The organism is Ruegeria sp. CDSA020 (assembly GCF_059612345.1).
In genome coordinates, this window is the sequence record NZ_JBXWQK010000011.1 from 1 (window position 1) to 110,247 (window position 110,247).

A 110,247-nucleotide genomic window follows, 5' to 3' on the forward strand; every position below is an offset into this window, starting at 1 on the left:
GTCTTGCCGTGGTCAACGTGCCCAATCGTGCCAATGTTGACGTGCGGCTTATTACGCTCAAACTTTTCCTTTGCCATTCCTCAGGCGCCCTTTTGTGCTTTGGGGGACCCTTGGTCCCGTGGTTACATCTGCGCGCGCGAGATATTGGGTTCAAAGGAGAAAATCAAGCACATCCTGCGGGAAATGCCGTTCTTTAAGCCGGATTTTGCGTTGCTTCACCTGAATCGAGTGGCTGGATCAGTTCGGGACGCCGGTCGAACCAACCGTTTTCCAAATGTTCCTCGGCCAACCATTCTTCGACTCGGTCCGCAACTTTCAGAGCCAGCCCGTTCATTTGCTCTTGTTTCGTCCGTTCATGGCCCGACCCTTTCAGGGCACTGCCGCCGGTTGTGTCTTCCAGCACCTGGAATTGCTTACCTTTGGCAAGAAACTCTTTCTTGTTCACGTCATAAACGTTGACCAGAACAATCGCAGTGCTCTTGGGGTTATAGATCACCGGAATGCCGGGAGGGGCCAGCATGTAGCCCTCGAGGCTGATTCCGATGTCGTATTCCTGTGCGCCCGTATAGCGCCCAAGGCGGATGTCCACCGCGTTTTGAATGGCCGCAGTCCATTCGTCTGGCGTCGCATCCCGGCTTACCGGCCCCTGCACCGCCTTATCGGCAAAGGCATAGTTTACCCGCAACTTGAATTCGCCCAGCGACTCAGGCTCTTCGTAAACCTGCGTTTGGGTGCAGGCGCCCATCAGGGCCAATCCGGTGATCAGTGTCAAAATGCGCAACATGTCTCGTCTCGATAGGCCTGTTTTTCTTTGATCTAACGCACCGATACGGCTTGTGCCAAGCCGTATCGGCATAAATCCTCTGTGACCGGGCCTGATCAGGAGAATTTAAAATCACGCGGGAAGCCGTATGGCGGCTTTTTCCCGACGCTGGCACGCTTGGCCAGCCATTGCGAAAGATCTGCCTCGTGCCGGGTCTTGTCGCCACCCATGGACCATTTCAGGCCCTCTTCCCAGTTGAAGGTGGTGATATCTGACAGCCCGCCGTCCAATTCCAGCGTCCCCTGCCGCCCGCGCGCCATATTGTATTTCTGCAGGCGAACGCCCTTGCCGCGGGTCATTTCAGGCAGTTCCTCGGTCGGGAAGACCAGAAACTTGCCGTTCTGAGAAACCACTGCAACGTGGTCACCTTCGATCGCCTTACAGATAATCGCTGTTTCGTCGCCTTTAACGTTCAGCACCTGTTTGCCGTTTCGGGTCTGTGCCAGCACGTCATCCTCGGGCACGGTGAAGCCGTTACCCGCATCCGAGGCCACCAGCAGCTTGCGCCCCGGTTTGTGGATCAGGATGTCGATTATCTGCGCCTCATTCGGCAGGTCGACCATCAGGCGCAGCGGCTCGCCCATACCCCGACCGCCGGGCAGATTCGCGGCGCTGATCGTATAGAATCGACCGTTCGAGGCAAAGACCAGCAGCCGATCGGTGGTTTCCGCATGGAAGATAAACCGTGGCCCATCGCCATCCTTGAACTTCAACTCGCGGTTCAGGTCGATATGGCCGGTCATGGCGCGAATCCAGCCCATCTGAGAGCAGACAACCGTGATCGGTTCGCGGTCGATCATCGCCTCAAGCGGGACCTCTTCGACCTGACCGGCTTCGGCAAACTGGGTGCGACGCGCGCCGCCCTCATAATCCTTGCCGAACGTTTTCTTGGTCTCTTTCAACTGCTCGGCGATGCTGGCCCATTGCAGGCTTTCGTCGGCTAGAAGATCTTCGAGATTGGCACGTTCCAACATCAGCTCATCGCGTTCGCGAACCAGCTCCATCTCTTCCAGACGACGCAAGCTGCGCAGACGCATGTTAAGAATTGCGTCGACCTGGACCTCGGACAGCTCGCCCTCGCCCCGTGTGGGCGAGACATAGTCGGCCTCATTGGTGGCGCGGACATGGTCGATGCCCCAGTCTTCGCGCATCAGCGCAGCCTTGGGGTCATCGTCATAGCGGATAATGTCGATCACGCGGTCAAGATTCAGGAAGGCAACGATAAAGCCCTCCAACACCTCCAGCCGATGGTCGATCTTGGCCATCCGGTGGCGCGACCGGCGCAGCAGAACCTCTTGCCGGTGATCAAGGAAGGCGCGAAGCACTTCTTTCATCGAGCAGACTTTGGGTGTCACCCCGTCGATCAGCACGTTCATGTTCAGGCTGAACCGCACCTCAAGGTCCGAGTTGCGATAGAGCATGCCCATCAGAACCTCGGGGTCCACATTCTTGGAACGCGGCTCAAGGATCAGGCGGATGTCATCGGCGGATTCGTCACGAACGTCGCCAAGGATCGGGATTTTCTTGGTCTGAATCAGCTCGGCGATCTTTTCGATCAGCTTCGATTTCTGAACCTGATAGGGAATCTCGGTGACGACGATCTGCCACTGACCGCGGCCCAGATCCTCGACCTCGAACTTACAGCGCAGGCGGAATGACCCGCGCCCGGTGCGATAGGCCTGCGCGATATTCGCAGGCGGTTCAACGATTACGCCGCCGGTTGGGAAATCCGGTCCGGGCACGTAGTTCAGAAGCGTATCGTCGCGCGCATCCGGCGTCTTGATCAGATGCAAACAGGCGTCACACAGTTCCGAGATGTTATGTGGCGGGATATTCGTCGCCATGCCCACCGCAATACCGCTGGAGCCATTGGCCAGCAGATTCGGAAATTGCGCGGGCAGAACCACCGGTTCGGTCAGCGTGCCGTCATAGTTGTCACGGAAATCGACAGCATCCTCGTTTAGACCCTCAAGCAGAGCCTCGGCCACGATGGTCATCCGAGCCTCGGTATAACGAGAGGCCGCCGGGTTATCGCCGTCGATATTGCCGAAATTCCCCTGCCCGTCGACCAGCGGATAACGCACGTTGAAATCCTGCGCCAAACGCGCCATCGCGTCATAAATCGCGGCATCGCCGTGCGGGTGATAGTTACCCATCACATCGCCCGAGATTTTCGCCGACTTACGGAACCCGCCCGTTGCACTGAGTCGCAACTCGCGCATCGCATAGAGGATTCGCCGATGCACCGGCTTCAAACCATCCCGTGCATCGGGCAAGGCCCGGTGCATGATGGTGGACAGCGCATAGGTCAGATAACGTTCACCAATCGCGCGGCGCAGCGGTTCGGCTACTTCGCCCCCGTTTTCGGGGGCCACCATATTGGGGTCGTCGATCGTATCATTCATAGATGATGTGATACGACGCAAGGGCGCGCGGGTAAAGCAAGCAAGACATATTTTATTGGGGACAAGTGGCGCTTTTTGCAACAGGGGGAGGCAACCCCCCGATTTCCCCCGTTTTTCGACTTGGGTCGCGAATTATGCTAGGATGTCTGACATTAGTCTGCTGCCTTTTTTTGTTTTGATTGATCGACCGGGGGATGCGCCATGACGCGCCTGATTGTAATGAGTTTCGCTGCACTTGGCTGGTGCTTTTACGTCATGAGTGGCGGGCCTAATTTCGAGCCGCGCGGTGTGCGATCGGAACAGCCTGTGCGAGTCGCCTCGAAAGCGGCCCCCAAAACCGTAGCACCGTCTCCGGCAAAAGAGCTTGTGACAAATGTCGCTATGCGCTCGCCGGTCGTGCGCGAGCGCCCGATTGATCCCCAGCCAGCAGTCGCAGCGATTGTCGCAGAACCCGCCAGTCTGGACACTTTCAACGCGCTTTCGGTGTTTGACGATCAGACTGCCAGCATCACGCTTGCGTCTCTGGAAGACGGTGTGACTGGCCTGAAGCAAATCACCAAGGACGTGCAGCCTGAACCCGCCGCCCAGCCTGAACCCAGGAAAGATATCCGGGAAATCTCCGGGACCCGCGTGAACATGCGTGACGGCCCTGGAACGATCTACCCGATTGTTGGCAAAGCGCGCATCGGCCAGAAGGTCGAGGTGCTAAGTGACTCGGGCACCGGATGGTTGCGACTGCGCGTGTTGCCGCAGCAACAGGTGGGGTGGATTTCGACCTCTTTGGTCAGAAAAACACCAGACTGACGTGGAGCAATGATTGTTCCCATACTCTGTGCACCCTAGCTTGGGCTGGTTCAGAATCGGGAAAATCATGCAGAAGACCATTTTAATTACTGGCTGCTCATCGGGCATCGGACTGGATGCGGCGCATGGGATGCGCGCGCGGGGTTGGCGCGTGTTTGCCTCGTGCAAACAACAGCGCGATTGCGACCGGTTGCGGGCGCAGGGGTTTGAAAGCCCGCGCATTGATTATACCGACACGGCCAGCATATCCTCGGGTTTGAACGAAGTGTTGGAGGCCACCGGAGGCACCCTGGACGCGCTGTTCAACAATGGCGCACATGGCCTGCCCGGCGCGGTCGAGGACCTGCCGACCGAAGGCCTGCGTCAGATTTTCGAGGCGAACTTCTTTGGCTGGCACGAACTGACCAGGCAGGTCATCCCGATTATGCGCAGTCAAGGACACGGGCGAATCGTTCAGAACTCTTCGGTGCTGGGTCTGGTGGCCTATCCGTGGCGCGGCGCCTATGTGGCCACGAAATATGCAATCGAAGGGCTGACGGATACACTGCGCCTGGAACTGGCTGATACGGGGATCAAGGTCATTTTGATCGAACCCGGCCCGATCACATCTAAAATCCGCGAAAACTCAATCCCGTTCTTCGAGCGGTTCATCAACTGGCAAAACTCGGCCCTGCGCGAGCGTTATGAGTCCTCTTTGTTGAAAAGACTGTATGAATCGTCGGGGCCGGATCGGTTTGAACTGCCCGCATCAGCGGTTACGACCAAGCTGGCCCACGCCGTAGAATCCAAGCGCCCGCGCCCCCGATACTATGTGACAACACCTACATTTATCGCCGGTTGTTTGCGCCGCATCCTGTCGACACGTGCGATTGACCGCATCCTTGCAGGGGTCTGAGGCGAAATAACCCGTTCGCTTTTGGCACGCACGGGGCTAGATGATAGCCCTAGGCAAACAGAAACGCGGACGGTGTACTCATGGACCTAATGATGGTCATTTTGCTTTTGGCCATGGCGGCGGTTGTCGTCGTATTGGCGCTTGGCATCTCGAATTTCGGCAAAAGCGGCAGGGACGCGGCACTGAAAAGCAACAAGTATATGCGCCTGCGTATCCTGTTTCAGTTCATCGCCGTGATTCTGATCGTGCTTTACGTCTGGCTGCGCGGTCAGGGAGGTCAGTAAATGGTCGTATTGAACAAGATTTACACCCGCACCGGTGATGATGGCAAAACCGCACTCGGCAATGGCGAACGCGTCGCCAAATACTCGGGCCGCGTGACCGCTTATGGCACCGTGGACGAGTTGAACGCCTTTGTCGGCGTCGCCCGGACCGAGGCAGAGGGGGATGTCGAAGCTGCACTCGCGCGCATTCAGAATGACCTGTTTGATCTGGGCGCAGATTTCTGTCGTCCCGATATGGAAAAGGATGCCGAAGCAGACTATCCGCCTCTGCGCATCGTGCCCTCGCAGATTGACCGGCTCGAGGTTGAAATCGACGCGATGAACGAAGCCTTGGAACCGCTGCGCAGTTTCATCCTGCCCGGTGGCTCGCGTCTTGCGGCACATCTGCATGTATGTCGAACCGTATCTCGCCGGGCCGAACGGCTTGCGGTTGAGCTGACCAACATGGAGCCGGTCAACGAAACCGCAGTCAAGTACCTGAACCGTCTGAGCGACTGGTTCTTCGTCGCAGCCCGTTGTGCCAATGAAAACGGAACCGAAGATGTTCTGTGGGTTCCGGGCGCGAACCGCTGAAAGCGGCGTTGCGTCCAGTGGACGCGGCGGCGACCGGAAGGGCGAAGCCCCGGTCCGACGGGCGGGCGCAAACCGATAGCTTCCTGCCTTTTGGGTGGGTGTGTGGTGCTTGGTCACGTCAAAAATAGCAAAACGCGACGTCCGTTGCAGATGACGTGACGATTTTGCCCTGTTGCCGCCTGAATTGAATCGCTATTCAAGCCCTCATGAACATTGGTGGAGTCGCGACGCGGCTTGCCGTTTTTTGTGAGGAGCTAGCGCAAAATGAAGGTACTCGTGCCTGTCAAACGCGTGATTGACTATAACGTTAAAGTTCGCGTCAAAGCGGATGGCAGCGGTGTCGATCTCGCCAATGTCAAAATGTCGATGAACCCGTTCGACGAAATTTCTGTCGAAGAGGCAATCCGTCTGAAAGAAGCCGGCAAGGCAGACGAAGTCGTCGTTGTTTCTATCGGCGTAAAACAAGCCCAGGAAACACTGCGCACTGCGCTGGCCATGGGCGCGGACCGTGCCATCCTGGTCATTGCTGCAGATGATGTCCACCAGGACATCGAACCCCTGGCCGTTGCCAAGATCCTGGCCAAAGTGGTCGAGGAAGAGCAGCCCGGTATCGTTCTTTGCGGCAAGCAGTCTATCGACAACGACATGAATGCAACTGGTCAGATGTTGTCAGCACTTTTGGGCTGGTCACAAGGCACCTTTGCGTCCGACATCGACATCGACGGCGACAGCGCAAAGATCACTCGCGAAGTCGATGGTGGCATGCAAACCATCAGCGTCAAAATGCCGACAATCGTGACCGTGGACCTGCGCCTGAACGAGCCCCGTTACGCGTCGCTGCCCAATATCATGAAGGCGAAGAAAAAGCCGTTGGACGAGAAAACCGCCGCTGATTACGGCGTCGACGTCTCGCCGCGCCTGGAAGTCGTCAAAACCGAAGAACCACAGGCACGTGCCGCTGGCATCATCGTCGGCTCGGTAGACGAGCTTGTCGCGAAACTCAAAGAAGCGGGGGCTGTGTAATGGCTGTTCTTCTTCTCGCCGAAGTCAACAATGGTGAACTGGCGCTGGACGCAACCGCCAAAGCTGTAAACGCAGCAAAGGCACTGGGTGATGTAACCGTTCTGGCCGCAGGCGGTTCCGCTGCTGCTGCCGGTGAAGCTGCCGCCAAGATCACCGGCGTCTCAAAGGTTCTGGTCGCCGAGGACGAATCGCTGGGCCATCGCCTGGCAGAATCCACTGCTGCGCTGATCGTAGGTCTTGCTGATGGTTATGAGCACATCGTTGCCCCCGCCACCACCGATGCCAAGAACGTTATGCCGCGCGTTGCCGCGCTGCTGGACGTCATGGTCATCTCGGACGCGTCCGGTGTCGTCGACGGCTCGACCTTCGAACGCCCAATCTATGCGGGCAACGCGATCCAGACCGTCAAATCTGTGGACGCCAAAAAAGTCGTCACTTTCCGAACCGCAAGTTTTGATGCTGCGGGCGAAGATGGCTCGGCAGCCGTTGAGACCATCTCGGTCGGCGAGAACCCCGGCCTATCGTCCTGGGTCGAAGACAAGGTAGCTACAAGCGACCGCCCCGAGCTGACTTCGGCTGGCGTTGTTGTGTCGGGTGGCCGTGGTGTCGGTTCTGAAGAGGACTTCAAGCTGATCGAAGGTCTCGCTGACAAGCTGGGGGCCGCAGTTGGCGCATCGCGCGCCGCAGTCGACTCGGGCTATGCTCCGAACGATTGGCAGGTGGGTCAGACCGGCAAGGTTGTTGCCCCGGATCTGTATGTCGCTGTCGGCATCTCGGGTGCGATTCAGCATCTGGCAGGTATGAAAGACTCGAAAATCATCGTGGCGATCAACAAAGACGAAGAAGCGCCGATCTTCCAGGTTGCCGATTACGGTCTGGTCGCCGACCTGTTCCAGGCCGTTCCGGAACTGACCGAGAAACTCGGCTGATCAACGGGCTAGACTTTTCCACGAAGAATCTTGCATTGGGCCCGCCATCGGCGGGCCCTTTTCATTGCAGGTTTCTGATCGGACCGACCAAGGCGTCAGCAATCGACCTGTGTGCCGCAGGACCTATCATATGTTCCGCCATGGGCTGTTGCAGTGTTCCAAACAGCATATCTTCAAGCTCATCGGACTGCCCCGACACGCTGACCGTCACCTCAACGATCTCGGCGCTGAGAGGGCGCAGGGCCTCGATCATCTGTGGCGTGATCCGAATATCAGCACCGTGCTTGGGCTGATCACTTTCTGCCTCACGCAGGACCTGCAAATTCAACAAGACAACAGGCGCTTCAAGCGCCTCAACAAGCCCCCCAATGCGGTCGATCCAATTCCGTCGCAGCTCTTCTGCGATTGCCTCGAACCGCGCATCATTGCGGCCCTGCAACAAAATCATCAGGTGATGTACGAAATGGACATCAGCAAAGTCGATCTCGGGATAGAGAGATTTCAGATCCTCTGTCGGAGCCAGAAAACGGTCGTTGCGTCGGGGATGAACCCGGTAGAATCGATTGGACTGCCCCAATATGTCGCTAAGCTGCACCAAGCAGAGCTCTGCTTGGTTCAGTAAACCCCTCAACTCCGTGTCATCGCACAGCGCATCTACGCCGCAAAAAAGACTTCCGAAATTCAGGCATCGTCTGTCCAACCTCTCTTCGAGAACTGCCGCGAATGGCTGCTCGACGAATCGCCCGAATGTTTCGGTCCCACCTGCGCAGGCCACAAATGACGTCTCCAGCGAACGCATTGGCCCACGAAACCACAATCGTGATTCACCGTATTGGCACACCTCATGCTCGAGTCGCCCCGAGCCAGCTTGATGATAGCTCATATCACTCACCCAATTTTCACCCGGATGCCATCTTGCAGCCGCAAGTCTTGAGAATCTCCTAATGTGCGCATTTGAAGCAAAGTCGAACGGTCTGATCCCCTTGCCGCCCGCCCCGATCTGCCGATAGTGTCATCCTACCCCGTGGCACAGAGGCATCAAAAAATGGATGTAAAATCAGTCGGAGTGATTGGCGCAGGCCAAATGGGCAATGGTATCGCCCACGTACTGGCTTTGGCGGAATATGACGTTCTGCTGAACGACGTTAGCCAGGACGCGCTGAACAGCGCCATGGCGACGATTGAAGGAAATATGGCGCGCCAGGCATCGCGCGGAAAAATTTCGGATGAGGAGATGCAATCCGCGCTGAAACGCATCACGACTACAATGGAGCTGCCAAAGCTGGGCCAGACTGACCTGGTGATCGAGGCCGCAACCGAGCGTGAGACCGTCAAACAAGCCATTTTCGAAAGTTTGCTGCCACATCTGCAACCGCATACAATCCTGACGTCAAATACGTCATCTATTTCGATCACACGTCTGGCGAGCCGAACAGACCGGCCCGAACGCTTTATGGGTTTTCACTTCATGAACCCAGTTCCGGTGATGCAACTGGTTGAACTGATCCGGGGCATTGCTACGGATCAACCAACATTTGCTGCCTGTAAGGCCGTTGTAGACCGCCTGGGCAAAACCGCCGCCAGCGCCGAAGATTTCCCGGCTTTCATTGTCAACCGCATCCTGATGCCGATGATCAACGAGGCCGTATACACCCTGTATGAAGGCGTGGGGAATGTTCAGTCGATTGACCAATCGATGAAATTGGGCGCAAACCACCCGATGGGACCGCTAGAACTCGCTGACTTTATCGGCCTGGACACCTGTTTGGCCATTATGAACGTGCTGCATGATGGATTAGCCGATACCAAATATCGCCCTTGTCCGCTGTTGACTAAATATGTCGAAGCGGGCTGGCTGGGACGTAAAACGCAGCGTGGTTTTTATGACTATCGGGGCGATGCCCCAGTGCCGACCCGGTAAAGGCCACCGCCCGGAATTCATCCGGGCGCAGCCACGAGATTGTCCTGATCAGGTGAAATTGCAGGTCAGAGCTTGGTTGCCTGCCCCAGACCCAGCGTGTGTTTTCTGAGCCAAGCCATAAAGCCGCGCGGATCTCGTTCCAGCAGCTGCATATCCTCATCCGAGATCGGTTCTCCGATCACCGGGGATTGCGGTTTGTTGCAGGATCGAACGATCTCGTGCAGCAACAAACCCTGGCGCAGAATCGCAGAAAGCTTGTTGGCGATCTGGTAGGCACGCGAATTCCTGCCAGGGAAAAAGATCGGCAGGACCTGCGCGCCGGATCTACGGATCATTTTGGCCGTGAACACGTTCCACTCACGCTCGATCACCGGCCCGAACCAGTCATCCGAAGACATCACGACGCCTGAAGGGAACAAGGCCACAACGCCCCCGTTTTTTAGATGCTCCATCGCATTGCCGCGCATCTCAAGCATCTTGGCCTGTGCCTCGGGATCGTGCGGGAAGGGCACCGGAATCATGAACGACGTCGCCGCCTCGTCCAAACCTGTCAGAACCGAACGGGTCAAGATCCGATAGTCGCTGCGGACCCTGCCGATCAGCTCTGCCAGAATCATGCCGTCGACCATGCCATGGGGATGGTTGGCTACGACGACCACGGGCCCCGTTTTCGGAATACGCGCGATCTGTTCCTCTGGCGTGGTCAGGTCGATGCCCATTATGTTAAGCGCACCTGCCCAGAACCGTTGGCCGCGGAATTGTTCATTCTGCTTCTCGAACTTGTTAACCATACCCAAAATGGTCAACTTACCCGTACACCATTCAATGGTGCGGATCGCTGTTGCAGTCCAAGGGTCGTCGAACGAGTTTGCGTAGGTCAGGGTCTTACGATCATAGATCTCGCCCTGGTCCTTGGTCCCATCCACCACCGGGCCTGTCTTGGTCTCGTGCGTTGTTTCCGCCAATTCCTGGTTATCCCGTTCTTCGTATCACGGCGGGTGCGGTCAGAAACCTTCTCCGAACTTGTCGTTCACCAGAGTCTCCAACGCATCAGCCAACGCCTCAGCATCCGGTCCGGACGTCTCGACGTCAATAGTCGTTCCGCGAGACGCTGCCAACATCAAAAGACCCATAATGCTGTCGCCGGATGCGGAAAGCCCATCTTTCGACACCTCGGCCTGAGCGTCGAACCCTTCTACCAACTCGACCAGCTTGGCCGAGGCACGGGCATGCAGGCCCTTTTCATTGATAATTTTCAAGCTTCGGGTGGTCATTCTTTATCTGTCCGGTTCTCGTCAAACGTCACATTTTGCGCATTGATATACTTACGTCCAGCTTCCATTGCCTGCCGCACGGCTTCGCCAATCGGCAGGTGGCGGGATTTGGCCAGTTTTATCAACATGGGAAGATTTGCGCCGTAAAGGATACGGCGATCCTGCGGCGCGCAGGCACGCAGGCTGAGATTCGACGGGCTTCCGCCAAACAGATCGGTCACGACGACAACACCGTCACCAACATCAACACTGTCGGCGGCCGCACAGATTTCCGATTGCTTCGCTTCGCGATCATGATCGGCCTCGATCGAGATCGCGGCCAGGCCGGGCTGATTGCCGACCACATGCTGCATCGCGGCCAAATATTCTTTGGCCAGCCCACCATGTGCTACGAGTACGATCCCGATCAATCCGGCCTCACATTCAACGATCGTCTTTCCATTTCGCGATGCCTAATTGCCACTTGCTGCCCCCCTTCTGCAAGGGCCTTTGCAACCGCTTCGGCCATTGCAACCGATCTGTGTTGCCCTCCGGTACAGCCAAAGGCCACGGACAGGTAGGCTTTGCCCTCGGCCCGGTAGGCGGGCAACAACAAAGTCAGCAGGTCAACCACCCTTTCGAAGAAAGGCGCATAGTTCGCGTCGGTTTGAATATAGCTCGCCACATCCGAATTGCGACCATCTTCGGCCCGTAGCTCGGGACGCCAGTACGGGTTGGTGAGAAAACGGCAGTCAAAGACCATATCCAATCCGCGAGGCAAGCCACGCTTATAGGAAAATGATTCGATGGTTACCGCCAGATGCCGCCCACCCTGAGGTGCAAACCAGCGCTCAACCTCTTCGCGCAGTTGGTGAACATTCAGTGGCGTGGTGTCGATCAACGTATCTGCAAGTTCACGAATTGGGGCCAGCGACTCTTTTTCCTGGCGCACTCCGGTTTCAGGGCTGGCATCCGCAGACACCGGGTGACGTCTGCGGGTTTCCGAATACCGACGCAGAAGGACTTCATCGCTACAATCGAGATAAAGCGTGGTCAGGTCAACCTGTTCCATCCACCGAAGCTTAGCCAGCAATTCGATGACGCCAATCGTGGAAAAATCGCGGTTGCGCGCATCAATACCCAGCGCCATGGGACGGTCGGTTTTTGGCCCGTCTAATAGACGCAGCAAAAGACCCATGGGAAGGTTGTCGATGGCCTCGAACCCCAGATCCTCTAACACACGGATTGCGGTGGACCGGCCTGCGCCGGATGGGCCGGTGACAAGTACGATGCGTCTTTGGGTCGTCATTGATTGGGCCATTCCGGGTCTGCACACCCGTTTTTCATCAGTAGCAAGAGCGCTGCTGGTAAATTGGAGACGCCAGCGCCCCGAAGCAAGGGAACAGTTTGCCTCAGGATAAGAATTGAACGGGGTTCTGGCAGGCGCTCGGGTTCTTCTTGCGCCATGTCCACCACAAAGCCAACCGGCACCGGCCCAACCGAGACTGCCCGCAACAGGCCAAGACCTCTTGCCTCGATCAGTCCACCGATATTTGGAGCCGCCTCTGCCAGGGCGAGATTGCCATCCATATACAACCGAACCCGATCGTCCGCGACCAGATCGGCCCCCAACGCCATCATCTGCAAAGACAGCGCTGACTTCCCGGTGCCCGAAGGCCCCACGATCAAAACAGCACGGTCTGCTACCGCGACGCAAGAGGCGTGAACGATGGCAGTATCATGGTGTTCAACAGAGGAGAGTGCGGACGTGCTCACCGCATCAAACCGGCAGGCCCACGACAAATCGCGCGCCTTGAGGGTCTGATGTTATGTCCGCTTCGGTCGGGCGGATATTTTCGGCCCAAATCACCCCGCCATGCGCCTCGACGATCTGCTTGGAAATTGCCAGACCCAACCCCGAATTATTGCCGAAATGCTCGGCTGGCCGCTGGGAATAGAACCTTTTGAACACTTTGGTCAGGGCTTGCTCGGGGATGCCTGGGCCGGTGTCTTCAACAACAACCAGAACCCGATCCTCGCGCCGGCGTACCCACACACGTATGGCATCGCTTTCTTCGCAGAAGGAAATCGCATTGGTGATCAGGTTTACGAACACCTGCGCCAATCGCGCCTCAAGCCCGGTCACGGTGATTGGTTCGGGCGGCAGATCAGTGATGTAATCGATTCCCTTGGCGCGCGCATCCTCGCCCAGATACTGACCGAGGTTTCCGATCAGGTTCAACAAATCAAATGGCTGCTCTTCCTCCTTGACCAGTTCGGCATCCAGGCGCGAGGCGTTCGAAATGTCGCTGACCAGACGATCCAGCCGACGGACATCATGTTCGATCACCCCCATCAGCTTGTCGCGCTGGTCGTCTCTTTTAACCATGCGCAACGTGCCCACAGCGGATTGAAGGCTGGCTAGGGGGTTTTTGATCTCATGCGCCACATCTGCCGCGAATTGTTCGTTTGCATCAATCCGGTTGTACAGCGCGGTAACCATGCCGCGCAAAGCTCGGCTGAGTCGTCCGATTTCGTCCGGTCGCGCGCTCAGATCGGGGATGCGGATGCGGCCCGGGTTGACCCCCGCACCGCGGTCTTTGCCCATCTCGGCGGCGGATGCCAAGTCGGCCAACGGGTTGGCGATGGTCGATGCTAGGACAAGGCTCAATCCGACTGACACCAAAAGCGCCACGACGAACATGCGCAGGATCCGCTCTTGATCACGGCGGGCCAATGCGTCGATTTCTCCGGCGGGACCGGCCATGGCAACCGCGCCAACGGGCTTTCCATCCAGTTGGATCGGGGCCGCAGCAACGATAACCGTTTCGCCTGCGTCATCCTGAACCGCCTGAACCTGAATATGCCCGGTCAGCGCCTGTGGAATTATGGCCTGAACGCGTTGGGCCAAGGTTGGCGCTTCGCTGGTTTCATCTTGCTTGAACACTTTGGACAGCCCGGTCCAGACCGCGTTCAAGGCATCACTGATCAGTGTGCTTCCAGTCTGCGCATCAGCTTCTGAGCGCAGCATGACCGGCATCTCTGAGACCGCAGGCGCGCCGCGCGTCCAACCAATCAGCGTCCCACGAGCATCGTAAACAAAGACTTCACCGCCGACCGGCAGGCTGAGACCAGCCAACGTATCTTTGACATCCAGGATGGCCGCGTCGCGGGTAATGCCAGTCACATTCTGTCGCAGCTGGGTTTCAAATACGTTGCTGACCAACTGCGCATCACCAACCAGGTTCCGGGCGGTTTGCTGCACCTGTTCTTCTCGCGAATTATCCAGATATAGCAATCCGGTGACCAGAATCACCAATGCAATCATGTTGAATGTGATGATCTTGCGCGCCAGAGGCGAGCCCCGCAGGGAAAACAGATTGCGGCGGCCGCGTCTGGCCCTGAGTTCGGCGGAATCGTCGTTCTGGGGGATGACCCAGTCATCCCCCAGAACGACGTCACCGTCGCGTAACTCGTTTTCTTGCTCAGTATCGCGCACGAGACCCAGTAACCCCTTAACTTAGGCCACGCTTATTCTTCGTTGTACCGATACCCAATACCATACAACGTTTCGATGGCCGAAAACTCCGGATCAGCAGCGCGCATCTTTTTGCGCAGACGCTTGATGTGGCTGTCGATCGTGCGGTCATCTACATAGACCTGATCGTCATAGGCAACATCCATCAGCTGATCGCGGCTTTTGACAAATCCCGGACGCTGCGCCAAGGCCTGCAGTAGCAAGAACTCGGTCACTGTCAAAGAGACATCCGATCCCTTCCAGCTCACCGCGTGGCGCAAGGGGTCCATCCGCAATTCGCCCCGTTCCATCACCTTGGCGTCGCCTGTGTTGGCAGCCACGGGATCACCCAAGGTCGCTTCCTGACGGCGCAGCAAGGCCCGTATCCGTTCTACCAGCAACCGTTGCGAAAAGGGCTTTTTGACATAATCATCAGCACCCATGCGCAAACCCAGAACTTCGTCGATCTCGTCATCTTTCGAAGTCAGAAAGATCACCGGCATCTGAGTCTTCTGCCGCAGTCGCTGCAGCAAATCCATGCCATCCATACGCGGCATCTTGATATCCAGCACTGCCATATCGGGCAGCTTCTTGTTAAACGCATCCAGAGCAGCCTGCCCGTCGTTATACGTTTCTACCTCGAAACCCTCGGCTTCGAGCGTCATGGATACGGACGTCAGAATGTTCCTGTCGTCATCCACCAGTGCAATCTTTGACATCGGGTTAACCCCTATTCCTGCTCTCATACGAAACAATTCGCTTATTTGTAGGGCATTTTTGTCGTTTTTATGGCCGCGAATCAATCGCCATCTACGAATCGTGCGATTGTTGTCACACACATGCGGCAAAAAAGCCGTTAATGGCCTTCGAAAAGTGTCTGTATTTCCTGCAGAAAAAACATGGTGGCGCTAAACCTGAACTTGGTTGCGCTAACTGCGCCAAACCGTCCTGTTCACGCACTAAACGACCATGATAAGACCCGCCCAATCGCCGGTTTTCCCGGTACACTGCCCCAAGAGCGCACCTTGGCCAATCTGCCGCCGCGCCGCCACAGGAGAAGACAAACATGACATCTGGACGGGTGAACCCGCAATTCCGCCTCGAAGATCAGGGCATCGAGGGTCTGGGCAATGTCTATTACAACTTCATGGAACCGGCACTGATTGAAGAAGCCCTCAAGCGGGGTGAAGGTACACTTGGCAATGGCGGAGCTTTTCTTGTCAGTACCGGCAAGTTCACTGGCCGTTCTCCCAAGGACAAACATGTTGTCCGCACCGACAGTGTCGCCGATTCGATCTGGTGGGAAAACAACGCCGAGATGAGCCCCGAGGGTTTCGAAACGCTTTATGCCGATATGATCGAGCACATGAAGGGTCGTGACTATTTTGTGCAGGATCTAGTCGGTGGCGCCGACCCCGCTTATTCGATCAACGTGCGCATGGTCACCGAACTGGCATGGCATAATCTGTTCATCCGTCACTTGCTGCGCCGCCCGGATCGTGAAGACCTGGATGAGTTCATCGCGGATTTCACAATCATCAACTGTCCCAGCTTCCAGGCTGATCCGGCCAAGCACAACTGCCGTAGCGAGACAGTGATCGCACTGAACTTCGACCGCAAATTGATTCTGATCGGCGGCACAGAATATGCCGGTGAAAACAAGAAGTCCGTCTTCACCCTGCTGAATTACATGCTGCCCGAAAAAGGCGTGATGCCGATGCATTGCTCGGCGAACCACGCGGTCGGCAATCCCGTTGATACCGCAGTCTTCTTTGGCCTCTCGGGAACTGGCAAGACCACCCTGTCCGCTGATCCGGCCCGCACCTTGATTGGCGATGACGAACATGGATGGTCAGACCGTGGCACTTTCAACTTCGAGGGCGGGTGCTATGCCAAGACGATCAACCTGAACGCCGAGGCCGAACCCGAGATCTATGCAACCACCAGCAAATTCGGCACCGTGATCGAGAATATGGTTTTCGATCCCGAGACCAAGGAGCTGGATTTCGAAGATGACTCGCTGACCGCAAACATGCGTTGCGCCTATCCGCTCGAGTATATCTCCAATGCCTCGAAAAGCGCGTTGGGCGGGCATCCGAAGAACATCATCATGCTGACTTGTGACGCGTTTGGTGTTCTGCCCCCGATTGCGCGGCTGACCCCCGCTCAGGCGATGTACCACTTCCTGTCGGGCTTCACCTCGAAGGTTGCTGGCACAGAGCGCGGCGTGACCGAGCCCCAACCCACATTCTCGACATGCTTTGGCGCGCCGTTCATGCCGCGTCGCCCAGAAGTCTATGGCAACCTGCTGCGCGACAAGATCGCCCAGCACGGCGCGACCTGCTGGCTGGTGAATACCGGCTGGACTGGCGGCGCCTATGGCGTTGGCAGCCGGATGCCGATCCGTGCGACCCGCGGTTTGCTGACTGCCGCTCTGGATGGATCGCTTCGGGATGCGGAATTCCGCAAGGATGCGAATTTTGGCTTTGATGTGCCGGTTTCCGTCCCCGGTGTCGCCGAAGTTCTGCTGGATCCGCGTCGCACCTGGGACGACCAGGCCGCTTTCGATAAACAGGCTGAGAAGTTGGTTCAGATGTTTGCTGAAAACTTTGAGCAGTATCTGCCTTTCATCGACGAAGACATCAAAGCCGTAGCAATCGGTTAATGTTGCAAAAGGGGGCAAACCTCTCCCCTTTTTTTCGGACAGCACATCTGTTGGCAATCGTCCTTATACGTCTAACGTAAGGTGTCCTTACAAATTCGTTGCCCGATTTGCCGGTTTAAGCTATCCAATGATGTCATTAAGACAAATTCGCCCGACGCAATCGCGCCGGGCGTTGTCTAAAAATACCTTGGGTAACTCAGCCGCGCGCTCACATTCGCGAATTGAGAAACCTAATCAGATAGCAAGTGTATGCCAATGGGGATGAGTGTCAATATGAGACTTTCTGAACATTCAGATTTCAGTTCGTCTCATACCGCTGCTTTGTCGCAGCGCGTGACATGGGAAACGACAGGTAACGAAATGACTGAAATCTTGAAACTGACCGAACTGCGCAAACTGATGCAAAGCATGGAGCGCACGTTGGGGCTGGAACAACTCTCACCGGTAGAGCGCGATATCTATTACGCCGCCGAAGAACTGTCCAAAGCTGACCAGGAAGTTCGGACATTTGGGTTGATTGAACACACGCTTGTGCAAAGCGTCTCGCGCCCGACCTTTTTTCGTGCGCTGAAGTCGCTGGTGCAGAAGGGGTATTTGTCACAAAGCGGTAGCGCGAACCGTGGACGGTATGTTGTGCATGCGCCTAAGTAGTAAAGCGTTTGATCTGCGCATTGCTGGCTGACCGCCGTGCGCAGATGGGCCTCTGAAACGTTCTTTGCCTCACTGGCCTACGTGATTGCCTCGTTCCTTACGTTCGAGGTTCTGATGCCACTGCAGAACGTATTCTTCCCCGAATATCCCAGCAAGGCCAGCTTGCTGTTTCTCCCGCATGGTGTGCGTGTGCTCTCTGCTTGGTTGTTGGGGTGGCGGGCGATTTTTGCGCTCTTGCCCGGGGTCTTTCTTGTGTTTGCCTTTCTCGGCGGAAGCGACGTCTTCCTGCCCAACCGTCTGGCCGCCATTGCAATCGCCGTCACAACCGTTCCTGCTGTATTTTACCTATGCAAATGGGTCGGCTTCGATCTGTTTCCCCACCCGGACCGCAAACCATGCTGGTCCTGCGTCATGGGGGTCGGGATCGTCACGTCAATATTGGTGTCCGTGCTGACCAATCTGGCTTTTGGCAGCGGTGGGTTGGAATATATCGCCTTCCTGATCGGCGATATCTCGGGCCTGTTCTTTCTGATGCTGGGGCTCTATTTCACGCTGCGCGCGATAGATCGGCGTGCCTAGCCCATCAGCCCGCGCCGCAACAGGTTCAGCCCTGCGATAAGCAGCACGAACAGGGTGATCTTGCGAAACAGCGCCTGATCTATGCGCGACTGCAGTTGCAACCCCACCCACATGCCCGCAAGCCCCGGCAGCACCAAAGCAGCCGAGAACGGAGCGGTTTCGGCGCGGAAAATCCCGGAGCCCATATGCGCGAACAGCAACGCCAACGCCCCCAAACCATAGATGACCCCCTGCACACGCATCTGCACCGCTTTCGGGGTGTTTAAGGCGGTCAGATAGGCCACGGTTGGTGGCCCCCAAATTCCAGACATCCCCCCGACAAAGCCTGCAACCGCGGCGATCATGGCCTCTATTCGGGCAGATGGGCTGGCCAATTTCAGACGCAGACCCAATACCTGGATCAATGCAAAGACTGTCACCGGGATGCCAATCATCAACAAAAAAGTTGATGCTGGCACAGCGCTGACCAACTGAGCACCAATCAGCAGAAACACCAACCCGACAACCAGAAATACACGGAACTGACGGATCGAGGACACGGCGGCCGGAACACCCCCGCGCAATGCCTGCACCCCATTTGTCACCAGGGTTGGCAGAATAAGCCCCGCGATCGCCATATCCGGCGAAAGGAACATGCTCAGCCCCGAGATCAGAACCATTGGCATGGCAAACCCGACCATGCCTTTGACCCAACCGGCAATGAAGGCAACCCCACAGGCCAGCAGCAGTTCTTGGGCAGAGAGCATAGAAAACAACGTCATGTCCCCCTGATATCACTCCTGACGGGTGCTGCACTGCAAAAATGATCAAGCAACTTTAGAACTTTTTAGTCGCATAATTCGTATTTTTGTTGCGCTGCACGTGCAGCATGATATGACCAGACGACTTTAGGAGAAAGCTGATTCATGGCCCATGACGGACAGGATATGACCCAGATGATTACATCCGCGATTTTGCCCGAGCTTCTAACGCTGACACGTGCGGCTCTGCCCGCCGTGGACACCGTATTCGAACGCGCCCGCGAGTCGGTCCGCGCGATGGTGACAGAAGATGGTCGCGTGTCCGGTGCTCTGATCGAGGCCAATCAGACCGCCGCTCATGGGTTGGCATGGCTGGCAACATACAACCAGTCGCTGCAGCAGATGCAACGCTGGGCCGATGCTTTGGAGGCAGAAGGCAAATTCGGCGAGATCGAACAGCTGCTGCACCAAATCGCCTTTGGTGAATACCTGCATCAGGTCGCGGGCGGCATCCCAATGAACCAGGGCGAGATTTTGCGTCTTCAGGACATGGGTCTGGGCTGGGACGCGCTGTCCGGTTTCCAATGCGCCGAAGTTCAGACACTGATGGCACAGGCCAATTCACAGGCCGCACGCGGTCGCTTGGTTGAACTGATGGAAGAACAGGCCGGTGCCACGATGTTCGGAACGTCGGGCCTGGACGAAGAACTGGAAATGATCCGCGACCAGTTCCGCCGCTATGCCCAGGAAAAAGTCGAACCAAACGCCCATGATTGGCACCTTAAGGATGAGCTGATCCCGATGGAGATCATCGAGGAGCTTGCCGAGATGGGTGTATTTGGCCTGACCATCCCCGAAGAGTTCGGAGGGTTTGGTCTTTCCAAGGCCTCGATGTGCGTGGTGTCCGAAGAATTGTCGCGCGGCTATATCGGCGTCGGATCGCTGGGCACCCGGTCCGAGATCGCGGCCGAGCTGATCATTGCCGGTGGAACGGATGAGCAAAAAGCGCAGTGGCTGCCCAAGATCGCCAGAGCCGAGATACTGCCGACAGCAGTTTTCACTGAACCCAACACAGGCTCTGATCTGGGCAGCTTGCGCGCCCGAGCAGTCAAGAATGCCGAGGGTGATTACCAGATCACCGGCAATAAAACCTGGATCACCCACGCGGCGCGGACCCATGTGATGACCCTGCTAGCCCGCACCAACCCCGACAGTACCGATCACCGCGGCCTGTCGATGTTCCTGGCGGAAAAAACACCTGGAACGGACGACAACCCCTTCCCCACCCCAGGCATGACCGGTGGCGAGATCGAAGTTCTGGGTTATCGCGGGATGAAAGAATACGAGTTGGGCTTCGATGGGTTCAAGGTCAAGGGTGAGAACCTACTGGGCGGCGAAGAAGGCAAAGGCTTTAAGCAGCTCATGGAAACCTTCGAATCCGCCCGCATCCAGACCGCAGCCCGCGCCATCGGTGTGGCCCAAAGCGCGCTGGACATCGCCATGCAATATGCGCAGGACCGCAAACAGTTCGGCAAGTCGCTGATCAACTTCCCCCGCGTGTCCGGCAAGCTGGCGATGATGGCGGTCGAGATCATGATCGCACGACAGCTGACCTATTTCTCGGCTTGGGAAAAAGACAACGGTCATCGCTGCGATCTTGAGGCCGGGATGGCCAAGCTGCTGGGCGCCCGCGTGGCCTGGGCTGCTGCCGATAACGGCCTGCAGATCCACGGCGGCAACGGCTTTGCACTGGAATACAAGATCAGTCGCGTGCTGTGTGACGCACGTATTCTTAATATTTTTGAAGGGGCTGCCGAAATTCAGGCACAGGTGATCGCGCGGCGTTTGCTGAGCTAACCTGTAACGGCAACCCTGTTTCCCCGACTTGACCCGGCGCGCGCGCCGGGTCTTTTTTTGCCCAAACTACTGCAGCCCTCAGTTCCTCGAAATCCTGCCCTTACCTTCCCTGCTGTCTACGTTCAGCCTTGACCAGCCACGGCAGAAACTTCCCCCTATCGCAGCGCCGATATTCCCGGTAGATCAGCGTGCGATCACGAACCAGCGGCGAACCACATGATCCGATCCATTCTTGCCCTTCTGGCCACGCTTGCGGCCTTGGCCCTTGCTGGCTGTGCCACCACCTCTCAGCCGACAGCAACGCAGAACGACATAGACGAACTGGCGTTGGCCATCCGTTCCATGGGTCCCGCGGTTGATCCAGCCGAGGCACAGAAGGCGGCCACCATTGCCTATACCTATTCGCAGCGTCTGGCCCGAGAATGGCAGGTCACCGACCCGGCCATCATCCACAACGCCAAGGTCATCAACGGATTTCGTGAGCGCGGCCTGTGCAACGACTGGGCCGAAGCGATGACCAGCCGTTTAAGGGCCGAAAACTTCCGCACCCTGGAAATGCACTGGGCTACATCACCGCCAACGCCGCTGAGGATCATCCACCATTCCGCAGTGATCAGCGCAAAGGGCGACACGATGTTCGAGGGCATCGTCCTTGACCCATGGCGCAACAGTGGCGCGCTGACATGGGCGCCAACGCGCGAAGATACGCGATACAACTGGCGTACCCGCATGGAGGTGCGCACCGCTTTGCTAAACGGAGAGCAACCCTACTGAGTTTAGGACGGGGTCTTACACTGGCTGATCCGTTCCGCCACCACGGGCAGCATCCGCGCAGCCACCAGCTTTGACCCTTCGGGCGTCAGATGCGTGTAATCGACATACAGCACCTTGTCTTTGTGGAGGGGGCCGCCGATCTCGGCAATATCGGTGAAAGGCACATTGGCCTCTTCAAACAAAGCAGGGAAATCGACCCGCGCGCGATGCATCAGATCTTCGCGTCCCGGCTTGTACCAATCCCGCGTGAGCTGGGCGATTTCGCGGTCGGTCTTGCTTAGGACATTGGTGTCCTCATAGACGACCTCAGGCTGCAAAAAGACGTGATAGCAAAACCCGTGGTAGTCGCCGAATGTTTCGATCAGCTTGTAATTGCGCAAAAATCCGACCTTTGCAGTCTGCGCAAGCTCTGCTGAAAAGTCTCTTTGCAAGGCGGTAACATCCCCATACGTGATATTTTTGGGGATTTCATAGCGGTCGAACAAGCCTTGCGTAAATTTCGAAGCCAGTTTGAAGGTATAGGAATACTGCGCCGGGTACCGCAGGAACGCATAGGCTGAAAAGAAGGGTTTGCGATCATTCAAGGCGTCAATCATGCGTGCGGACGAGTAAGCATAACTTTGGACCGGATTGTCGACCCCAACATTGTAAAAATCATTGTGGCCATCCAGAAACACAATCATGTCCGGGCTGTACTCATATAGCGTCTCGTACAGGTACAACACATGTTGAAAACTGTGATACGCAACAACTCCGGCGTTGATCACCTCAATCGTCACACCGGGCATCTGATCGCCCAACCGCTCGCGCAGGTCCTGCTGCAGGAAATACGCAACCGTTTCCTGATTGGCGAGCGTTGGGTGGTCAGGATAAATACTGCCCTGCGATCCGATGGCATAAGCAGTTGAGCCACCCATCAGAAAAATGCGGAACGTGTCGTCGGGTTTTGGCTGTTCAATCAGCGTATCGTGGCGGAACCCTTGATCGGAATGGATACGCTGCCCGCCAGTATCAAATCCTCGCTGATAGTCTGGGTTCAGTTTGTGACCACGGATCGAAGAGTATAGATGTCGCTCTGCCGTATTGCCCAGCGTGTTGTCATACACATAAACCACGGTGAAATACGAAAGCAGTTCAACCAGCAGGAAGAGAAAGAGGGCATAGATCAAAATCATAAAAAACTTGGTTACAGGTCGCATCCGCCCCATGCCAACATCATCATTTCCGCTCACTACGAAGCTCCAATTCTATCAGGTCAAAATCAAATAAACCTGGCGTAGATACCGGTGTAATAATTCCACCTAACTGCCCAAGTCTTAGGAAAGGCCCGTTATTCGCTTTCAATATGTCCAAGATGTTTTGCAAGTCAACGGTCACCATTGTATCCGATTCTTTACCTAGTCGGTTCAAAACAATGCGTCCAAGCCCAGGAAACTGTTCTTCGCTGATTTCAGGAATTCTGCCATGTTGCGTTACATAATGCTGCTTTCCCTTTCCGGATTACTCCAATGTCAGAAGGATGAAACCGTTGCGGCCTATGGTGCTGCCGACCGGGAATGGGCCCTGCAAGAGATCAACGGTCAGCCCTACAATGCAAGTGCCTTATTGAGATTTTTGGAAGAAGGCAAAGTAACGGGCAACGCCCCCTGCAACAGCTACACGGGCAGGCTTAACGCGCCCTATCCATGGTTTGAGCTGACCGGCCTGACAGCAACCCGCGCCGCCTGTGCCGGGCTTGAGGCAGAAGGGATCTATTTCGCCGCCCTGCTTGCCATGACCCAATCAGAAGTATCAGGGAACCTGCTGATATTGCGCAATGAGGACGGGCAGGAAATGGTGTTCAAAGCTGCCGATTGATCTGATCAATAAACCGCGCCCGTGCGCCGGGCAGAGGGTTGTTCCCCAACGACGGAGCAACATGGTTCTCTAGAAAATGTCCGGTGGTCATCAATCCTTGCACCAATTCGGTATCCGGCGCGTCGCCCACGCCACGCAGGCAAGGTGGCAAGGGAAGCAACCTATCCACCCAGTCCCCTGCCCCATCAGCGCTTACCGCACGACCTGTTTTCGGAGAAACATAATCCAAACCTTCTGTTACACCCGTCACGGCACAGCGTGTCAGGTCAAGGCCAAACCCCAGCTCTTCCAGCAGCGACAATTCCCACCGCAGATAGGCAAGCACCCAAATTTCGTCCTGACCCAGCAGGTCCATCAACTGTTCGGTTTGTTTATAGATGCGCGGATGCGCTTCGCGCTCAGGCAAACAGAACGAGAGCAGGGCCACCACCGTATTCAATCCAGCCAGCGCAAGCCTACCCGAAAACGCCGCCGCCGCCCGCGACCGCAGGGGCTCGACCTGAAAAGTGCCGATATGCTCCTCGAGCCGTGCGCGCCAAAGCACATCTAATTGCGCCCCGGGCTGCAGGATCGGCGCGATCTTGCGGCTGGTTCCACCACGTACGACGCCGGCATGACGACCGTGGCCTTCGGTAAAGACCTCGATAATTGCCGCCGTTTCGCCATGGCGGCGTGAGGTCAGAAGTATGCCGTGGTCGCGCCAGTCCAAAGCGTGTCCAATCTTGTGGGGTCAGTCCTGCCCGAGCAAAAGAACGCAAAGCCGGGACCACTGCAAGAGAGACCGGGAAATCGGCGACCTATTGGGTCAGAACGTGACCCCCGCGTGGATCAGGATACCCAGTACCATAAGAAGGTTCAGCACCATAGAAATGCCGTTGCCAATATAGATGGGCAACTTCTTGACGATCAGACCGTAGATGAACCAAAGCAAAGACAACGCCGCATAGAGCGACCATGTTAACAGCGATTGGCCCGACGCATGTTGAGAGTGGGTAAAGAAGAGCTTCACAAGCTGTGGAAGCGTGGCAAATGGGCCTAAAATGCCGACAAATACCATGAAACCCTCGAAGTGCTTCATCACGAGACCAAGGTTTGACTTTATGAACTTCTGACTAAATGTTTCAGCCAACGTAAGACCTCTATCCTCGTCATATGCCGCAACAACCCGTTTCAGCACCATCCGTTAAATACGCATACAAATAGCGAAAATGGACCGTCTTACCGAGACCTATGACATAACTTTGGCAGAGGCCTGCACCGCGTCTGTGCTACTACCGCTAATCCAGACCGTCCTCACCCAGCAAATGGCGCCCCTGCCGGTCTTCGACCTCAATCACCCAGAGGTCAGGGTCAAAGCTGCGCTGGCGTTGGATAGCCTCGTCCACATCGACCTCGGGACCAGAGGAGAGTTCAACCCACTTGCGCTCACCGCTCATCAGATCAAAGCTGCGCTGGAAGGCTGTGGCCTGACCGTCCAACGTGTTGAGCTTGATCAAAACCGCGCCGGCTGTGTCGTCACCATGGGCCACAACAAAGGCCGGTATTTCCTGAAATCGTAACCGTGCCAGATAGGCGTGAACCCAGAAGTCTGCCGTCAGTCGCGTCATGCGTTTCCGTCTTTGAATTCCAGACCCATTTCCGAATAGCGCTCGGATTCCTCCAGCCAGTTTGGCCGGACTTTGACCTGCAGGAACAGGTGGATCTTGCGATCAAGGAATTCTTCCAGCTCGGCCCGGGCCGCTTGGCTGACGGCCTTGATGGTCTCGCCCTTTTTGCCCAGAACGATACCTTTATGTCCGTCGCGCATGACATAGATTATCTGGTCGATCTTTGCCGACCCGTCCTTGCGCTCTTCCCAGTTCTCGGTCTCGACGGTCAGCTGATAGGGCAGTTCCTGATGCAGCCGCAGGGTCAGCTTTTCGCGTGTCATTTCAGCCGCGATCATACGCAACGGCAGATCAGCGATCTGGTCTTCCGGATATAGCCACGGGCTCTCGGGCAATTCGCCCGCCAACCATTTTCGCAGATCGTCAACGCCATGGCCCTTCTCGGCCGAGATCATGAATGTCTCGGCGAAAGAATAGCGGGAGTTGAGATCGCTGGTCAGGGCCAGCAGAACTTCGGACTGCACCCTGTCGATCTTGTTGATGGCCAGCGCGACGGTGCGGCCCTGCCCGATCTCGTTCAGACCTTCAAGGATGCGCTCTACGCCCTCGGTGATGCCACGATGCGCTTCGACCATCAGGACAACCACATCGGCATCCGCGGCCCCGCCCCATGCGGCGGCCACCATTGCCCGATCCAGACGGCGACGCGGTTTGAAAAGGCCCGGCGTGTCCACAAAGACCAACTGTGCATCACCTTCCATCGCCACGCCCCGGATGCGGGCTCGGGTCGTCTGAACCTTATGTGTCACGATCGAGACCTTGGCCCCGACCATGCGATTCAGAAGGGTGGATTTGCCTGCGTTGGGCTCTCCGATCAGGGCGATAAATCCGGCGCGTGTCGTCATCTGGGGTTTGATCCTGTTTGCAGATGGGCCTCCCTATCGCAGAAAGAGGCAGCGGACCAGAGCGATTTGCAGCTTTGGCACATGCGATCTGGATGGCATTGGGTGGGGTATGGTGGGCGACCCATCACCGGATAGGACCCGTGTTCGACCGATAGGCATTTCCGGCCAGCCCTCAGGAGACAGACTGTTTTTACCCGGTAGACTAATTCTGCAAACGGTCCAGCAACGACTTGGCGGCCGCCTGTTCGGCCTGACGCTTTGACCCTGCTGTTGCCTGCTCTTCTGCCCCGTCCTGAAGACGCGCAGCGATGGTGAAGACCGGCGCATGGTCCGGGCCAGAGCGTCTGACTTCGACATAGCTGGGCGGTTTCTGGCCCCGTGCCTGCGCCCATTCCTGAAGCGCCGTTTTGGCGTCACGGGCGTCGGCCTCGACATCGTGGATGCGATCACCCCAGAGCTTTAGGATAACGGCGCTGGCGACCTCGAACCCGGCGTCGCGATAAACCGCAGCAATGACTGCCTCCATCGCGTCGCCAAGCAAAGCTTGTTTGCGCCGCCCTCCGGACAGCATTTCAGATCGGCCCAGTTTCAGTACAGCACCCAAATCAATCTGCAGCGCCACATCTGCACAGGCCTCTTTGCGCACAAGCGCATTGAACCGGGGTGCAAGCTGACCTTCGCTCGCTTTTTTGTCCGCCTCCAGCAAGGCCGTCGCCATCACCAGACCCAGCACCCGGTCGCCCAGAAACTCGAGCCGCTGGTTGTCCGGGCGCGTAGCCGAGGATACCGATCCATGGGTCAACGCGCGCACCAACAGCTCGGGGTTGGCAAATTCATACCCCAGACGTTTTTGAAACGCCTTTATTTCGGCGGAAAGCTTCAATTCACAGCCTTAAAGAAGCGGTCTCCGCGCCAGGTCCAGAAGAACAGCATCGACCGGCCAGCGGATGAGAACATGATACGATCTGCACGACCAATCAGGTTTTCATAGGGTACATATCCGACACCCCCGGCCGATTGCGGCAGGCGGCTGTCGCTGGAATTGTCGCGGTTATCGCCCATAAAGAAGTATTCGCCTACGGGCACGGTATAGACGCCGGTATTGTCCGACCCCTGATTGCCGATATTTATCACCTCATACGAGACGCCGTTTGGCAGGGATTCGATCATCCGGGATTTCTCGCAGGCGCCGCCCCGCCCGACAGCGCCGTTTTCACAGCGGGGGAACTGGCCTTGTGGTCCCTGGCGTTCATAGGTTTCCGTAAACACTCCATCGGGTTCCTGCGGAACCGGAGTACCGTTCAGGATGATCTGGCCCTCAATGATCTGGATACGATCGCCGGGCAGGCCAATCAGGCGTTTGATGTAATCGCGACCCGTCACCGGATGACGGAAAACGATCACATCGCCGCGCTCGGGATCGCCGGCCCAGATACGGGTGTTGTCATCACTTTGCATCCAGCCACAAACATCCTCGGCGTCGATATTGAGGCCGACGCTAGGAATAATCAGACTGGGGCAAGAGGCATAGGAATATCCATAGGCCATTTTGTTGACGAACAGGAAATCCCCGATCAACAAGGTCTGTTTCATCGACCCTGACGGAATCCAGAACGGTTGAAAGAACAGGGTACGGAAAACGCCCGCGATCAACAGCGCATAGACGATGGTTTTGATCGTCTCCCACACGGGATTTCCGGTTTTGACGTCCTCGGCCATACTGCTCTCCGGTCCTTGGTTTGTTGGGGTGCTACATGCGCGGCGCGGCGGGGTTAGTCAAGACAGAGCGCTGCGTTCGCGAATTGGGCGCGCCTCGATCACCACGAAGGCCTGCGCCCAGGGGTGGTCATCGGTTAGGGTGACGTGGATGATCGCCGCATGACCCTCGGGGGTCATATCGTTGAGCCGTTCCGCCGCCCAACCGGTCACATGCATCACTGGTTGGCCGGTTTTAAGGTTGGTTACAGCCATGTCCTTCCAGGAAATCCCCATACGAAGCCCGGTGCCCAGCGCCTTGGAGCACGCCTCTTTCGCGGCCCAGCGCTTGGCGTATGTGCCTGCTGTGTCGGCGCGGCGTTCGGCCTTGCGTTGTTCAGTGTCGGTAAAAACGCGGTTACGGAACCGGTCACCAAACCTGTCGAGCGTGCCCTGAATGCGGTCTATGTTTGCGAGGTCTGTGCCGATGCCTAGGATCATGACAACCGCACCGTCAAAATCTTGTAACTTGCCACCCCAAAGAACCCGGCAAAGGCAAAATCGAACCAGCGGCGGGCGCGGCGGTAGGCGCGGACTGTGCGCTCAGACGAGAACAGGAATGCATAGCTGATGAAAATGAGCAGCGAGCCCGCGTAAAGTAGGCCGAAATAGCCAAGCAGCATCGACAAGCTGGCGTCATTCGGGGCAACGATAGCGTAAATCGAGCCCCAGCTGAGGATCGCCTTGGGGTTGGTCAGGTGGATCGCCGCGCCTTTGGCAAAGATGGTGCGTAGCGAGCCGGTGACCGGGTTGCCCAACGCCATCTCATCCGACGACAGCGCCCGTTTCAGGGCCTTGAGCGCTAGCCAGCCCAGATAGGCTACACCGACATAGCGGATTACTTCGAACACCCAGACATTGGCTAGCATGATCGCCGACAGGCCCAGCGCGGCGGCGATGCCCCAGGCAGCGGACCCCGCACAGATACCCAGTGCAAAGACCAGACCGGCGCGGCGGCCTTCGTTCATTGCAGTTCCGGCGATGCCCATGGTTGCCGGACCGGGTGAGCCTCCGGCCATCAACCAGGCGATCCAGATTGCTATGAAACCCGAGGTTATCATCCCCGCGCCTCATCCATCAGGCGGCGCATTTCCTGAATGGCGGGGGTCATGCCCAAAAAGATCGATTCGCCAATCAGAAAGTGACCAATGTTCAACTCGCGCACCTCGGGGAAAGCGGCGACAGGTTTGACCGTGTCGTATGTCAGACCATGTCCGGCATGCACTTCGAGGCCAAGCGAATGGGCAAAGGCGGACATGTCGCGCAGGCCTTCCAGCTCTTGCGCTGCCTCATCCAGTTTGCCTTCGGCATGGGCGTCACAATAGGCGCCTGTGTGCAGTTCGATCACTTCGGCGCCGATGCGATGCGCGGCCTCGATCTGGCGACGGTCGGCGGCGATAAAGATCGACACGCGACAGCCCGCATCACGCAAAGGTGCAATGAAATGGGCCAGTTTGTTTTCCTCGCGCGCGACTTCCAGCCCGCCTTCGGTAGTCCGTTCCTCGCGCTTTTCGGGGACGATGCAGACCGCGTGCGGCTTATGGCGCAAAGCGATTTGTTGCATCTCGGGCGTGGCTGCCATTTCAAAATTCAGAGGTACCGAAAGAACCTCCATCAACCCGTCAATATCTGCGTCCGAAATATGCCTGCGATCTTCGCGCAGATGGGCAGTAATGCCATCTGCACCGGCTTGCTCGGCCAGCGTGGCCGCGCGCAAAGGGTCGGGATAGACCCCACCACGTGCATTCCGCACTGTGGCCACATGGTCGATATTCACACCGAGACGCAAACGGTTCTCAGACATCCTTTGATTCCTTTCCCAAATCCTGGCTCGAGCCTAGTTGGTTTGACTCTGGAACGGCAGCCTCGGATTCAGCCAGACGTTTGATTTCTTCAAACTTCTTTTTGATCCTGTCGCGACGCCGTTGCTGATAGGTGTGGACCAGCGGCAGGCTGAGATAGTAGCAAACCACCCCAGCCAGCAATCCGGGAAGAATGCCGCCAATCAGGTACGGAAAGAAAACCTCGTCGTAGAAAATTCCCAGCCCGTGCCAGTCAGCCACCCGGTCGGTGAATACTGCAATCAGGTTGTCTTTGAGATCACCGATCGCATTGGCAAACTTCCCCATAAGCCCATGGGTGTCGCCCTCTTCAAACTCGGTGCCCAACAGGAAATGCCCGGTCTGAAGGCAAACCACCCCGATGGGCACATAGGTCAATGGGTTTCCGAAAAACGTACCGCTGAGTGCAGCCAGCATATTGCCGTTGAACAATCGCGCAGCCAGGGCGGCAATGCCAAAATGCAGCCCGTAAAAAGGTGTAAAGGCCGCAAACACTCCAAACCCTACCCCGCGGGCGATGCGTTCAGGTGAATCCGGCAATCGCCGGACGCGGTGTTTCACATAGTGAAAGGCCCGGGTCCAGCCACCACGAGGATAGACGAATTCCGATGCGATCTGGACAGGCGAGCGTCGATCTCGGCGCTTGAATACCACTCCTGATCACCCCTTCTCAGCCAGCCGCAACTGCGGATTTAGCTCTGTCTCTGAAACGTTCAACCGCTGCAACATCGCTTTCGGCCTCAAGCATCAACATCAACGAATGCAACTGCTCAAGGTCGCGCAGTTCTACGTTGACCAGCAGGCGGTAAAAATCCGGTTTGCGATCCACAAATTCTAGGTTCGAGATATTGGCCTTTTTCTCGCCGATCAATGTACAAATGCGACCCAGCACACCTGCGTCATTGCCAATCGTAACATCAATCGTCGCCCCGTAGACAGCAGGGTGAGTACCCGAGTGCCAGTGCAGATCGACCCAGCGCTTGGGCTCGCTCTCGTATTCGCTCAGGCGATCACAGTCGATTGCATGCACGACAACACCTTTGCCGCGATAAGTGATCCCGACGATCCGTTCACCCGGCAATGGCTGGCAGCAAGGGGCGCGGTCAAACTTCTGCCCCGGCTCAAGACCGATCACGGCCCGGCGCATCGGAATGGCATCACCATCATCCTGCGTCAGTTCCGGGTAGACGGCGCTGACCACATCATGGGCAGTTAGTTCTGCACTGCCCAGGCGCGCCAGCAGCTCATGCCGGTCTTTCAGGCGTAGATGCTTGGCAGCAGTGTCCAGCGCCTTGTCGGTCGCTTTGCGCCCGACATGTTCAAATCCCGATCGCGCCAGTTCTTTGCCCAGCTTGATGAACCGCTCTCGGTCAACCTCGCGCAGGGCGCGACGAATGGCTGTACGGGCTTTGCCGGTGACGGCAATTTCCAACCACGTGACTTGGGGAGTCTGGCCGTCAGCTGTTATGATATCCACCGACTGCCCGTTTTTGATCCGGGTCCAAAGTGGCACGCGAATACCATCAACCTTGGCCCCTACACAGGCGTGCCCGATGCGCGTGTGGATGGCATAGGCAAAGTCGATCGGCGTCGCACCACGCGGCAGTTTCACCACGTCCCCCTTAGGCGTGAAACAAAAGACCTGATCCGAATACATCTCGAGCTTGACCGCCTCGAGGAAATCCTCGTGATCCTCTTCGCTGTCGAATTGTTCGGTCAGGTTGGCGATCCACTTAGCCGGGTCGACTGCAAAGGGGTTTTCCGAACGCACGCCATCCCGATAGGACCAGTGCGCGGCCACGCCAGTTTCGGCGACATCATGCATCTGACGGGTGCGGATCTGAACCTCGACCCGCTTGCCGTCACGGCCTGAAACGGTGGTGTGGATCGACCGGTAACCGTTCGATTTCGGCTGGCTGATATAATCCTTGAACCGCCCCGGCACGGCGCGCCAACGCTGGTGGATCGCTCCAAGGGTTCGATAGCAGTCTTCTTCGCTTTGCGTAATGATGCGGAACCCGTAAATGTCGGACAGACGCGAGAACCCCTGGTCCTTTTCCTGCATCTTACGCCAAATCGAATAGGGTTTCTTGGCACGGCCAAATACCTCGGCTTCAATCCCGGCCTTTTCAAGTTCGTGCCGCATGTCGCCGGTGATCCGGTGGATCACGTCACCCGTTTCGCGCTGCAGCGTGATGAAGCGGCGGATGATGGACTGGCGGCCTTCAGAGTTGAGAACGCGGAAGGCGAGGTCTTCCAGCTCTTCCCGCATCCATTGCATACCCATACGGCCTGCAAGCGGCGCGTAGATATCCATCGTCTCGCGCGCTTTGACGATCTGCTTTTCGGGCCGCATCGCCTTGATTGTGCGCATATTGTGCAGACGGTCTGCGAGCTTAACCAGAATGACCCGCAAATCCTTGGACATCGCCATGAACAGCTTGCGGAAGTTCTCGGCCTGTTTGGTTTCGCGGCTGGACAGCTGAAGGTTTGTCAGTTTGGTGACCCCATCAACCAGCTTGGCGACTTCTTCGCCAAACAGCTCAGACACTTTGCCGTAATTGGCCTTGGTGTCTTCGATCGTATCGTGCAGTAGCGCCGTGATAATAGTCGCATCATCCAGACGCTGTTCGGTCAGGATGGCGGCAACGGCAACAGGGTGGGTGAAATAGGGCTCACCAGAATGGCGGAATTGCCCATCATGCATCTGCTTACCGAACTCATAAGCTTTGGCAATGCGGTCTGCATTCGTCTTGGGATTGTAGTTGCGGACCAGCGCAATCAGGTCTTCAGCAGAAATCATCCGGTCCGCACCTTCATTTGTGGGGATTACCCCTGGCCTTGAGCCTCCATCAGAGCGCGCAGCAGCTTTTCTTCGGACATGTCGTCATCCGCAGGCTTGTCTGTTTCCGCACCCATCAGCAGCGCCATCTGGTCTTCTTCGGGCTCGTCGACCTCGATTTGGGTCTGGTTGGCCTCAATCAGCCGCTCGCGCAGCTCATCAGCGCTCTGGGTCTCGTCAGCGATCTCACGCAGAGATACAACCGGGTTTTTATCGTTGTCACGGTCAACGGTGATCGGACCACCGGCGGAAATCTCGCGCGCACGATGGGCGGCAAGCATCACCAGTTCAAACCGGTTCGGAACCTTGTCTACGCAATCTTCAACCGTCACGCGGGCCATGGGGCGCTCTCCGTTACTGAATCCATGTCAGGAAGAGGTTTATCTAAGGGCGAATCCCTGCCTTGACAAGCAGGAAATGCTGCAAATGCACCAATCATAACGGGGTAACTGCCGCAATATCGCCTGAAGGAAGCCCCGCAAGCATTTCCATGACGGTCTGGTCCAGTATCGGATGCCGCCAGTTCGGGGCAACATCCGCCATGGGAACAAGCACAAACGCACGATCCTGTACCCTTGGGTGCGGCAGGATCAACTGATCCGGCGCCTGCTGTTTCTGATCTTCGGGCGGCAGAGATAACCAGCTTTGAAAAACCTCGCGGTCGGGCAGAACCAGATCATCGTAACAGACCAGGTCCAGATCCAACGTCCGCATTCCCCAGCGCTGAATCCTCTCGCGCCCGTAATCATGTTCAATTCCATGCATTATCTGCAGCAACTCAAAGGGTGACCTTTCAGTCTCGATCAACACGGCCGCATTCACATAGTCAGGGCCCGCGCCCGCAGGAAAACAAGGGGTCGCATAAAAGCGGCTTTCAGCCCGAATCAACAGCCCCTGGCGCAAAATCGCGTCAATGGCATGCCGTAGCGTCAGATGGGGCTCAAAACCTCTCACTTTGAGATTTGCACCGAGGGCAAGCACTGCTTTTGAGGTGGTTTTGCGCATCCTACTCCCTATATTCGGCGAATTGCATACTTGCGATACACCATAAAACCCCTAATTATGGAGATATCAATGCGCTGTATTTTCCCAAGACTCACTCACGTAACACGCAGCGCGCTGATTTGTACCGGAAGGACCTATTTATGTTTTATAAAGACGAACGGCTAGCGCTGTTCATCGACGGCTCGAATCTTTATGCAGCCGCAAAAGCACTGGGGTTTGACATTGACTATAAACTGCTGCGCCAGGAATTCATGCGCCGCGGTAAGATGCTCAGAGCTTTCTATTACACAGCGCTACTTGAAAATGACGAGTATTCGCCCATCCGTCCACTGGTTGATTGGCTGCATTACAATGGCTTCACCATGGTTACGAAACCGGCAAAAGAATACACCGACAGCATGGGGCGTCGGAAAGTCAAAGGTAACATGGATATCGAACTGACCGTCGATGCCATGGAGCTTGCACCACGTGTAGACCATATCGTGCTGTTTTCCGGCGACGGAGATTTCCGCCCGCTGATCGCAAGCCTGCAACGTCAGGGGGTACGCGTTTCTGTGGTGTCGACCATCCGCAGCCAGCCCCCCATGATCTCGGACGAATTGCGCCGCCAGGCCGACAACTTCATTGAGCTGGAAGATCTCCGCGACGTGATCGGTCGTCCGCCGCGCGAAATGCCGATGGAACCGCGCACCGTTGCCGCAGGCGGGTAGTAACTGGCCCCAAAGCAAACTCGGTTGAAAATTAGCGCGGTCAGGGGAAACCCTGGCCGCGCTTTTTAAACAAAGATCAGGTGCTGAAAACACCTATTGGCTAGCATTGAACCATGTCGGATCAATGACATTGTCCTGACTGGACCATGGCCGTGAAAAGACTTACCTGTGTCGGTAAGGAGAACGCGACATGACCAAGCCCCCCCTGACCCTCTATCTCGCCGCCCCGCGCGGGTTCTGTGCTGGTGTCGACAGGGCCATAAAGATTGTCGAGATGGCGCTGCAGAAATGGGGTGCCCCGGTCTATGTTCGGCACGAGATTGTCCATAACAAATTCGTGGTCGATGGACTGCGCGCCAAAGGTGCGATCTTTGTCGATGAACTGGAAGACTGCCCCGACGATCGCCCAGTGATATTCTCGGCGCACGGGGTTCCCAAATCGGTACCCGCGACGGCGGCGCAGCGCCAGATGGTCTATGTCGACGCCACCTGCCCGCTGGTCTCCAAAGTCCATGTCGAAGCACAGCGCCACGCCGAAGCCGGGCTGCAGATGATCATGATCGGACATAAGGGCCATCCCGAAACTATCGGAACGATGGGACAGCTACCCGAAGGAGAGGTTTTGCTGGTCGAAACGGTTGCAGACGTTGCAGACGTCCAGGTCCGCGACCCTGACAAACTGGCCTTTGTCACTCAGACGACCCTGTCGGTTGACGATACAAAGGATATCATTGCAGCGCTTCAGACCCGGTTTCCATCTATCGTCGGCCCTCACAAAGAAGATATCTGTTACGCCACAACCAACCGGCAAGAAGCAGTCAAGGTTGTGGCCCGGAAGTCCGATGCCCTGTTGGTTGTGGGGGCGCCGAATTCATCTAACTCGCGCCGTTTGGTCGAGGTCGCGGCACGCGCGGGATGCAGCTATGCCCAACTGGTGCAGCGCGCGACCGATATCGATTGGCGCGCCCTCGAAGGTATCTCTTCGATCGCTCTGACAGCAGGCGCTTCTGCCCCCGAGGTTCTGATCAACGAAGTTATCGATGCGTTCAGACAGCATTACGATGTGACGGTCGAAATGGTTGAAACAGCGACCGAGAATGTCGAATTCAAAGTCCCGCGCGTCCTGCGCCAACCCGCATGAGCGGCATACCAAGGGCGCCGCTGTTTCTGGGGTTGGCCGGGCTGATCCCCTTCATCTGGGGCGCACTGACCTATCTGAACGGCGATCTGAACGACTGGGGCCGACAGGCACTGGGCGCACGTTTTGTCGGTCCGTATATCCAGTTGTATTATGGGGCGATCATCCTCAGCTTTATGTCCGGCGTGCTGTGGGGGTTTTCCAGTAAAACCTCTGGCAGCAAGGCCGCGACCTGTTATGCGCTGTCCACATTACCCGCCCTGTGGGCCTTTCTGAAAACCGGCAGCGGGCCTGTCAGCACTGGCACAAATCTGATGTGGGGGTTTGGCGGGCTACTGGTGTTGGATGCCATCTTTTCGTATTGGCGGCTAACACCGGTCTGGTGGATGCGGTTGCGCATTTTGCTGACCGCAGTCGTATTGGCCTGCCTTGCCGTCGGAGTCTATCTGTGAGCGATCCCAAAACCATCAACGCCTATACCAACAACGTGGCCGAATACCTCAAGGTTCCTCTACCACCGGAGCAGCTGACATCGCGTCAGGAATTTGTCGATGCCGTCGGTAAGGGGCATGTGTTGGATCTGGGCTCAGGCCCCGGGTCAGACAGCGCGTTCTTTCTACGCCAGGGCCTGAGCGTGCATGCGCTGGATGCGACGCCCGCTTTTGTTGACTATGCGCGCGCCAATGGCGTGGACGCGCATCTAGGTACTTTCGACGACGTGACCGAAGTGGCCGCATTTGACGGCATCTACGCCAGCTTCTCGCTGCTGCACGCTCCCCGCAAGGATTTCCCACGCCATTTGGTGGCCATCCACCGGGCGCTGAAAACGCAGGGCGTTTTTTTCTTGGGCCTCAAACTGGGCACGGGCGAACATCGCGATCATCTGGATCGCTATTATAGCTACTTCTCGCAGACCGAGATCGAGGAGGCCCTGGCAGATGCCGGCTTTACCATCGACGGGATTAGGACCGGGATCGGCAAAGGTCTGGCGGGTTCTTACGATGGCTTCATTCTAGTGCTGGCCCATGCCTGAACTGTTTGCCTATACTGACGGTGCTTGTTCCGGCAATCCAGGCCCGGGTGGCTGGGGCGTGTTGCTGCGTGCAATGGACGGCGACACCGTCCTGAAACAGCGTGAACTGAGCGGCGGCGAAGCTGAAACGACCAACAACCGAATGGAACTTCTGGCCGCAATCAGCGCGCTTGAAACGCTTGAACGTGCCTCTAAAATCACCGTAATCACTGACAGCGCCTATGTGAAAAACGGCGTCACCGGCTGGATATTCGGTTGGAAAAAGAACGGCTGGAAAACCTCGAACAAAAAACCGGTCAAGAATGTCGACCTGTGGCAACGGCTGGATGAGGCGCAGGTGCGTCATAATGTGACCTGGGAATGGGTCAAGGGCCACGCGGGTCACCCGGAAAACGAAAAAGCCGACGAACTGGCCCGTGCAGGCATGGCCCCGTTCAAGCCCAAGAAGACGCAGCCATGAACGGCCTGGACCTGCTCGATTATGCCTCGGTTCTGGTTTTTGCGCTGACCGGCGCATTGGTCGCCAGTCGCGCGCAGCTTGATCTTGTAGGGTTTGCCTTTATCGCCTGCCTGACCGCCGTTGGCGGCGGCACGGTGCGTGACCTGCTGTTGGATCGGAATCCGGTGTTCTGGGTTGGCCAGCCCAGCTATGTCCTGATGGCCTGCAGTGCGGCAGTCCTTGTGTTCTTTACAGCCCATCTGGTCGAAAGCCGGTATAACTGGCTGGTCTGGCTGGACAGTTTCGCCCTGTCCATCGCGGTCGCTGCCGGCACGGGCGTCGCATTATCCTTGGACCAATCCGGTACGATCGTGGTGTTGATGGGTGTCACCACCGGATGCTTTGGCGGCCTGATGCGGGACGTGGTCTGCAACGAGGTTCCGCTGGTGCTGAAACAGGGTGAACTTTATGTGTCTTGCGCCCTTGCAGGCTCGGTAGCGGCCGTTATTGCCAACCGGATGGGGTTCGAGGAGCTGACCGTGCTTGCCGCCTGCGCCCTGATCTGCTGGGCATTGCGCGCAGGATCGCTGCTGTTCGGCTGGAAACTGCCCGTCTACAAAAGCCGCCCGCCACGCAGTCGCCCTTGATCAAGGCTTAGCGGCGCTTATAGGTCTGCCAGATCCAGATCACCAGAAGCGCGCCCAGCACAGCGCCGATGAACCCGGACAGCCAGCCCATCATCGTGACCAATGCCCGCAGAAGAAATCCACCAACCAAGGCACCAATGATACCGATCGGCATGGTGGTTGGGATATCTGCCTCAATCCGCATCAGGCGGGTGGCCAGAAAACCCGCAGCGGCGCCGATGACGATCAGGGCGATGACGGGCATGTCACTTCCTCCAATGGGTCGGAACGATGATCAGCGCCCCGATCGAGGACAGCACTGCATCCAGACCAGGCGGGCCAAAGCTGACCCCGAACATAATGCGCACGAAATAGAACAGGAATGCACCACCGACGCAGATGATGATCGACTGCAGAATGCCATTATGGGTAAAGCCGGATTTCTCGGACAGATAGCCGACAATCCCAGCAATAACGACAGTCCCCATCAGGATCATGAACATGGTGGCCTACTCCGATGACAGGCGGGTACCAACGGCAATCGGCCACCCCCGCAGAAAAGTTTCCCTATCCTGCGCCCCTTTACCCGCCCGTTGCAAGCGCAGTAGCTCAACCGCGTCATCGTCACAAGCAACCTTCAGTTGGTCGTCAAGAACCTCTCCTGCAACACCCTGCCCCTCGGCCAATTTGGAACCAAGCAGCTTGATCCGCTCCCCATTCATCTCGGTCCAGGCGCCGGGAAAGGGGGACAGGCCACGGATCTGACGGTCAATTTCGACCGCGGGTCTGGCCCAGTCAACACGCGCCTCAGCCTTGTCGATCTTGGCGGCATAGGTCACGCCGTCGTCGGGTTGAGGCTCGGGCGTCAGGTTCGGCAGTTTGGACAGTGCCTCGACGATCAGAGAAGCGCCCATTTCGGACAGCCGGTCATGCAACTGCCCTGTGGTCTCCTGCGCACCAATGTCGGTGGCCCGCTGCAACAGGACTGGCCCGGTATCCAGACCAGCCTCCATCTGCATGATGCAAATACCGGTCTGCGCATCACCCGCCATGATCGCCCGATGGATCGGCGCAGCCCCCCGCCAGCGCGGCAACAGGCTTGCATGAATGTTCAGACATCCTTGCGTAGGCGCATCCAGAATCGGTTGTGGCAACAACAGGCCATAGGCCACGACGACAGCCACATCCGCATTCAACGCGGCAAAGGCGTCCTGTTCTTCCGCTGATTTCAATGAGACCGGATGCCGAACGGTCAGTCCCAATGCCTCGGCCCGAGCATGAACGGGGGTTGGACGATCCTTTTTGCCCCTGCCCGCTGGGCGCGGAGGCTGGCAGTAGACGGCGGCAACCTCATGCCCCGCATCAATCAGCGCGTCCAGCACCGGAACCGAGAAATCGGGTGTCCCCATAAAGATCAGCCGCATGCCTACCCCAGCTTTTTAGCTTTGCGCAGCAGAATGTCTCGTTTGACCTTGCTGAGCCTGTCGAAATACATCCGCCCGTTTAGATGGTCGATCTGGTGCTGCACGCTGGTGGCTTCGATCCCGACAAAGTCACGGCGGTCGATGATGCCTTTTTCGTTGAGGAACTTTACCGTCACAGCCCGGGGACGTTTCACCTTGGCCGACACGCCAGGCAAGTTTGGGCTGGCTTCTTCATGCTCGCGCAATTCGACCGATCTGTGCAGGATCTCAGGGTTTGCCAGCCGCACAGCCCGCCCCCGCTCGGTCGAGCCATCGACCACCGCCAGCCGGAGCATCACGCCGATCTGCGGTGCGGCAAGGCCGACGCCGGGCATCGCCTCCATCGTGTCGATCATGTCATCCCAGATGGCACGAACCCCGTCAGTAATTTCGGTGATATCTTCGGCTTTGGTCCGCAGACGCTTATCAGGCCATGGCAGGCAGGTACGAACGGTCATTCGCGCGCCTGCTCGCGTTTCAGCTTTTGCATTTTTCGGGTGATCATCTGGCGTTTCATAGGCTTGAGATAGTCGATGAACAGCTTCCCGTTCAGGTGGTCAATCTCATGCTGGACACAGGTTGCCCAAAGGCCATCGAATGTTTCCCGCTGCGCGTTACCATCACGATCGATCCAAGCCACGTCCACGACCTTTGGGCGCGTGACGTCGGCGAATTGTTCAGGGATCGAAAGACAACCTTCTTCATAGACATTCGTCTCGTCCGACGACGCGACCACTTCGGGGTTGAACATAATCAGCGGGCGTTGAGCCTCGCCCTCTTCCTTGACACAGTCCATAACGATCAGCCGGTCCAGCATCCCAATCTGAGGCGCTGCCAGCCCGATACCAGGCGCATCATACATCGTCTCAAGCATGTCATCAGCCAGCTGGCGCAATTCGTCCGTCAGATCCACTACGGGAGAGCAGATCTTTTTCAGGCGGGGGTCGGGATGGATCAGTATATTGCGTTTCATGAGGTTGATTTAGGCCATCACGCCCTAAGCCGCAACGCCCCCCTTGCACCTGCCGAATTTGCGGCTAGCTTTCATCCGGACAGATGGAGCAGATATGACATTCAACGACCTGATCGACCGCCGCGGCACTAACAGTTCGAAATGGGACAAGCTTGAAAAGCTGTATGGCCTTTCGCCGGATGACGGTCTGGCAATGTGGACGGCCGATTCCGACTATTCTACGGCGCCTTGTGTGATCGACGCTGTGCGTAACGCGGCGGATCACGGTGTTTTCGGATATTCCTGGATGCACCCGGACTACCTGAATTCCATCCAATGGTGGATGAAGAACCGCCACGGGTGGGAGATCGATTCTGATTGGATTCTGACGTCGCAGGGTCTGGGAAATGCGATTGCGCTCTGCCTCGATGTCTGGACCAGTCCGGGCGACGGAGTGGTCATCTTTACACCCGTCTACCATGAGTTTGCACATAAGGTGAACAAGTCGGGTCGGCGCGTGGTGGAATGCCCCTTGATGCGCGACGGCGACGGCTATGGCCTTGATCTGGAAGACGCGCAGTCGCGGCTGGACGGAACCGAGAAGATGCTTTTTTGGTGCTCGCCTCAGAACCCCTCGGGCCGGGTCTGGACGCCGGAAGAATTGCGCGCAGTCGCGGCATTTGCGGAACGGAACAGCCTTATTCTGGTATCGGACGAGATTCACCACGATCTGGTCTATCCCGGCACGACCTTTGTTCCGATGGATGTCGCCGCGCTGGATGCGCGGCCCTGGACCGTGACACTGACGGCAGCGTCCAAGACCTTCAACATCGCAGGTCAACGGACGGGGAACATGATCATTCCCGACCCGGACCTGCGCGCCGCGATGCGTCGCCGAATCCAGACACTGGATTATGATCCCAGCGCATTGGGAGTCGCAATGATCACCGCTGCCTATTCGCCTGAAGGGGCCGCTTGGGTGGATGAACAGATCGCCCATCTTGATAGCAACCGAAAAATCTTTGACGCTGCAATCGCAGAAATCCCTGGCCTGTGGTCAATGCCCCTACAGGCAACCTATTTGGCTTGGATTGATTTCTCGGGCACCGGAATGGACCACGCAGAATTTACCCGGCGTCTGCGCGAGGATGCAAAAATCGCCACCTCGCCCGGCCCCGGCTTTGGTGCGGGCGGAGAGACATTCGAGCGGTTCAATCTAGCGACGCAACGCGGGCGTGTTGAAGAGGCCAGCAAACGGCTGAAACACGCGTTTTCCGATCTGCAATAGCGGAATGCCCATCGGCAGACCCGATGGGCAAAAGCCTAGTCCTTGTTTCCAAGCAGCGCGATGGGCGCGTCCGGAGATCGATAGAAATCCAATGGGGCCTTGTCGGAGGCGGCCGTGCTGCGCTTGAATTCATAGCGCATTTCGCCTGCCTCACATTCATCGGCAATGATCAGGCATTGATATAAGTGACGCGCGCCATCGTAGATATCGACCAATCCGCGCAATCGAGGCGTGGTTGCAGCCTCTACGGTGAAGCCATCCTTCCACAATCGGAGAATTTTGTAGGTATTGTCACCCAATTCGACACGAAGTCGGCTGGTTTTCTTCAGACTCGCGATTCGCGCAGCATCCAATTCGGCGCTGATTTCTTTGGAAACATAGGTACTCATATCAAAACTCCCCCGCAGCGGACTCTATTTTGGAACGTAGACTGTAAAAATCCAGTGAAGCCGATCACTCAACGCGGTCGAATCCAAACCTGTTGCACGGAAATCCCATTCCAACCTGTGCGAAAACGCAGGCACAATGCGCGGCGGCTCGCATAGGATCGGTCCCCTTCAAAGCGTATGTTCCGGGAAACCGCATTACGGAGGATCCAACCATGGGCCTATTGGTCGACGGCAAATGGCATGACACGTGGTATGATACCAAATCCACAGGCGGCGCCTTCAAGCGCAGCGCGGCGCAGTTTCGCAACTGGTTGACCGCCGATGGCAGTGCCGGCCCCTCTGGCAAAGATGGTTTCAATGCCGAGCCCGACCGGTATCACCTTTATGTCAGCCATGCCTGCCCCTGGGCCCACAGGACACTGATATTCCGCGAACTGAAAGAGCTGTCCGATCTGATCCCGGTTTCGGTCGTACACCCCGACATGCTGAACAAGGGATGGACATTTGCAACCGACGAACACGGGGCGGCGGGCGACGTACTGTACGGAATGGACTATGCCCACCAAATCTATACCAAGGCTGACCCGACCTATTCGGGGCGCGTAACCGTTCCGATCCTGTGGGACAAGGAACAGGAAACCATCGTCTCGAACGAAAGCTCGGAAATCATCCGGATGTTCAACTCGGCCTTTGACGGGATCACCGGGAACACCGATGATTACTGGCCCGAGGCGATGCGCGACGAAATCGAACAGGTCAATGCCCGCATCTATTCCGACATCAATAACGGGGTCTACAAATCCGGCTTTGCCACCAGCCAGGCGGCATATGACGCAGCCGTTGGCCCGCTCTTTGACACTCTGGACTGGCTCGAAGACCGGCTGTCCACCAGCCGCTATCTGATGGGCGACCGCATCACCGAGGCCGACTGGCGGTTGTTCACCACGCTGATCCGGTTTGATCCGGTCTATCATCTGCATTTCAAATGCAACCGGCGGCGTCTGATCGACTATCCCAACCTGTGGGCCTATACCCGCGAGCTGTACCAGTGGCCGGGTGTCGCGCGGACCGTGAACTTAAACCATATCGTGCGCCACTATCACTACAGCCATGAGAGCATTAACCCGCACCGGATCATCCCGACGAACCCGATCCTGAACTATCTGGAGCCCCACGGGCGCGATCAGCGTCCCGCCGCGTAGTGCTCAACCATCGCCGCCAGATCCTCTGGCGGCGTGCCGCTTTGCACATAAGCGCAGGCATTCGGGCTATGGGCAAAGATCGAGCCATCCGAAAAGAAAGTGGTGTTGGTCACGAAGATCACCCGGGCCTCGGGCCTGCGATAGCTGGCAAAGTCAGCCACGGCCAAGGCGCTACCGGTTTCCAGCACCAGATCCATCACGATGATCTCAAATTCGGCACCATAAAGGGCAAGGATCGCATCCTCTTGCCCGGTCACAAGCGTGACCTCGGCACCCTGTCGCTCAAGATGCCTTTTCCAGACCCGACCTAAATCAGGGTTACTCTCAACAATCAGTACATTCATCATCAACAACCTCGGCACTTATATTGGTGAGTGGTGCCGACCCCTAAGGTTTGTGTTCACGCGAATTCATTAACAAAGTGTTAACCAGGCCTGAGCACACCTCTGATCACGCGGATTTGCTTGTAAAACCGGCAGAAATCCGCTTGAAACAAGCAAATTTTGGTGATTCCGGCGAGGGGCCCGATGGCGCGCGAAAACAGAGATTTGAATCCGCGGGCCGCCCGGGACCATGGCGGTGGGCTGGATGGGGCAATGTCTGTCTATGGCGGCAAGCGCACCGATTGGATCGACCTGTCCACCGGAATCAACCCGGTTCCCTACGAGGTTGCCGGGCTCACCCCATCGGATTGGATGGAATTGCCCGACCATGGCGCATTTGAACGGCTGGCCGATGCGGCCCGCAGTTTCTGGTCAGTTCCCGAGGGTGCAGAGATCCTGCCTGCGCCCGGCGCATCTGCTCTGATCGCCCGCATTCCTGCGCTGGCTGCAACCGGCCGAGTTCAGATTACCACTCCAACCTATAACGAACATGCCGCCGCCTTTGCAGCGCAGGGCTGGACGCTACAGAACTCCGGCCCAGTTGAGGCGCGCGTCATCGTGCACCCCAACAACCCAGATGGGCGCATTTGGAGCGTGAACGATGTGAATGCCCCCCTGACGATCATCGACGAGAGCTTTTGCGACGTCACGCCCGATGCCTCGCTGATCCATCTTGCCGACCGGCCCGGTGTGGTGGTGCTGAAAAGCTTTGGCAAGTTCTGGGGGTTGGCGGGGCTGCGGCTGGGATTTGCCATCGCACGCCCCGAGCTGATCGCACGATTGAACGATCTGACCGGGCCGTGGGCAGTCTCAGGCCCCGCCTTGCGGATCGGAGAGCGGGCGCTGCGCGACACAGCCTGGGCCGACGAGACCCGGCGGCTATTGGCGGCGGATGCCACCCGGATGGACCGGATGGTAACCCAGAAAGGCGCGCAGCTGATCGGCGGCACCAGTCTGTTTCGGCTCTATCAGGTCGACGATGCCAGCGCCTGGCAAGACCGTCTGGCCCGCGCACATATCTGGAGCCGCATATTTCCCTATTCGCAAACCTATCTGCGCCTTGGCCTGCCACCGGCAGATGGCTGGGCGCGGCTTGAGGCGGCCCTGTGAGCACCGCCTTTATCTTGGTCTGCGCCATGTGTCTGGATGCTGCACTGGGCGAGCCGGATTGGCTGTGGTCGCGCGTCCGGCACCCCGCCGTTATGATCGGTAAACTCATCGAGTGGCTTGACGACCGCCTGAACCATGGCTCGTACCGTCGCCTCAAGGGCATAGCTGTTGCCGCGCTGCTGGTCGCAGGTGCCGCTGGGCTTGGGGGGCTTCTGTCTTTGCTTGGCCCGATCATCGGCACCATTATCTGCGCTGTGCTGTTGGCACAAAAATCGCTGGTGGAACATGTCCGCGCTGTTGGCGAGGGTTTGCAGACCTCGCTGGTCGATGGGCGCGCGAAGGTCGCCATGATCGTGTCACGCGACACCAAGGACATGACCGAAGCACAGGTCGCCCGATCCGCGATCGAGAGCGCGGCTGAAAACCTCAGCGACGGAGTCATCGCGCCGGCCTTCTGGTTTCTGGTGGGTGGCCTGCCAGGGCTTCTGGTCTACAAGGCGATCAATACCGCCGACAGCATGGTCGGCTATCGCACGGATAAATACCGTGATTTCGGATGGGCAGCTGCGCGGTTGGACGATCTCCTCAACCTGATCCCCGCGCGACTGACCTTTCTGTTAATCGTCATCTTGTCAAACCAATGGGCCAGATGGGGCGAGATGGTCGGCGATGCGCGCCGCCATATCTCTCCCAATGCTGGCTGGCCCGAGGCGGCAATGGCACGCGCGCTGAGCGTGGCCCTTGCCGGGCCGCGCAGTTATGACGGAAAGCTCCGTGATCTGGCCTGGGTCAACGGCGAGGCCCCACGCGACATCGGCGCGCCAGAGGTTTTCCGCGCATGTGACATGCTTTGGAGGATATGGGGGCTTGCGCTTGGCCTCGTGTCAGTGTGGGTTGGGGTCAGCTTCATAATCTGACGGACCTGTCCATGCGTTTTCTTTCCGGCCTTGTTGCCGCCGCCTTGTTTGCTTCACCTGCGTTTGCCCAATGTGGCGGGGATTTCAATTCCTTCGTGAAGGGGTTGAAGGCCGAGGCCGTTCAGCAAGGCTTTGACAAATCCACCGTCAATGCCTTCTTCAAAGGTGTGCAACAAGACAACGCGGTATTGAAAGCCGACCGGGCACAGGGCGTGTTCCAGAAACCGTTCATTGATTTTTCGCGACACCTGATTTCACAAAACCGGATCGACCGGGGTCAGGCCATGTCGCGCAAATACGACGCGGTGTTTGACCGGATCGAGCAACAATATGGTGTCTCGCGCGGGGTGCTGTTGGCATTTTGGGCGTTCGAAACGGATTACGGGGCGTTTCAGGGGGATTTCAACACCCGCAACGCGCTGGTGACGCTGGCGCATGATTGCCGTCGTCCAGAATTGTTCCGGCCTCAGGTGTTCGCCGCGATTGAGCTGTACAGCCGGGGAAATTTCGACCCGGCCCGCACGTCAGGTGCCTGGGCTGGCGAGATTGGAATGGTGCAGATGCTGCCCCGAGACATTCTGGAAAACGGGGTCGATGGCGATGGTGACGGCAAGGTTTCGCTAAAGACCTCTGCGCCCGATGCGCTTATGTCGGGCGCCAAGATGCTGTCGCATCTGGGCTGGCAACCGGGGCAGCCTTGGCTGCAAGAGGTCACCGTACCCGCACGGATGGATTGGTCGCTATCGGGCCCGGGCAAACCGCGTTCGGTTTCTGACTGGCAGGCGATGGGCGTTCAGGCACGCAACGGGTCCCTCACCAACCTGCCCGCCTCGCTGATCCTACCGCAAGGACATAACGGGCCTGCCTTTCTGGCCTATCCAAATTTTGATGTGTATTTCGAATGGAACCAGAGCTTTGTCTATGTGCTGACCGCCGCCTATTTCGGCACCCGGCTTGAAGGGGCACAGGTCTATGACGCGGGCAACGCGGCCCAAGGCTTATCGGGTGCACAGATGAAGCAGCTGCAAAGCAAGCTGCAGGCGCGCGGCCATAATGTGGGCAAGATCGACGGGATTCTGGGCGCAGGGACCCGCGCGGCTGTCCAGTCAGAGCAAGCACGACTAGGCCTGCCTGCGGATGCCTGGCCAACGGCTGAGTTGTTGAACCGGCTCTAGTCGCTCTTCGATACGGCGATCTAGGCGACTTCGGCGTCCAAAGATCGCCCGTTCGGCTCAAACACATGCATCTGCAGCCTATCGCCGCGTGTTTCGATGGCGGTATTTGCCGGGATCTCGGCCCAATCGCCATTCTTCGCATCCAGCGGCTCAGACGCGATAATGATCCCATCATCGCAGGGCCTGTAATGCAGGCTGGGTGCGAAACGGTCCGAGGCATAGCGCGCAGCAAACAGGCGATCTCCATCGGACCAGCAGGCGGCAAAGCGCATATGGGGTAGGCTTCCTTTGGCGCGGGCAAGCACCTCGACACGGTGCACCGCACGCTCCATCGCGGCGATGGGTTCGGCGTCCAACCCTTCGCCATGGGCAATCAGAAAAATCGCCTCGCTTTCAGTTGCGCCAAGGCGATGATCGTACAGGTGGCTAGGTATCATCCCGTCAAGCTGTTGGCGGATACGGTCATGGCCGCCGGCCTGCCCGTTATGCATAAAGCTCCACTTACCACAGCCAAAGGGATGGCAGTTGTTCCGCGACGTGGCAGTCCCCGTTGAGGCACGTACATGCGCCAGGAACAGGTGCGATTTCGTGTGATGGGTCAACTGTTTCAGGTTGGCATCCGACCAAGCCGGGTTGGTGTCTTTGTAAAAACACGGCGTTTCGCGCCCGGAATACCAGGCCAACCCAAAACCATCCGCGTTGATCGGCGTTTTGCCAATCAGGGCGTTTCTGCTTTGGTGCACCAGCGACTGTTCCTGGTCCATAACAAGTTCGTCCAGAAACCGTTTCGCACCCGCCCAAGCCAGAAATCTGCACATCGACCCGCCTCTTTTGATCCGTTGTTGATACGGGAACTTACAACAACGCGGGGTGAGAATTCGCCCCTGATCCCCAACTAATTTTGAAATATTACGATTAAATGACCACCAAAAACCCACATATTCAGATCAATTTCAATAGTTGCCGCGGTTTCTTGAATGTCACTCGGGCCGTACCGGGAAACGCTCTCCCTTTTCCGTGATCAGGATCAGGCGTCCAGCACTCAGGACATAAAGATCACATCGACCGAACCCGTTTCTGTATTGCACGCAGATACTGCCATCCTCCGCGATGGAATAGGTTCCGAACGCGGATTCTCCGCTGGCATAGGTATAGGAATAGGCCCCGCCAGCCGAGTATCGCGACTGCCCGTCATCATAAAAGGTCAGCGTCCGACCCGCCAGCGCCGCCAACTCTTGTTGGGTCAGAGGGACGTCATCGGGCTTGGTCGTCCATTCCGCGGCCCCTAAAGGGGTAGCAGTCAGTAGGGCGATGATCAGGAAGCGAGTCATGCCAGTAGCCTATCCCAATTCTTACGAAACCGCTCATAACGTTGCAGTGAGAGGTCAGGCGACCATCTGTTCGGCTTTCTTCAGATCAACCGAGACCAGCTGGCTGACACCCTGTTCTTGCATGGTGACGCCGAACAGACGATCCATCCGCGCCATGGTCACCGCGTGGTGGGTGATGATCAGGAACCGTGTGTCGGTCTGGCGGCACATCTCGTCCAGAAGGTCGCAGAACCGGGTCACGTTGGCATCATCCAGCGGAGCATCGACCTCGTCCAGAACACAGATCGGAGCCGGGTTCGCCAGAAAGACGCCAAAGATCAGGGCCGTCGCGGTCAGGGTCTGTTCACCGCCCGAAAGCAGGCTGAGCGTCGACAATTTCTTGCCCGGCGGCTGGCACATGATTTCAAGGCCGGCATCCAGCGGGTCGTCGCTTTCGACCATGACCAGATTAGCCTCGCCACCACCAAAGAGATGCTTGAACAACATGGCGAAGTTCGAATTCACCTGTTCAAACGCGGTCAGTAGCCGTTCGCGTCCTTCGCGGTTGAGGCTGGAGATGCCGCTGCGCAGCGCTTTGATCGCCTCTTCGAGATCGGCCTTTTCGCCGTTCAGCGTGTCGAATTCTTCCTGAACATCTTTGCTGTCCTCTTCGGCACGCAGGTTTACTGCGCCCATCGCATCGCGCTGGCGTTTGTGGCGGTTGACCTCGGCCTCAAGAGCATCAGCAGCTGGCATCTGGTCGGGATTCACATCCAGCTGGTTCAGCAACTGGTTCGGGGTTAGCTGTTGATCCTCAGCGATACGCTCGGCCGCTGCCGATACGGCCTCTTTGGCGGCATCACAGCGCGCCTCAGCGGCGGCACGGCTTTCGCGCGCTTCCGAAGCCAAACGTTCCGCTTCGCGCTCAGCCAGCACAATCTCTCGCTGGCGGGACTCGGCGGCAGCCAGCTTGTCGGCGGCCTCGGCCCGGCGGGCTTCGGCAGTTTCGATTAATTCGTTCAACTCTTCACGCGCCTCGGCGATTTCGCCCGGAGCAGCCATCGCTTCGGATAGCTCTTCCTCGGAACTTTCCTTGCGCTCGGCCAGTTCCGAGATCCGCTTTTCGGCGCTGTCCAGGCGGTGCCGCCAACCGCTGAGGTCCTTGGTGACCTCTTGTGTACGGCGGGTACGGGCCTCGCCCTCGCGGCGCAGCTCGTCATGGGACGAGCGGTGAGTCAGCATCGTGATCCGCGCCGCCTCGACCGTCTGTTTGATGTCTTCGACCTGCGCGCGGGCATTGTCGAGATTGCCCAGACCGGTCAAGGCGCCCTCGGCCTCGCGCAGCTGGGCACGGGCCGACATCGCATCCTCTTTGTGGCGATCAACGGCAAGCGCCAGCGTTTCCAGCCTGCCCTGCGCCAGATTGCGATCGGCCTCGGCCCTGCTGAGCAGACGCGCGGTTTCAGCCATGCGCTGATCGGCGGCGCGGCGTGCCTCGCGGGCGCGGCGGTCAGCCTCGGTCACGTCGGCCAGTTGTTGCGACAGCGTCTCGTGCGCGGCGCGGGCCCCGTCGGCCTGCGCCTCAGTCCGGGTCAGTTCCTGTTTCAGTGCCTCAAGTTTGTTGAGCTGTTCAAGCCGCAGGGCGGCCGCACTTGGCGCATCCTCGGCCCAGGCACGGAACCCGTCCCACCGCCACAGATCGCCGGAACGCGACACCAACCTTTGGCCCGGCTTCAACGATGCCTGCAACCGCGCGCCCTGATCCGCATCGACCAAACCAATCTGCGCGATCCGGCGGCTGAGGCGATCAGGACCGGATACATGCAAGGCCAGTGGTTCGGCCCCATCGGGCAGCGATTGATCGGCATCATAGCCTGCAACCGGAACCCAGCCTGATGGCCCGTCGCCCTCGACCAAGGGTGCCCTCAGATCATCGGCAAGCGCAGCACCCAACGCCTTTTCATAGCCTGGTTCCACGCGCAGCATGTCGAGCACCTGCCCGCCCTCAGCGGTATCGCGTTCAACCAGCTTGGCCAGCGCTGTGGTCTCGGCGCGGATCGCACCCAGCTCACCTTCAGCTTCGGATCTTTTCGCACGCGCCTCGGCCTCGCGGCCCTGGGTTTCATTGCGTAACTCGTCAGCGGCGGCCAGTGCCTCTTCGGCGGCTTCAGAGGCCTCGCGAGCCTCTTCTTCACCCTCTTGCGCGGCCTCAAATGCTTCGGCCGAGCGGGTCAGGGCTGCTTTCGCCTCATCCACCGCAGCGCGGGCCTTTTCCTCTTCGCCTTCCGAGCGGGCCAGCGTTTTGCGGCTGTCGTCGACCAATCGCTGGCCGGACTGGTGGCGCGCAACCAGACGCGCCATATCCTCAGTCTCTTGTGACAAGTGGTCTTCGCGGTCTTGCAGGACAGAGGCCGCTTCGCGCGCGACCTCGGCGGCCTCGGCGACTTTTTCGTCGTGGCCATCGGCAGCCTTGGCCAATTCACGAGCTTCCCATTCCAGCCGTTCGATCATCTGTCCCGCATCGCGGTTCAGCCCGGCCTCGCGCTCGATATCGTTGCCAAGCTGCTGAATGCGATTGGTCAATGTCTCAATCGTCTGACGGGCGCGGGTTTCCTGATCCGACAACTGATCCCGCTGCACCTGTTGGCGCTGCAGGACGGCGGCGGCAATGGCCTCTTCCTCGCGCAGGGGTGGCAGGGTTTCTTCGATTTCCGCCCGACTTGCGACGGCAGAGCGTGCATCAGCTTCGGCGTGCGACGCCTCGGTCAGGCGTTCGCGCAGCTTTTCCTCGGCCTGCTGGCGGGCCATGTCGGCCTCTTTCCAGCGACGATAGAGCAACATGCCTTCGGCTTGGCGCAGCTGCTCTCCGATTTCGCGATAGCGGGCGGCCTGACGCGCCTGACGGGCCAGCTGCGCCAGCTGTCCGCCCAGTTGTTCCAGCACGTCATCCACACGGGTCAGGTTGGCCTCGGTACCCTTCAGCTTCAACTCGGCCTCGTGTCGGCGCTGATAGAGGCCCGAAATTCCGGCCGCCTCTTCCAGAATGCGGCGGCGAGAGCGGGGTTTGGCGTTAATCAGTTCGGCAATGCGGTTCTGTCCGACCAGCGCCGGAGAATGTGCACCCGTTGACGCGTCGGCGAACAACATCTGCACATCACGCGCCCGCACATCCTTGCCGTTGGTCTTATAGGCGCTGCCGACATCTCGGGTGATGCGGCGGACAATCTCAAGCTGGTCGCTGTCATTGAAACCCGAGGGCGCGAGCCGCTCGGAGTTGTCCATGGTCAGCACAACTTCGGCAAAATTGCGGGCCGGCCGCGTGGCGGCCCCGGCGAAAATCACATCTTCCATCGCGCCACCGCGCATGGATTTGGGTCGGTTTTCCCCCATCACCCAACGCAGAGCTTCCAGCAGATTGGATTTGCCACAACCATTAGGGCCCACAACACCGGTCAACCCATCCGCGATAATCAGATCGGTCGGATCAACAAAGCTTTTGAAGCCGGTGAGTTTGAGTTTGCTAAAGCGCAAAGGCAATGGGTCCCGTGATTCCTATACCTTTGAAGTCTGCGCAACGGATTGGGGGTGAGTCAACGGAGTCGCGCAGGATATGGGATATATGGCCCACTTATCCACAACATCTTGCCTAAATCCGCAAGAAAAAGCGCGATTCAGTAGGCTGTACACTCAAAGACCTGATAGCCGTCGCCGTCACCAAGGTCTTGAAACAGCCCGGTATCAATGCATTCGTAATTCGGGACTGAAACCGCCGTCAGCAGCAACCGCTTGCCCATGGCGCGGTCACAACCCAAAACGCCAACGGTCACGGCCGCGTCGCCCAGGACATCCAGTATCGGGCATCCCGAGACCTGAGCCATCGCCATGGCCGCTCGTTCGCGGATCGGGCCAAGACGCGGAGCGTATTGCGAATTAACCCGAACGGCTTCGGCCAGATCTCCGCGCACGCGAACATCAAATACGCTGCCATTCACAGCGATACGCGTCGCCTGAACATCGCTAAAGTGAGGGGTCCCGGCCGAACATGCTGCCAGCATCAGAAAAGACAAAATCCGGATCATATCCGCATCATTGCCAAAACTGGTTAACAGAACCTTTCCTTCGCTCAGGCCCTAAGTACTATTCCCAAGCGGCGAATACCTTCGCGGATCGTATCCTCATCCGAGTTTGAGAAACTCAACCGGATCGTATTGGCGCCCGAGCCATCTGCGAAAAAGGCCCGACCCGGTACAAAGGCCAGTTTCACTGTGTCGAGCGCACGGGCCAGCAGGTCTGCCCCGTTCATACCAGTAGGCAGAGTCACCCAGATGAACATGCCACCCAGGGGATGCGTCCACTGAACGCCATCGGGCATGTTCTGTTGTAACGCATCCAGCATAGCATCGCGCCTGGCACCATAAGTCTGGCGCAAAAGCGGGATGTGCGTGTCAAAATGCGCGCGGGCAACCTGCTCAACCGCCATCTGGTTCAACGTGGGCGAATGCAAATCCGCCGCCTGCTTGACCAATACCAGTTGCGAGATAATGGGCTTGGCGGCCACCACCCAGCCAACGCGCAAACCGGGAGACAGCGTTTTCGAGAAGCTACCGCAATAGATCGTACGGCAGGACTCGATCGACCCTTTTCGCGCCTGTTCTAACGCCAAAACCGGAGGGATGGCATCTCCTTCATAGCGCAGAGCCTGATAGGCCCCGTCCTCGATCACTACGATATTCAGATCATCGGCAAGATCCAGCAGGTATTCTCGACCACGTAGGTCAACGGTCTCACCGGTTGGATTTGCGAAATCAGGCGACAGATAAGCGAATTTGACCGCGCCCTCGCCTGCGGCTTCGGAATATTCGGCGGCACCTCTATTGCCATTAAGCATGAGACGGTCGAACCGGGGCTCGTAGGCATCAAAGGCGTTGATCGCCCCCAGATAGGTCGGCCAGCCAATCAACGCAGTATCCCCTGGCGACAAATAGAGCTTGCCCAGATAATCCAAGGCCTGTTGCGATCCCGAGGTGATCAGGATGTTATCGACACTACAATCGACGCCGATCTCGCGCATATGCTGCACAAGCCATTCGCGCAATGGACCATAGCCCTCGCTGACTGAATATTGCAGCGCCTGCGGCCCAGCATTCAAAGCGGCCTGACAAGCTTGGGCAAAGGCCTCGGTGGGAAACAGGTTTGGGTCTGGGATGCCGCCGGCGAACGAGATGATTCCCGGCTGATCAAGAAGTTTCAACAACTCGCGAATTTCCGATGCTTTCATCCGGGACGCGCGCGTTGCAAACAGATTCTGGGTCATCCTTGGCCTCCTCCTGCCCTGTTGCGACCCACCCTAGGTGCAAATTTTATAATGTCAATATTGCTGACCTAAATTCAACTCCACCCCCCTGCTTGAACCAGGCCCGGATACGTGGTCATATGAATTGACCAATTTCGAAAACGCGCCGCCATGCCCTTCCAAAAGATCCAAACTGAAAAGCTGTCCATTGCGGTGGTCAAACAAATCGAGTTGCTGATTCTGCGCGGGATCCTGCGCCCCGGAGAACGTTTGCCTGCAGAACGGGAACTGGCCGACCGTCTGGGCGTTTCACGCCCCTCACTGCGCGAAGCGATTTCTGATCTTCAGCATCAGGGTTTGCTGACAGCCAAGGCGGGGTCAGGAATCTATGTTGCCGAAGTCTTAGGCTCGGCTTTTTCACCGGCTCTGATCCGGTTGTTCAGCAGCCATGACGAGGCGGTTTTCGACTATCTGTCCTTCCGCCGGGACATGGAAGGGCTTGCAGCAGAACGCGCGGCAAGACTGGGGTCGGAAAGCGACCTGAAGGTCGTACAGGCGATCTTTGACAAGATGGAAGCCGCCCATGCCCGCAATGCGGCCGAGGAAGAGGCCCATCTGGATGCGCAGTTCCACATGGCCATCATTGAGGCCAGTCACAACGTGGTCATGCTGCATATGATGCGGTCGATGTTCGACCTGCTACGACAGGGTGTCTTCTACAATCGGCAGATGATGTTCCGGCAGCGTACGACGCGAGACGCCATTCTGGATCAGCACCGGGAAATCAATTCAGCGCTGCAGGCTCGCGACCCTGAGGCGGCGCGCGTTGCAGTCCAGGAGCATCTGGGCTTTGTTCGCATCTGCATGGAAGACCACCAGAAAGCCCTGCGGAACGAAGCCATTGCGCAGCAGCGCCTGGACCATGAGACAGGACAGCACTGATGTTCATTGGGCACCTACCTGGTGCGTATCTGGTCTTTCGCACTGCGACGCCCGGATTGGATAAAGCTGCGTTTGCCGCTGCGATGATTGGTTCCATCGCCCCGGATATCGATTTGCTGTGGTTCTATTTCGTAGACAATCGCAGCCACCACCATCACGAATACCTCACACACCGCCCTCTGATCTGGCTCGGCATCCTGACGCTCGGCCTGCTGCTGCGGCTAAGATTCCCGCGCGCAGGACTCATTACTGCAGCCTTCGGCGCCGGGGGTCTGGTGCATATGACCTTGGATTCGATTGTTGGCGAAGTGGCATGGGCTTGGCCAATTTTCGAATTCACCCACCCGCTGGTGGTTGTTCAGGCCACGCATTCTCATTGGATTTTATCTTTTCTAAGCCATTGGACCTTCAAGATCGAAATCGCAATCACTCTCCTGGCGGCCTATGTGTGGTGGACTAGCAGGCGCAAGAAACAGCAGCGCCTTGAGGGTTAAATTCCGTTCAGCCGCCGCTTAAGACTGTGAACCCACAAATTTGGCCGTTTCATTGCCTTCGGGTCCTGACTGGACAGCGACGGAAACAACCCTTCAGCTTCGGTCCGAGAGCGCAATTCCAACGGCGTGTCCAATATCGCCCCGATCAGGTCATCCGACCGGCTCTGCGCCTGACGCTCGACCTCAATCGCCTGAAGCATTTCCGCATGGTAAGCCTCAGCCGCTTCGGACCGCTGGCCCTTGCGGAACCGGAAAGCCCCAACCTGAGCATGCACGGGCACCAAATCGGTATGTCGCGAAAACCGCAGCCATAACTCTCCGTCGACGGCAAGCTTGAGGTTCTCGTTTAGTTGGCCCCCGACCTGATCCCAAAGGTCACGCCGCCAATAGGTCGATTCCTGCTGAACCCACTGATAATCCCCGGCAAGCAGTCTTACCCGTGAAACGGGCTTTGGGCGCCGTACAGTCAGGACATTGTCTTCTTCGTCAATGCACGTGACCCGCCCGGTCATCCAATTCATGTTATTGTTCAACGCAAACAGCGATCCTACCGTGGCAAGGCCGCCGGGAATAAGAACATCGTCCGAATTGATCCAACCCATTACGTCGCCCGTGGCCACTGCAAAGCCTTTGTTTACAGCGTTGGCCTGCCCGGTATCCGGGCCCGAGATGATATGTGAAAACGCATCGCGGTACTTTTCGACCACCTCCATCGAACCATCGGTGCTACCGCCGTCCGACAGGATCAGGTCCAGCTTGGGATATTCCTGCTCAAGCACAGAGAGGATTGTCCGTTCGATGAAATCGACGCAGTTCAGGTTGGGAATAACGACACTGATCGTCGGCAATTCGGTCATAAAGGGCTCTTATCCAGTCCGGTTTCGGCAAATGCCGTCGCACGGGCGCAAAATTGGTTGGAGTGTTTCCGAATATGTAACGCAGACAATCAGTCCCCGGTCAAATCGGGAAGCGGGGTGCGATATTCGCAGCCCAATGTCCGGACCCGGCAGATGTGCTGCCGGGTCGGAATTGTCTTAGTGAAGCTTTTCGTTCACATCCACAATGGATGCGTCGATCAGCTTGTTGGCCTGCGCGGCGGTCATCTGCTTGGCCAGCACAGCATTGGCTGCAGAAATAGCAACGGTGATGGCCTGATCGCGGACTTCCTTGACAGCCGACGCTTCAGCCGAAGCAATCTGATCCTGCGCGGTCGCCAGACGGCGCGCGATGGATTTCTCCAGATCGTCCTTGGCCTGCTCAGCTGCCAGAACCGCATCTTCCTTTGCGGCGGCCACGATGGCATCCGCCTGACCCTGAACCTCGCGTTGCTTGCGCTCGTACGAGGCAAGCAGGCTGCGCGCTTCTTCATGCAGGGCGCGAGCTTCGTCCAGTTCGGACTTGATGCCTTCGGCACGCTTATCCAGCGCTCCACCGATCATGCCCGGGACCTTGAAGTAGAACAGGACTGCGATGAAAACGATGAAGCCCAGCAGAACCACAAAGTCGGTGTTGCCAAGCGAGAAAAACGGGCCACTTGCGGCCAGCGCGGGGCTGGCGGCAGCAAATGTCAGGATAAGGGCAAGAGTGTTCCGCATGTCACTTATCCTTTTGTCTGCGCGTCAACCGCACCGTTGATGGTTTTGGCATCAGCCTCGCCACCCAGAGCGGTAACCAGTTCTACTGCCGTATCCTTGGCAACGATTTGAATGCTTTCCAGCGCACCTGCACGGATGTCGGCAATAGCCTTTTCCGATTCAGCCGCTTTTGCAGCGATTTCAGCATCTGCCTTGGCAATCGCGTCATCCAGACCAGACTGGATTTCGGCGCGTGCTTCGGCAGCGATACGCTGTGCCTCAGAACGGGCATCGGCCAGCGCCTTGTTATAGGCCTCTTCAGCCTCGACCGCTTTGGCCTTTAGATCTTCGGCCGCAGCCAGGTCATTTGTAATGGTCCCCTGACGTTCCGCCAGGATTGCCGCGATGCGGGGCAAAGCCACGCGGGACAGGACCAGAAAGATGACGACCAGCGTGATGACCAGCCAGAAAATCTGGTTGGGGAACCAATCGAAGCAAAGCTGAGGCATACCAATCGCCGACCCATGAGAGTCAACGCAGGTGCCAGCCACCTCTTCGTATACGGGTTCTGTCGCCATGATGTCCTCCGTCGGAACGTTGTCTTTACAACAGGCGGGCCGCTATGGCTTGGGCCCACCTGCGCGTAAGGATCAGGTTCCGCAGATTAGACGGCGAACATCAGCAGCAGCGAAACTAGGAATGCAAAGATCCCCAGGGCTTCTGCAAATGCGATACCGATGAACAGGGTTGCGGTCTGCGAAGCAGCCGCCGAAGGGTTGCGCAGAGCGCCAGCCAGGAAGTTGCCTGCTACGTTGCCCACCCCGATTGCGGCTGCGCCGGAACCGATTGCTGCCAGGCCTGCGCCGATGTGTGCGAGATCGCCTTCCATGATGTTTCTCCTTACGAATTGGAAGTTTCGATGTTTGGGTATCGGACCTTAGTGCGACGGATGCAGTGCATCTTTCAGATATACACAGGTCAGAATGGTGAATACGTAGGCCTGGATAAAGGCCACCAGGACCTCAAGACCGTACATTGCGGTGATCGCCAGAACGGACACTGGCGAGATCACGGCAATCGCGGCGAAGCCTGCGAAAACCTTGATAACCGCGTGGCCTGCCATGACGTTACCGGCAAGACGAATAGAGTGGCTGACCGGACGCACGAAATACGAGATCAGCTCGATGATCGCCAGGATCGGGCGTAGCGCCAGCGGCGCGCTGGAGACCCAGAACAGGCCCAGGAACCCGGCGCCGTTCTTGACAAAACCCAGAATAGTCACAGTCAGGAACACGGCCAGCGCCAGTGGGATGGTCACGGCGAAATGCGATGTAGTTGTGAACGAGGTCGGGATCAGACCCAGGAAGTTCGCGGTCACGATGAACATGAACAGGGTCATGACATAGGGGAAGTATTTGACGCCATCCTTGCCGCAGATGTCTTCAAGCATCTTGTAGATAAAGCCATAGGCCAGTTCGGCCACCGACTGCATGCGCGTCGGGACAATGGCGCGCTTGGACGTGCTGAGCACCAGCAGGCCGATCACAGCGAGAATTGCGAAAAACAGCCACAGAGTGACGTTAGTGGGCGTGTACCAAGCAATCGCACCGTCGCCAAAAAGCGGTTTGACGATGAACTGATCCATCGGATGGAAAACCAGGCTGCTGCCTTCTGCTGCGGTGGTCTCGGTTGCCACGTTCAGTCCCTCTCGTCTTCGTCGGCCTTGTCGGCCATCTGTTTCTCTTGCGCCTGTTGTGCGCTGCGGAGCATAACCTTTACCCCGGCGACCAGACCCAGCAATGTGAACAGCACCAGGAAGATCGGGATTGTCCCGAACAGGCTGTCCAGCCCGTATCCGATGCCAAATCCGATCCCCAGACCGGATACCATTTCGATGACCATCCGCCAGGCAAGCTCGCCTCCCGAATAATCGGCGTCCGCACGGGCCTCAGGCTTTGACTTGGCCTTTTTCGCCGCCGTGATCTTAGCCTCAAGCTGCGCCATACGCTGCTTTTGGTCATCATCAGTCACGGGCGTTTCCCTCGTACAGTCTTGGGCACGGTGCTAAGGGGCGGAGAGCGCAGAGTCAACGGCGTTGGCAGCCCGAATTGCCGCACTTTACTCTATTGTTTTTAAAGGCATTTTTTCTGAGTCACCATAGGCGTGATCAGCCCGAACCACAGGAAGCGGGTACAAAGGCACGGAATCCGCATATTCAACCTTTTGGTTGATCTTTGCCCGAGACCCCCTGCCAGATACGTCTGATCACGCGCCCGTCGATCAGCAGCAGACCGGCGAAGATCGCTGCCATTCCCAGCAGATGCTCGGGCCGCAGGGTTTCCCCCAGCACCCATGTTCCAAGCACCAGCGCCGAAACAGGCGCAATCAATGTCACTGTCGAGATATTGGTCGGGCCAACCTTGGGCAGCAACCAGTAGAACGCGATAAAGGCGGCGGATGTCAGCACAAACCCGATCATCGCCAGCGAGGCCCAAGTCTCGGCCCGGGTTATATGGGGTAGTCCTTCTTGCCAAAGCGCCAAGGGCGTGATGGCCAGCGTAGCACCCGTAAATGCAAGGGCGGTCAGAACCACAGGTTGCATATCCCGGAAGGCCCGCGCGATGTTGACTGAGAACGCATAGCAGATCGGTGCGCAAAGTGTCAGAAGGATCGCCCAAAATTCGGACGACGCGCCACCGCCCAGTACAGGCAGAGACAGCACAACGATACCGGTGAAGCCGCAAACCACGCCCAGAGACTTTAACAGGGTGGCACGTTCACTTCCGGGCCAGAAATGCGAAACAATGACGGCAAAGGCCGGTGTCGTTGCATTGACGATCCCTGCCACACCCGAAGCGATATGCTGTTGCCCAAGCGCATAGAAGGCAAAGGGCGCGGCATAGCTGAGCGCACCAAATCCCAACAACCCAAACGCACGTGCCAGTGTCAGATTGACTGGCAATCGCGCCCCGATCACATAGACCCAGCACCCGAGCGCCCCAAATGCAACCCGTCCCATCGACACCGAAAGCGGCCCAAGTTCCCGCAGCAAAATGGCATTAAACATGAAGGACATGCCCCAACCGATGCCAAGAATACAAATCACCAGCCAGTATTTTAGTGACATCCCAACCCCCGATACACATGCCGGGGCACAGTGACCTCATACCGAAAATTGTCAAACCGGTTCTTGCGCTTTAGGAAAGGAGTATGTCCAACGATCTCGATACCGTTTTTGCGGCCCTTGCCGACCCCACACGCCGCGCCATCCTTGCGATGCTGCTGGAGGATGACATGGCGGTGACGGATGTCGCCGAACCGTTCGAGATGTCGCTTGCCGCGATTTCAAAACACCTGGTGATCCTGACCAGAGCCGGTTTGATCAGCCAGGAAAAGCGTGGACGGGTGAAGTGGTGCAAGCTGGAGCCTGACGCGCTGCGATCCGCATCCGTCTGGATGCAAGGGTTCGGGCAGTTCGAGCCGGTCAATCTGGACGCGTTCGAACGATTTCTTGAGGTTGAACTGCCCGCAGCCGAGGAATGATCCGCCTACCTGACTACAAAAACAGAGACACTGGCATGTTTCGCCAGATACCCCGCATGGCTCGAGAATATATAGTCGGTAATACGCGGCGCATGGGTGCCGACGACGATAAGGTCAGCTTCGATTTCTTCGGCAGTCCGTGTCAAGTCACCGTCAACTTCGGCAGCGACATCAACCGAATGGATATTACGATACGCCACTTCGGTCCCGCTGCTTTCAGCCAACTGTTTGGCAAAATCACGTAGGTTCTTGTCAACCGCAGCATCTGACTGAACAGGGTCACCCGGTTGGGTGCCGGTGACACTGACCAAAGTAATCTTGGCCCCCTGCCATTCGGCTATAGCTGCTGCAACTTTGGCGGCCTTGCGCACCTCGGGTGGCAGATGAAGATCAACCGGGATCATGATATGACTGTACATGGGACGTTCCTCCTTGGCCTGAAGCATAGAGAAACCAGAGGGTGCCAGGCCTTGATCTGCCTCAACACCCTCGCCCGCTTGGTCAAACTTTGAAACGGGCTAGCCTTCCTGACTGTATTCAACACCGGTCACGACCCCCGAAGGGTCCGCCCGACACAACCACGGGGCCTGGGCCCCGGCAACGGAAACCGTCGTGACCGACCCGCCCGGTTCGGTATCGGTGGACAATGCCCGAACATCTCCGGGCCGCGTTCCGGTTTCGGCTGCGACCAGCGCCTCGCAACTGGCTTGTAAATCCGTTTCAGATGACCCGGCACAGGCGCCGCAAACCACCAATATCATTATGGAAAGAACTGGTTTCATGTCGTCCCCTTGGACGTTTCATATTCTGGTCTAGGGCCAAGCCTGACACAATTTGGTCGTTTCACAAGTTCAATCGGCTTGCGGCAAAGGACGCGCGGGTTTGCCCCCCTCGGATTTCAGCAGCAAAACCAGGGCCAGGATCGTCAGACCGGCACCAAAATAGACGACAGGGCCAACCGCCTGCTGCCCCAGAGAGATTTCCCACAGAATGACCCAACTGGGAACCAGATAAGTATAAGCCATCACCTTTGCCGATGGCAGGCGCAGCGTTGAATATTGAACCAGCACGAAACTTGCCGCGGTTGCAAAGACCGAAACATAAATCAAACCCACCCAGACTATCGCTGGCAGGTTCGCCCAGTCGGTGGCACGGATCTCGGACCACCCGTAGATCGTCAGCATCAGGCATCCCGCCAGAAGCGTACCAAAAGTAAACACCACTGCAGGCTCTCCACGGTTCAGCTTGCGTACAAGGGGGGTATACAAAGCATGCGCGACACAGCCCCAGAAATAGATGATTTCCCCCTGCCCGATATCGAACGCGCGCACGGCTTGCCAATCAGCGCGAAAGATCACCCACAGCGCCCCGACTGCCCCAAGGGTCAGTGCAAGCGCCATCCTTGGTGTGGTGATCTGGCGCAACAAGATCCAACCGGCGAATGCGGCCATAACCGGAGTCAGCGTAAAGACCGCTGCCGCGTTGACAGGCGGTGCGGTTTTCAACCCGTAGAACATCAACACGAAATAGGCCGCGAATACTCCGCCCAGAACCAAATAGCGCCACGGGGCTTGTGCCGCGCTGCGCGGCAGGCCGGTGGTCATAAGCGCGGCACCCCCAATCACCACGGATGCGATGCCGAACCGGGCCGCGGTAATGGCTTCGGGCGCGATCTGATTGGCGATCAGTGACCCCAGCGAGAAACTCCCTGCAACCAGGGCCGAAAAAATCAGCATGGCCAGATGGCCACGCGCCTGTTGACTCATTTTACCCAGCTCTTGGATTGCTCTTTCAGATAGGTCAGAAAGGCCTGCACCTTGGTCGTGCGATGCAGATCCACATGGGTAACAAGCCACAGATCACCAAACCATTCCGGCATCGGGTCGATCACTTCGACCAGGTTCGGATCTCCTGCAGCTGACCAACGTGGCATGAAACCGATACCCGCGCCGGACAGGACCGCCTCGCGGATACAGAAGTTGTTGGTACAACGGAAGGTGATGCGCTCGGCTGGCACGGTCTGGCGCAACCAGCGGGAAAACGGCGCTCGGCTGTTTTCGTCATCGGTACTGATGAAAGAATGATCTGCAAAGTCATCGAGGCTGCCAGGCTTGCCGTGCAGCGCGACATAATCGGTGCTGGCGTATAACCCGACCTCTTGCTTCATAAAGGACTGAACCACGTTGTCGGGCTGATCAGGCGCTGACCCGGCACGGATCGCCACGTGCGCTTCGCCATATTCCAGACGAAACAGCCGATCACCGGTCAGATACCGGACGATCAGTTCCGGGTGCCGTCGCTGAAACTCGGCAAGAACCGGCACCACCAGAGATGCCAGAGAGGACAGCGACGTCACGACCAACTCGCCCGACACGTCATCACCCCGACCCTTCATACGGCCGATCAGTTGATTGAACTGATCCTCAGTCGCCTGTGCCACACGCAACAGGTCCTCTCCGGCTTCGGTCGGGGTATAGCCGCGCGCATGGCGCTGGAACAGCTTGACCGCCAGCCGGGCCTCAATCGCATCAATGTGGCGAATGACGGTGGCATGATGCACACCCAGCACCTCGGCCGCGCCACTGACCGTTCCCATACGCGCCACCTGATAGGCGGTTCTTACCTCGTCCCAGTTGTCCACTGCGGTTTTCCATTGTGCAAATTCTAACAGACCCTGTTGACTTACCAGAGTTTTGTTCGCTCGCGCAACGCTCATATCGGGCCAAGACACATCCTGCACACCAAAGGAAATTGAACCATGACCAAAACTATCCTGCATATCGACGCATCGGCCCGCCGCGAAGGTTCGACCACTCGTGACCTTTCGGCACGCATCGTCAATCACCTGGGCGCTGACCGCATAATTCGCCGTGACCTTGCCACACCTCTGCCGCTGCTGACCGAAGCCTGGGTCAGCGCAAATTTCACCCCTGCCGATCAGCGCAGTGCCATGCAACAGGACCAGTTATCCCTGTCTGACGAGCTGGTTACTGAACTGCAGCAGGCCGATACGCTTGTCATAGGCCTGCCGATCTACAATTTCTCGGTGCCCGCGGCGTACAAAGCCTGGATCGACCTGATTGCCCGCGTCGGAGTGACCTTTTCGTATTCCGAAAGCGGTCCAAAAGGCCTGTTAGATGGAAAGCGCGCGGTTTTGGCCGTTGCGTCGGGTGGCACAGCTGTCGGGTCTGATGTCGATTTTGCCACCACCTATGCCAAGCATGTACTTGGCTTTATCGGTATCCATGACGTCGAAATCGTCGCCGCCGACCAGTTGGCGCTGGATGCCGAAGGTTCTCTCAGCAATGCACGAAATGCGGTTTCGCAACTGGCAGCCTGATTGACCTTCACCTCAGAAAACGTCCAGTCTGTCCTGGATACCAAATGGGCAGACTGGACGCACGCAATGAAAAAGATCGGCATTCTGGGCGGCGTGGGCTGGGCCTCGACCGTTGATTATTACCGGGCGATTGCCGAAGGCGCGGGGCGGTTTTTCGCCCAGCGCGGACATGGATCCCCTCTGCCCATCCCACCCATGACCATCGAGTCCGTGACCCAGGCTAAAACCCGTGCCCTGCGTGGCGTCGCGGGCGATGAGGCCAGTTGGGCCGGATTTGATGCTGTATTTCGGGAAGCTTTGTTAACTCTTGAAGCCTCTGGCTGTGACTTTGGGATTATCGCCTCGAACACACCCCACGCGCGGCTGCATGCAATCCGACAGGGCGTTACGATGCCCATTCTCAGCATCTTCGATGCAACCGCCGAGGTTACGGCCTCGACAGACGCCACGCGCGCGCTGGTTCTGGGCACCACGGTAACGATGCAGGCGACGCACTATGCCAACAAGCTGGGCGAGATTGGCATCAGCGCAAACGCCCGCCTGCCCGAAAGCGAAATTGCAAAGATGCAAGCGATGATCGACGGTGATTTCTACGGCGGCGCGTCAGAAAGCGCCCGTGCGCGCCTGCTGGCCTTTTGTAACCGGCATGCCGAACCCGGAACCGCAATCCTTCTGGCCTGCACGGAACTGCCGCTGGCCTTTCCCGATCATCTGGACGACCCTGTGTTCGAGGCTGACGGGCATCTGTTCATCAACCCGTCCGCTGCACATGTGGCCGCGGCCCTGGACGAAGCGTTAGTGCCCTGATCAGGGCAGCCAGTTCACCGCGCATGTAATCCGATCGAAGAAGGCCATCAAATCAGCGCGCGATATGGCAACTGTGCGGTCGTTGACCAAGGGATGCATGTTGATCACATCGACCTGTTGTGCGGCAGCATCCATGTAAAAGCGTACATCATTCTGCACCCCGTTGATCATCGCCAGCGGGCTGACAGCCCCAGGGCGGATGCCGAGGTTTTGCAACAGCCGATCCGCCGAGCCAAAGGACAGGCTGCCGACACCCAGCTCGGCGCCCAGCGCCTTGAGGTCGATGTCGCGGCTCTGTTCCAGCGTCACCAGATAGTTCCGCTTTTTCTTATCGCGCAGATAGAGGTTCTTGAGGCGCAGGGTACGCTCATCCGGCACAAGAAACTGATCTTCGACGCCTTTCGCATCCTCAACCGTGCGCAGCGGGATGTGGGTATGCAGCCTATAGGTCAGGCCCCACGCATCCAGCTGCGCCAACAGCCCATCGGAACTGAGCGGCAATGTGTCTTGAAAAGCGGATGATGCGTCCATGGGAGCCTCCTGTCTACCTCGCTCATCGCCCAACACGGGCACGATTTCAAGCCGAGACAAACCGCAAAACGGGTGCTAGCGTGCCGCCATGAAAGTGACGCGCAACAATTCGAACCAGCTAATAGTGTCTTATGTGCCCTGGTTGACCGGCTTGTCTTTGATCGGCTTTCTTATGATCTTCGTTGCAAGCGCCGCAGGAGGGTATTTTCGTAGTGAAAATAGCCTGCTCGAAACCATTCTGATACTGTCGATAGTATTCTGCATCGTCGGGTTTATGGGACACCATTTAGTACAGCGCATTCAGGTCATTTTTGACAAACCAAGTGACACGGTCACTATTCAGCGCCGCAACGTTCTGATGACTTATCAAACCGAAACCCACAAGTTGTCCGATTTCCGCTGTGCAGAGATGCAACCGGAGAACAGCCAAGAAGGCCGCCACTCTTGTCGACCAGTGCTGCATTTTGCCCGCACTGATGGCGCGTCTTCGATACCTCTAATCAATGCGTATACCCAATGGTCAGGTCAAACACACAGTGCAATGGCCCTAATGAACCACTGGGCCAAAGTGAACGTGGTTGACTCGGACAGTCAATCAGCCTAAATCCCACCGCAACATCCGGAAGCCTCAGATCTTCCGGTCCCTTGAGTCGTTCAGGGATCGCCCCCCACCAGCGAGTTTCGCCCGTGGGGGCAATTGTGTATTTAACCGGTGTTTCTTATCTGAGAAGCGCCACCAGATAACCGGCTAAGGAGGCCGCAGGCATGTTTGAAAATCTATCCGAACGCCTCTCTGGCGTCTTTGACCGGCTGACCAAACAGGGTGCGCTGTCTGAAGAGGACGTCAAGACCGCCCTGCGCGAAGTACGGGTTGCCTTGCTTGAGGCTGACGTCTCGCTGCCGGTCGCGCGGGAGTTCGTCAAGAAGGTACAGGATCAGGCCACCGGACAAGCGGTGACCAAGTCGATCACCCCCGGCCAGCAGGTCGTCAAGATCGTGCATGACACGCTCGTTGACGTGCTGCGCGGTGAGGATGATCCCGGTGCGTTGAAAATCGACAACCCGCCTGCCCCGATCTTGATGGTCGGTCTGCAAGGTTCGGGTAAGACTACGACAACCGGTAAGCTTGCCAAACGGTTGAAAGAGAAAGAGGGCAAGAAGGTCCTGATGGCCTCGCTGGATGTTTATCGCCCGGCGGCGATGGATCAGCTGGCCGTTCTGGGCACACAGGTCGGCGTCGATACGCTGCCGATTGTTCCCGGCCAGAAGCCCGTCGACATCGCCAAACGCGCCAAGCAGCAAGCGACGCTGGGTGGCTATGACGTCTATATGCTCGATACCGCGGGCCGTCTGCACATCGACGAAGTGCTGATGAACGAGGTCGAGCAGGTTCGCAACGCGGTCGACCCGCGCGAAACCCTGCTGGTCGTCGACGGTCTGACCGGTCAGGTCGCCGTTGAGGTCGCCGAGGAATTCGAAGCCAAGGTCGGTATCTCGGGCGTGGTTCTGACCCGGATGGATGGCGACGGGCGCGGTGGCGCGGCGTTGTCGATGCGCGCGGTCACCGGCAAACCGATCCGCTTTGTGGGCTTGGGCGAAAAGATGGACGCGCTTGAGACGTTCGAGCCGGACCGGATTGCAGGACGTATTCTGGGAATGGGCGACATCGTTGCCCTGGTCGAAAAGGCCCAGGAAACGATGGAGATCGAACAGACCGAGCGCATGATGAAGCGCATGGTCAAAGGTCAGTTCAACATGAACGACCTGAAGATGCAGCTGGAACAGATGATCCAGATGGGCGGCATGCAAGGCATGATGGGCATGATGCCCGGCATGGGCAAGATGGCCAAACAGGTCGAAGAATCGGGCATGGATGACAAGGTGCTCAAACGTCAGATCGCCATGATCCAGTCGATGACCAAACGCGAACGCGCCAACCCGCAACTGCTGCAGGCCAGCCGCAAGAAACGTATCGCCGCGGGCTCAGGTCAGGAGGTCAGCGACCTCAACAAGCTGCTCAAGATGCACCGGCAGATGTCGGACATGATGAAGAAGATGGGCAAGATGGGCAAAGGCAAGATGCTGAAACAGGCCATGAAGGGCATGTTCGGCAAAGGCGGCCCCAGCCCCGAAGATATGGCCGCAGGCATGGACCCCAAGGCGCTGGAACAGGCAGCCAAGGCCATGGGTGGGCGCGGCGGTCTGCCCGGAATGGGCGGCGGCATGGCTCTGCCTCCGGGCCTCAGCGGATTTGGCAAAAAGAAGTAAATGACCGCCGCTGCACCTCATATCCCTCGGCTTGAAACCGAACGCCTGATCCTGCGCGCCCCGTGCGAGGACGATTTCAGCGCGCTGGAAACATTCTTTGCCAGCGACGCATCGAAATTCGTCGGCGGTCCCAAGCGTGCGGATGAGACATGGCGGACACTTGCCCTACTGCTGGGTCACTGGACCCTTCGCGGCTATGGGTATTGGGCGGTAGAGGAAAAAGGCGCCGGCAAATACATCGGCCATGTAGGGCTGTGGTTTCCGCATAGCTGGCCTGAGCCGGAAATCGGCTGGACACTGATGAGCAGCGCAACAGGCAAAGGATACGCGACCGAGGCGGCGCTCGCCGCACGGACATATGCCTATGACGTACTGGGCTGGGATACTGCTATTTCTCTGATCGACCCCGACAATCTGGCGAGCAGAGCCGTGGCTGATCGATTGGGTGCGCGGTTTGACAGCATCTATAAACACCCTGCCTATGGCGAGATGCAGGTTTGGCGGCACCCGGCTCCATCAGACCTTGAGAACGGTGGAGTGGAGGCATACGCATGACGACGTTCTCCATCCCGATCATCGAAACTGAACGCCTTGTTCTGCGGGCCCCGCATGTGGAGGACCTGCCTGAGTTGACTGCCTTCTATGCATCCGAGCGCAGCCATATGGTTGGCGGTCCGCGGGATCATGTGGGCAGCTGGAGCTCTCTGGCAACACGTCTGGGTCACTGGGCGCTGAAAGGCTACGGCCTTTGGCATCTGGCCGAGAAATCCAGCGGTCGCTTTGTTGGCGGGGTTGGCATCATTGATGTACCTGGCTGGGACGAACCCGAACTCGGCTGGACCCTGATGGAAGGGGCGGAAGGCAAAGGTCTGGCTTTCGAGGCAGCCCTTGCAGCTCGCGACTATGCTGCACGCCAACAGGGTTTGAATGGCGTCATCAGCTATATCGCGCATGAAAACACGCGCTCTCGTGCCTTGGCCGAGCGTATGGGGGCTAGCTTCGAGCGCGAAGGCGAAGTGATGGGCAAGCCCTGCCAGGTCTGGCGCCATCCCACGCTCGATTTATCCGAACCTGCTTTGACCACCGAAAGGACCGGCCAATGACCAATCCCGTGACTCAGGCTGCCGCGTTGCTCAAGGACCACCGCGAAAGCATCGATCGCTTGGACGCGATTCTGGTTTACACACTGGGCGAGCGGTTCAAGCACACACAAGCCGTTGGCAAACTGAAAGCGGCACACGACCTTCCCCCGTCCGATCCCACGCGCGAAGCTGCGCAGATCGCACGGTTAGAAGACCTGGCGAAAGAGGCCGATCTTGACCCCGATTTTGCCAAGGCTTTTCTGAATTTCATCATTCAGGAAGTCATCCGACACCATAAGAAACACCAGAATTGACCGGGCCGTTCCCGGCACACGCCATCTAAAGGAGATACCACCATGGCAATGAAAATTCGTCTCGCCCGCGGCGGCTCGAAAAAGCGTCCCTTCTACCGCATCGTGGCTGCCGACAGCCGCATGCCGCGCGACGGCCGTTTCATCGAAAAGCTGGGCACCTACAACCCGCTGCTGCCGAAAGACAACGAAGAGCGCGTTAAAATGGACATGGAGCGCATCCAGTACTGGCTGGACCAGGGCGCCCAGCCCACCGACCGGATCGCCCGCATGCTGGAAGCAGCCGGCGCCAAGGAAAAAGCTGAGCGTAGCAACCCCAACAAGGGTACCCCGGGCAAGAAAGCTCAGGAGCGCGCGGAAGAAAAAGCTGCAAAGGCCGCTGAAGCTGCCGAAGCTGCTGCTGCGCCTGCTGAAGAAGCAGCAGCAGAAGAGTAAGCAGGGCGGCGCGTGCGGGATCAGACCTTTACCGACGATTTTCGCGCGCAGTTCGATCTGTTGTTGCGGCTCCGGCGCGACGTGCGCCGGTTTCGCGACGAAGCTGTGAACGAGGCAGTGCTGACGCGCTGCCTCGACGCGTTTCGACTGGCGCCTTCTGTGGGGCTCAGCGAGCCTTGGCGTGTGGTCCGAGTCGAAAGTACCGCCGCGCGTGAGGCTGCGCTTAAGAACTTTCAGGCGGCGAATGCCCAGGCCCTAAAGGGATACTCGGGCGACAATGCGCAGCTCTACAGTCAGCTGAAACTGACGGGAATGCAGGAAGCACCGGTGCAGCTGGCCGTGTTCTGCGACGATTCCACCGACAAGGGACGCGGTTTGGGTGCAGGTTCGATGCCCGAGATGCGGCGCTATTCCGTGGTCTCGGCTGTCACGTTGTTCTGGCTTGCGTTGCGGGCCGAAGGGATGGGGTTGGGATGGGTGTCTATTCTGGACCCCGAACAAATGGCGCGTGATCTGAACGTGTCGGATAGCTGGCGGTTGATCGGTTACTTCTGTGTCGGATGGCCCGAAGAGCACTCGGAAACCCCCGAGTTGCAGCAATCTGGCTGGGAATTCCGCGACGACAACCTGCTTGTGGAGGTACGATAGACGTATGTTCGGACTATTACGGCTTCCTATCCTGTTGATGATCGCCTTTATTGTGGGCGTGTTTTTCGAACGCTCGAACCAGCGCGAAGCGTGTGAGGCACGCGGGTTATGGCAAGACGGGCTATGTGTGACGGTGGATGGACCAAATGAATGACCTGATCTGCGTAGGAAGTGTTGCGGGCTCATACGGGGTGCGCGGCGAAGTGCGCCTGAAAAGCTATTGCGCGATCCCTGAGGATATCGAAGCCTATTCGCCGCTGACGGATGAGCAGGGCGCGGAACGCTATCCGCTGGTCCTGACTCGTCCGATCAAGAATGGCTTTGCCGCCAGATTGGGCGGAGTTGAAACCAAGGAACAGGCAGATGACCTGAAGGGGCTGCGCCTGTTTGCGCGGCGCGATCAGTTGCCTTCGCTACCTGATGACGAGTTCTACCACACAGATCTGATCGGGCTTGCGGTCTATGACACAGGGGGCGCGTTGCTGGGTCAGGTTAAATCTGTCCAGAACCACGGTGCAGCGGACCTGTTGGAATTGCACGGGCCGGGCCTGAATGCCACTGTTTTGCTACCGTTCACACTCGAGTCGGTTCCAACAGTTGATCTGGAACAGGGCCGCATCGTCGCCGACCCGCCCGAAGGGCTGATCTGATGCGTCGGGTCCTGCTGCATCTGGGCCTGCACAAAACTGGCACAACAGCAGCGCAATCCTTCCTCTATGAAAATCGCGAGCTGATTTGGCCGCATTTTGCGCTGGTCCTACCGTATCGCACCCGCAATTCCGGCCTGTCCCGCGCGGCCACCAACCATTCCGTCTATGGAACAGTGGGAACCCTCTCCGAGTTTGGCAGTCAGCTGCGCGAATTTCTGGACAGCCTGGATTTCGGCGACAAGCGGGGACTGATCCTGAGCGAAGAAAACTTCGCCGGCCTCAGGCCCAGCCGCAATATCGACCAAGGCTATGCTGCGGCCCCCGATCTGGCTGCCTGTCTGGTGGATTCAATTCGCCAGCGATTTTCAGGGCAAGAGGTTGAGATCACGATATACCTGTCTCTGCGCCAGCGCGGAGGCTGGTTGCGCAGCCTGTGGGCACATGATCTGGAACGGATGCGACAGGTTTTTGACTTTGAAACCTTTCGCGACAACCTGGACCACCTGCCCCCGCTGCAAGACACCGTCAGCCGCATCAAGGAAAAGCTGCCTTCCGTCTCTGTTACGACTGAATGGCTGGAAGATTTGCAACTGCGACGGCTTGGACCTGGCGACCCCTTTGCCGAATTTATGGACCTGTCGCGTGAAAAGGCCAACCTTCTGGTGCCTCCGACTCAGGTCAATACCCGGCTCCCCGCAGACGTCCTGTCCGAGTTGCTGGACCTGAACCGTTCGCGCCTGGAAGAAGCGGCTCTGGTTGCGCAAAAGACTGCCGTGATTGAACGCGCGCAGACAGACCTGATTGGTACATCATGACTGATACGTCCCCGAAATCTCATGGTCGCAAGGCGATCCGTCCTACGCTGAAACCGCGCGAACTGCTTACGCCCACGCCCGATTTGCATGGGGTGTGGAAGGCCAAGATCATCACCTTGTTTCCGTCGGCCTTTCCCGGAGTTCTTGGCGAAAGCCTGACTGGAAAAGCCCTGCAAGAAGGGTTGTGGCAGCTGGAAACCGTTGACCTGCGTCAGTTCGGTGTCGGCAAGCATCGCAATGTGGACGACACCCCGGCCGGCGGCGGAGCGGGGATGGTGTTGCGCTCTGATGTATTGGGCGAAGCAATCGAGCACACGATGACCGAGGCGCAAGGAAACTGGCCTCTGATCTACCTTAGCCCGCGCGGTCGCCGCATGGACCAGCGCATGATGCAGAACCTCGCGCGCTGTGATGGCATGACCCTGCTATGTGGGCGGTTTGAAGGTGTTGATGAACGGGTGCTGGAGCATTACGGCGTCCAAGAGGTCTCGCTGGGGGATTTCGTGATGACCGGAGGCGAGATTGCCGCGCAAGCGCTGATCGACGCCACGGTGCGTCTGATCCCCGGCGTTCTGGGCAATCAGGCTTCTGCCGAAGAAGAGAGTTTTTCGTCGGGCCTGCTGGAGCACCCCCAGTACACCCGCCCGGCCGAATGGAAAGGCCGCCCAATCCCCGAGATTTTGATGTCAGGCCATCATGGTCGCATCGCCGAATGGCGTCACGATATGTCCGAACAGATCACCCGCGAAAGGCGACCCGATCTGTGGGAGGCCTATCTGGGTGAAGGGGAAGAGACGTCTGACTGACATCCCCCGTGTGACATGAGCCCCGCAGCTGAGCTTTCCCGGCTGCAGAATTATTCGGGGGGAAAGCACGAATGCAGCCTTGATCACTTCGTTGTGGGCGATACCATCGAAACCTATGGGGTGCCCAAAGTCTAAGGGCTACCAGATTTCCAGCGCGCCCAGATTTCCGGTGGCCCGTTGAAGACATTGATATCAACCCTCCCCTGAACACCAGGCACCAGCCCGGTGCCGGTGTATTGCCAGAGCCGCCACACCGCTTTGGGATACACATTTCGCGGATGACCGGCGACCGAACGCAACCAGAACTCGGTCTTGGGCAGCCGCCCGATATCCGTATCCCCATAGAAATCCACCGTCGTATAGACGATCGCACGGCGCCCATAGTGGCGTTCGAGGATATCGAGGAACCGTTGCGCCTCGGCCCGAACCGTCGCACCATCGGGGCGCAGGGTGCAGGTCTTGGAATGCGGGGTCCACTCCATGTCCAGCACATGTGGCAGATCCGATCCCTTGGGTACGTTCTGGATGAACCAGCGGGCCTGTTCCCGCGCCGACCGGCAGAAATAGTAGTAATGATATGCCCCCCACGGCACGCCCGCAGCCTGCGCACCTTGCCGATGGCTGGCAAACATGGGGTCGGCGACATCGCCCCCTTCGGTCGCTTTGATAAAGACGAAACTAACGCCGGACTGCTTGGCGGTGCGCCAGTCTATCGCTCCTTGCCAGCGCGATACGTCCAGCCCGTGCACCGGGTAATGCCCCGGATGTCTCCCTTCCCATTCGTGGGGGTCTGCATCTGCAAAGGCTGGGAAGATCACAGAGGGCGGCGTAGCATCTGGAAACGACTGGGCCTCGACCAGTTGCGGCGGCGGGCTGCTGCGACCGCAGGACAGGGTCGCAAAGGCCATGACGGCAAGCATCAATGCGGTGCGCATGATCTAATCCTGTATCAAATGACTGCTCTTATAATTACGTCCAGTTTGCCTGATCAGCCCCGCAAGGCAATGGTTCTGTTTGCGTGCGGCGGAAACCCACCGTTTTCCCCGCCTTGCATGGCGATTTAGGCTTGATCCCTGCCCCCGATGCCCGTAAATGACCGCAATCCGGTGCCGCAACTTCGCGACTCCGGTGTTTTGGTTTGCATCATGTCGTGACGCCCGGCTTTCTTCAGCCACGGCGCGGCGAGCAGGCCAGAGACCAAGTGAACATTCGATCTGACCTCTGGCGGGCTGTACGCAGGACCCGGTGAAGACCAAGAGCTCTCAGGCCGTGCCCAAACTTCGTGGACCAACCACGAGCAGATAGGAGAAACTGCGATGGACCTGATCGCACAGCTTGAGGCGGAACAGATTGCCGCCCTGGGGAAAGACATCCCCGATTTCAAAGCCGGTGACACCATTCGTGTCGGCTTTAAAGTGACCGAAGGGTCGCGCACCCGTGTTCAGAACTACGAAGGCGTCTGCATCGCCCGTAAAGGTGGCAACACCATCGCCGGTGCGTTCACCGTGCGTAAGATTTCCTTTGGTGAAGGCGTGGAACGTGTGTTCCCGCTGTATTCAACCAATATCGACAGCATCACCGTTGTCCGCCGTGGCCGCGTTCGTCGCGCCAAACTGTACTATCTGCGCACTCGTCGCGGTAAATCCGCACGTATCGCAGAGGTCACCAACTACAAGCCCAAAGCTGGCGCCGAAGCGTAAGGAACGGAAAGATGAAAAAAGACATCCATCCCGATTATCACGTCATCGACGTCAAAATGACCGATGGCACCATAGTTCAGATGAAATCCACCTGGGGCTCCGAAGGCGATCAGCTGGCTCTGGAAATCGACCCCTCCGTGCACCCCGCATGGACCGGTGGCGGCGCGCGTCTGATGGACGCCGGTGGCCGTGTGTCGAAGTTCAAAAAGAAATACGAAGGTCTGGGCTTCTAAGCCTGACCTGTTTCGAATGCGAAAGGCCGCCCCTCTGGGCGGCCTTTTTCGTTTTACCCGAAACCTCTGACACCGCCCTGGCAAGAAACGCGTCAGGATCAATCCCTCAGGGTTTCGTCACGCGTGTCAGATCCGCCGCGCTGTGCACCGGGGGCACAGGGCCGCGCAGCAACATCAACCCCAGCGTCACGCCGATCAGCGCCGCAATCGCCGTCACCATCATGGCGCTGTCAAATGCGTTGTCCTGCAGGTCGCGCAAGGCCTTTGCCAGAGCACTTCCCGATGTTGGATCCATGCCTGCGATCAACTGCTGGATCTGACTGGGCGTTCCGTGGGTCAGCGCATGGGCCAGATCTTCGCGCGGGGTCGAGCCAGCCGGAAGCGCGTCAATCACTTCGGTCAGACCCCGGCGCGAAGTGATGGCCTCGGCCAGCCCGCAGACCACAGCCCCCAGCGTGGCCCCGAAGTATAGACAGGCATTGATCACACCTGACCCCTGCCCTACATGCTCGTCCGGCAAAAGCCGCAACCCAAGACGCGGCAGCAGCGAAAAACAGATGCCAAGGCCAATGCCGACGATCATCAATTTCCACCATATCTGCGCATATTGAGTGGGCACTGTGATCGTGGTCAGCAACAAAAACCCAACCGCCATAGCACTCAGCCCAATCACTACGGGCCACTGAAAGCTGTAGGGCGCCAGAAACCGGGGCGCGATGACCGAGACCGCGAACATGCTCAGGCTCAGCGGCATAATCGCCAGCCCTGCCCCGATGGACGTGTAGCCGAAGGTATCCGGCGATTGGACGAAGGTGTTGAAATAGACGAAAAAGCCAAACAGCATAAAGCCGGTTAGGAACATCCCCGCCGCCGCCATGAAATAGCGTGGATGGAGGAAATAGCGCAGTTCGACCAACGGATCTTCGCTGCGGCGCGAGGCCAGCACCAAGCCGACCAAGGCCAGCATGGCGACACCCAGCGGCACCAGAGTCAACGGTGCTCGCCATCCGCCACTTTCCCCATTGCTCAGGGCAAAGGACAGCGGGCCCAAAAACAGCACAATCGCCACAGCCCCAAGATAATCGAACCGGGCCCCGGCCAGCCGCGTGTTTGGGACATAGTTCCGTTTTCTCACGGTCAACCCGATGAAAAACGCGGTGGTCAGCAGGATCAGATCGGTGGCGAAAACGGCTCTCCAACTGATGTAATGGGCGAATGCACCGCCCAGGATTGGGCCGATCCCGATCGCCAGTCCGACGATGGCGCCCCATGCTCCGGTAACGCTGGCGCGTTTTTCCTCCGGGGTCGCTGCAGTCAACAAGGGCAACGACGTGCCAAACAGCGCTGCGGCCCCTGCCCCCTGCGCCCCACGGCCAAACAGCATCATCGCCCCGTCCTGCGCGAACAAGGCCGAGGCAGAGCCTATGGCAAAAACGATCATGCCAACCAGAAACACGCCCAGCTTGCCCGTGATATCACCCAGCCGACTGATAATCGTCACCAGCGTGGCACTGACCACGGTATAGATGGCCATGACCCATTGCAGGTCCGAAGGCGACAGATCGAACTCATTCTTAAGATCAGGCAGGATGGTCGCAACCGCCGTGGAATTGAAGCCAACAACAACCATGCAAATCGCCGTCATGACCAATACAACGCGTGCGCCGACATCAGATGAATTCGTTTGTAACATCAAATACGTCCTAAAATACGGGCGGCGACTATGGAGCGCCACACCGACAGCTTAGCAGGAATGTGCAAACCGCCTAGCCTTAGATCCAGTAGGACAGCGCCAGTGGCAAAGCGATGATCGTTGTCAGGGTCGAAACCAGTATGAACCCGGCAACATCGGGGCCGTATTCCGGCACATGCTGGTCTATGAACAAATAGGTCGCCACCGATGACGGCATCAAACAGCACAGGATCACCGCGCCGCGCTCAGCGCCTGTAAAGCCGAAGGCCCAGACCAACCCGCTGGCGATTGCAACTGCCATCACCAGGTGCAAAGCGGTCAGTATCACCGCACGCCCAAGGCGGTTGACCCGAAGGCTGGCCAATGTGTGGCCCAATGTCAGCAGCATCAGCGGGATGGAAAGCCCACCCAGGATATCGAATGACTTCGCAACAGGCTGAGGCAGGCTATAGCCGCTGGCCATCAGCACCAGCGATAGGACCACCGCATATATGATCGGCGAGGTGGCGAGCTTTCTGGGCGAAAACTCTTTGGCTGGTATCCACATCCCTGCAGTGAAAATGCTGACAAGAACGACCACTACAAATGCCATCGTATAGGCCATCCCCGCATCGCCTAACGCAAGCAAGGTGATTGGCAATCCGATATTGCCCACATTCCCATGCATCAGAGGCGTCAGAAAGGCCCGCACCGGCAGGCGCATAACCTTCAGCGCCGCAAATCCCAGAACACCAAACCCGGCAATCGCCAAAACCGCAGCGGACATCACGTCCAGAAACGTTCCAACAGCGATCTTTGTGGCCGACAGATGCGAGATGATCAGTGTGGGATATCCAACCCGCGAAACGATCGCGCCAATGACCTTGTTGTCAAAGGGCGTTTTGGTCAACGCCAGTGCATACCCAGCCCCGGCACAGATCAGCACCGGCAACACCACATTCAGTACGTTCAGAAACAGATGCTCCAAGCCATGTCTTTCTCACAGTCCTTAAGCCTGGAGATTGAAACATAGTCCCGGCATTCGCAAGTCAGCGGCCTGTGGGCAGGCTGAGATTTCCGCAACACCGCCTTTTTATGCCGCCATACATTGTTTCGGGTTCTTCCCTTCCCACTTTCCACAACATATAGTGGCCTGCAACAACGTGTACGCAAACACGGTGAGACTTGGGAATACAGGCATGGCACATATTATCGTAGTGGGGAACGAGAAGGGCGGCGCGGGCAAATCGACTGTGTCGATGCATGTGGCCACCGCACTCGCCCGCCTGGGTCACAAGGTCAGCACCCTGGATCTGGACCTGCGGCAACGCAGCTTGGGACGGTATTTCGAGAACCGGAATAGCTTTCTGAAAAGCGCGGACCTGACCCTTCCCAGCCCCCGCCACCATGACCTGCCCGAAATTGACGCAAGCACGCTGAAACCCGGCGAGAACATCTATGACCACCGCCTCTCAGCGGCCGTGTCCGAGCTGGAAAGCGATAGCGATTTCATCCTGATCGACTGCCCCGGCTCTCATACCCGCCTCAGCCAGGTGGCGCATTCGCTGGCCGACACGCTGATCACCCCGCTGAACGACAGTTTCATCGACTTTGACCTGTTGGCGCGCATCGATTCAAAGGGTGAGAAAATCCTGGGCCCGTCGGTCTATTCCGAGATGGTCTGGAACGCCCGACAGCTGCGCGCGCAAGCCGGCCTGAAGCCCATCGACTGGGTCGTAGTGCGCAACCGCGTCGGCACCCAACGCATGGTCAACAAGGAAAAGATGCAGCGCGCGATCGAGATGCTGTCGCAGCGGATCGGCTTCCGGGTTGCTTCGGGCTTTTCCGAACGCGTTATTTTCCGAGAGCTGTTCCCGCGCGGCCTGACCCTATTGGACCTCAAGGATATCGGGATCAAACAGCTGAACATTTCGAACATTGCAGCACGTCAGGAATTGCGCGACATGATGAAAGAGCTGAACCTGCCGGGTGTTGAGATCGATTTTTAGAGGCTTTTTACGACGGGTAGACGGACTATACTGCCGCTCACCTGGAAAAACGAAAGTCCGTTTCTGGCAATCGTTTTAGCTTCAGAGCCCTTGTTGGGCCTAAGCTATCACTGCTTTCCAATACTCAGGGTAAACTCGAACGAAACCAAATCCATCGACAGTCAAATTTGCTTCGTATCCACTATTGATCGAAGTGTACCTATAGGTATTCTCGTTCAGCCGCTCATATCGTTGCTTCAGCGGTTTGAATGTCCAGGTTTCATCATCCAACCAAACAGCAGTGAACTCTGCCTGATCTCCAATCCCTAGCTGGAGTCGCTTGATCGCACTCGTGTTCGTGGCCGGTGTAAACCCAAGATCGATGTCGAGCAATTCATCAACAGCATCCACAACTTTGTCATTCGAGGTCCATGTACCATCGTCTTGCTTCACTAAAACAAGATCAACCCTATCTGCCCCAATCCAACGCTGTACGGTGGCGGCGCTACACTCCCATTCGTCATTACAGGTCACGGAATAAGCTATTCTGACAGGAGAATTTTCAACTACGTAGACAGCCATGCCCGAGATTACGCGAGACGTTCCGTTACGGTTAACCGAACAGGCTTCTGTGCCCACGACATCAATCCGTCGCCACATTGTACTTCGCATCATCGCCTCAACCATCGCTATTGCTTTGCTTGCCCCATAGCAGACATTCATGCGTGTTTCAGCATAGGTCAATCAGGGCTCTCTCCAGCCGTTCTCTGCGGCGTGCGTGAACGGCAGGGTCGGTGTTGTCAGATGTCGAACGAACTAACCGCTGTTCCTTGCGATGATGAAAGCAGTCGAACCCGTTTCGGGACGCCACTTTTGTTCAATTTCGAACCCATGAGCTTGCATACGCTCTACAAGGATTTCTTGCGTCAGGACGCGGATCTTGGGCAATAGGCCGATGGTCCCGAGAGCTGGTATGACGAACTTCTCGAGACCTACCAGGCAGACCGTCGAGCTGAAGAACAGGCCACCTTCCTTCAAGGAACTGCGAACACGATCCAGTGTCGCGTCAAGATCCAGTACCAAGTGCAGGATCGACATAGCCAGTACGGCATCATAATGTTGACCCTTCGCCGGAATAGGCCAGCACTCGAACGCGCTGACTTCAAAGTTGATGTTCTTGCTGCCCTGCGCGTCGGCTTTTTCCCGGGCGATTGAGATCATTTCGGATGAATAGTCGATGGCGTCGATATGGGCGACTTTTGGGGCGTGAATGAGCGCCGTCGTACCTGTGCCACAACCAAATTCCAGGACACGATCTTGGGGGGACAGGTGTCTTGCAGTGATGTCCAGTTTGTATTCATACGCGGCTTGGTTTTGGACCGGACGGCGGGCATAGGATCTCGCCATCAGATTCCAGAACCGGGTGGGTTTGATGAACATATCTAATCCTTTGGTAGGGTGCAGCAGACGCGATGATTTAGCTGGCGTCTTGGATGTCGAAGACTTTTTCGAGGGGCTTGTCGAATACACGAGAAATCAAGATCGCCAGTTCGAGCGTTGGCGAATACTTGGCGTTTTCAATGGCAACGATGGTTTGTCGGGTGACTCCAACCTTTTCGGCGAGTTCTTTTTGCGTCATTTCATCTGCGTCAAAGCGTAGACGTCTAATGTTGTTGGTGATCCTGAGCTTGCCCATGGATCAATACCCCCGCCGATAGCTAGCAAATTTGACAATATCTGCTGACAGGGATCCGAAAGCCATTCCGAAATAGATGATGTTGAAGCCGGTGAGCGCTGATGCGTTGAGAGCCATGGCGACGACAGCTGAGACAAAACCCGCACCCGCGAAGACAATGATGGCGTAGCTGCCACGGCGCTCGAACATCTTGTCACGTTCATCAACGACGAAGCTGGGTTTGGGTTCGTGAGTAACAATCGCAAACCCAATGTTGAACAGTATGGTGCCGATGATGGTGGCCACGACGCCCAAGGGGATCAGCCAGATCACCATGCGGGCCCAGTTGTTTACAGCGTCTGGGCCATCAAACAATCCAGAGGCATTCATATCCAGAAGCCGTGAAACAACAAATGCACTAACGGCGAGGTTCACGAAGATCGAGACGACCGTATTGCGATCTTGGTAGGTCATTTCTGAAATCCCTTTTGGACAGAACACTTCTAGTGAGTCGATTATTACTTACACTTTGTATGAAATATTATACCTAGTGTCAAAAATAATGTACTTCACTATCGAAGCGTAGTTGCAGCTTGTGCTCGATGATGGGCATCTACGACTCCAACTGGAGTGCTGTACGTTTGCGACTGGCCCAAAGGTTGTGTCGCCAACTTTTCGAAGACTAGAACCAGCGTTATGCTAGACCCAATTATCCTGCGATCTCAGCAAACATCCGAAAGCCAGAGGTTATATTACTAGAGAATTGTTTCTTCCGGATCATGTTGACTACCTCAATGCCATCCAGTGTGGCTGAAGCTGATCTAAATGGCTTGAACCCACACATGTGCCGTACGCGTCATCTAAAGTTTGCGACACAACCCCTTCGCTTCAGCAGCGGCAACTTTGGACGACATCGAAGTCCCTCACATAATCCGCAAGGGGCAATTCACACCCGGATTCTGTCCGTTTCGGCAGTTCGCCGAGCTCGCGTCCTAACTCACGAGTGATTGCTGAAACCGCTCGGCAGGTTCAGAACTTTGTAACAGAACCGTTCGAGTGCTCGAAATAGTTAAGAATCACCTAGGTCAAAGGCTGCGAATGCGTGGCAAGAAAGGTATGAGGTTCGTTCTGGGAAATCTCAGGGAAAACCTGAGCCCCTAAAATCACGACTCAATTCGACGTTGAATCGCGCCAGCTTCGGATACAAGCTAAGAAAGAGCGCCAACTGTGGTCAGAATCTGCCTCAAACGTGTCCATAAGTGGGGGGAAGCAAGGCAATTTTATGTATCCCCGCTGCAGCCTTGACTAAACTTCCCGCGTACCGCTACGTCATTAAGAAATTATGAAGGTTGTATCAGTTTTTGCGAAACAACCTTGAGTAAAACGAGAATCAATAATCAGAAGTTTGAGGTTAGGAAAATGTTAAATCGGGTCCTGAAAACTACCTCTGGTGCGTTGATGTTGTCCGTCGCGACCATGGCAAACGCTGAAACTGTTCAATTGAACAGTTTAGACGGCGGAATGACTCTGACCGGAGAGCTAATAGATTTTGATGGCGCCAATTACGAACTCCGGACGGTGGTTGGTACAATCACGGTTGACGCTTTCAAAGTTGAATGCATTGGCGAAGCCTGCCCCAGTCGGAACGAAGGTCCGGTCGAATATGGCATTTCTGGTTCTTCTCGCCTGGTCGATGTCTTATTCGCTGATCTTACGACGCAATTCGGTGAGGAGATTGGCGGCACTGCTTTGCGCTCTGAGGAAGAAGGTGTCGATAAGCTACTGCTCCGTAACGAACTAGGCGAGTTTTTGGCCGAAGTCTCCTTGATGGGTGGTGACTCCGCAGACGGGATCAAACAACTGGTCGATGGAAACTCAGCACTGGCAGTGACCACACGCCCTGTTCAACCCGACGAGCTGGCGAGCGCATCGCAGGCTGGACTCGGGGATATCACCACGAGTGAAAACGAGAAAATTTTTGCGCTGGACGGTCTAGTTGTTATTACATCGCAAAGTAACCAACTGCGGGCAGTCGCCGAACAGGATCTAGCGCGAATATTTTCCGGAGCCATTTCCAACTGGAGCCAGATTGGTGGGCCCGATGCCCCGATCCAGCTTTACATGCGAGTGCCTGAAAGCGGAACTGCGTTGGTTTTCAATGACCTGATCATGAGCCCCGTGGGCGCAACATACGCGAGCGATACAAGCTTTTTCGAAACAGACACGGAATTGGCTGCAGCAGTTGCTTCTGATCCGCTTGGTATCGGAATTACCAGCCTCGCAAGTGCTGATGAGGCCAAGGTTCTTGCAATTCGCGGTGTTTGTGGGATTCAGGTTCCAGCGACACCTTTCACCATCAAGACAGAAGAATACCCGCTTAGCCGACGCTTGTATGCATATACCGGCAAAACTGCGCCAGCACAGTTGAACCGCTTCATGCAATTCCTCGAAAGCGAAAAGGCGCAAGAGACAATTGATGCTTCGGGCTTTGTGTCACTTGGTGAATCCCTGCAAGGCCCCAATGAGCAGGGACTACGCTATCTTGGTGCAGTTATGCCAACCGATGCAGAGGTTACTCTGAAACAGTTGCAGGAAATGTCGGCTGAGCTGTCGGGTGCCGACCGTAGTTCTATAACCTTTCGGTTTGCATTCGGATCCTCTCGCCTGGATACGCGGGCACAGGACGACATAAGGCGCCTTGCTTCATTGCTTGCCAAGGAAGAAACCACAAACAAAGAACTTCTTTTGATCGGATACACAGACTCTGTCGGTGCTGGCGGATCCAACCGATCACTCAGTCAGCAGCGTGCCAAACAAGTTAGCAATGCGTTGCTACAAGCAGCGCCTAGCAACAGCCTGGACGGGTTAACCATCCGAACTCTGGGTTATGGTGAGATCTCGCCGCTAAGTTGCAACGACACTGAGAATGGTCGCCGTATCAACCGCCGAGTGGAAGTCTGGTTGCGAGACGTCGTCACCACATCCCAGTAGCGAAGCGCCAACGCAGCTTCGGAACGGGAATACAACGGTCAGTGACCAAGACGATAATTCAATGGAGTAACGTAGTATGAGAATGCTCGCAGTATTGGCCAATGTTTTCCTACTGCAATTGTCAGGGGCGGCTGTCGCGCAGGAAGACCCATACAAAACCGCAGTAGACAGCTGGCTCAATGGTAGCGAGGCCGTAGGCCTGCAAGGTTTGTCGGAAGCGGCCAGTCAGGGGAACACGTCGGCGCAAATGATCCTTGGTCAGATCGATCGCGATACCGTACCTGGAGGATTTTCCGATTACTTGATCAATCATCAGGCACGAGACCAGCTTCTTCGTGCACCGGATCCCCATAAGGGAACCGTAAACTGGTTGCTTGCTCTGAGCAATCCTGCCCTACAAAAACACGGCGAGGCCATCTTTGGATATCGGGTTGGTCGTCAGCCAATCAGTAATGCGATAGCACTGCAAACTCATGGTGAGATTGAAGGCGCCGAGTATGTACTGTGGAATACACTGAATAACGGCCGTTTTGATCTGATCAATTCCATGCCTTCAGAAAACTACGGCCTGTCCGAAGCCGGTTTTCTCAAGTGGATCGAAGCTTATATGGCGCGGGAAAACAAGGCGATCACGATGCGGGCCTTTGTGGAAGAATCCAATCCCAAACGTGTTTCGGGGTTGTTGGGTCTCAAACGACTGGCACGACTGTTGAACCTCAATCAGCATTTTTCCGACGAAGCCAACCAGTTCACGACAGTGATGCTGGGCCGGGGCTCGGACTTGCCTGAAAGTGTCGATTTGGTTCGCTTGAACGAAAGCATTTCCCGCATCAGTGAAACCGATAAATACTTGAACATCGTAAAACGCTACTGCGACTCATGCGAAGGTGAAACAGTAGACTACGATTGCGTGGTTCAGGCTCTGGAAATCATAGGTGGCTACAAGACGCTGATGTCCATCCGCACCCCAGTTGAGGGGTCAATTGACCAGGCTACATTCATGAATTCTAATCGTGCGGTCGAAATCTTCGCGCAGCTGGTAAACAACATGCGCCGCCACTACTCTCGTGGCATTCGATCGTCTTGCATTGCCGCAAATCTGAAAGCCAAGATCTAACATATAGCTAAAACAAGGTTTGATTGAGATTATCACATGTTTGAAGGCGTCGTGAACCTTTGCAAAATAGCTTAACCGTTCAATGGTTCCGGTTCCGGTAAAGCAAAAGTAAAACGTTTGTATGTACTGACTTCCTACGCTGACCAACTTGGATCGAACAGTGTGCATACTGGAAATCACGAAACAAACGGACTCGCGTAAAGAGTGTGTATAACTGAGAAACGTTTTGTGATTGGAAATTGAATAATTCCTGATGTGCAAGGGACGATAACGGACGGGACGAGGCATGGGCAACGTAATGAAACTAGTAACGACTGGTGATGAAGATACGGGTCAGATGATCGGAGCCTCTTCCGCAGACGACCTCCCTGCAGGCGCCCGGTTGTTGCATGGTCAGTACAAAATTGACCACTACCTGAACAGCGGCGGCTTCGGCATTACCTATCTGGCCAATGACAGTCTCAACCGCAAGGTGGTCATCAAAGAGTGTTTTCCAGCCATGTTCGCGCGCCGACAGAATCTGCTGGTGAAGGCTCGTGTGCAAAAACACAAAGAAGATCTTCGCCAGATTGTGCGGCACTTCATCAACGAAGCCCAGCGCCTGGCAACTATGGATCACCCCAATATCGTTGGTGTGCACCAAGTCTTTGAGGACAACGACACTGCCTATATGGCACTGGACTTCGTTGAAGGCCCGGACCTTTTGGACGCAATCGACGACGCTGAAACCCAGCTGGACGAAGCCGATGTCATGTCGATCCTGCGGCAGATTCTGGATGCGGTCGCATTTATGCACAAGCAAGGGATGTTGCATCGGGACATATCGCCTGACAACATTCTGGTCGGACCCAACAAGATACCTGTATTGATTGATTTTGGTGCTGCGCGTGAGCAAAATAGGAAAACAAACCGTGTTTTGTCTGCCTTACGCGCAGTCAAGGATGGCTATTCCCCACAGGAATTTTATGTCACTGACGGCGTGCAAGGGCCGTTTAGCGACCTCTATTCCTTGGCGGCAACATTCTATCATGTGATCACCGGAGAGCGCGCGCCAGACAGCCAGACTCGGGTCTCTGCGATTGCCGAGCAAAAGCCCGATCCATGCAAACCTTTGCAGGGGCGCTTTGATAAGTATGATGACGTCTTTCTCGAAGCGCTCGACAAGGCTATGTCGGCGATGCCAAAGGATCGCTTTCAAACCGCTGATGAGTGGCTCGAGGCGATAGATCACTTGACCGAACCGACCGCCGTTGAACAGGATGTTAGAGTTGCGGTCTCTTCATCCGGCGGAATCAATCGTGTCGCAATAACCGGCGGGCTGCTGGCATTTGGAGTTGTAGGTGCCGTAGTCGGCGTGCTGGCCATCGGAGCATTTTCACCATCCTCCGAGCCACAAGCAACGCAAGAGGACGTTTTGGCTGCCGAAGCTGAAGCCCGCGCCCAAGCTGAGATCGAAGCAGCGGCGACGGCAGAAGCAATCGCAGATGCCACCGCACGGGTCGCAGAAGCCGAGGCACGACTGGCCCAAGCCGAAGCCCGCGCGCAGGCAGAGACCATAGCGCGTGCTGAGGCCGAAGCCGCAGCTCAGGCAGCGGCTCAGGCCGAAGCCGAAGCCCGCGCCAAAGCGGAAACTGAATCGGAAGCTCGTGCACAGGCTGAGGCCGAAGCGGCTGCTCAGGCGGCTGCCCAAGCCGAAGCCGAAGCACGTGCCAAAGCCGCTGTCGAGGCAGAAGCACGCGCGCAAGCCGAGGTTGAAGCGGCCGCCAAAGCCGCGGCAGAGGCAGAAGCCCGCGCGCAGGCCGAAGTCGAAGCGGCAGCCAAAGCCGCAGCAGAAGCGCAAGCCCGAGCACAGGCTGAGATCGAAGCAGTCGCAATGGCGATGGCAGAGGCAGAATCGCGCGCGCAGGCTAACGATGAAGTTGCTGCTAAAGTGAGCACTGGCGACACAGATCAGGCGAATGTCGAAGCTGATACTACCACTCAAATCGTTCAGGATTTAGGGCCGACTTCAGTGAAGTCTGAATGGAAGGTTCTTTTGCCTTTTGTAGCGTCGGCGGATAGTCCCGATACTGTGGAATACGTCGCTAGCGAGGCCCCGGTTTGGGTTCACGCGGGGCTGCGTATTGACTCTGTCAATGGGATTGAAATCAATGATCTGAACTCCATCGCTGCCGTTCTACTTCAATCTGGGGCTACTCCTTCGCAAGAGGGAACCATGGATGTGACCATCGGGCTTTCTAACCCAAGAGACGGTGTCGAAGTGCGGGACGTTACTCTGGGTGTCGTACAAGACACGACCTTGTCGAATGGCGTCGTTTTTCAAACTCAATATGCAGAGAATGGAAAATGGGTTACGAGCGTGGCTCATGTCCCAGAAGATGTAGGCCCAGGCACAACTCTGAAACCGAACGACCAGCTGACAGCATATTTTCCGACAGATGAAAATATCGATGGGCAAGATACGATTGCTGATCTTCTGCGAGCAGGTTTGAATGACGGCCAGACTGACTTCAAGTTCACGGTCAGGAGAGGCACTTCTTTGTGGCTGGCGGACTTGCACTACGTGGGCAAGTAAAAGAGAGATCATGGCTGAACGCAGTGTGCGCGTTGACCACGCCACATTGAATAGGTGGGTTGTGAAAAAGCATAAACTGGTTCTAGTCTTTCGAAAAGTTTGCGACGCATCTGTCTGGGCGTTCGTCACAGACGAAGATAACGAAACCGGTATGTTTCATTTCACCGTATATGGAGAAAGTGAGCCAAAGCTCTCTGAACAAGTCGGTGTTCTGAGCAGCGGAATGCTTACCAGCCTTGCAATGAGCAAGCTATGCGGTTCCATTCGCGATTGGCGCGAAGTCCTAGCCTGTTGTCGGCACATTCATTCACTGAGATTGTGACTTTGCTAACGCAGCATGAAGGCTGCGCCACGGACGCGGCTTCGAGCCGAGACTACTGTCATTCGATTTGTGACCAAGTATTTACGCCGAGTGTGAATGCTTGGAATTTTGCGGATTATGGTCGTCGAATTGTGGTTTCTCTTTTGAATTTCGAAGTGCGCGGTACTCGATAGGCGATCGTCCGTAGACCCGTTGGAATGCACGATAGAAGTTGGAGCGTGCCAAAAACCCTGATTGAGTAGCGATGTTGGCAACGCTTTCATTAGTTTCTGCAAGCAACCGGGCCGCATGCGTCAAACGGAACTCGTTCACGTATTGCGACATGTTGGTTCCTTGAGTTCTGTTGACAGCAGACGACACAGTGCGGGCCGGAAGGCTTAAGCGCTTGGCAAGTCGTTGGACAGTTATGTTGGGGTCCAAAAAAAGCTGTTGTTCATCCAACAATGCCTGCAGTCGTTCTAGGACTTTCGCATCTTCAGTATTGGCTACTGGCGCTGCGTATGACACCGCGTCGGCTTTGGAGAACATCACTGGGAGCGTGATTGACGTCGCAAGAAGAAGAAAGATCAACGGAACAGTTCCGTAAGAAATCAGCATTGAGGCATTGGCGCCCTTGTTGAATGCAAAGTCGATTGCGATCGCGCTATCCAAAACCAGTACAAAGACAAGAAATCCAATGCCGCGTAAAAGCCAGTTGGAAAGCGCCTGGGTGACATCGACCCGTGCTTGACTCAGTGCGTCGGGCCCCTTCCGCCAAAGTAAGAAGAGAGCGACGCAATAATACGAGTAGCTGGCACTGATTACCCAATCCATACTTCTCAAGTCGCTGGCCAAGAGCAGATACAACCCAATCAAAATGAAAGGCGCACCTAGGTGCATCATGACGATCTTGGCGACGTCGTGCCTTTCGACAGCCATCGATGCAAAGCTCAGATACAGGAGCGGTCCGAGGAACAAGGGCAAACTGCGTTGCAGCGGGATCAACTCCTCGACTCCATAGCCAAATCGCAGACCGACCAACAGGGATGAGAAGGCGCCCAACCCAAAGAAGGCCGAGAACAACATGTTGGCCAGACGAAAGCCCAGATCCAGCCGCCAAGCCAGCATGGTAAGCACACCGCAAAGAAACGCTGTCGCCAGCGGCAGGGGGAAACTGATCAACCCGGGGCTGTCCATTTGTCCTCTTTCTATCGAGACCTGTCCTCAATCAGGATCAAGGACAGGTATAGGCAGTGCAAAGCATTGTTTCAAATAAACCTACGGCTCAGCTTTGACTTATCTTGAATGATGATCGGAGCTTTCGATGAGACAATCTTCTCACCTTCTTGCAGGATTCTTAGCTATGTTCGCTGCCACGGCATTTGCTCAGCCCTATCGGGCTGCAATGACAGAACTGAAAGTCGCCGACGTTGAGGGAGAACGCGATCTGTCTGGATTTATTTGGTATCCAACAGATGCAACTGGACCAGAGACTTACGACTTCGAAAGTGAAGTGTGGGTGGGGACAAAAGTCGTGAAAGATGCTGCGCCAGTGACCAGCCGGTTCCCACTTGTTGTCTTATCTCATGGTATGTTTGGCAACGCTTACAATCAGGCGTGGCTTGCCGGTGCGTTGGCACGACACGGTTACATTGTGGCCGCCATCAGCCATCCTGGTACATCAACCTGGTCTCGCGACCCCGAGCTGACTCGGCAATTATGGGAGCGGCCAAAGGACATTTCCCGTGTCATTGACCATGCAACCGGTTCGTCTGATTTTGCGAGGTATGTCGATACAGACAGAATCTATATGGCGGGACACTCACTGGGTGGCTTTACGGCTGTTGCCCTTGCCGGCGCGCGGTACGACGCGGCTGGGTTAAATCTGTTTTGCGACACTCAGCCAAACGAACTGGCTTGTGGCATCCTTTCGGGTTGGAAAATCGCGCAAACACCTGAAGATCGCGCTCAGATGGAAGCTGACCTGTCTGATGCTCGGATCAAGGCATTTGCAGTTTTTGATCTTGGCGGAACACAGAGCTTTTCCGAAGCGAGCCTTCGGAAAATTGACCGACCGATGTTGGTCCTTGGGGCGCCGATCATGAATTCTGGTCTGACCCTCGACATTGAATCCCGTGCCCTGATTGCCGCGCTACCCACGCAGAATGCACGCTATATCGAGCCCGAGACGCTATCGCATTTTGACTTCCTGGGTCGCTGCAAGCCCGGAGGCTACGAACTGCTCGCAAGAGAAGAACCGGGAGACGAAATCATCTGCTCAAATGGCGGCACAGCACGTGCTGCCAAGCATGAGATGATCATCGACGCTGTTACGGATTTCTTTTCGAATTCATAACCGTGCGGAGGCGGAATGGTATGGTGAATCCTGCCTTCCGCCTTCGCCTCCTGTCATGATCGCATAAACCAGTTTAGGCGACACCACCGTCGACAACTTGCTCGGGATATAGCTCCGCCCAATCTGACAAAAACTCGGCTACGGCATCTTGGCTTGCCAGTTCTATGGCACGGCGCGGAAGAGCGACGCCTTCCCGCAATGCTAGACTCAGGCACCGAGTATAGTCGCGGTCTAAACGCTGCGGGCAGTTCTCCGACCCATGAATAACTGTAGACAGAAGTGTTCCTCCATAGCCGTTCACATGTGTCAGGTCTGGCTTTAACGACAGTAGGTACTCCATGACGTCTGGCAAGCCCTCCCATCCGGCAACCTGCACCGGTGTCAATCCTTCGGTATCTGGACGGTCATTTTCAACTCCTACGGCGACCAGTCGTCGAACGTGATCCAGTTTTCCCGGGATGTGCAATATCATTCGAATGATATTGCGGTAAGCGTCAGGTATCTTGTCTGGGTCAAGGTTGCATGGCGGCTGAACGCCATCGGCAACGGCACTCAATGTAGTTTCGATTTCACTCAAGGTCGTATCTGCGCCGCGCTCTTCGAGCATCCTCGCCAAACTGACATTTCCAAATACCCGCGCATAAGCATAGGGCGTAGTGTTTTCAAAGGGCCGATTCAGATCGGCTCCATTTTCAAGAAGAAGCTCGACCATATCTGGCGTGGCCATCCTTCGCGCCGCCTGGTGTAGCGCAGGGACGACCCACGGTGCCTCGCCGCCAACATGCGTCCCGTCAAATTCATCTACTTTAGCCCCGTGGTCGAGAAGCATCTGAACCGCCGTTGTGTCATGGAAGTCCATCGCGCGCAGCAATGCGTTTGTCCCCTTCGGGTCGGCGCCATGATCCAGAAGCAGTTGCAATCCCTTATGATGACCCAGCTCGGTTGAGTGATAAAGGCTCTCGCCGTCGTTCGGATTTGCGCCGTTCTCCAGCAGCCATTGCCCAAGAACCATATTGTCCGAATGGCCTATGGCGAAGTAGAGCGGTGATAGCTTGTAGTCGTTGCCATGGTAGACCGGCGCACCAAGATCAACATCAGCACCAGATTCCAAAAGGGCATTTGCGATATCAAGCATGTCATTGGCCAGCCCGGATGCGCGATGAATCCACTTGGACCGGGCGAGGATCGTCAAAGGCGGCGCCAGATCGCCAATAAGCTGGGTCGCCAGTTTCGGCGTTTGGTTGAGAAATTCCAACACATCCGACTTGCGATAAAGGGCCAGACACAGCCCGAAATCTCCGTCAGCCAGATCGGGCGCGTCAGCCAGAAGTTGATCAACAGCCGTAAAATGACCCTGAGCGAGAGCCAGTTTCAGGCGCTGCCGTTTGGCGGCTCTGTCCATGCCTAGTAGTTCGGCTGCGAACTTTAAGGCAGGCCAGGTCGGAAAACTGTTCTCGCACGCAATTACGTGCAAATAGTCCGAGTGCCTGAGTGCTGTTGCCTCCGGTCGAGGTGGATAGTTTGCGATGCGTTGACGGGCGCGTAATTCGCCTGCTTCATAGTCTTTGCGAAGTGCTTTGGCATCGCGGCGCAATTGGTCCAGGGATTTTGTCATCGGTGTCCTCACTTTTGGCTCGATGGTCCGCTGAATCCGAGCATGAGACATACCGAAATAAGGCTGTCGTATTGTTGATAGAGATGCCGATGACAGCTTTCCGCGGACCTGGAGGCTTTCCCTAGAAGCATTCTTATCATAACCATCCGAAGCAGCACCCGCAAGATCGGCTTGAGTGGATGACACTCATGCGAATGACCGCAAAACGAAGGCCGCGGCGCAGCGACTGACCAGATCGTCGATGTCGGCTCTGGGCCGTAAGATAGGTCGTGGAATCTGGGCAGGGGCTTACGCTGCGCCTGCTCCGAGGTCTGTAACGAGCCCAAAGTTGCAAATGCTGCTCAATACACGAATGTCGGTTCAGCGGATCTTGCGTTTAGCAAATACCCGACAACACCTCTCGAATTCTAACGGTCGCAAACTCGAAGAAAGCGTGAACTCGGGCGCTCCTGCGGATATCAGGATGAGCCAGCATCCAGAGGTTGGAATCAAACTTTTCCTCAGGATCGTGGACGCGAACAAGATCAGGGTAAGCTTCGCCCAAATAGCATGGCAGTGCTCCAAATCCGAGGCCGCCGCGAACCAGATCGAAGACACCCATCAGAGAACTGGATACAGTTACCGGCGCTCCCTCGGTTTTGTGCCGCAAGGTGATCTGGCTCATCGGCGATTGGTTGAGACTGTCATTCAGCCTGATCCAACGGTGCTCGTTTGCAGGCTGATCTCGCATTGCATCGAGGTAATTTTTGCGCGCATAAACAGCATAGGCGAGATGGGTCAGATCGCGACCGATCCAGTGTTCCGGCGGGGCGCCTGTCGGGCGCAGTGCAATATCTGCGTCACGCTGCATCAGATCGAGAGGGCGCGTGCCAGATAAGAGCCGCAATTCTATGTCTGGATATTTCCGTTGAAACTCTGAAAACACCGGGGTCAGACAGTGGAGCAGTGAATCCGTTGTCGTCACCGTCAACGCGCCTGCCAATCGCAGGTCCTGGCCACCCAACTCCCGTTCGATACTGTTCATACCATCGCGCAGCTGAAGCCCGTTTCGGAAGAAATGTTCCCCAGCCGCTGTCATGACGTAACCGTGACTCAAACGTTCAAACAGGGTGACACCTAACCGGGCTTCAACTCCTTCAATCCTGCGAAAGACGGTCGAATGGTTGACCCCCAACTGGCGCGCGGCTCCAGACAGGCTACCAGCCTCGCAGACAGCAAGTACAAAAGGGATGTCGCTCCACTCCAGTTTCTGTGCATTCATGCAAGCTCTCCTTGTCTAAACTGTGAATTATTTTGCGCATTGTAACAAGCTATCTGTTGTTCAAGCGAACAATGGAGACACGAGATGCATACTTCCCTGAACCTGCCTGAGCGTGTTGGTCCCAAGCCGGAATCCACACATGGCCTGCCGCATGCCCAGGTCACCCAACACGGTCCTGACGACATCGTTGACCAGATGCGCGACTGGGCGTTTTCCCTGGCAGGTGTTGATGAGGCGCACAGCCTTGTGTCGGTTCCCGGCGCTCGCGCGATGGTCATGCATGACGGCGCTGTCTGCAATCATGATGCCTTCATGATCGGGCTCGAGATCGCCCACATTCACCCCAAACCCGACAATGGCAGCATGCATGTGCAACTGCCCCAAGCTGCCGCGCTGGAAGTAGTCAAGAAAGGTTGGGGTGAACATCACACTCTGGTCGATCTGGGCCGCCGTCCCGTTGGGCTGGTCATGGTCTATTCGCCACGTGACGAGACCGAACTTGCCATCATCAAATCCATCCTTGGCCGGTCCTACCAGTATGCCACCGGCAAAGAAGTCGCAGCATAACCACCCATCCATCTATCGAAAGGATATCCTTATGAAGCATGTGCTCATGAGTGCTGTTGTAGGATTGCTTTTTGCAAGCCCTGCGCTTGCAACAGAGATTGAAACCAAGTCGCTTGACGAGCTTTATGCCGAAGCCGTTGCCGAAGGCGGCGAGCTCGTCATCCGGGCGGGAGGCGATAAGGACGATCAGGCCGATTAATATCTGAATATGTTCAAAGAACGTTTTCCAAAGGTCAATGTCACACACAGCGTTGATCTGAGCTTTTATCATGCATCGCGTTACGACAACGCCCGCAATGATGCGGACAAGTCTGAAGTGCCAGACATCATCCAACTGCAAACGCTGCATGACTACGACTATTATGCTGAGCGCGGGTTGCTGGAGCGATACAAACCCAGGAACTGGGAGAAGGTTTACCCGGACTACAAGGACCCGCACGGAAACTGGGTTGGTCTGTTCGGCGTGGCCTTCACCAATGTGTTCAACTCCAGCTTGATCAATGAAGATGACGCTCCGCGCGATGCGCTGGACTATCTGGACCCGGCGTTAAAAGGCAAAGTCATCCTGACCTACCCGCACACCGATGACGCCGTTCTGTACCAGTTCTGGAACCTGAAAGAGAAATACGGTTGGGAGTATCTGGAAAAACTCGTAGCGACCGAGCCGGTCTGGGTGCGCGGCACGTCAATGCCATATGTCGCGATTGACAAAGGCTGGTATGGCGCAAGTTTCACAACATCCTGGGCATTTGTGTCATTTGAAGGCAGCGACACCCGCCTCGTGCTGCCCGAAGAAGATTATTTCCTAACTTGGTTCCAGACTGCGGCCATCCCGACCGATGCCAAGAACAAGGCGGCTGCCAAGCTCTACCTGAACTGGATGCTCTCGGAGGAATTCCAGGGCAAGTGGCTGCAGTTCCCAGTGCGCATGGATGTTGAATCGCCCGATGGCTACAAATCTCACCTGCATTACAACACCTCACCTGCAGACTTCCACCGGTTCATGCTGAAGCGCGATCAGGTCGAGCGTTTCCGCCTGCAGATCGAACAGCTCGTCGGTCCGGCTGAAGGCCCAGCCCCTCTAGAACTGGACTACAGCGTCAAACCTTAACCCCGCTCACGGCTTCGCGTTGCGACTAAAACGCGGCAACGCGAGGCCCTTCACTATCGGAGAATACCCATGAAAATCCTTATCGTAGGCGCAACCGGCCTCATCGGCGGTGCAGTCGCAAAAGCTCTGTCTGCAAACCATGAAATCATCAGCGCCGGATACAGCGACGGCGATGTGAAAGTCGATCTCGGTTCTAATAAGTCCATTGAGGCGATGTTCAAGGATATCAGCACCGTTGACGCCGTGATCAGCACCGCTGGGCTTGCCGGTTTTGCGCCCTTCAACGAGCTGGACGACACGGCTTACGATCTTGCGCTTGGCAACAAGCTGATGGGCCAGATCAACCTTGTCCGCGTTGGACAGAGACATATCAGCGATGGTGGATCGTTCACGCTTACTGCTGGCATACTGTCACGAGAACCGTTGCCGGGCTCGGTGGTGATCAGCATCGCCAATGGCGCGCTGGAATCCTTCGCCAAGGCTGCAGCACTCGAACTTGATCGCGACCTGCGGATAAACACCGTCAGCCCTGTCTTCGTCAAAGAAACGATGGAGATGATGGGTATGGATTCAAGCACGGGCTTATCGGCGGCAGACACTGCAAAGGCCTACGTTGCTGCCATCGAAGGCAATATGAACGGCGAAACGTTGGATGCGGCTGATTACGTATAACGCTATGAGCTAAGCAAACTTGCTTGGAATACAAACCTGCCGTTCGGACCGCGAGGCCGAATGGCAGAATTGTCCTGCATTGCGTAAATTCAGCCCCTGATCCTTGCTGCACTCTGTACGAATGGCGGCTTTTCCCGCTGCCCGACAGCACCATACTTTACGCTACCGCAGCATTTCCCACACCGCGAGCGCACGCAGCATGAAAACCGGACTCACAAAATGGGCTGTTACCACCAGTTGAAGCGCTCCGCAGAGAGTGGCGACAGGAGAGCCCATAGATACAGACGCAGCAACGTGAACCAATGTCTGCTGTTGCTATGCTATAGCCACAATCGGAGGGATTTTACGACCATGGGACAATTCGCCAGCTGATTGGATCAACGCGTTGGCGTCAATGCGGAAATGACGGTACAAATCCGCAATAGACCCGGTCTGGCCGAAATGCTCCACACCGTGCGGAATCGTTTTGTGGCCATGAACGGCACCCAACCAGGACAACGTTGCCGGGTGTCCGTCGATAACTGTGATCAATGCGCAGTCGCGCGGCACATCTGCCAGCAGCGTTTCGATATGTGCCTCAGCGCCCCGAATGCCATTTGTGCGCGCCCGTTGCGCTGCAGTCCAGCCGGCGTTCAACCGGTCGGCAGAGGTCACTGCCAGAACGCCAACATCCCGCCGCCCCTGGGCGATATGGCCCGCTGCCCTGATGGCCTCCTGGGCAACCGCGCCCTGATAAGCAATGACAACTTCGCAGTTCGGTCCCGGTTTGCGTAGCCAATAGGCACCGTCGATGGCCCCCTGACGGAAATCGTCATCCACGCGTTTACCGGGCTGCTCAATCGGGTTGGTCGTCAGACGTAAATAGACCGAACCGCCGGTCTCGTCGCGCAACCACGTGCGTTCATCGGGATCTCCCTCGCCATCTTTTTGCATATAGGCAAAGGCCCATTCCATGATGACCGCCAATTCATCCGCAAAGGCGGGCTCAAATGCGGCCAACCCGTCTTGCGACATGCCAATCAGCGGCGAAGCGATTGATTGATGCGCCCCGCCTTCCGGCGCCAAAGTGACGCCAGAGGGCGTGCCCACGATCATGAAACGGGCATCCTGATAACAGGCGTAATTCAACGCATCCAAGCCACGGGACACAAAAGGATCATAGACCGTTCCAATGGGAATAAGCCTTTTGCCAAAAACCGAGTGCGAAAGCCCTGCCGCCGCCAGAAGCAAAAACAGGTTCATTTCAGCAATGCCAAGTTCGATATGCTGACCATCTGGCGTAAACTCCCACTTCGCGGTGGAGGGGATATTTTCAGCCTTGAAAGTGTCGGATTGATGGGTGCGCGCAAACAGTTTCCTGCGATTGACCCAAGGGCCAAGATTGGTTGTACCGGTCACATCCGGAGAGGTCGTCACGATCCGCTCGGCCAGCGCGCTGTTGCCTTTGGACAGGTCATCCAGAATCTTGCCGAATGCCATTTGAGTCGAGATTTCACGACCCGGATCCAACTCAACTGAGGGGACGTCGATAACGTCATCTGAGTATCGGCGCGGCCCGCTGGCGAAGAAGGGCGTCTTTGCCAGCATTTTCTCAAACGCTGCCGGGTCTGCGATGGTGGCAAAGCGCTCCCATTCATCACCCTCAGTAACACCCATGAATTTCTTCCATTCGGCCATCTGAGTCTTGTTCATCAACCCACCATGGTTGTCCTTGTGGCCAGCAATCGGCGTCCCCCAGCCCTTGATCGTATAGGCAAGGAAACAGACCGGGCGGTCCTGATCTATTGCGGCGAAGGTATCTGCCATGGTGGTGACGCAGTTCCCACCCAGATTTTCCATCAGAGCGGCCAGTTGGTCATCGCTGCGCGCATCAAGCAACGCGCTTACGTCGCCTTGATCGCCGAGGGTTTCCATCAGTCGCTCGCGCCACACCGCGCCCCCCATGAAGGTCAGTGCCGAGTAGAGCTGGTTGGGGCACTGATCAATCCATTGACGCAGCTTCTCTCCTCCCGGCTCTTTAAACGCAGCGCGTTGCAAAGCGCCGTATTTGACCCGCACAACATCCCATCCGAAGGCGTCGAAGATTTGCTCAATCCGTTGGAACAGTCCTTCACGCACGACGCCGTCCAATGACTGGCGGTTATAATCAATGATCCACCAGCAATTACGCAGATCGTTCTTCCATCCCTCTTGCAGGGCCTCATAGATATTCCCTTCGTCCAGCTCAGCATCGCCAACCAATGCGATCATGCGCCCAAGCTTTTGCGTATCGCCCCAGGATTTGGCCTTTACATAATCCTGCACAAGTGACGCAAACGAGGTGATAGCAACGCCAAGGCCCACCGACCCGGTTGAAAAATCCACGTCATCGATATCTTTCGTGCGGGAAGGATAGCTTTGCGCGCCACCAAATCCGCGAAAGTTCTCCAAATTCTCACGGGTCTGGTTGCCCATCAGATACTGAATCGCGTGAAAGACCGGCGAGGCATGCGGTTTGACTGCTACGCGATCTTCCGGGCGCAGGGTCTGAAAATATAACGCGGTCATGATCGATACCATCGACGCCGAAGACGCCTGATGCCCGCCAACCTTGATCCCGTCAGCCTTGGGCCGAATGTGGTTCGCATGGTGGATCATCCAGTGGGACAGCCACAGCAGACGTTGTTCAATTGTCTTGAGATCAATGGACATGGTCAATTTCCTTAAGCTGCGCTGCGGACAGGGGGTCTTGGCAAGGCTTGTTCGAGATCGTGGATCACGTCGTCGATCCCCTCCAGGCCAATGGACAATCGCACCAGCCCATCGCTGATGCCGTGTGCGGTGCGTTCTTCAGGCGTATAGGTCGAATGGGTCATGCTGGCCGGGTGCTGCACCAGTGTTTCAGCATCTCCCAATGATACGGCGCGGGTGATCATTTGCAGTCTGTTCATCATCGCGCGCCCTGCTTCCAGCCCGCCATCCAGTTCAAATGCAATCATGCCGCCGAATTTGGACATCTGCCGCTGCGCGACATCATGCTGCTCGAAACTGCTCAGTCCCGGATACCAGACCTTTCGCACACCGGCGGATTGCTCCAGATATTCGGCGATGGTCGCAGCGCTGCTGCAATGCCGATCCATGCGCAATTCCAGTGTCTTGAGGCCGCGCAGTATGAGCATCGCGTTAAACGGGGCCATGACCGCGCCGGTCATATCTTTCATCCCATAGAGGCGGATTTCAGTCACCAGCTCGGCCGATCCGGCCAGCAACCCTGCAACAACATCTCCGTGACCGCCTAGATATTTCGTCGCCGAGTGCAGAACGATATCTGCGCCATGTTTGATTGGCTGGGTCAGATAGGGCGTGGCATAGGTATTATCCACCACCACGTAGGCGCCGTTGGCATGGGCAATGGCTGATACAGACTGGATATCTACAAGGCGCATATTCGGATTGGCGGGTGTTTCAAAATAGACCACCTTGGTTTTTCCGCTGATCGCCTCTGTCAGGTTTTCCGGCTCCGTCAGATCCACATGGGTCACTGTCACACCGAATTTTGCCAGCCCGTGCCGCATGAAGGAAAATGTGCAGCCATAGAGCGTCTTGTCGAGAATGACCTCATCCCCCGGGGCAAGAAGAGTCCACATCGTTGCAGTGATCGCCCCCATCCCCGAGGCCAGGGCTAATCCTGCTTCTGCCCCCTCAAGCACCGCGATGCGTTGCTCCAGCAAATCGCAAGTCGGGTTCGAGATGCGCGAATAAACATGCCCTGCCTGCTCGCCCGCGAACATCGCACCGCCTGCTTCCGCGGTTTCGAAAGCGAATGTCGAGGTCAGATGCAGCGGAGGCGTCAACGCTCCTTCGTTTTCCATCGGGTTATAGCCATGGTGAATGGCAAGAGTGGAGAAGCTGTCGGGGCGGTTGCGCATTGGGTGACTCCTTGGTTTTCAAGAAGCAGAGTATGACGACACGAGTGGCAAAATATTCCAAAAATGTCTTATCCTCCCTCGTTTGTAGCAGTATATGCTAATCTATGAAAAAAATAGACCGTAAAGACCAACAGATCATTCGAGCGTTGCAGCGCAATGGTCGAATGACGAATCAAGACCTGGCAGCAGGGGTGAACTTGTCACCTTCGCCCTGTCTGAGGCGGCTGAAGCTGCTCGAGCAAAATGGAATCATCACCGGCTATAGCGCTAACATAGACGCCGAGGCTTACGGCTTGCCGGTAACGGTATTCGTTCACGTCAAACTGGAAAGCCATACTGAAGCGACAGTAAAGAAATTCGAAGCAGCCATTGCGCGGATTGACCAGGTACTGGAGTGTTTCGTTATGACCGGCTCATCGGATTACCTGCTTCGTGTGGTCGTGGCTGATCTTTCAGATTACGAAAAATTCGTTCGCAGAAAGCTGCATCCTCTTGGAGGTATTGCCTCCATGGACAGCAGCTTTGTCTACGGAGTTGTCAAGAAGACAAATGTATTTCCAGTGACAGAGTAACGTTGCTTGATGAACTGAGATGAAATGATTGCGGACATTAGCGCAGATGCAGCGAAAGCTCGCTTTATGCGTCATTCCAACAAATGCTGCACATCGAGCGAATGAGTGGATTAGGTCATTCTATGGGGAGTACTTGAATTTATCCCTAACTAGGGATATATGCACAGCATGAGACATAAAAATCAAGCCCGAGAAAACCAAACTCTGGTGCTGGCCCTGCTACGCAGTCAGCAATTGTTCATGCGCGCTATGGTGTCAGCGTTTCGTTCGGCGGGCCTTACAGCGCCACAATGGGACGCGCTGGAAACACTTAGCAACAAGGGTCCGCTGTCAATCAACGATCTGATGCGGCTGACACTGTCTACATCCGGCAACCTGGATGTGGTTGTCAAAAACCTGGTTCAAGCCGGATGGGTGGAAAAGAGTGTCGATGAAACCGACAGACGGGGGCGTGTTCTGTTACTGACCGCAGCCGGGCGCCAAAAAGTGGCCGAATTCCTGCCACTCCACAATCAAGCTCTGGAACAGATTTTTGGTGGTCTCAGCGTGCAGGACAAACGCCAGACGATCAAGACACTCAACCAACTCCGAAAAAAACTGCCTCAACCTTAGGAAGTCACAACATGCCTAACAAAACACTCCTGACCGCGCATGGCGTGATTTACATGTTGTTCGCACTCGCGCTGTTCTTTGCCCCGGCCATCCTCTGGCCGAACTACGGCCTGCAATTAAACGACCAATACGCTGTATTCCTGTCACAGCATAACTCGATATTTCTGGGCGGCATCGGGATCATCAGCTTCCTGTTTCGGGACGTTGAACATGGCAGTGAAGCTGCAATCGCCATTCTCACAGGATTGATGTGGACCAATCTACTTGGCGTCATCATCACGCTTTACGCCTGCCTGACAGGAGTTTTCACCGGGTTTGGCTGGTCTGACCCCATCTTCTTCGCCTTGCTTGCGGTCCTATGCTTCTTCCAACTCGGGAAAAACCGCTGAACTTTCCCAAACTCACAAAGGAAACTAAACATGAGTACACTGAAAGTCTGGGATCTGCATATGACCTATGAAGGTCCGATCACCGAAGAATTTCTCGCCGGCACCGAGCAACTTGCAAAGAGTATCGCGGAGGAGCCAGGAATAATCTGGAAGATTTGGACTGTCGAAGATGGAACCAAACACTATGGGTCCACATACCTGTTTCGGAACCGCGAATATCTGGAAAGCTATAAAAGTATGCATCTGAAGCGCCTGGAAGCGATAGGAGTCACAGTGACCGCCGACCATGTTTTCGACATTATGGAGGAGGTCAGTCGCGTCAACCGAGCCCCACTTGAAGGCTAGCGAGCAATAACCGAACATTGGCACGCTAAACGTTAATGTCCGGTCCGTCCGCTATCCGGAATTGCAAAGTTTGGTCTTGATTGTCCGCTTCGGGCTGAGTCTGTCATTTGTCGCGTTTGGTATCACCGCTGCTTCATTAAGATACTCGTGATTTTGCTTGAGCTGGCGTCAACACGACCACCATGCTTTATGACATCAGACACATTGATAAGGTAGACGAAAACCATGGCAGAACGATTTGAGCGTCACCGTCAAGCTTGGACACAAGAGGAAATTCAAAAATTGCACCTACTGGTGTCGAAGGGGATGGGCTTGAAGGCCATTGCCAAAGCTCTCACGCGCTCTGAGGAATCGACCAAGAGCAGAGCGAAGCTTGACAAAATAAAGATCAAGAAAGCACGCTGATTTTGGTGCCTTTAGTGTACTCCTGTCGTTCTTTACTGCCACGACCAATGTCCGATTTGGGCCGATTGAGCTAAAAAACCCAGATTTTAGTGAAGATGGGCGAAAAACTTGCCCGCAGAAGGCCTTTCCGAATATTCGTCGGGGGTCGGCCCAATACTCTCGTCGGCAATGTCCGAAGCTTTCAGTGGCCCTACCAGGCACTGGGTTGCAATTAAGGCGCCACAACGGGTTCTGGCAGAATGGAATTCAGTTGCTCGGTTTGTTAGGGTTCTGCACCCAAACACCCAATTTAAAAAGCTGCCTTACGGATTAGCGTTGTAAAAAGAAGGAAAGCTATGCCTTGCAACGATCCTAACTTCTGCTGATACAGTGGCGAATTGACCTACAACTTGGCATTCAAAAATCCCGCCCGGTGCTTCGATTGTCACGGACCTGCCGGGAGATAGCGACCCGTTGCCCTCGCACGCTACCACAACGGACAATGCGCCTGTCCCCCCAGCCGAATTTGCCAGTTCTCCCTTTTCAGAGGCCCAGACAGTTTTAATATGGTTCTTCCCTGATTTCGAACTGAACATGACCAAGTATTTACCGTAGCTGCCGCCAATGCCAAAATTAGACATCGGGAATTGTTTACTAGCCGCCCCGCTTAACTCAATTGCAGCGTTGGTCAATTTTTGGCGCTCACTAAGCGAAATACCTAGATAGTCTGCATCGACAACCAAATACGGCAACCCGGCATCGACTAGAGAAACTGGAATGTTTCCATTTAGAGGAAGATTCAATATTTGATTATTAATCAATAGCTTGGGTTTGACAGTAAACCACTTGGCATGTGTCATAACGCTATCTGTTCGGGTTACTTGTACTTCCATGACACCATTTGCTGTTTCCAAAGCAACAACTTGTTGATCTTTGGCTAATGCTTGACGCTTCGCGCTCGCAATTATGGTGGCTGCAGCCATGAGTGCGGTTCCGGCATATGGTGCGTATGCAAACTGAGAGGCTAGAAAAAGTGCCCCATCGGTACCTTGCTCAAAGGGTGGATAGAGTAGGCAAGAGTTGATGAGGTGGTTTCCATTTGGTGGGAGGTTCAAAAAACCCCGAAACTGTTCATGATCCGAACGAAGCTCCAGCAAGGCGCCAACCGCGTTCCTAGAAACTAGTTTAGGAAGACCAGAAACCGCCACTCGAAGAATATCTCCAGCGAGATCAACATCTATCGCATCCGTTTGTCCCTGGTGTTTATTAGGCATTGTTCGGCGTCCTGGATATCGTGTGCTACCTTGTAGCTTCTGGCTGCAAACATCCATGCTTGCTTTCAGCTGATGGTGTATTGGACTGAGTCTGTGTGAATACTCTGGTTGATGTATGCTTTTCGGCAAAGGCTGGAGGCATGTATGTCGAGATTTATCGCAGGCGCCGAGCGAAGTCAGTCGATGCTTTTCCCGACCAGCTTGAAGATTGGACCAACGGGTGCGTAGCCACACCACGACGTCAATAACGCTGCAAAACCTCACTTTGTTGCGCATCTCGGACTACAAAGTTTAATTGTGAAAGTCCGCTAATAGCGCACAGCGGACGTCGAGATTTTTCATTAGCTAGGTGGATGCTACTTAGACGCTAGAGGCCTCACCAATACCAGTAGTTGCTTTCCAGGAAGAGGCATTGTTTCCATCTCAAACCTGAGCGTCGTGAAGGCTCACAACTTGAATTTTCCTGGAAAAAGTCCGCCTAAAAATCTTCGAATAAGTTCAGCAGAGCGTCGTCGCGAAAAAACCTGCATATCGGTAAGGTAATTTACCCACATACCTTCCAGTAAGGCCAACGTTCCGCTAGTGGCATCATTCACCAAGTTCGGATCATGTCCGTTTTGTTGGGCTATCTCCGTGAACGCACGCCGCAAAGTCTCGACAAGTTTGGGATCCTGAGTGCTGCTGTATCGGGCAATACCTGGGTGTGAGCTCGCGATGCCTCGGAATGCATGCCAGATTTTCGTACTTCGTGGATTGAGCAAAGCTTCGGACAGATCCGCCTCGATCACAGCCATCACTCGCTCTTCGGGCGATGCATCCGAGCCCAGATCGGTCATTCTGTCCATCTCGGCATAATACTCGGTACTGAAATGCTGGGCCGCTGCGGTCAGCAAATTGTCCTTCCCCCCGAAATGCAAGTGGATCATTCCGCGCGACAGACCTGAGCGCTCGCAAATGCGACTGACCGAGGTATCGGTGACTCCGATATCAGCAATAGTATCCAGTGTCGCCTTTATCAGAAGCTGCCTGTTGGCCTCTGGATCGCGCTTCGAGCTACGCTTTCTTCCTTTAGGATCTGTCACTCTATTCAATGATTCCATCAGCTTAGGGTCTTCTCATATGGGTGGCTCACAGGAAGATTGACACGAAAGGCCTTTCTGGCGCAACATTAAATGGACGATCGTCCATTAGAGACTCGTAAGTACCGAGATGGGAGATAGGGTGATTTTTCGTAGCGAAGCGTCCCGGGGTTATACCCTCAGCGCACCAGCCACGGCTTACGTGGGCTTTCTGGTGGCGGCGCCTTTGGTGATCCTGATCGCCTATTCATTCTGGACCCAAACCTACGTAACGCTCGACAAGACGCCGACGCTGAAAAACTATAGCGACGCGTTTGCTGATCCGCTGGTTCGACACTTAATGCTAAGGTCGATCTGGATTGCCGGAGCAGTTACGGTAGTCACTGTCGCACTGGCCTATCCGATCGCGTACTTCATCGCGATGAAGGCCCGGAAAAAGACCATCTGGCTTCTACTCATCACCATTCCGTTCTGGTCCAGCTATCTGCTGCGCGTATTTGCCTGGAAACTCATCCTTGGGTTCAACGGGGTGATGAATTCTGCACTGCTGATGCTTGGTCTGATCGACGAACCGCTCGACTTCTTGCTCTATAATGAATTCGCCGTCGTGCTGACACTTGCGCACGCCTGGGCACCTTTTGCGATCCTGCCAATCTATGTCTCGTTACAGAAGATCGATCCAAGTCTGTTGGAGGCCGCCACCGACCTCGGCAACAGTCCTTTGCAACGCTTCATGCGGGTGACACTGCCGTTGACCATCCCAGGGATCATTGCTGCTTGCCTGATCATCTTCATTCCGACTGTCGGTGACTACGTGACTCCAGCGCTGGTCGGCGGATCGGACGGGAAGATGATCGCCAATCTTATTCAGGTGCAGTTCGGGGCCGCCAACAACTGGCCTCTCGGCGCCACACTTTCGCTGATTGCGATGCTGTCGGTCGGCTTCGTCGCCATCGTGTTTGTCATTACCGCCACCCAGCTTGGGAGGAGGATCAGATGAAGCGCCCCTCGACCCTGACAGCCTATGCTTTCCTGTATTTGGTTTTTCTGTACCTGCCGGTTCTGTTCCTACCTTTGTTCTCGTTCAACAGCGGTACTATCGTTGCCTTTCCGATCAAGGGCTGGACGCTGGACTGGTATCGGAAGTTGGGCGAACAGGATACATTGATCCAGGCCCTTTGGAATTCGCTTGGTGTTGGCACGGTCGTCGCACTTCTATCCACCGCCATGGGGCTGTTCGCTGCGCGTGCCTTTGTTCGATACCGTTTTCGGGGCCAGCGCGCCGCTGAAGGACTGGTAATGCTGCCTCTGGTCATACCTGGCATTATCGTGGCCTCGTCAATGCTGGTCCTGTTTCTGTTTCTCGGTCTCAAGCCATCTCTGCTGACCGTTGTTCTGGGCCATACGTTCCTTGCCTTGCCATTTTCCGTTTCGATCCTGAAGTCTGCCTTTGATGACTTCGACGCGTCGCTGGAAGAGGCATCTTACGATCTGGGCGTCGGCGTGTTCGAAACCTTCCGCCGCGTGACGCTGCCGGTCGTTTCCCCCGGTATCGTAGCCAGCATGCTGGTCACTTTTACGGTTAGCTTCGATGAGTTCGTCCTGGCCTTTTTCCTGTCAGGCAACCAGCCAACCCTGCCGGTCTATATCTGGAGCCAGATCCGTTTCCCCGCCAAGCTTCCAAACGTTTTGGCTTTGGGTTCTATCCTGCTGCTAACCTCGGTTCTGCTTTTGGTGCTGGCCGAGTACTTCCGCCGCCGCTCATCCGCATCAGAGGTCCGATGACAGACAGAAACATCATAGAACTCAGGGGCGTCGAAAAGCGCTATGGCACATTCCTGGCGGCCAGCGGGATTGATCTCGATCTCAAAGAGGGCGAGTTTTTTTCACTCCTCGGCCCCTCGGGATGCGGCAAGACTACGGTATTGCGGATGATCGCGGGCTTCCAGGAACCGACCGAGGGTACCGTGCTGATCGACGGCCAGGATATGGAGGGTGTCCCGGCCAACAACCGTCCAACGAACATGGTATTTCAGAGCTACGCCATCTTCCCGCACCTGAACGTCGGGAACAACGTGGCCTATGGCTTGCGGGGCAAGGCGCCCAAGGCCGAGATCGAACAGCGCGTAGCCGAGGCCCTGGAAATGGTCGAGCTGGGCGGTCTTCAGGATCGCGGCGCAAGTGAATTGTCGGGTGGGCAGCGGCAAAGGGTGGCGCTTGCCCGCGCGCTTATCATGCGGCCCAAAGTGTTATTGTTGGATGAGCCCTTGTCAGCACTCGACAAGAAGTTGCGCGAGCAGATGCAGTTTGAAATGCGCAATCTGCAGCAGTCGCTTGGCATCACCTTTGTGATGGTCACCCACGACCAATATGAGGCAATGACGATGTCCGACCGTATTGGTGTGATGTTCGACGGACGGCTCAAGCAGGTGGATACACCAACCACGCTTTATGCCCGTCCCTGTGATCAGCAAGTCGCCAGTTTCATTGGTGAGATGAACATACTGCCTGCCCAGATGTTGGGAGAAACCGGCGATATATTGTCGATCGATGCGGCTGCTTTCGGGCGGATTGAGATTGAGAGAAACCCCAACGTTGCGACCAGTGCAAAAGATATGAACATCGGTATTCGGCCGGAACAATTGGAAATCGCTGCTGAAAAGCCAGAAGACTATCCATCAACGGTTCAAGGCACTGTCAGCAACGTCGCCTTCTATGGCGAGAACATTCACTATCACATTCAGGTTGCGGGAGCCGAAAAGCCAATCTCGGTCTCGGTTCCCAACTACTTTCACACGGTCGATTTCAAACGCGGCGACGCAGTTTGGCTGGGGCTTCAGGGGGCAAGCGTGATCGATCTAGGTACAGACACAAAGTAAAATAGTGGGAGGAAAAAATGAGAGTTCAGGGAATTGCGGCCTTCGCATGTGCGACGGCGATAAGTACGGGAAGTGCCATAGCAGGTGGCGCTGATCTAACGGTTTTTGACTGGTCGGGATATGAAGACCCCGGGTTCTTTGCCAGCTACATGGAAAAATACGGGGATGAGGCGCCAAGCTATTCCTATTTCGGAAGTCAGGAGGAAGCCTTTACGAAACTGAGTTCGGGTTTCACGGCTGATCTGGCGCATCCTTGTTCTGACGCGGTCCGGAAATGGGTCGCAGCCGACCTGATCCAGCCGCTCGATAAAAGCAAGCTGACCAATTGGGCCGATGTTTTACCTGAGATTAAGGAAGTCGACGCCATCGTCCTAGACGGCAAGCTTTACATGTTGCCGTTCGAGTGGGGGAACACGGGCCTTATCTATCGCACCGACAAAATCTCAGGCGATGATATCTCGCTGCAAATGCTGGCGGACCCGGCCTATGCAGGCAAGATCGCCGTCCCGGATGCCGCGTCATCCGCATATGCCTTGGCAGCGCTGGCCACTGGAAATGCTGACGATTACACCAACCTGAGCGATGAGCAGTTCAAGGAAGCGTCCGATTTCCTGCGCTCAATCCACCCAAACATGCGCTTTTACTGGTCCGATGCAGGTCAGTTTGATCAGGCCATGACCAGCGGTGAGATCGAAATGGGTTGGGCCTGGAACCAGTCCGAACTGAACCTGATCTGGAACGAAGTGCCTGCCGCCATGATGCGTGACGTCGACAAAGGTATCGCGACTTGGGCGTGTGGCTACGTGCATCTGAAGTCTTCCACGACACCGGTCGATCAGGTCTATGATCTGTTGAACGCGCTCACTGATCCTGCAAGCGGCCAATACATCATCGACAACTGGGGCTACCCGCATTCCAACGCAAAAGCCTTCGAAGTTGCCGATCAAGCCAATATCGAAGCCTATGGTTTTGCCGATCCGAAAAGCTTCTTCGAAAGCAGTTTGTTCTTTGACGCGGTGAACCCCGAGTTGGAGGCAAAAATGCTGGCAGAATTTGAACGGATCAAAGCCGGATTCTAACACAACCATATTTCCGGGGCCTTCGGGCTCCGGAACCCAAATATAGGAAAAACGCGTGATTATGTCGGACGCGAACCCATACGCTCTGCTCTTCGAACCTGTCCAGATCGGGCCCGTCACAGCCAGAAACCGCTTTTATCAGGTGCCGCATTGCACCGGGCTGGGGCACCTTAGGCCACGGGCGGATGCTGCCGTCCGCGGAATGAAGGCTGAAGGTGGTTGGGCAGTGGTCTCCAATCAGGAGACCGAGATACACCCGACCTCGGACTTGTCCCCCTATGCCGAGGGGCGATTGTGGGATGGGCGCGATGTGCCTGCGTTGCGGCTGATGACAGATGCAGTACATGCACATGGTGCGCTGGCGGCCATCCAGCTGGTACATAATGGCAATCATGCGCAAAACCTGCTGACCCGCGCTCCGGTTCTTGCTCCGTCCGAGATGTCCGTTGATATGACGCATCCCAAGCAGGCGCAGGCCATGGATAAGGCCGATATCCGGGAATTCCGCCGCTGGCATCGCGAGGCCGCCCTGCGCGCGAAAGATGCCGGATTTGACATCATTTACGTCTATGCCGGACACAACATGACTTTGGCGCAACATTTCATGCTGCCTCATATGAACCAGCGTAGTGATGAATATGGCGGGTCGCTTGAAAATCGCGTGCGCCTGACGCGCGAATTGCTGGAAGATACCCACGAAGCTGTAGGTGACAGCTGCGCTGTGGCGCTCCGCTTTGCGATTGATGAAATGGTGGGCGCCGACGGCATGCAGGCCGCAGAAGAAGGCCGTGCCGTGGTCGAGCTTTTGGCCGATCTTCCTGACCTATGGGATGTGAATGTGGCCGACTGGTCCAATGACAGTGCCACAACCAGATTCCAGCCGGAAGATGGTTATCAGAACGCGTTTCTGTCCCACGTCAAACAGATCACACGGAAACCCGTGGTAGGTGTCGGTCGCCTGACCTCCCCCGATATGATGCTGTCGATGGTCAAGAAAGGTATTGTCGACCTTATCGGAGCGGCGCGACCTTCCATTGCGGACCCGTTCATACCGAATAAGATTGAAGAAGGCAGGATCGACGAAATTCGCGAATGCATCGGCTGCAACATCTGCGTGTCTTCGGACAATCTGGGTATTCCGATCCGCTGTACCCAAAACCCGACCATGGGCGAGGAATGGCGTCGCGGCTGGCACCCTGAGATCATTGCACCGAAAAAAAGCGAGGCGGAAGCACTGGTAATCGGTGGCGGACCCGCGGGTCTTGAGTGTGCCATGCAAATCGCACGGCGCGGCTATCAGGTGACCTTGGCCGAAGCCTCAGCTGAATTTGGTGGACGTGTTGCAAAGGAAAGCAGGCTTCCCGGCCTAGCGGCCTGGTCGCGCGTCGTCGACTATCGCCTGAATGATCTGAAACAGCGCGGCAACGTTCAGTTGTTCACCGACAGCAGACTTGACGGCGATCAGGTGGCAGAGCTTGGCGTCGAACACGTCTTTGTCGCCACCGGCAGCCGTTGGCGTACGGATGGCATGGGGCGAAACACCCAGCGCCGTATGCCTCATATCGAGCAAAGCGCCAGAGTGCTGACACCTGATGATATCATGAACGGCATATTGCCTCCGAATGGCCCGGTGTTGATCTATGATGATGACCATATCTATTTGGCAGGTGTGATTGCAGAAAAACTGGCAGCTGCCGGATATCCGGTGGTCTTTGTCACGCCGGAGAGTTTGGTCTCTGCTTACGCCGTACATACTTTGGAGCAGCCCCGTATTCAGGCTCGTCTGATCGAACTTGGCACAGACATTTACTGCAATCAGGTGCTGACCGCGGTTGAAGGTGACATGGCCCGCATCGGATGTGCCTTTACCGGTCGCGAAGCGAGTATTCCCTGTGCCTCGACAGTTCTGGTTACCGAGCGCCAGCGAGAGACAGCGCTTTACGACAGCTTGCGCGGGGTTGGGTTGAAGACCCTCGAACTTATAGGCGATGCCGCGTCTCCGGGACTGATCGTCGACGCTGTCTTCGCAGGCCACCGCGCGGCCCGCGATTTTGAACGCCCAAAGGCAGAAGCAGACAAGGATTGGTTTCGCCGCGAGATAGTCGATTTGGAGGAAACGTGATGAACAGCCGACCGTTTGAGTTAGATGTTTTGATGGCCTCGCACCAGCACGGCCACGCTTTGCCGCGCGGATTCTATACCTCGCAAGACATCTATGACTATGACATCGCCCAGGTCTGGAACCGTAACTGGCTTTGGGCAGGGCATGTCAGCCAAATCCCAAACCCCGGAGACTATTTCCTGTTCGACTATGGCCCGGAGAGCATCATTATTGTTCGCGACCGCGAAGGCGAAGTTCGCGCTCATTTGAACGTCTGTCGCCATCGTGGATCTCGCGTCTGCACTGAACAGTCCGGCAACGCCCGTGTTCTTGTTTGCCCCTATCACGCCTGGACATATGAGCTATCGGGAAAACTTCGTGCAGGCCACAATATGGGGGAACACTTTGACCCGTCCAAATTCGGGCTCTTTCCCGTTCAGGTGAGTGTCTTCAAAGGCCTGATCTTTGTCTGTACCGATGTAAACACACCATCGCTTGATCCTGTCCTCAGCCAGCTTTCGCCACTCGTCGAACCCTATGGCTTTGACGATCTGAAAGTTGCGCATACGGCGTCATTTCCCGTTCCAGCGAATTGGAAACTGGCGGTTGAGAACTATCTTGAATGCTACCACTGCGGACCAGCACACAAAGAATACTCTCGCTCTCATAGCCTGAAATCGCCACAAGACATGGCTGGCTTGGTCGAGCCGCTAAATGCAAGGGCTGTAGAAGTCGGGCTGGCACCTGATGAATTGGCGCTTGTTGGCGAGGCTGCGCCCACCCCATTCACCAGCGGGTATTATCGGCGCTACCCGCTTTACCAAGGTTACAAAACCGGCAGCAAATCGGGTGAGGCACTTGCGCCATTGCTTGGAACGCTGAAAGGCTTCGACGGTGGCGCAACTGACTTTGATATTGGCCCATTGAATTGGTTCCTGATCTATTCGGATCACCTGGTGGGCTACCGCTTTATTCCACGTGGTCTACAAGAAACCGACATTCAGGTGGTCTGGCTGGTTAACGCTGATGCCGAAGAAGGCCAAGATTACAACAAGGAAGACCTGACCTGGCTTTGGCATGTCACATCTTTGGATGACGAACGCATCATTCGGCACAACCAGTCCGGCGTTAATTCTCAATACTTCCAACCGGGGCCCTTGGGCGAAATGGAAACCTCGATCCAGGATTTTTACGATTTCTATTTTGCCATGATCCGCTCGGAACCAGAACAAAGGATGGCCGGTAATGGCTGAGGTAAAATCACGCCGTCGCGGAGGTGGTGGGCGCGCCGCGCGCATAAAGGTTCAACAGGCGACCACGGGCAATGAGGCCGTGCGTGGGGGATTAAGTGGCGGCCGCTATAAGCCGCTTACCCCAACAGATATGGAGAACATCCATCAAGCGGCTCTGACCGTTCTGGAAAAAACCGGCATTACCGACCATTTCCCGGAATTACTTGATCTGGTGCTGCCCAAGGGCGCGGTGATGAATGATCTAAATCGGCTGTGCTTCCCCCGCGCACTGATGGAAGACATCCTGGCTAGTGCTGCCAAGGAGTTTTACCTCTATGCCCGCGGAGAGCGTGAAGGCAAAGACGACATGCATTGCTCGGCGGAGAGCGTCTATTTCGCCAACTCCGGCACCGCCGTGACCACCTTCGATTCCGAAACTAAATCTTATCGCCCTTCGATCCTGCGCGATGTCTATGATTTCACCCGTCTGGTGGACCGTTTGGACAACATCCATATGCTGGGCGACACGGTTTTGGCCACCGATGTGACTGATGATTTCGCTCATGACATGAACACCATTTATGCCATGCTCGCAGGCAGCCAAAAACCTGCCTGTCTGACCTTTCGCGACCGCAGCCATATTCCGCATGCCATCCGCATGTTTGATTTTGCTCAAGGTGGCGAAGGGGCTTTCATGAAAAAGCCAAGCGTCATATTTGGCGGCTGCCCTATGGTTTCCCCCTTGCGGGTCGGCAAGGAAAACATGGAAATCCTGATTGATACCGCCAAGCTAGGCCTGACGGTTGATCTGGCGGTGCCTCCTCAGGCCGGGGCGACAGCCCCTGCGACGCTTGCGGGAACATTGGTGCAAACCGTGGCCGAAACGCTGGCCTGCGTTGCCATCGTAAACCTCATCACACCGGGCTGTCCGGTCTGCTTTGCCGCCTGGCCCTTCATCACTGACCTGCGCAGCGGGTCGTTCACCGGCGGCAGTGGCGAACAGGCTCTGATCGGGGCCGCAGCCATTCAGATGGGTAACTTTTATGGCCTTCCAACCTCTGTCGGCGCAGGCATGACCGATGCCAAGATACCCGACGCGCAATACGGGTTGGAAAAGGCACTAACCTTCACGCTTGCCGCTCATGCCGGTGCCAATCGTTTGTGCGAGTTCGGGGGTATGATCGGTAGCCTGATGGGATGCAGTTTTGAAAGCATGGTCATCGATGACGAAGCGGGCGGTATGATCCTGCGGTCGTTGCGCGGGATTGAAGTCACGGATGAAACCATGGCGGTGGATGTGATCCATCAGTGTGCCATCGACCCTGGTCATTTTCTCGGCAACCCGCACACACTGAGCTATATGAACAGCGAATTCGTCTA

The 110,247-nt window shown here is 56.4% G+C and carries 126 protein-coding genes (1 of these 126 only partly in view); 63 read left to right on the plus strand and 63 right to left on the minus strand.

All coding sequences use genetic code 11. The annotated features are described in order from the left end of the window. Positions 1-193: 193 nt before the first annotated feature. Entirely contained in the window at positions 194-784 is a 591-nt protein-coding gene (locus AC2FJW_RS17105; RefSeq protein WP_496750781.1) for a hypothetical protein, read from the minus strand. Positions 785-879: 95 nt separating this feature from the next. Next, entirely contained in the window at positions 880-3,228 is a 2,349-nt protein-coding gene (gene parC / locus AC2FJW_RS17110) for a DNA topoisomerase IV subunit A (protein WP_496702993.1), read from the minus strand. A 201-nt stretch (positions 3,229-3,429) separates the two neighbouring features. On the opposite strand from parC, the gene AC2FJW_RS17115 reads away from it, so the two are divergent. The 6 genes from AC2FJW_RS17115 to AC2FJW_RS17140 all read left to right on the plus strand — a co-directional run bounded on the left by AC2FJW_RS17115 (position 3,430) and on the right by AC2FJW_RS17140 (position 7,736). After that, a complete protein-coding gene (locus tag AC2FJW_RS17115; protein WP_246097307.1) occupies positions 3,430-4,032 on the plus strand; it encodes an SH3 domain-containing protein in 603 nt (200 codons plus the stop codon). A 67-nt stretch (positions 4,033-4,099) separates the two neighbouring features. Continuing rightward, the gene (locus tag AC2FJW_RS17120; protein ID WP_271951289.1) at positions 4,100-4,927 is read left to right on the plus strand and encodes an SDR family NAD(P)-dependent oxidoreductase; all 828 of its coding nucleotides are present in this window, start codon (positions 4,100-4,102) and stop codon (positions 4,925-4,927) included. An 80-nt stretch (positions 4,928-5,007) separates the two neighbouring features. Then, the gene (locus AC2FJW_RS17125) at positions 5,008-5,211 is read left to right on the plus strand and encodes a twin transmembrane helix small protein (protein ID WP_142639289.1); all 204 of its coding nucleotides are present in this window, start codon (positions 5,008-5,010) and stop codon (positions 5,209-5,211) included. Beyond that, on the plus strand, positions 5,212-5,784 hold the full coding sequence (locus AC2FJW_RS17130) for a cob(I)yrinic acid a,c-diamide adenosyltransferase (protein WP_496750783.1): 573 nt from the start codon (positions 5,212-5,214) through the stop codon (positions 5,782-5,784). A 264-nt stretch (positions 5,785-6,048) separates the two neighbouring features. Next, positions 6,049-6,807 (plus strand): electron transfer flavoprotein subunit beta/FixA family protein, encoded by a 759-nt coding sequence (locus AC2FJW_RS17135; RefSeq protein WP_271951297.1) that lies wholly within the window; start codon positions 6,049-6,051, stop codon positions 6,805-6,807. Next, positions 6,807-7,736, plus strand: a complete 930-nt coding sequence (locus AC2FJW_RS17140) for an electron transfer flavoprotein subunit alpha/FixB family protein (RefSeq protein ID WP_142639283.1) — start codon at positions 6,807-6,809, stop codon at positions 7,734-7,736. The genes AC2FJW_RS17135 and AC2FJW_RS17140 overlap by 1 nt, the downstream gene beginning before the upstream one ends. Positions 7,737-7,797: 61 nt before the next feature. Here the strand turns inward: AC2FJW_RS17140 and AC2FJW_RS17145 are convergent, their stop codons facing one another. Continuing rightward, on the minus strand, positions 7,798-8,619 hold the full coding sequence (locus AC2FJW_RS17145) for a DUF6473 family protein (RefSeq protein WP_496750785.1): 822 nt from the start codon (positions 8,617-8,619) through the stop codon (positions 7,798-7,800). A 162-nt stretch (positions 8,620-8,781) separates the two neighbouring features. On the opposite strand from AC2FJW_RS17145, the gene AC2FJW_RS17150 reads away from it, so the two are divergent. Next, positions 8,782-9,657: a 3-hydroxybutyryl-CoA dehydrogenase gene (locus AC2FJW_RS17150; protein ID WP_496709635.1), complete on the plus strand. Its 876-nt coding sequence runs from the start codon at positions 8,782-8,784 to the stop codon at positions 9,655-9,657. Between the two features lie 65 nt (positions 9,658-9,722). Here AC2FJW_RS17150 and AC2FJW_RS17155 read toward each other — a convergent pair whose 3' ends face one another. The 7 genes from AC2FJW_RS17155 to AC2FJW_RS17185 are packed head-to-tail and all read right to left on the minus strand — an operon-like array spanning position 9,723 to position 15,146. After that, positions 9,723-10,622 (minus strand): lysophospholipid acyltransferase family protein, encoded by a 900-nt coding sequence (locus AC2FJW_RS17155; RefSeq protein WP_271951305.1) that lies wholly within the window; start codon positions 10,620-10,622, stop codon positions 9,723-9,725. Positions 10,623-10,661: 39 nt separating this feature from the next. Next, positions 10,662-10,931: an HPr family phosphocarrier protein gene (locus AC2FJW_RS17160; RefSeq protein ID WP_142639277.1), complete on the minus strand. Its 270-nt coding sequence runs from the start codon at positions 10,929-10,931 to the stop codon at positions 10,662-10,664. Next, on the minus strand, positions 10,928-11,341 hold the full coding sequence (locus AC2FJW_RS17165; protein ID WP_142639275.1) for a PTS sugar transporter subunit IIA: 414 nt from the start codon (positions 11,339-11,341) through the stop codon (positions 10,928-10,930). Before AC2FJW_RS17165 ends, AC2FJW_RS17160 begins: the two co-directional genes overlap by 4 nt. Further along, complete coding sequence (gene rapZ, locus AC2FJW_RS17170) at positions 11,338-12,219, minus strand: RNase adapter RapZ (RefSeq protein WP_496698411.1); 882 nt, start codon at positions 12,217-12,219, stop codon at positions 11,338-11,340. Before rapZ ends, AC2FJW_RS17165 begins: the two co-directional genes overlap by 4 nt. Beyond that, the gene (locus AC2FJW_RS17175) at positions 12,216-12,686 is read right to left on the minus strand and encodes an HPr kinase/phosphorylase (protein WP_496707234.1); all 471 of its coding nucleotides are present in this window, start codon (positions 12,684-12,686) and stop codon (positions 12,216-12,218) included. The genes rapZ and AC2FJW_RS17175 overlap by 4 nt, the downstream gene beginning before the upstream one ends. A gap of 4 nt (positions 12,687-12,690) precedes the next feature. Continuing rightward, positions 12,691-14,409, minus strand: a complete 1,719-nt coding sequence (locus AC2FJW_RS17180; protein ID WP_496750787.1) for a sensor histidine kinase — start codon at positions 14,407-14,409, stop codon at positions 12,691-12,693. A 32-nt stretch (positions 14,410-14,441) separates the two neighbouring features. Further along, positions 14,442-15,146, minus strand: coding sequence for a response regulator transcription factor (locus AC2FJW_RS17185; protein ID WP_496750789.1), 705 nt, complete (start codon positions 15,144-15,146; stop codon positions 14,442-14,444). A 347-nt stretch (positions 15,147-15,493) separates the two neighbouring features. On the opposite strand from AC2FJW_RS17185, the gene AC2FJW_RS17190 reads away from it, so the two are divergent. From AC2FJW_RS17190 to AC2FJW_RS17200, 3 genes are all read left to right on the plus strand, one after another. Next, complete coding sequence (locus AC2FJW_RS17190; protein WP_142639267.1) at positions 15,494-17,092, plus strand: phosphoenolpyruvate carboxykinase; 1,599 nt, start codon at positions 15,494-15,496, stop codon at positions 17,090-17,092. A 273-nt stretch (positions 17,093-17,365) separates the two neighbouring features. After that, on the plus strand, positions 17,366-17,743 hold the full coding sequence (locus tag AC2FJW_RS17195) for a hypothetical protein (protein ID WP_246097302.1): 378 nt from the start codon (positions 17,366-17,368) through the stop codon (positions 17,741-17,743). A gap of 36 nt (positions 17,744-17,779) precedes the next feature. After that, complete coding sequence (locus AC2FJW_RS17200; protein ID WP_496698419.1) at positions 17,780-18,322, plus strand: hypothetical protein; 543 nt, start codon at positions 17,780-17,782, stop codon at positions 18,320-18,322. Here AC2FJW_RS17200 and AC2FJW_RS17205 read toward each other — a convergent pair. After that, positions 18,319-19,083, minus strand: a complete 765-nt coding sequence (locus AC2FJW_RS17205) for a sulfite exporter TauE/SafE family protein (RefSeq protein WP_496692203.1) — start codon at positions 19,081-19,083, stop codon at positions 18,319-18,321. The two genes, AC2FJW_RS17200 and AC2FJW_RS17205, sit on opposite strands and share 4 nt — an antisense overlap. Positions 19,084-19,227: 144 nt before the next feature. Here AC2FJW_RS17205 and AC2FJW_RS17210 point away from each other — a divergent pair, with 144 nt between their 5' ends. Together AC2FJW_RS17210 and AC2FJW_RS17215 are read left to right on the plus strand one after the other, a co-directional pair. After that, a complete protein-coding gene (locus AC2FJW_RS17210) occupies positions 19,228-20,919 on the plus strand; it encodes an acyl-CoA dehydrogenase family protein (protein WP_496750791.1) in 1,692 nt (563 codons plus the stop codon). Between the two features lie 216 nt (positions 20,920-21,135). Continuing rightward, complete coding sequence (locus AC2FJW_RS17215) at positions 21,136-21,693, plus strand: hypothetical protein (RefSeq protein WP_496750792.1); 558 nt, start codon at positions 21,136-21,138, stop codon at positions 21,691-21,693. A gap of 2 nt (positions 21,694-21,695) precedes the next feature. Here AC2FJW_RS17215 and AC2FJW_RS17220 read toward each other — a convergent pair whose 3' ends face one another. Further along, on the minus strand, positions 21,696-22,925 hold the full coding sequence (locus AC2FJW_RS17220) for an SGNH/GDSL hydrolase family protein (protein ID WP_496750794.1): 1,230 nt from the start codon (positions 22,923-22,925) through the stop codon (positions 21,696-21,698). Between the two features lie 232 nt (positions 22,926-23,157). Here AC2FJW_RS17220 and AC2FJW_RS17225 point away from each other — a divergent pair, with 232 nt between their 5' ends. Continuing rightward, the gene (locus AC2FJW_RS17225) at positions 23,158-23,550 is read left to right on the plus strand and encodes an META domain-containing protein (protein WP_496750795.1); all 393 of its coding nucleotides are present in this window, start codon (positions 23,158-23,160) and stop codon (positions 23,548-23,550) included. Here the strand turns inward: AC2FJW_RS17225 and recO are convergent. The 13 genes from recO to folK all read right to left on the minus strand — a co-directional run bounded on the left by recO (position 23,534) and on the right by folK (position 33,505). Beyond that, on the minus strand, positions 23,534-24,259 hold the full coding sequence (gene recO, locus AC2FJW_RS17230) for a DNA repair protein RecO (protein WP_496703725.1): 726 nt from the start codon (positions 24,257-24,259) through the stop codon (positions 23,534-23,536). The two genes, AC2FJW_RS17225 and recO, sit on opposite strands and share 17 nt — an antisense overlap. 96 nt (positions 24,260-24,355) lie before the next feature. Then, positions 24,356-24,730: a SemiSWEET transporter gene (locus AC2FJW_RS17235; RefSeq protein WP_496750797.1), complete on the minus strand. Its 375-nt coding sequence runs from the start codon at positions 24,728-24,730 to the stop codon at positions 24,356-24,358. 97 nt (positions 24,731-24,827) lie between these two features. Beyond that, positions 24,828-25,157 (minus strand): DUF1491 family protein, encoded by a 330-nt coding sequence (locus AC2FJW_RS17240; RefSeq protein ID WP_142639253.1) that lies wholly within the window; start codon positions 25,155-25,157, stop codon positions 24,828-24,830. Further along, a complete protein-coding gene (gene era, locus AC2FJW_RS17245; RefSeq protein ID WP_496690318.1) occupies positions 25,154-26,062 on the minus strand; it encodes a GTPase Era in 909 nt (302 codons plus the stop codon). Before era ends, AC2FJW_RS17240 begins: the two co-directional genes overlap by 4 nt. 202 nt (positions 26,063-26,264) lie before the next feature. Beyond that, a complete protein-coding gene (rnc, locus tag AC2FJW_RS17250) occupies positions 26,265-26,945 on the minus strand; it encodes a ribonuclease III (RefSeq protein ID WP_496678783.1) in 681 nt (226 codons plus the stop codon). Continuing rightward, positions 26,942-27,781, minus strand: coding sequence for a signal peptidase I (gene lepB, locus AC2FJW_RS17255; RefSeq protein WP_496750798.1), 840 nt, complete (start codon positions 27,779-27,781; stop codon positions 26,942-26,944). Before lepB ends, rnc begins: the two co-directional genes overlap by 4 nt. 57 nt (positions 27,782-27,838) lie before the next feature. Then, positions 27,839-28,258, minus strand: a complete 420-nt coding sequence (acpS, locus tag AC2FJW_RS17260) for a holo-ACP synthase (RefSeq protein WP_142639245.1) — start codon at positions 28,256-28,258, stop codon at positions 27,839-27,841. After that, the gene (locus tag AC2FJW_RS17265; RefSeq protein WP_271951355.1) at positions 28,255-28,878 is read right to left on the minus strand and encodes a LysE family translocator; all 624 of its coding nucleotides are present in this window, start codon (positions 28,876-28,878) and stop codon (positions 28,255-28,257) included. The genes acpS and AC2FJW_RS17265 overlap by 4 nt, the downstream gene beginning before the upstream one ends. Beyond that, positions 28,875-29,621, minus strand: coding sequence for a pyridoxine 5'-phosphate synthase (locus tag AC2FJW_RS17270; RefSeq protein WP_142639241.1), 747 nt, complete (start codon positions 29,619-29,621; stop codon positions 28,875-28,877). Before AC2FJW_RS17270 ends, AC2FJW_RS17265 begins: the two co-directional genes overlap by 4 nt. Further along, positions 29,614-30,312 (minus strand): DUF2062 domain-containing protein, encoded by a 699-nt coding sequence (locus AC2FJW_RS17275; protein ID WP_142639238.1) that lies wholly within the window; start codon positions 30,310-30,312, stop codon positions 29,614-29,616. The genes AC2FJW_RS17270 and AC2FJW_RS17275 overlap by 8 nt, the downstream gene beginning before the upstream one ends. Positions 30,313-30,328: 16 nt before the next feature. Then, a complete protein-coding gene (locus AC2FJW_RS17280; RefSeq protein ID WP_142639236.1) occupies positions 30,329-32,461 on the minus strand; it encodes a RelA/SpoT family protein in 2,133 nt (710 codons plus the stop codon). 26 nt (positions 32,462-32,487) lie between these two features. Beyond that, positions 32,488-32,841 carry a DNA-directed RNA polymerase subunit omega gene (rpoZ, locus tag AC2FJW_RS17285; protein WP_142639234.1) on the minus strand — a complete coding sequence of 118 codons (354 nt, stop codon included), beginning with the start codon at positions 32,839-32,841 and terminating at the stop codon, positions 32,488-32,490. 94 nt (positions 32,842-32,935) lie between these two features. After that, positions 32,936-33,505, minus strand: coding sequence for a 2-amino-4-hydroxy-6-hydroxymethyldihydropteridine diphosphokinase (gene folK, locus AC2FJW_RS17290; protein ID WP_496750800.1), 570 nt, complete (start codon positions 33,503-33,505; stop codon positions 32,936-32,938). 140 nt (positions 33,506-33,645) lie between these two features. On the opposite strand from folK, the gene AC2FJW_RS17295 reads away from it, so the two are divergent. The 6 genes from AC2FJW_RS17295 (at position 33,646) to AC2FJW_RS17320 (ending at position 37,472) form a co-directional block, all read left to right on the plus strand. Next, on the plus strand, positions 33,646-34,215 hold the full coding sequence (locus AC2FJW_RS17295) for a LabA-like NYN domain-containing protein (protein ID WP_142639223.1): 570 nt from the start codon (positions 33,646-33,648) through the stop codon (positions 34,213-34,215). Between the two features lie 190 nt (positions 34,216-34,405). Further along, entirely contained in the window at positions 34,406-35,356 is a 951-nt protein-coding gene (gene ispH / locus AC2FJW_RS17300; RefSeq protein ID WP_271951367.1) for a 4-hydroxy-3-methylbut-2-enyl diphosphate reductase, read from the plus strand. Continuing rightward, positions 35,353-35,805 (plus strand): DUF3429 domain-containing protein, encoded by a 453-nt coding sequence (locus AC2FJW_RS17305; protein WP_496678771.1) that lies wholly within the window; start codon positions 35,353-35,355, stop codon positions 35,803-35,805. Before ispH ends, AC2FJW_RS17305 begins: the two co-directional genes overlap by 4 nt. Beyond that, entirely contained in the window at positions 35,802-36,386 is a 585-nt protein-coding gene (locus AC2FJW_RS17310; RefSeq protein ID WP_496750802.1) for a class I SAM-dependent DNA methyltransferase, read from the plus strand. Before AC2FJW_RS17305 ends, AC2FJW_RS17310 begins: the two co-directional genes overlap by 4 nt. Continuing rightward, the gene (gene rnhA, locus AC2FJW_RS17315; protein ID WP_496698441.1) at positions 36,379-36,846 is read left to right on the plus strand and encodes a ribonuclease HI; all 468 of its coding nucleotides are present in this window, start codon (positions 36,379-36,381) and stop codon (positions 36,844-36,846) included. The genes AC2FJW_RS17310 and rnhA overlap by 8 nt, the downstream gene beginning before the upstream one ends. Continuing rightward, the gene (locus AC2FJW_RS17320; RefSeq protein WP_496692194.1) at positions 36,843-37,472 is read left to right on the plus strand and encodes a trimeric intracellular cation channel family protein; all 630 of its coding nucleotides are present in this window, start codon (positions 36,843-36,845) and stop codon (positions 37,470-37,472) included. Before rnhA ends, AC2FJW_RS17320 begins: the two co-directional genes overlap by 4 nt. Positions 37,473-37,479: 7 nt before the next feature. Here the strand turns inward: AC2FJW_RS17320 and AC2FJW_RS17325 are convergent, their stop codons facing one another. Genes AC2FJW_RS17325 through def (AC2FJW_RS17345) form a run of 5 tightly spaced genes read right to left on the minus strand, consistent with a single transcriptional unit; the run spans position 37,480 to position 39,887 of the window. Continuing rightward, positions 37,480-37,716 carry a GlsB/YeaQ/YmgE family stress response membrane protein gene (locus AC2FJW_RS17325; protein ID WP_496698443.1) on the minus strand — a complete coding sequence of 79 codons (237 nt, stop codon included), beginning with the start codon at positions 37,714-37,716 and terminating at the stop codon, positions 37,480-37,482. A 1-nt stretch (position 37,717) separates the two neighbouring features. After that, positions 37,718-37,954, minus strand: coding sequence for a hypothetical protein (locus tag AC2FJW_RS17330; RefSeq protein ID WP_142639214.1), 237 nt, complete (start codon positions 37,952-37,954; stop codon positions 37,718-37,720). A gap of 6 nt (positions 37,955-37,960) precedes the next feature. Further along, a complete protein-coding gene (gene fmt / locus AC2FJW_RS17335) occupies positions 37,961-38,875 on the minus strand; it encodes a methionyl-tRNA formyltransferase (protein WP_496698444.1) in 915 nt (304 codons plus the stop codon). A 2-nt stretch (positions 38,876-38,877) separates the two neighbouring features. Beyond that, on the minus strand, positions 38,878-39,372 hold the full coding sequence (def, locus tag AC2FJW_RS17340) for a peptide deformylase (protein WP_496698445.1): 495 nt from the start codon (positions 39,370-39,372) through the stop codon (positions 38,878-38,880). Next, entirely contained in the window at positions 39,369-39,887 is a 519-nt protein-coding gene (gene def, locus AC2FJW_RS17345; protein ID WP_496698446.1) for a peptide deformylase, read from the minus strand. Before def (AC2FJW_RS17345) ends, def (AC2FJW_RS17340) begins: the two co-directional genes overlap by 4 nt. 94 nt (positions 39,888-39,981) lie before the next feature. On the opposite strand from def (AC2FJW_RS17345), the gene AC2FJW_RS17350 reads away from it, so the two are divergent. Continuing rightward, positions 39,982-41,154: a MalY/PatB family protein gene (locus AC2FJW_RS17350; protein ID WP_496750803.1), complete on the plus strand. Its 1,173-nt coding sequence runs from the start codon at positions 39,982-39,984 to the stop codon at positions 41,152-41,154. 35 nt (positions 41,155-41,189) lie between these two features. Here the strand turns inward: AC2FJW_RS17350 and AC2FJW_RS17355 are convergent, their stop codons facing one another. Then, entirely contained in the window at positions 41,190-41,543 is a 354-nt protein-coding gene (locus AC2FJW_RS17355) for a hypothetical protein (RefSeq protein WP_142639206.1), read from the minus strand. Positions 41,544-41,755: 212 nt separating this feature from the next. Here AC2FJW_RS17355 and AC2FJW_RS17360 point away from each other — a divergent pair, with 212 nt between their 5' ends. Then, the gene (locus tag AC2FJW_RS17360) at positions 41,756-42,745 is read left to right on the plus strand and encodes a glutathione S-transferase family protein (RefSeq protein ID WP_496750805.1); all 990 of its coding nucleotides are present in this window, start codon (positions 41,756-41,758) and stop codon (positions 42,743-42,745) included. Here AC2FJW_RS17360 and AC2FJW_RS17365 read toward each other — a convergent pair. Further along, positions 42,727-43,089, minus strand: coding sequence for a response regulator transcription factor (locus tag AC2FJW_RS17365; RefSeq protein WP_142639202.1), 363 nt, complete (start codon positions 43,087-43,089; stop codon positions 42,727-42,729). The genes AC2FJW_RS17360 and AC2FJW_RS17365 overlap by 19 nt on opposite strands. 183 nt (positions 43,090-43,272) lie before the next feature. On the opposite strand from AC2FJW_RS17365, the gene AC2FJW_RS17370 reads away from it, so the two are divergent. The 3 genes from AC2FJW_RS17370 to AC2FJW_RS17380 are packed head-to-tail and all read left to right on the plus strand — an operon-like array spanning position 43,273 to position 46,330. Beyond that, a complete protein-coding gene (locus AC2FJW_RS17370) occupies positions 43,273-44,238 on the plus strand; it encodes a threonine-phosphate decarboxylase (RefSeq protein WP_496750807.1) in 966 nt (321 codons plus the stop codon). After that, positions 44,235-45,155, plus strand: coding sequence for an adenosylcobinamide-phosphate synthase CbiB (gene cbiB / locus AC2FJW_RS17375; RefSeq protein ID WP_496750809.1), 921 nt, complete (start codon positions 44,235-44,237; stop codon positions 45,153-45,155). Before AC2FJW_RS17370 ends, cbiB begins: the two co-directional genes overlap by 4 nt. A gap of 11 nt (positions 45,156-45,166) precedes the next feature. Further along, complete coding sequence (locus tag AC2FJW_RS17380) at positions 45,167-46,330, plus strand: lytic murein transglycosylase (RefSeq protein ID WP_496750810.1); 1,164 nt, start codon at positions 45,167-45,169, stop codon at positions 46,328-46,330. A gap of 20 nt (positions 46,331-46,350) precedes the next feature. Here the strand turns inward: AC2FJW_RS17380 and AC2FJW_RS17385 are convergent, their stop codons facing one another. The 5 genes from AC2FJW_RS17385 to AC2FJW_RS17405 all read right to left on the minus strand — a co-directional run bounded on the left by AC2FJW_RS17385 (position 46,351) and on the right by AC2FJW_RS17405 (position 52,954). Then, positions 46,351-47,148 carry a class II glutamine amidotransferase gene (locus AC2FJW_RS17385; protein ID WP_271951405.1) on the minus strand — a complete coding sequence of 266 codons (798 nt, stop codon included), beginning with the start codon at positions 47,146-47,148 and terminating at the stop codon, positions 46,351-46,353. Between the two features lie 162 nt (positions 47,149-47,310). Next, the gene (locus AC2FJW_RS17390) at positions 47,311-47,661 is read right to left on the minus strand and encodes a hypothetical protein (protein ID WP_496750812.1); all 351 of its coding nucleotides are present in this window, start codon (positions 47,659-47,661) and stop codon (positions 47,311-47,313) included. 54 nt (positions 47,662-47,715) lie between these two features. Then, positions 47,716-51,171, minus strand: coding sequence for a chromosome segregation SMC family protein (locus AC2FJW_RS17395; protein WP_496750813.1), 3,456 nt, complete (start codon positions 51,169-51,171; stop codon positions 47,716-47,718). Positions 51,172-51,311: 140 nt separating this feature from the next. After that, positions 51,312-51,719, minus strand: coding sequence for a hypothetical protein (locus tag AC2FJW_RS17400; RefSeq protein WP_496750815.1), 408 nt, complete (start codon positions 51,717-51,719; stop codon positions 51,312-51,314). Positions 51,720-51,763: 44 nt separating this feature from the next. Then, positions 51,764-52,954: an aminotransferase-like domain-containing protein gene (locus AC2FJW_RS17405; RefSeq protein ID WP_496750816.1), complete on the minus strand. Its 1,191-nt coding sequence runs from the start codon at positions 52,952-52,954 to the stop codon at positions 51,764-51,766. A 150-nt stretch (positions 52,955-53,104) separates the two neighbouring features. Between AC2FJW_RS17405 and AC2FJW_RS17410 the strand changes: the two genes are divergently transcribed. After that, complete coding sequence (locus tag AC2FJW_RS17410) at positions 53,105-53,875, plus strand: FCD domain-containing protein (protein ID WP_142639185.1); 771 nt, start codon at positions 53,105-53,107, stop codon at positions 53,873-53,875. Next, positions 53,875-54,369: a metal-dependent hydrolase gene (locus AC2FJW_RS17415; RefSeq protein ID WP_496750817.1), complete on the plus strand. Its 495-nt coding sequence runs from the start codon at positions 53,875-53,877 to the stop codon at positions 54,367-54,369. Before AC2FJW_RS17410 ends, AC2FJW_RS17415 begins: the two co-directional genes overlap by 1 nt. Here AC2FJW_RS17415 and AC2FJW_RS17420 read toward each other — a convergent pair. From AC2FJW_RS17420 to AC2FJW_RS17450, 7 genes are all read right to left on the minus strand, one after another. After that, positions 54,366-55,226: a glycosyltransferase family 2 protein gene (locus AC2FJW_RS17420; RefSeq protein WP_496750818.1), complete on the minus strand. Its 861-nt coding sequence runs from the start codon at positions 55,224-55,226 to the stop codon at positions 54,366-54,368. The genes AC2FJW_RS17415 and AC2FJW_RS17420 overlap by 4 nt on opposite strands. A 177-nt stretch (positions 55,227-55,403) precedes the next feature. Next, positions 55,404-55,964: a F0F1 ATP synthase subunit B gene (locus AC2FJW_RS17425; RefSeq protein ID WP_496698468.1), complete on the minus strand. Its 561-nt coding sequence runs from the start codon at positions 55,962-55,964 to the stop codon at positions 55,404-55,406. 5 nt (positions 55,965-55,969) lie between these two features. Continuing rightward, complete coding sequence (locus tag AC2FJW_RS17430) at positions 55,970-56,521, minus strand: F0F1 ATP synthase subunit B' (protein WP_271951428.1); 552 nt, start codon at positions 56,519-56,521, stop codon at positions 55,970-55,972. Positions 56,522-56,607: 86 nt separating this feature from the next. Beyond that, complete coding sequence (locus AC2FJW_RS17435; RefSeq protein ID WP_005981269.1) at positions 56,608-56,832, minus strand: F0F1 ATP synthase subunit C; 225 nt, start codon at positions 56,830-56,832, stop codon at positions 56,608-56,610. A 48-nt stretch (positions 56,833-56,880) separates the two neighbouring features. Continuing rightward, complete coding sequence (locus AC2FJW_RS17440; RefSeq protein ID WP_142639176.1) at positions 56,881-57,639, minus strand: F0F1 ATP synthase subunit A; 759 nt, start codon at positions 57,637-57,639, stop codon at positions 56,881-56,883. 2 nt (positions 57,640-57,641) lie between these two features. Then, the gene (locus tag AC2FJW_RS17445; RefSeq protein ID WP_142639174.1) at positions 57,642-57,974 is read right to left on the minus strand and encodes an AtpZ/AtpI family protein; all 333 of its coding nucleotides are present in this window, start codon (positions 57,972-57,974) and stop codon (positions 57,642-57,644) included. A 184-nt stretch (positions 57,975-58,158) separates the two neighbouring features. Next, on the minus strand, positions 58,159-59,070 hold the full coding sequence (locus AC2FJW_RS17450; RefSeq protein WP_496750819.1) for a DMT family transporter: 912 nt from the start codon (positions 59,068-59,070) through the stop codon (positions 58,159-58,161). Between the two features lie 83 nt (positions 59,071-59,153). On the opposite strand from AC2FJW_RS17450, the gene AC2FJW_RS17455 reads away from it, so the two are divergent. Then, on the plus strand, positions 59,154-59,486 hold the full coding sequence (locus tag AC2FJW_RS17455) for an ArsR/SmtB family transcription factor (protein ID WP_142639170.1): 333 nt from the start codon (positions 59,154-59,156) through the stop codon (positions 59,484-59,486). 5 nt (positions 59,487-59,491) lie between these two features. On the opposite strand, the gene AC2FJW_RS17460 is transcribed toward AC2FJW_RS17455, so the two are convergent. The 4 genes from AC2FJW_RS17460 to AC2FJW_RS17475 form a co-directional block, all read right to left on the minus strand. Next, a complete protein-coding gene (locus AC2FJW_RS17460; protein WP_496750820.1) occupies positions 59,492-59,905 on the minus strand; it encodes a universal stress protein in 414 nt (137 codons plus the stop codon). Positions 59,906-60,004: 99 nt separating this feature from the next. Then, positions 60,005-60,268, minus strand: a complete 264-nt coding sequence (locus AC2FJW_RS17465) for a hypothetical protein (RefSeq protein WP_496698474.1) — start codon at positions 60,266-60,268, stop codon at positions 60,005-60,007. A 69-nt stretch (positions 60,269-60,337) separates the two neighbouring features. Next, positions 60,338-61,252 carry a DMT family transporter gene (locus AC2FJW_RS17470; protein ID WP_496750821.1) on the minus strand — a complete coding sequence of 305 codons (915 nt, stop codon included), beginning with the start codon at positions 61,250-61,252 and terminating at the stop codon, positions 60,338-60,340. Beyond that, a complete protein-coding gene (locus AC2FJW_RS17475; RefSeq protein WP_496750880.1) occupies positions 61,249-62,127 on the minus strand; it encodes a LysR family transcriptional regulator in 879 nt (292 codons plus the stop codon). The genes AC2FJW_RS17470 and AC2FJW_RS17475 overlap by 4 nt, the downstream gene beginning before the upstream one ends. A 117-nt stretch (positions 62,128-62,244) precedes the next feature. On the opposite strand from AC2FJW_RS17475, the gene AC2FJW_RS17480 reads away from it, so the two are divergent. Both AC2FJW_RS17480 and AC2FJW_RS17485 read left to right on the plus strand, forming a co-directional pair. Next, a complete protein-coding gene (locus AC2FJW_RS17480; protein WP_496750822.1) occupies positions 62,245-62,826 on the plus strand; it encodes an FMN-dependent NADH-azoreductase in 582 nt (193 codons plus the stop codon). Between the two features lie 66 nt (positions 62,827-62,892). Continuing rightward, positions 62,893-63,633: an aspartate/glutamate racemase family protein gene (locus AC2FJW_RS17485; protein WP_496750882.1), complete on the plus strand. Its 741-nt coding sequence runs from the start codon at positions 62,893-62,895 to the stop codon at positions 63,631-63,633. On the opposite strand, the gene AC2FJW_RS17490 is transcribed toward AC2FJW_RS17485, so the two are convergent. Beyond that, complete coding sequence (locus tag AC2FJW_RS17490; protein ID WP_496750823.1) at positions 63,634-64,164, minus strand: prolyl-tRNA synthetase associated domain-containing protein; 531 nt, start codon at positions 64,162-64,164, stop codon at positions 63,634-63,636. 88 nt (positions 64,165-64,252) lie between these two features. Here AC2FJW_RS17490 and AC2FJW_RS17495 point away from each other — a divergent pair, with 88 nt between their 5' ends. The 11 genes from AC2FJW_RS17495 (at position 64,253) to trmD (ending at position 71,179) form a co-directional block, all read left to right on the plus strand. After that, complete coding sequence (locus AC2FJW_RS17495; protein WP_271951448.1) at positions 64,253-64,768, plus strand: hypothetical protein; 516 nt, start codon at positions 64,253-64,255, stop codon at positions 64,766-64,768. Between the two features lie 161 nt (positions 64,769-64,929). Continuing rightward, positions 64,930-66,432 (plus strand): signal recognition particle protein, encoded by a 1,503-nt coding sequence (gene ffh / locus AC2FJW_RS17500; protein ID WP_496750825.1) that lies wholly within the window; start codon positions 64,930-64,932, stop codon positions 66,430-66,432. Further along, positions 66,433-66,987 (plus strand): GNAT family N-acetyltransferase, encoded by a 555-nt coding sequence (locus AC2FJW_RS17505; RefSeq protein ID WP_496750827.1) that lies wholly within the window; start codon positions 66,433-66,435, stop codon positions 66,985-66,987. It abuts the gene before it with no gap. Further along, a complete protein-coding gene (locus AC2FJW_RS17510; protein ID WP_496750828.1) occupies positions 66,984-67,535 on the plus strand; it encodes a GNAT family N-acetyltransferase in 552 nt (183 codons plus the stop codon). Before AC2FJW_RS17505 ends, AC2FJW_RS17510 begins: the two co-directional genes overlap by 4 nt. Next, positions 67,532-67,828, plus strand: a complete 297-nt coding sequence (locus AC2FJW_RS17515) for a chorismate mutase (protein WP_142639150.1) — start codon at positions 67,532-67,534, stop codon at positions 67,826-67,828. Before AC2FJW_RS17510 ends, AC2FJW_RS17515 begins: the two co-directional genes overlap by 4 nt. A gap of 42 nt (positions 67,829-67,870) precedes the next feature. Beyond that, positions 67,871-68,260 carry a 30S ribosomal protein S16 gene (gene rpsP / locus AC2FJW_RS17520; RefSeq protein ID WP_142639148.1) on the plus strand — a complete coding sequence of 130 codons (390 nt, stop codon included), beginning with the start codon at positions 67,871-67,873 and terminating at the stop codon, positions 68,258-68,260. A gap of 12 nt (positions 68,261-68,272) precedes the next feature. Then, the gene (bluB, locus tag AC2FJW_RS17525) at positions 68,273-68,908 is read left to right on the plus strand and encodes a 5,6-dimethylbenzimidazole synthase (RefSeq protein WP_496750830.1); all 636 of its coding nucleotides are present in this window, start codon (positions 68,273-68,275) and stop codon (positions 68,906-68,908) included. A 4-nt stretch (positions 68,909-68,912) separates the two neighbouring features. After that, the gene (locus tag AC2FJW_RS17530) at positions 68,913-69,062 is read left to right on the plus strand and encodes a hypothetical protein (RefSeq protein WP_185956731.1); all 150 of its coding nucleotides are present in this window, start codon (positions 68,913-68,915) and stop codon (positions 69,060-69,062) included. Then, positions 69,055-69,558: a ribosome maturation factor RimM gene (gene rimM, locus AC2FJW_RS17535; RefSeq protein WP_142639298.1), complete on the plus strand. Its 504-nt coding sequence runs from the start codon at positions 69,055-69,057 to the stop codon at positions 69,556-69,558. Before AC2FJW_RS17530 ends, rimM begins: the two co-directional genes overlap by 8 nt. Beyond that, positions 69,558-70,373: a hypothetical protein gene (locus AC2FJW_RS17540; protein WP_496750832.1), complete on the plus strand. Its 816-nt coding sequence runs from the start codon at positions 69,558-69,560 to the stop codon at positions 70,371-70,373. The genes rimM and AC2FJW_RS17540 overlap by 1 nt, the downstream gene beginning before the upstream one ends. After that, positions 70,370-71,179, plus strand: coding sequence for a tRNA (guanosine(37)-N1)-methyltransferase TrmD (trmD, locus tag AC2FJW_RS17545; RefSeq protein ID WP_496750833.1), 810 nt, complete (start codon positions 70,370-70,372; stop codon positions 71,177-71,179). Before AC2FJW_RS17540 ends, trmD begins: the two co-directional genes overlap by 4 nt. 131 nt (positions 71,180-71,310) lie before the next feature. On the opposite strand, the gene AC2FJW_RS17550 is transcribed toward trmD, so the two are convergent. Then, a complete protein-coding gene (locus AC2FJW_RS17550) occupies positions 71,311-72,114 on the minus strand; it encodes a glycoside hydrolase family 25 protein (protein WP_496750835.1) in 804 nt (267 codons plus the stop codon). 381 nt (positions 72,115-72,495) lie between these two features. Here AC2FJW_RS17550 and rplS point away from each other — a divergent pair, with 381 nt between their 5' ends. Next, positions 72,496-72,879, plus strand: coding sequence for a 50S ribosomal protein L19 (rplS, locus tag AC2FJW_RS17555; RefSeq protein ID WP_142639138.1), 384 nt, complete (start codon positions 72,496-72,498; stop codon positions 72,877-72,879). 11 nt (positions 72,880-72,890) lie between these two features. Then, on the plus strand, positions 72,891-73,112 hold the full coding sequence (gene rpmE, locus AC2FJW_RS17560) for a 50S ribosomal protein L31 (protein WP_142639136.1): 222 nt from the start codon (positions 72,891-72,893) through the stop codon (positions 73,110-73,112). A 106-nt stretch (positions 73,113-73,218) separates the two neighbouring features. Here the strand turns inward: rpmE and AC2FJW_RS17565 are convergent, their stop codons facing one another. Both AC2FJW_RS17565 and AC2FJW_RS17570 read right to left on the minus strand, forming a co-directional pair. Continuing rightward, positions 73,219-74,805 (minus strand): MFS transporter, encoded by a 1,587-nt coding sequence (locus AC2FJW_RS17565; RefSeq protein ID WP_496750837.1) that lies wholly within the window; start codon positions 74,803-74,805, stop codon positions 73,219-73,221. 79 nt (positions 74,806-74,884) lie between these two features. Beyond that, positions 74,885-75,772, minus strand: coding sequence for an AEC family transporter (locus AC2FJW_RS17570; protein WP_496750839.1), 888 nt, complete (start codon positions 75,770-75,772; stop codon positions 74,885-74,887). Positions 75,773-75,983: 211 nt separating this feature from the next. On the opposite strand from AC2FJW_RS17570, the gene AC2FJW_RS17575 reads away from it, so the two are divergent. Further along, the gene (locus tag AC2FJW_RS17575; protein WP_142639130.1) at positions 75,984-76,793 is read left to right on the plus strand and encodes a division plane positioning ATPase MipZ; all 810 of its coding nucleotides are present in this window, start codon (positions 75,984-75,986) and stop codon (positions 76,791-76,793) included. A gap of 99 nt (positions 76,794-76,892) precedes the next feature. On the opposite strand, the gene AC2FJW_RS17580 is transcribed toward AC2FJW_RS17575, so the two are convergent. The 4 genes from AC2FJW_RS17580 to AC2FJW_RS17595 all read right to left on the minus strand — a co-directional run bounded on the left by AC2FJW_RS17580 (position 76,893) and on the right by AC2FJW_RS17595 (position 78,921). Then, positions 76,893-77,516, minus strand: a complete 624-nt coding sequence (locus AC2FJW_RS17580) for a putative glycolipid-binding domain-containing protein (protein WP_496750841.1) — start codon at positions 77,514-77,516, stop codon at positions 76,893-76,895. A gap of 72 nt (positions 77,517-77,588) precedes the next feature. After that, positions 77,589-78,212: a class I SAM-dependent methyltransferase gene (locus tag AC2FJW_RS17585; RefSeq protein ID WP_496750842.1), complete on the minus strand. Its 624-nt coding sequence runs from the start codon at positions 78,210-78,212 to the stop codon at positions 77,589-77,591. 37 nt (positions 78,213-78,249) lie between these two features. Next, positions 78,250-78,468, minus strand: coding sequence for a helix-turn-helix transcriptional regulator (locus AC2FJW_RS17590; protein ID WP_142639124.1), 219 nt, complete (start codon positions 78,466-78,468; stop codon positions 78,250-78,252). A gap of 3 nt (positions 78,469-78,471) precedes the next feature. Then, positions 78,472-78,921 carry a hypothetical protein gene (locus tag AC2FJW_RS17595; RefSeq protein WP_496750844.1) on the minus strand — a complete coding sequence of 150 codons (450 nt, stop codon included), beginning with the start codon at positions 78,919-78,921 and terminating at the stop codon, positions 78,472-78,474. A 1,002-nt stretch (positions 78,922-79,923) separates the two neighbouring features. On the opposite strand from AC2FJW_RS17595, the gene AC2FJW_RS17600 reads away from it, so the two are divergent. From AC2FJW_RS17600 to AC2FJW_RS17610, 3 genes are all read left to right on the plus strand, one after another. Next, positions 79,924-81,438, plus strand: a complete 1,515-nt coding sequence (locus AC2FJW_RS17600) for a phosphate ABC transporter substrate-binding/OmpA family protein (RefSeq protein ID WP_496750846.1) — start codon at positions 79,924-79,926, stop codon at positions 81,436-81,438. 94 nt (positions 81,439-81,532) lie between these two features. Next, positions 81,533-82,555 (plus strand): hypothetical protein, encoded by a 1,023-nt coding sequence (locus AC2FJW_RS17605; RefSeq protein WP_496750848.1) that lies wholly within the window; start codon positions 81,533-81,535, stop codon positions 82,553-82,555. Positions 82,556-82,853: 298 nt separating this feature from the next. After that, positions 82,854-85,130, plus strand: a complete 2,277-nt coding sequence (locus AC2FJW_RS17610; protein WP_496750850.1) for a serine/threonine protein kinase — start codon at positions 82,854-82,856, stop codon at positions 85,128-85,130. A gap of 403 nt (positions 85,131-85,533) precedes the next feature. Here the strand turns inward: AC2FJW_RS17610 and AC2FJW_RS17615 are convergent, their stop codons facing one another. Continuing rightward, on the minus strand, positions 85,534-86,628 hold the full coding sequence (locus tag AC2FJW_RS17615) for a helix-turn-helix domain-containing protein (RefSeq protein ID WP_496698501.1): 1,095 nt from the start codon (positions 86,626-86,628) through the stop codon (positions 85,534-85,536). Between the two features lie 208 nt (positions 86,629-86,836). On the opposite strand from AC2FJW_RS17615, the gene AC2FJW_RS17620 reads away from it, so the two are divergent. Beyond that, complete coding sequence (locus AC2FJW_RS17620) at positions 86,837-87,787, plus strand: alpha/beta hydrolase family protein (protein WP_496750852.1); 951 nt, start codon at positions 86,837-86,839, stop codon at positions 87,785-87,787. Between the two features lie 73 nt (positions 87,788-87,860). Here the strand turns inward: AC2FJW_RS17620 and AC2FJW_RS17625 are convergent, their stop codons facing one another. Together AC2FJW_RS17625 and AC2FJW_RS17630 are read right to left on the minus strand one after the other, a co-directional pair. Further along, entirely contained in the window at positions 87,861-89,402 is a 1,542-nt protein-coding gene (locus tag AC2FJW_RS17625) for an ankyrin repeat domain-containing protein (RefSeq protein WP_496750854.1), read from the minus strand. Positions 89,403-89,778: 376 nt separating this feature from the next. After that, positions 89,779-90,663, minus strand: a complete 885-nt coding sequence (locus AC2FJW_RS17630) for a LysR family transcriptional regulator (protein ID WP_496750855.1) — start codon at positions 90,661-90,663, stop codon at positions 89,779-89,781. A gap of 84 nt (positions 90,664-90,747) precedes the next feature. On the opposite strand from AC2FJW_RS17630, the gene AC2FJW_RS17635 reads away from it, so the two are divergent. The 4 genes from AC2FJW_RS17635 (at position 90,748) to AC2FJW_RS17650 (ending at position 93,013) form a co-directional block, all read left to right on the plus strand. Then, positions 90,748-91,230: a luciferase domain-containing protein gene (locus AC2FJW_RS17635; protein ID WP_496750857.1), complete on the plus strand. Its 483-nt coding sequence runs from the start codon at positions 90,748-90,750 to the stop codon at positions 91,228-91,230. Between the two features lie 31 nt (positions 91,231-91,261). Further along, a complete protein-coding gene (locus tag AC2FJW_RS17640; RefSeq protein WP_496750859.1) occupies positions 91,262-91,429 on the plus strand; it encodes a hypothetical protein in 168 nt (55 codons plus the stop codon). Between the two features lie 9 nt (positions 91,430-91,438). Then, entirely contained in the window at positions 91,439-92,341 is a 903-nt protein-coding gene (locus AC2FJW_RS17645; RefSeq protein ID WP_496750860.1) for an ABC transporter substrate-binding protein, read from the plus strand. 69 nt (positions 92,342-92,410) lie between these two features. Further along, on the plus strand, positions 92,411-93,013 hold the full coding sequence (locus AC2FJW_RS17650) for a short chain dehydrogenase (protein WP_496750862.1): 603 nt from the start codon (positions 92,411-92,413) through the stop codon (positions 93,011-93,013). 315 nt (positions 93,014-93,328) lie between these two features. On the opposite strand, the gene AC2FJW_RS17655 is transcribed toward AC2FJW_RS17650, so the two are convergent. Together AC2FJW_RS17655 and AC2FJW_RS17660 are read right to left on the minus strand one after the other, a co-directional pair. Continuing rightward, positions 93,329-95,704, minus strand: coding sequence for a thiamine pyrophosphate-binding protein (locus tag AC2FJW_RS17655; RefSeq protein WP_496750864.1), 2,376 nt, complete (start codon positions 95,702-95,704; stop codon positions 93,329-93,331). 11 nt (positions 95,705-95,715) lie between these two features. Beyond that, positions 95,716-96,921, minus strand: a complete 1,206-nt coding sequence (locus AC2FJW_RS17660; protein ID WP_496750866.1) for a methionine gamma-lyase — start codon at positions 96,919-96,921, stop codon at positions 95,716-95,718. Between the two features lie 113 nt (positions 96,922-97,034). Here AC2FJW_RS17660 and AC2FJW_RS17665 point away from each other — a divergent pair, with 113 nt between their 5' ends. The 5 genes from AC2FJW_RS17665 (at position 97,035) to AC2FJW_RS17685 (ending at position 99,244) form a co-directional block, all read left to right on the plus strand. Next, a complete protein-coding gene (locus tag AC2FJW_RS17665) occupies positions 97,035-97,493 on the plus strand; it encodes an Lrp/AsnC family transcriptional regulator (RefSeq protein WP_271952681.1) in 459 nt (152 codons plus the stop codon). Between the two features lie 168 nt (positions 97,494-97,661). Next, positions 97,662-98,105 (plus strand): MarR family winged helix-turn-helix transcriptional regulator, encoded by a 444-nt coding sequence (locus tag AC2FJW_RS17670; protein WP_496750868.1) that lies wholly within the window; start codon positions 97,662-97,664, stop codon positions 98,103-98,105. 11 nt (positions 98,106-98,116) lie between these two features. Then, positions 98,117-98,494, plus strand: a complete 378-nt coding sequence (locus AC2FJW_RS17675; protein ID WP_496692082.1) for a hypothetical protein — start codon at positions 98,117-98,119, stop codon at positions 98,492-98,494. A 30-nt stretch (positions 98,495-98,524) separates the two neighbouring features. After that, positions 98,525-98,839, plus strand: coding sequence for a monooxygenase (locus AC2FJW_RS17680; RefSeq protein ID WP_496750870.1), 315 nt, complete (start codon positions 98,525-98,527; stop codon positions 98,837-98,839). 225 nt (positions 98,840-99,064) lie between these two features. After that, positions 99,065-99,244 carry a hypothetical protein gene (locus AC2FJW_RS17685; protein ID WP_058275054.1) on the plus strand — a complete coding sequence of 60 codons (180 nt, stop codon included), beginning with the start codon at positions 99,065-99,067 and terminating at the stop codon, positions 99,242-99,244. 302 nt (positions 99,245-99,546) lie between these two features. Here the strand turns inward: AC2FJW_RS17685 and AC2FJW_RS17690 are convergent, their stop codons facing one another. Both AC2FJW_RS17690 and AC2FJW_RS17695 read right to left on the minus strand, forming a co-directional pair. Further along, positions 99,547-100,497, minus strand: a complete 951-nt coding sequence (locus AC2FJW_RS17690) for a proline racemase family protein (protein ID WP_496750872.1) — start codon at positions 100,495-100,497, stop codon at positions 99,547-99,549. Positions 100,498-100,943: 446 nt separating this feature from the next. After that, complete coding sequence (locus tag AC2FJW_RS17695; protein ID WP_496750874.1) at positions 100,944-101,579, minus strand: TetR family transcriptional regulator C-terminal domain-containing protein; 636 nt, start codon at positions 101,577-101,579, stop codon at positions 100,944-100,946. Between the two features lie 127 nt (positions 101,580-101,706). On the opposite strand from AC2FJW_RS17695, the gene AC2FJW_RS17700 reads away from it, so the two are divergent. The 7 genes from AC2FJW_RS17700 to AC2FJW_RS17730 form a co-directional block, all read left to right on the plus strand. After that, positions 101,707-102,576, plus strand: coding sequence for an ABC transporter permease (locus tag AC2FJW_RS17700; protein ID WP_496692079.1), 870 nt, complete (start codon positions 101,707-101,709; stop codon positions 102,574-102,576). Beyond that, a complete protein-coding gene (locus AC2FJW_RS17705) occupies positions 102,573-103,361 on the plus strand; it encodes an ABC transporter permease (protein WP_496690593.1) in 789 nt (262 codons plus the stop codon). Before AC2FJW_RS17700 ends, AC2FJW_RS17705 begins: the two co-directional genes overlap by 4 nt. Further along, complete coding sequence (locus AC2FJW_RS17710; protein ID WP_496750876.1) at positions 103,358-104,455, plus strand: ABC transporter ATP-binding protein; 1,098 nt, start codon at positions 103,358-103,360, stop codon at positions 104,453-104,455. Before AC2FJW_RS17705 ends, AC2FJW_RS17710 begins: the two co-directional genes overlap by 4 nt. Positions 104,456-104,472: 17 nt before the next feature. Continuing rightward, positions 104,473-105,534, plus strand: coding sequence for an ABC transporter substrate-binding protein (locus AC2FJW_RS17715; protein ID WP_496750878.1), 1,062 nt, complete (start codon positions 104,473-104,475; stop codon positions 105,532-105,534). A gap of 61 nt (positions 105,535-105,595) precedes the next feature. Next, a complete protein-coding gene (locus AC2FJW_RS17720; protein WP_496750885.1) occupies positions 105,596-107,656 on the plus strand; it encodes an oxidoreductase in 2,061 nt (686 codons plus the stop codon). Next, entirely contained in the window at positions 107,656-108,888 is a 1,233-nt protein-coding gene (locus tag AC2FJW_RS17725; RefSeq protein WP_496698525.1) for an aromatic ring-hydroxylating oxygenase subunit alpha, read from the plus strand. The genes AC2FJW_RS17720 and AC2FJW_RS17725 overlap by 1 nt, the downstream gene beginning before the upstream one ends. Further along, a protein-coding gene (locus AC2FJW_RS17730) for a trimethylamine methyltransferase family protein (RefSeq protein ID WP_496692075.1) crosses the window boundary here: on the plus strand, positions 108,881-110,247 show its 5' portion. 196 nt of this gene lie beyond the right edge of the window; the window shows 1,367 of its 1,563 coding nt (coding positions 1-1,367); it begins with the start codon at positions 108,881-108,883; its stop codon lies beyond the right edge, outside the window. Before AC2FJW_RS17725 ends, AC2FJW_RS17730 begins: the two co-directional genes overlap by 8 nt.

Coding starts and splice junctions, on each gene's coding strand:
- AC2FJW_RS17105 (WP_496750781.1), bottom strand. CDS start 784: ATGTTGCGCATTTTGACACTGATCACCGGATTGGCCCTGATGGGCGCC.
- parC (WP_496702993.1), bottom strand. CDS start 3,228: ATGAATGATACGATCGACGACCCCAATATGGTGGCCCCCGAAAACGGG.
- AC2FJW_RS17115 (WP_246097307.1), top strand. CDS start 3,430: ATGACGCGCCTGATTGTAATGAGTTTCGCTGCACTTGGCTGGTGCTTT.
- AC2FJW_RS17120 (WP_271951289.1), top strand. CDS start 4,100: ATGCAGAAGACCATTTTAATTACTGGCTGCTCATCGGGCATCGGACTG.
- AC2FJW_RS17125 (WP_142639289.1), top strand. CDS start 5,008: ATGGACCTAATGATGGTCATTTTGCTTTTGGCCATGGCGGCGGTTGTC.
- AC2FJW_RS17130 (WP_496750783.1), top strand. CDS start 5,212: ATGGTCGTATTGAACAAGATTTACACCCGCACCGGTGATGATGGCAAA.
- AC2FJW_RS17135 (WP_271951297.1), top strand. CDS start 6,049: ATGAAGGTACTCGTGCCTGTCAAACGCGTGATTGACTATAACGTTAAA.
- AC2FJW_RS17140 (WP_142639283.1), top strand. CDS start 6,807: ATGGCTGTTCTTCTTCTCGCCGAAGTCAACAATGGTGAACTGGCGCTG.
- AC2FJW_RS17145 (WP_496750785.1), bottom strand. CDS start 8,619: ATGAGCTATCATCAAGCTGGCTCGGGGCGACTCGAGCATGAGGTGTGC.
- AC2FJW_RS17150 (WP_496709635.1), top strand. CDS start 8,782: ATGGATGTAAAATCAGTCGGAGTGATTGGCGCAGGCCAAATGGGCAAT.
- AC2FJW_RS17160 (WP_142639277.1), bottom strand. CDS start 10,931: ATGACCACCCGAAGCTTGAAAATTATCAATGAAAAGGGCCTGCATGCC.
- rapZ (WP_496698411.1), bottom strand. CDS start 12,219: ATGACGACCCAAAGACGCATCGTACTTGTCACCGGCCCATCCGGCGCA.
- AC2FJW_RS17185 (WP_496750789.1), bottom strand. CDS start 15,146: ATGTCAAAGATTGCACTGGTGGATGACGACAGGAACATTCTGACGTCC.
- AC2FJW_RS17190 (WP_142639267.1), top strand. CDS start 15,494: ATGACATCTGGACGGGTGAACCCGCAATTCCGCCTCGAAGATCAGGGC.
- AC2FJW_RS17195 (WP_246097302.1), top strand. CDS start 17,366: ATGAGACTTTCTGAACATTCAGATTTCAGTTCGTCTCATACCGCTGCT.
- AC2FJW_RS17205 (WP_496692203.1), bottom strand. CDS start 19,083: ATGACGTTGTTTTCTATGCTCTCTGCCCAAGAACTGCTGCTGGCCTGT.
- AC2FJW_RS17210 (WP_496750791.1), top strand. CDS start 19,228: ATGGCCCATGACGGACAGGATATGACCCAGATGATTACATCCGCGATT.
- AC2FJW_RS17215 (WP_496750792.1), top strand. CDS start 21,136: ATGATCCGATCCATTCTTGCCCTTCTGGCCACGCTTGCGGCCTTGGCC.
- AC2FJW_RS17225 (WP_496750795.1), top strand. CDS start 23,158: ATGTTGCGTTACATAATGCTGCTTTCCCTTTCCGGATTACTCCAATGT.
- AC2FJW_RS17235 (WP_496750797.1), bottom strand. CDS start 24,730: ATGGTGCTGAAACGGGTTGTTGCGGCATATGACGAGGATAGAGGTCTT.
- AC2FJW_RS17240 (WP_142639253.1), bottom strand. CDS start 25,157: ATGACGCGACTGACGGCAGACTTCTGGGTTCACGCCTATCTGGCACGG.
- era (WP_496690318.1), bottom strand. CDS start 26,062: ATGACGACACGCGCCGGATTTATCGCCCTGATCGGAGAGCCCAACGCA.
- lepB (WP_496750798.1), bottom strand. CDS start 27,781: ATGGCCGAGGACGTCAAAACCGGAAATCCCGTGTGGGAGACGATCAAA.
- acpS (WP_142639245.1), bottom strand. CDS start 28,258: ATGATCCTAGGCATCGGCACAGACCTCGCAAACATAGACCGCATTCAG.
- AC2FJW_RS17265 (WP_271951355.1), bottom strand. CDS start 28,878: ATGATAACCTCGGGTTTCATAGCAATCTGGATCGCCTGGTTGATGGCC.
- AC2FJW_RS17270 (WP_142639241.1), bottom strand. CDS start 29,621: ATGTCTGAGAACCGTTTGCGTCTCGGTGTGAATATCGACCATGTGGCC.
- AC2FJW_RS17280 (WP_142639236.1), bottom strand. CDS start 32,461: ATGATTTCTGCTGAAGACCTGATTGCGCTGGTCCGCAACTACAATCCC.
- rpoZ (WP_142639234.1), bottom strand. CDS start 32,841: ATGGCCCGCGTGACGGTTGAAGATTGCGTAGACAAGGTTCCGAACCGG.
- folK (WP_496750800.1), bottom strand. CDS start 33,505: ATGCGCAAAACCACCTCAAAAGCAGTGCTTGCCCTCGGTGCAAATCTC.
- AC2FJW_RS17295 (WP_142639223.1), top strand. CDS start 33,646: ATGTTTTATAAAGACGAACGGCTAGCGCTGTTCATCGACGGCTCGAAT.
- ispH (WP_271951367.1), top strand. CDS start 34,406: ATGACCAAGCCCCCCCTGACCCTCTATCTCGCCGCCCCGCGCGGGTTC.
- AC2FJW_RS17305 (WP_496678771.1), top strand. CDS start 35,353: ATGAGCGGCATACCAAGGGCGCCGCTGTTTCTGGGGTTGGCCGGGCTG.
- rnhA (WP_496698441.1), top strand. CDS start 36,379: ATGCCTGAACTGTTTGCCTATACTGACGGTGCTTGTTCCGGCAATCCA.
- AC2FJW_RS17320 (WP_496692194.1), top strand. CDS start 36,843: ATGAACGGCCTGGACCTGCTCGATTATGCCTCGGTTCTGGTTTTTGCG.
- AC2FJW_RS17325 (WP_496698443.1), bottom strand. CDS start 37,716: ATGCCCGTCATCGCCCTGATCGTCATCGGCGCCGCTGCGGGTTTTCTG.
- AC2FJW_RS17330 (WP_142639214.1), bottom strand. CDS start 37,954: ATGTTCATGATCCTGATGGGGACTGTCGTTATTGCTGGGATTGTCGGC.
- fmt (WP_496698444.1), bottom strand. CDS start 38,875: ATGCGGCTGATCTTTATGGGGACACCCGATTTCTCGGTTCCGGTGCTG.
- def (WP_496698445.1), bottom strand. CDS start 39,372: ATGACCGTTCGTACCTGCCTGCCATGGCCTGATAAGCGTCTGCGGACC.
- def (WP_496698446.1), bottom strand. CDS start 39,887: ATGAAACGCAATATACTGATCCATCCCGACCCCCGCCTGAAAAAGATC.
- AC2FJW_RS17350 (WP_496750803.1), top strand. CDS start 39,982: ATGACATTCAACGACCTGATCGACCGCCGCGGCACTAACAGTTCGAAA.
- AC2FJW_RS17355 (WP_142639206.1), bottom strand. CDS start 41,543: ATGAGTACCTATGTTTCCAAAGAAATCAGCGCCGAATTGGATGCTGCG.
- AC2FJW_RS17360 (WP_496750805.1), top strand. CDS start 41,756: ATGGGCCTATTGGTCGACGGCAAATGGCATGACACGTGGTATGATACC.
- AC2FJW_RS17365 (WP_142639202.1), bottom strand. CDS start 43,089: ATGAATGTACTGATTGTTGAGAGTAACCCTGATTTAGGTCGGGTCTGG.
- AC2FJW_RS17370 (WP_496750807.1), top strand. CDS start 43,273: ATGGCGCGCGAAAACAGAGATTTGAATCCGCGGGCCGCCCGGGACCAT.
- AC2FJW_RS17380 (WP_496750810.1), top strand. CDS start 45,167: ATGCGTTTTCTTTCCGGCCTTGTTGCCGCCGCCTTGTTTGCTTCACCT.
- AC2FJW_RS17385 (WP_271951405.1), bottom strand. CDS start 47,148: ATGTGCAGATTTCTGGCTTGGGCGGGTGCGAAACGGTTTCTGGACGAA.
- AC2FJW_RS17390 (WP_496750812.1), bottom strand. CDS start 47,661: ATGACTCGCTTCCTGATCATCGCCCTACTGACTGCTACCCCTTTAGGG.
- AC2FJW_RS17400 (WP_496750815.1), bottom strand. CDS start 51,719: ATGATCCGGATTTTGTCTTTTCTGATGCTGGCAGCATGTTCGGCCGGG.
- AC2FJW_RS17405 (WP_496750816.1), bottom strand. CDS start 52,954: ATGACCCAGAATCTGTTTGCAACGCGCGCGTCCCGGATGAAAGCATCG.
- AC2FJW_RS17410 (WP_142639185.1), top strand. CDS start 53,105: ATGCCCTTCCAAAAGATCCAAACTGAAAAGCTGTCCATTGCGGTGGTC.
- AC2FJW_RS17415 (WP_496750817.1), top strand. CDS start 53,875: ATGTTCATTGGGCACCTACCTGGTGCGTATCTGGTCTTTCGCACTGCG.
- AC2FJW_RS17420 (WP_496750818.1), bottom strand. CDS start 55,226: ATGACCGAATTGCCGACGATCAGTGTCGTTATTCCCAACCTGAACTGC.
- AC2FJW_RS17425 (WP_496698468.1), bottom strand. CDS start 55,964: ATGCGGAACACTCTTGCCCTTATCCTGACATTTGCTGCCGCCAGCCCC.
- AC2FJW_RS17430 (WP_271951428.1), bottom strand. CDS start 56,521: ATGGCGACAGAACCCGTATACGAAGAGGTGGCTGGCACCTGCGTTGAC.
- AC2FJW_RS17435 (WP_005981269.1), bottom strand. CDS start 56,832: ATGGAAGGCGATCTCGCACACATCGGCGCAGGCCTGGCAGCAATCGGT.
- AC2FJW_RS17450 (WP_496750819.1), bottom strand. CDS start 59,070: ATGTCACTAAAATACTGGCTGGTGATTTGTATTCTTGGCATCGGTTGG.
- AC2FJW_RS17455 (WP_142639170.1), top strand. CDS start 59,154: ATGTCCAACGATCTCGATACCGTTTTTGCGGCCCTTGCCGACCCCACA.
- AC2FJW_RS17460 (WP_496750820.1), bottom strand. CDS start 59,905: ATGTACAGTCATATCATGATCCCGGTTGATCTTCATCTGCCACCCGAG.
- AC2FJW_RS17465 (WP_496698474.1), bottom strand. CDS start 60,268: ATGAAACCAGTTCTTTCCATAATGATATTGGTGGTTTGCGGCGCCTGT.
- AC2FJW_RS17470 (WP_496750821.1), bottom strand. CDS start 61,252: ATGAGTCAACAGGCGCGTGGCCATCTGGCCATGCTGATTTTTTCGGCC.
- AC2FJW_RS17480 (WP_496750822.1), top strand. CDS start 62,245: ATGACCAAAACTATCCTGCATATCGACGCATCGGCCCGCCGCGAAGGT.
- AC2FJW_RS17485 (WP_496750882.1), top strand. CDS start 62,893: ATGAAAAAGATCGGCATTCTGGGCGGCGTGGGCTGGGCCTCGACCGTT.
- AC2FJW_RS17490 (WP_496750823.1), bottom strand. CDS start 64,164: ATGGACGCATCATCCGCTTTTCAAGACACATTGCCGCTCAGTTCCGAT.
- AC2FJW_RS17495 (WP_271951448.1), top strand. CDS start 64,253: ATGAAAGTGACGCGCAACAATTCGAACCAGCTAATAGTGTCTTATGTG.
- ffh (WP_496750825.1), top strand. CDS start 64,930: ATGTTTGAAAATCTATCCGAACGCCTCTCTGGCGTCTTTGACCGGCTG.
- AC2FJW_RS17505 (WP_496750827.1), top strand. CDS start 66,433: ATGACCGCCGCTGCACCTCATATCCCTCGGCTTGAAACCGAACGCCTG.
- AC2FJW_RS17510 (WP_496750828.1), top strand. CDS start 66,984: ATGACGACGTTCTCCATCCCGATCATCGAAACTGAACGCCTTGTTCTG.
- AC2FJW_RS17515 (WP_142639150.1), top strand. CDS start 67,532: ATGACCAATCCCGTGACTCAGGCTGCCGCGTTGCTCAAGGACCACCGC.
- rpsP (WP_142639148.1), top strand. CDS start 67,871: ATGGCAATGAAAATTCGTCTCGCCCGCGGCGGCTCGAAAAAGCGTCCC.
- AC2FJW_RS17530 (WP_185956731.1), top strand. CDS start 68,913: ATGTTCGGACTATTACGGCTTCCTATCCTGTTGATGATCGCCTTTATT.
- rimM (WP_142639298.1), top strand. CDS start 69,055: ATGAATGACCTGATCTGCGTAGGAAGTGTTGCGGGCTCATACGGGGTG.
- AC2FJW_RS17540 (WP_496750832.1), top strand. CDS start 69,558: ATGCGTCGGGTCCTGCTGCATCTGGGCCTGCACAAAACTGGCACAACA.
- trmD (WP_496750833.1), top strand. CDS start 70,370: ATGACTGATACGTCCCCGAAATCTCATGGTCGCAAGGCGATCCGTCCT.
- AC2FJW_RS17550 (WP_496750835.1), bottom strand. CDS start 72,114: ATGCGCACCGCATTGATGCTTGCCGTCATGGCCTTTGCGACCCTGTCC.
- rplS (WP_142639138.1), top strand. CDS start 72,496: ATGGACCTGATCGCACAGCTTGAGGCGGAACAGATTGCCGCCCTGGGG.
- rpmE (WP_142639136.1), top strand. CDS start 72,891: ATGAAAAAAGACATCCATCCCGATTATCACGTCATCGACGTCAAAATG.
- AC2FJW_RS17565 (WP_496750837.1), bottom strand. CDS start 74,805: ATGTTACAAACGAATTCATCTGATGTCGGCGCACGCGTTGTATTGGTC.
- AC2FJW_RS17575 (WP_142639130.1), top strand. CDS start 75,984: ATGGCACATATTATCGTAGTGGGGAACGAGAAGGGCGGCGCGGGCAAA.
- AC2FJW_RS17585 (WP_496750842.1), bottom strand. CDS start 78,212: ATGTTCATCAAACCCACCCGGTTCTGGAATCTGATGGCGAGATCCTAT.
- AC2FJW_RS17590 (WP_142639124.1), bottom strand. CDS start 78,468: ATGGGCAAGCTCAGGATCACCAACAACATTAGACGTCTACGCTTTGAC.
- AC2FJW_RS17595 (WP_496750844.1), bottom strand. CDS start 78,921: ATGACCTACCAAGATCGCAATACGGTCGTCTCGATCTTCGTGAACCTC.
- AC2FJW_RS17600 (WP_496750846.1), top strand. CDS start 79,924: ATGGCAAACGCTGAAACTGTTCAATTGAACAGTTTAGACGGCGGAATG.
- AC2FJW_RS17610 (WP_496750850.1), top strand. CDS start 82,854: ATGAAACTAGTAACGACTGGTGATGAAGATACGGGTCAGATGATCGGA.
- AC2FJW_RS17615 (WP_496698501.1), bottom strand. CDS start 86,628: ATGGACAGCCCCGGGTTGATCAGTTTCCCCCTGCCGCTGGCGACAGCG.
- AC2FJW_RS17620 (WP_496750852.1), top strand. CDS start 86,837: ATGACAGAACTGAAAGTCGCCGACGTTGAGGGAGAACGCGATCTGTCT.
- AC2FJW_RS17625 (WP_496750854.1), bottom strand. CDS start 89,402: ATGACAAAATCCCTGGACCAATTGCGCCGCGATGCCAAAGCACTTCGC.
- AC2FJW_RS17630 (WP_496750855.1), bottom strand. CDS start 90,663: ATGAATGCACAGAAACTGGAGTGGAGCGACATCCCTTTTGTACTTGCT.
- AC2FJW_RS17635 (WP_496750857.1), top strand. CDS start 90,748: ATGCATACTTCCCTGAACCTGCCTGAGCGTGTTGGTCCCAAGCCGGAA.
- AC2FJW_RS17640 (WP_496750859.1), top strand. CDS start 91,262: ATGAAGCATGTGCTCATGAGTGCTGTTGTAGGATTGCTTTTTGCAAGC.
- AC2FJW_RS17645 (WP_496750860.1), top strand. CDS start 91,439: ATGTTCAAAGAACGTTTTCCAAAGGTCAATGTCACACACAGCGTTGAT.
- AC2FJW_RS17650 (WP_496750862.1), top strand. CDS start 92,411: ATGAAAATCCTTATCGTAGGCGCAACCGGCCTCATCGGCGGTGCAGTC.
- AC2FJW_RS17655 (WP_496750864.1), bottom strand. CDS start 95,704: ATGTCCATTGATCTCAAGACAATTGAACAACGTCTGCTGTGGCTGTCC.
- AC2FJW_RS17660 (WP_496750866.1), bottom strand. CDS start 96,921: ATGCGCAACCGCCCCGACAGCTTCTCCACTCTTGCCATTCACCATGGC.
- AC2FJW_RS17670 (WP_496750868.1), top strand. CDS start 97,662: ATGAGACATAAAAATCAAGCCCGAGAAAACCAAACTCTGGTGCTGGCC.
- AC2FJW_RS17675 (WP_496692082.1), top strand. CDS start 98,117: ATGCCTAACAAAACACTCCTGACCGCGCATGGCGTGATTTACATGTTG.
- AC2FJW_RS17680 (WP_496750870.1), top strand. CDS start 98,525: ATGAGTACACTGAAAGTCTGGGATCTGCATATGACCTATGAAGGTCCG.
- AC2FJW_RS17685 (WP_058275054.1), top strand. CDS start 99,065: ATGGCAGAACGATTTGAGCGTCACCGTCAAGCTTGGACACAAGAGGAA.
- AC2FJW_RS17690 (WP_496750872.1), bottom strand. CDS start 100,497: ATGCCTAATAAACACCAGGGACAAACGGATGCGATAGATGTTGATCTC.
- AC2FJW_RS17700 (WP_496692079.1), top strand. CDS start 101,707: ATGGGAGATAGGGTGATTTTTCGTAGCGAAGCGTCCCGGGGTTATACC.
- AC2FJW_RS17705 (WP_496690593.1), top strand. CDS start 102,573: ATGAAGCGCCCCTCGACCCTGACAGCCTATGCTTTCCTGTATTTGGTT.
- AC2FJW_RS17710 (WP_496750876.1), top strand. CDS start 103,358: ATGACAGACAGAAACATCATAGAACTCAGGGGCGTCGAAAAGCGCTAT.
- AC2FJW_RS17715 (WP_496750878.1), top strand. CDS start 104,473: ATGAGAGTTCAGGGAATTGCGGCCTTCGCATGTGCGACGGCGATAAGT.
- AC2FJW_RS17720 (WP_496750885.1), top strand. CDS start 105,596: ATGTCGGACGCGAACCCATACGCTCTGCTCTTCGAACCTGTCCAGATC.
- AC2FJW_RS17725 (WP_496698525.1), top strand. CDS start 107,656: ATGAACAGCCGACCGTTTGAGTTAGATGTTTTGATGGCCTCGCACCAG.